We start from the raw sequence: 114968 nt of genomic DNA on the forward strand, positions 1-114968 counted from the left end.
GGCTGGCCGCTGGAGATCTCTCCGGCACGCCGCCAAACGTGATGCGCTTTAACCGGGAGACGGGGCAGCTTAGCGACAGCATTGCCACCATGCAGCGCGGCCTGCAGCAGCTGGTGACGCAGGTCAGCCACGCTACAGCCACGATGGTGGAGAACATTGGCTCCCTCGCGGAGGGAAACCAGAAGCTGTACCAGCAGTCGGCGCGTCAGGCAAAGGAGCTGGAGGAGGTCACAGCGCATATCGCGGCGCTGGAAACCCACGTAGAAGGGAATACCGGCTATGCCCGCCTCGCCAGCTCGCGCGCGGATGAAGCGCGTCAGGCTGCCGTAGGAGGCGACCAGATGATGTCGACCGTGAATGCCTCCATGCAGGCGATCGTCGAGCGATCGTCCGAGATGCGCGGGATCGTGGCGATGATCGACAGCGTGGCGTTTCAGACTAACATTCTGGCGCTCAACGCCGCCATTGAGGCCGCCCATGCCGGAAACCAGGGGCGCGGCTTTGCCGTCGTCGCCCGGGAAGTCGGGCTCCTGGCGCGAAAGAGCAGCCACTCGACGCAGACCATTCAGGAGTTGATCAACCGCTCCGTGCAGGGCATTGAAGACGGCTCCCGCGCCGTGAATCTGATGGAAGAGAACCTGCAGCAGGTCACCGGTCTGGTGGGCAATTTAAGCAGTTTGCTGAATGAAATCTCGACCGCCACGCTCAGTCAGGGAGAAAGTATTCACCAGATGACGCGCCAGCTACAGGCGCTGAATCAGGTCTCGCGCCAGACGGATCTGCTGGTTTCTGACGCCTCGGAGGCCTCTGAACGCCTGCAAAAGCAGTCCGATCTTTTATTGCAGGCCGTTTCGCGTTTTCGTCTTAGCGCCTGACGCAATACATTAGCCTCTGTTATACTCGCAGCCCGTTTTAGCCTGAGGGCAAGGAGCAAAGAGTGGCTGCGGTCATCCATAATGAGATGCTGGACGAGATTCTGGCGCAGGTTCGTCCGTTATTGGGAAAGGGGAAGGTGGCCGACTACATTCCGGCCCTTGCCTCGGTGAGCGGGAATAAGCTGGGCATCGCTATCTGTACCATAGACGGACAGCGATACCAGGCAGGCGATGCCACTGAACGCTTTTCTATTCAGTCTATTTCTAAAGTGCTGAGTCTGGTCGCGGCGATGCGCCAGTATGAGGAAGAAGAGATCTGGCAGCGCGTGGGAAAAGATCCGTCCGGCCAGCCCTTTAACTCACTGCTTCAGCTCGAAATCGAGCAGGGTAAACCGCGTAACCCCTTTATCAACGCCGGGGCGCTGGTGGTCTGCGATATGCTGCAAAGCCGCCTTAGCGCACCGCGTCAGCGAATGCTTGAGATTGTTCGTCAGCTTTCTGGCGTGGACGATATTGCCTATGATTCGGTGGTGGCGCGCTCGGAGTTTGAACACTCCGCCCGCAACGCGGCTATCGCCTGGCTGATGAAATCCTTCGGTAACTTCCACAACGACGTGGCGACCGTGCTGCAAAACTACTTCCATTACTGCGCCCTGAAGATGAACTGCGTTGAGCTGGCTCAGACGTTTCTGTTTCTTGCACACCAGGGGCACGCGCCGCATCTCGATCAGGAGGTGGTTTCCCCGCTTCAGGCGCGTCAGGTTAACGCCCTGATGGCTACCAGCGGCATGTATCAGAACGCCGGGGAGTTTGCCTGGCGGGTTGGCCTTCCGGCCAAATCGGGCGTTGGCGGCGGGGTGGTGGCGATTGTGCCGCATGAAATGGCGATTGCCGTCTGGAGCCCGGAGCTGGATGAAACGGGAAATTCACTTGCCGGCGTGGCGGTTCTGGAGAAGCTGACCCAACGCCTGGGACGTTCTGTATACTGATGTCTGACCTGGATCCCCTCTTTTCCCGCCTGGCGCGATCGACGTTTCGCTCGCGCTTCCGCTTGGGCAATAAGGAACGACAGTACTGCTGGGACAAAGGCCCCGAAACCATTGACCAGCATGCCGCCGATTTTGTCGCTAAACGCCTTGCACCCGCGCAACCCGCAAACGACGGCAAGCAGACGCCCATGCGTGGCCACCCGGTGTTTATCGCCCAGCATGCCACCGCGACCTGCTGCCGGGGCTGTCTGGCAAAATGGCATAACATTCCCCAGGGCGTGCAGCTGAGCGCGCAGCAGCAACATTATATCGTCAGCGTGATCCACCGCTGGCTGGTGATACAGATGAACGCCCAAAAATGATATTTAATGCGTTCTGCGCTTACCGCCTGCAGCCTCGTACCCGGCTGGCGGACGAGCAAATCGTCATAACGCATTGACGTGAAATGGATAGCGGCTTAACAGGACGTCGAACGCTGACAATGTCTCGGTTTAAGCTACGCTTTGAGTAACGCTTTACGTCAGGAGACATTATGAAAGCACCTGCAACACCTGAAAATGAAATTGACAGACTTAACGCGCTGCGCGAATCGGGTCTGCTTGAGATTGACAGTTCCCCGGCGTTTGACCGCTTAACGCGTCTGGCAAAACGTTTTTTCCAGGTACCGCTGGCCATGGTCAACCTTATTGATGAGCATACGCTGATCGTTAAGTCGGCGGATGGGCAGGCACCCGACTCCGTTCCGCGTAACATCTCTTTTTGTGGCCATACCATCCTCACCGAAGCACCGCTGATCGTCGGGGATATGCTTCAGGACGATCGTTTTGCGGATAACCCGCTGGTGGCCGGTGAACCTCGCGTGCGGTTTTACGCAGGCTTTCCGCTGCGCTTACGCAACGGCGCGAGCGTTGGCTCGCTTTGCCTGATTGACTACGCACCGCGGGAGTTCTCAGCGACCGATCTCGCCGTGCTGGGGGATTTGGGCGCGCTGGCTGAAGATGAGTTTGCGGCAATCAGCGCGGCGACCACGGATGAATTGACCGGATTATTCAACCGACGGGGCTTTAACCAGCTCGTGCGGTTCACGCTCTCCATCGCCCGACGCCGGGCTGAGCCGTTAACGCTCGGCTGGCTGGATCTGGATCGTTTCAAGGAGATTAACGATCGCTACGGGCACGAAGAGGGAGATAAGGCGTTAAAGACCATGGCGCAACTGATGCGCGCCTCTTTCCGCGAAGCGGATATGCTGGTTCGTTTTGGTGGCGATGAGTTTGCCGTGCTGTTTGCTGATACGGATGAGAAGGGCGCGTGGATTGCCATGCAGTATCTCGCCGAGCAGGTCGAAAACTACAATGCACGCAAGCTACATCCGTGGTCGCTTCTGTTCTCCTGGGGGCTGAGCGAATTCGATCATAACGGCAACGACCTGCAGCAGTGGCTCAAAGATGCCGATGAAAAAATGTATGCCATGAAGCAGCAGCGGCAGCGGGCCAGATGACATAACAAAAGCGTATGACCGTTCCGTTTGCGTTAATAAAATGTTAAATGCAAAGTGAGGGTATTCAACGTAAGGACAAATAATGAATACCTCATTGCAAATCAAAAACCTCACCCGCGACGACATTCTCACCTATCTTGATGCGCTGGCCGGGATCCTCGAAAACTGCGTAAACGGCGGCGCATCCGTCAGCTTTATGCTGCCCTTTAACCTGGAGAAGGCCCGTTCATTCTGGCTCGGCATAGCTGACAGCGTAGGGCGCAACGAGCGCGTGGTGCTGGCCAGTATTGATCCGCAGGAGGGTGTCATCGGCACGGTGCAACTGATTACCGACCAGCCGGAAAACCAGCCGCACCGTGCGGACGTGGCAAAGCTGCTGGTTCATGAAAAAGCGCGTCGAAAAGGGGCCGCAATGGCGCTGATGGAAGCGTTGGAAGCTGAGGCCCGGGCCAGAAACATTTCGGTTCTGGTGCTCGATACCTCCACCGGCAGCGGCGCCGAAACCTTCTACCAGCGTGCCGGCTGGCAAAAGGTCGGTGAGATCCCGCGCTACGCCCTGATGCCGGACGGCGCTATGACGGCCACGTCGGTGTTCTATAAATTCTTATAATTTTTTCACAACCACGCCGGGGATTGATCGAAACAGGGTTTCTGGTCGTAAAGTTTTGATAAGTTATCGTACCAATCTTATCAGGCTGTATGACTAATCATAAAAGGAACCCTCTTGTGAACACGCTCAACCGTCGTGATTTTCCCGGTGCGCAGTATCCCGAACGCATTATTCAGTTTGGCGAAGGCAATTTCCTGCGTGCGTTTGTCGACTGGCAAATTGACCTTTTGAATGAACATACCGATCTCAACGCCGGTGTGGTTATCGTTCGTCCTATTCAGAGCGACTTCCCGCCGTCGCTGAACACGCAGGATGGGTTGTACACCACCATCATTCGTGGCCTGAATGAGCAGGGCGAAGAGGTGAGCGAAGCCCGACTTATCCGCTCTGTTAACCGTGAAATCAGCGTCTACGACGATTACGACGCCTTTCTGAAACTGGCACACAGTCCGGATATGCGCTTTGTTTTCTCGAACACCACCGAAGCCGGAATCAGCTATCACGCGGGGGATAAGTTCGACGATGCGCCTGCCGTCAGCTACCCGGCGAAGCTAACGCGCCTGCTGTTTGAGCGCTTTAGCCACTTTAACGGCGCGCCTGACAAGGGCTGGGTTATCATTCCGTGTGAACTGATTGATTACAACGGTGACGCATTGCGTGAACTTGTGTTGCGCTATGCCCAGGAGTGGGCGCTGCCTGCCGCCTTTATCCAGTGGCTGAACGAGGCAAACCACTTCTGCTCGACGCTGGTTGACCGTATCGTGACCGGTTACCCGCGCGATGAAGTGGACACGCTTGAGGCCGAGCTGGGTTATCACGATGGGTTCCTTGACACGGCTGAACACTTTTATCTGTTTGTAATTCAGGGGCCAGCCTCGCTGGCTGGTGAACTGCGCCTGGATAAGTACCCGTTAAACGTGCTGATTGTCGACGACATCAAGCCCTATAAAGAGCGTAAAGTCGCCATTCTAAACGGTGCGCACACGGCGCTGGTACCGGTGGCCTATCAGGCCGGGCTGGATACGGTTGGCGAGGCGATGAATGATCAAGACGTATGCGCTTTCGTCGAAAAAGCAATTTATGAGGAAATTATTCCGGTTCTCGATTTGCCCCGCGACGAACTGGAGTCGTTCGCCAGCGCGGTAACAGTGCGTTTTCGAAATCCCTACATCAGACACCAGCTGCTTTCCATCGCGCTCAACGGCATGACCAAGTATCGCACGCGTATTCTTCCGCAGCTGCTGGCAGGGCAGAAGGCTTCTGGTCAACTGCCAGCGCGTCTGACGTTTGCGTTAGCGGCACTGATCGCATTTTATCGCGCGGAGCGTAACGAAGAGAACTATCCGGTGCAGGATGATGCGTTCTGGCTGGAACGTTATCAACAGCTATGGGCGCAGCATCGTGATAATCAAATCGCTACCCGCGAACTGGTGCACGCCGTGCTGAGCGTAGAAGCGCACTGGGAGCAGGGCCTGACGAAGGTGGACGGTCTGGTTGACCAGGTGACGCGGGATCTGGATGCCATTCTGCTGAAGGGCATGCGCGCAGCGGTGAAGCCGCTTTGCTAATTACGTGACCCGGCTTCGGCCGGGTTTAAACAGGCATTATTTTAGTTACAACATACTATTTACCCTGTTTTTAAAATCAAATGCAGCACCGTGCGGTTTTCATTCTTCAGGTGAGAGAATGCAATGTTCCGTTAACATGCTTGCAACCGTGATGGGGATCACGTTTAATAGCCACGCTCTTTTCTTGCCTGAAACTCACTATGATTGTTCGTCCTAAACAGCACTGGCTACAACTGATTTTTGTCTGGCACGGTTCGGTACTTCCCAAAATCTATACCCGACTGCTGCTCAACTTCCTGCTTTCTATCGCCGTTATCCTGATGCTGCCGTGGTATACCTCGCTGGGCATCAAATTTACCGTGGCGCCATTTAGCATTCTCGGCGTGGCGATCGCAATCTTTCTTGGTTTCAGAAACAACGCCTGCTATTCACGCTACGTTGAAGCTCGCCAGCTGTGGGGGCAACTGATGATAGCGGCACGCTCGCTGTTTCGCGAGGTAAAAAACACCTTGCCGGACGATAAGCACCTGGGGGAATTTGTCCGCCTGCAGATCGCCTTTGCCAACTGTCTGCGCATGACCCTGCGCCGGGAAATGAACGCTGACCAGCTCTCTCGCTATCTTGCCCCGGACGTTTTAGCTCAGGTAATGGGCGCCAACTCGCCGGCGAACCGTATTTTGCTGGTCATGGGGGAGTGGCTGGCCGTGCGGCGGCGTAACGGGCAGCTTTCGGACATCCTGTTCCACAGCCTGAACAACCGCCTGAACGATATGTCCATCGTCCTTTCCGGCTGTGAACGGATTGCGACAACGCCAGTGCCGTTTGCCTATACGCTGATTTTGCACCGCACGGTGTATCTGTTCTGCATCATGCTGCCGTTCGCGCTGGTTGTGGATCTGCACTACATGACGCCGTTTGTCTCGGCGCTGATCTCATACACCTTTATCTCGCTGGACACCCTGGCGGAAGAGCTGGAAGACCCGTTTGGCACAGAAGATAACGACCTTCCGCTGGACGCCATCTGCAACATGATGGAACGCGATCTGCTACAGATGAACGATGAAGAGAACATTCCGGAAAGGCTGATGCCGGATAAGTACTATCAGCTGACCTGATGGGCGTTCCACTCGTCGCGGGTGATCTCCCACAGTTCGGAGTCCAATATCCCGCTGACGTAGGCTTTCTTTTCCGTTCTGATGAGCCGCATGCCGCTGCTGTCTGAAATACGACGGGAGCGGCTGTTCGCGGCGGCCTTCGGCGCCCGCAAAACGGGTTTGTTGAGCGTATTAAACCAGTAATCCGTCGCGGCAATGCTGGCCTCACGCATATATCCCTGTCCCTGAAACTCCGGCGCCAGCCAGAATCCGCGGTTATTATCGTCAACATCGTACAGACAGATAATCCCCATCAACGCATCCGGCACCTCACGACGGCGGATGCTCCAGATCCAGGCTATCCCTTTTGCCATATCCGGCAGCGCGACGTTATTCACATAGTTTTCCGCGCCATTATCCGGGTAGGGCCAGGGCACGGAAGAGACCAAATAGCGGACGATCTCCCAGCGCGGATACAGCTTTTGAATCTGAACCGCATCTTCGGCGACCAGCGGTTTCAGCAGAAGACGTTCTGTCGTGAGGGTCGGTATTGTCATCTGCGGATCTCCTTATTTAAGCGTTATGTTTTTGTTTGCGTTCTGGTATTTTCATCTCTATCACATTCTGGTGAGGCGTGCTGTGGTTATTCACTACCAAAACTGGGCAACGTCTCTTTCATGGCGAAATATCGAAGAGGTGATATGACGTTACGAACTGCTCATCCACAGGAAGCCGAAATACTCTGGAATATACGCAATCAGGCGATTCGTCACGGCTGCAAAACCAGCTACGACGCTGACGTGATTGCACGCTGGACGCCGGATCTTATGCCCGAGCATTACCGTCAAATGGTCATTGATTACCCTTTTTACGTGGTGGAAGACGAGAAGGGCGTCATTGCGGCTACCGGCTATCTGGATCTTGATACCCATTGTCTGGAGGCCATATTCACCTTGCCTTCAGCCACCGGAAAAGGCATGGCGACCAGAATTATCGAGGCGCTTACACACGAGGCGCGCAGCCGGGGGATAACCCGCCTGAGGCTGGATGCAACGCCTAACGCCCACTCCTTTTATCAGAAGCTGGGGTTTGTGACGCTGCGCGAAAACTATCATCACTCGCGTATGGCGGGGGCTGATTTACGCTGTTTTGAAATGGCAATCGACTTGTAATGTGAGGAACGCATGGCTGTCACGGTAAGACCTCTACGCGAAGACGACTATCCCCAGTGGCGACCGCTGTGGGATGGCTATACCCATTTTTATGATTGCTACCTCGAGGAGTCCGTTACCGCATCGACATGGGAAAGGGCGCTCTCAACGCATTCACCGATGTTCTGCCGCGTGGTAGAGAAAGACGCAAAGGTCATCGGTTTCGCAATGTGTGTTCTGCACGAAGGAACCTGGTCAACCGCGCCCATCTGCTACCTGGAAGATCTGTTTGTTGATGCAGCCGAGCGCGGCGCGGGAGCGGGTAAGGCGCTTATTGATGCCTTGATAGCGGAAGGCAAGCGCGAAGGGTGGTCAAAGCTCTACTGGGTTACCCGGGAGAACAATCCGGCACGTAAACTCTACGATCGATACGGTGACGCTGACGATTACGTCCGCTATCGTCTCTCCCTTTAAGGCAACAGCGCCTGTGTTTGTATCACACTGTATCCGTGTTCCAGATACATACACAGGCTTGCAATAAACGCGTTTCCGCACATATCCGCTATACATTGAACTGTTGTTATATCTCCGTGAATTGTACTCAACCGGAGATACCAACATGTTCAGCAAACTCGCTTATTCAACGCTTGCTCTCACCGTTTCCCTTGGCACCGTCATGTCATGTCAGGCCGAAGTCACCGGCACTAACTTAGCGGCGGCTTTCGATCGTCCACAGCAAATTAACGCCGGCGATCTTAACGTCGGGTATGTCGACATTGGTCCTAAAGACGGCCAACCGGTCATTCTGTTACACGGCTGGCCCTACGATATTCACAGCTACGCTGAAGTCGCGCCTGCGCTGGCGGCAAAAGGCTATCGCGTGATTGTGCCTTCTCTGCGCGGCTACGGTACTACGCGCTTCCTGTCGGCAAAAACGCCGCGCAACGGCCAGCCTTCCGCGATGGCGAAAGATATCGTGAACCTGATGGACGCCCTGAATATCAAGCAGGCGGTGTTTGCAGGCTATGACTGGGGTGCCCGTACGGCCGATATCGTTGCGGCGCTGTGGCCAGAGCGCGTTAAGTCGCTCGTTTCGGTAAGCGGTTATCTCATCAGCAGCCAGCAGATTGGTAAACAGCCGTTGCCGCCAAAAGCGGAGCAGCAGTGGTGGTATCAGTTCTATTTCGCCACCGAGCGCGGCGCTGAAGGCTATGCCAAAAACACGCATGACTTCGCTCGTTTGATCTGGTCTCAGGCCTCACCTGACTGGAAATTTAGCGACGCTGTCTTTAACGCCAGCGCCAAATCCCTTGATAACCCGGATCACGTTGCGGTAACGCTCAGCAACTATCGCTGGCGCTTAGGGCTGGAAAAAGGCGAGCGCAAATACGACGCCTACGAGCAAAAACTGGCCACGCTGCCGAATATCACCGTTCCGACGATCACCATCGAAGGCGGAAACAATGGGGCGCCGCATCCGGCACCGCAGGCCTACGCGGGTAAATTCACCGGTAAGTATGAACACCGTACCTTCGGCGCAACCGTGGGGCACAATCCGCCTCAGGAAGATCCGCAGGATTTCGTCAAGGCAGTTGTTGACGCTGACAAACTCTGAAATGTGCTATTTTCAGTACGTTACCCTTCGGTCTGGAGATTTCGGTGGAGCATATTGATCATATCCTTGTCGTCGATGACGACAGGGATATTCGTGAACTGATTATCGACTATCTCGTTAAGTCCGGTTATCGCGCCTCCGGCGCGGCAAACGGCAAAGAGATGCGCGTCGTGCTGGACAAGCAGCATATCGACCTGGTGGTGCTGGACGTTATGATGCCCGGCGACGACGGGCTTACGCTGTGTCGGCAATTACGCGTCGGGAAATATAAAGATCTGCCCATCCTGATGCTGACGGCGCGCAACGAGGAGACGGACAGGATCCTGGGTCTGGAAATGGGAGCCGACGATTACGTCGTAAAGCCTTTCGTCGCGCGAGAATTGCTGGCGCGTATCAAAGCGATTTTACGCCGTTTTCGCACGATGCCGCCCAATTTACAGGTGACGGAAGCAGGGCGGCTGGTGACGTTCGGCGAATGGCAGCTCGATACCGTTGCCCGCCACCTGATCGACCCGGAAGGGGTGATTGTGGCGCTCAGCGGGGCGGAGTATCGCCTGCTGCGCGTTTTCCTTGACCACCCGCAGCGGGTGCTGACCCGCGATCAGCTGCTCAACCTGACGCAGGGGCGTGACGCCGAGCTGTTTGAACGATCAATCGACCTGCTGGTTAGCCGGGTCCGCCAGCGTCTGAATGAAGATGCCCGCACGCCCGCGTATATCAAAACCGTGCGCAGCGAGGGCTATGTGTTTACCATGCCGGTCACCATCAAAGAGGCTAACGAATGACGCTCTGGCCTCGCTCGCTGCTGGCCCGCTTGCTGATCGTCGTGCTGCCCGGCCTGTTGCTCGCCAATGCCCTGAGCCTGACGCTGGTCATGATAGAGCGAATGCACAGCGCCCGAACGGTGATGCTCGGTAATCTGGAATACGATGTCGCGACCAGCGTGGCTATTTTAGACCGCTTACCCGCCAGCGAGCGCGCGGCCTGGTTGCCGCGCCTTGAACGGGGTAACTATCGCTATATTCTGGGGCCGGGAGAGCCCGGGAACGCGCCGACAGACAAGCGTTCCCGGGACGCCATCCGAACCTTAAAAGCGACGCTTGCGGAACAGTACCCGCTAAGCTTCACCGCCGTTCCCGGCGCCATTTCTCATATCCAGGCGCATCTCACGTTACATGATGGCGCGCCGCTGACCATTGACCTGATCCCACGGATGCCGCCGGTCGCCAGCTGGCTGCCCGTTGTTCTTATTCTGCAGCTGCTCGTGCTGGCTGCCTGCTCCTGGATCGCCGTACGCCAGGTGATACGGCCTTTTTCACAGTTTACCCGCGCGGTAGACTCCCTGGACCCGGCCGCCAACACGCCAATGACGGAAAAGGGGCCGGTCGAGGTGCAGCGGGCAGCACATGCCTTCAACGCGATGCAGGCGCGCATTCAGTCCTATCTCAGGGAGCGGGCGCAGATCCTGGCATCCATATCGCACGATCTCCAGACGCCCATTACCCGCATGAAGCTTCGTGTTGAAATGGCGGATCAGCCTGACCTGCGCGACAAGCTCTTAAACGACCTTGATAACATGTCGCGTCTGGTGCGGGAGGGTATTGCGTATGCCCGGTCATCAGAATCACTGGAAGAGACCTCGCTGAAGCTGGAGCTGAACGCCTGGATAAACAGCATCGCCTGCGATTATCAGGACATCGGTAAAAACGTGCAGTTTCAGGCAGGCGAAAACCGTTTGCCCATCGTCACGCGTCCACAGGCGCTGCGCCGGGTGATGACCAACCTGCTGGATAACGCCCTGAAATTTGGCGACTACGCCACCATTAGCATTGATGACTCGGCCGCCGGAGAGGTGGTGATTCACATCATGGACGGCGGGCCTGGGATACCGGATGCCGAGCTGGAGGCGGTATTACAGCCGTTTTATCGGGTAGAAACATCACGCAACCGCGACACCGGCGGGACAGGACTCGGCCTGGCGATCGCAGCGCAGCTCACCGCTCAGCTGGACGGAAAGCTAAAGCTGGAGAACCTCGCAGAAGGCGGGCTGGACGTTTCGATTACTCTCCCGCGCCTTTAATTGTACGGTTCTGTATCTCCCTGCGTGGCCGATACAGAGCCAGACAAAAACCCACGCTTTTACACATATCCTGAACACATCCGCACGATGAAATAGCCTCACTGCAGCGTCGCAGGACTTGTATTGTGAGGTGTCTATGTTTCTGATAATTGCTTTCCTGGGCGGGATGATAAGCCTGCTCAGTCCATGTACGCTCCCGGTAATTCCTCTCCTGTTCGCCGGTTTTCAGGGGCAGCGGCGACATATTCTGGCGCTGCTCGCGGGGATGATCGTCATGTTCACCCTGGTGGCGATGGTCGTCACCGTCGCCAGCGAGTGGATAGCAGAGGCAACTATCGTCGGGCGCTGGATCGCGCTTATCGTCCTGGCCACGGCCGCGCTGGCCTTAATTTTTCCGGCCTTTGCCCAGCGTATCGCCGGGCCGGCAGTCAGCGCGGGAAATGTCCTCAACACCCGAAGCGGGCAAACGCGTGGTATGGCATCGGCTTTTCTGGCCGGGCTTGCCGTCGGACTGCTCTGGTCTCCCTGCGCGGGACCGATTCTGGGCGCCATTTTCAGCATCAATATTGCCGGACACTCGGCCATTGCCACAGGAGCCTTGCTGGCCGCCTATGGTAGCGGCTGCGCGCTGATGCTGGGCCTGCTCGTTTTCGGAGGCCGCACGCTGATGGCGCCGCTGAGAGCAAGATCGGCGCTGATGGAAAAGTTACGTCAGGGGGCAGGCGTGGTGATGTTAGCGGCCGTCGTCTTTAACGCAACGGGGATTACGTCTGTTCTGCAAGGCGCAAACGGCGTCGCGGATCGTCTTGAAACCGCGCTGCTGAATCTGGCAAAGCCCGCCGCGCAACCAGCGAAGCTTCAACCGGTCGTCATGACCGAGCCCAGCAGCCAGCTGCCTTCATTAAGCGGTGGAACAGGGTGGGTAAATGGTGACCCTGTCACGTCTGAATCACTGCGCGGGAAGGTGGTACTGATCGATTTCTGGACCTGGGACTGCATTAACTGCCAGCATACGCTTCCGCACGTGCGCGACTGGGCAACAAAATATCAGTCTCAGGGCCTGGTCGTCATAGGGGTACACACGCCTGAATACCCCTGGGAGAAACCGATCGCCTCGGTGAAAAACGCGGTAAAAAAATGGCAACTGCCGTACCGGGTTGTGACGGACAACAACTATCAGATCTGGAACGCTTTCGGCAACCAGTACTAGCCCGCGCACTACTATTTCGATGCTAAAGGTCAGCTACGCTATACCTCGTTTGGCGAAGGGAATTATGAGCAGCAGGAAAACGTTATCCAGCAGTTGCTCAAAGAGGCCCGTTCATAGCGCCGTTCAGGGCTGACGCTGGGCAACCATAAACAGTCGAGGAAAAGCCAGCAGTATCTGCCCGTTTTCCTGGAGCGGATACTGCTCTTCCAGCAGTTCATGGTAGCGTTTCAGGAAACGTTGCTGCTCGCTCTCGTTCAGTTCCTGGAGCCACGGGCGTAAACCGGTCGCGCTGACCCAGTCAATAATGGCCTGGTGCGAACTCATTTTATGGAAATAGGTTGTCCGCCAGATATCCACATCGCAGCCGGCCTCCGACAGGATATCGTAATAGGCATGCACGCCAGGCAGCGGCTCGCGGCCACGGTCCGGGTAGCCTTGCTCCAGCGCCACTTCACGCATCGCCACATGCGTGGGCTCAAGCCAGTTGTCCGGCATCTGGATCGCCAGCACGCCATTGAGCGTGAGCAGTGACGCCAGATGCGGCAGGAGATCGTAATGGTCAGGTATCCACTGTAGGGATGCGTTCGCATAGATGAGGTTCAACGGCTGGCCTGGCCTGAACTGGCGGATATCGGCCTCAACGAACTGACAGTCGGGCAGTGCGCTGCGCGCCTCTTCCAGCATAGCCGGTGAGTTATCGACGCCGACAATCTGCGCTTTTGGCCAGCGATGCTGCAACAGCGCGGTGCTGTTTCCCGGCCCGCAGCCCAAATCGGCAATGGTGGCAACGTCACTCAGGGGAATTCTGGCAAGCAGCTCGGCGGCAGGGCGCGTTCGTTCAGCGCCGTATTGCAGATAAAGCGAAGGATTCCAGTCGGCCATCTTTAGATCTCCGTTTTGCGTGTTTCAGCAAGGATAGCACAGGCCGACACCTGCACCGGGACAGGCGTCGGACGAGCGGCAGGTTACAGAATGCCTTTCAGTGCAATATGGTAGAGCAGCATGATGGTTTTTCCGTCGACGATTTTGCCCGTATCAATTCCCCGCAATGCCTCTTCAAAGGGTATTTCCAGCACGTCGATATCTTCTCCCTCCGCTTTGATACCGCCGCCTGCGCTGGTTTTGTCCTTCGGCTGATACTCGGCAAGATAGAAATAGAGTTTCTCCGTGACGGAGCCTGGGCTCATGTAGGCTTCAAAGATTTTCTGCACGCTCGACACGTTAAACCCGGTCTCTTCTTCCGCCTCTGCTCTAATGCGGCTTTCCGGATCCATGTTATCAAGCAGGCCGGCCGCCGCCTCAATCAGATTGTCCTCATGGCCATTAATAAAGACCGGGAAGCGGAACTGGCGGGTCAGAATCACCGTTTTTTGGTCACAGTTGTAGAGCAGGATCGTGGCGCCGTTCCCCCGGTCATAAACTTCACGCGTTTGCCGCTGCCATTCGCCATCGCGTCTTTGCAGGTCAAAGGTATATTTTTTAAGTAAGTACCAGTTATCGGACAGGGTTTCACTGTCAATGATGCGCACATCTGCACGTTTTGATTGCACGTTTCGTCCTCCTTACGTAGAGTAACTATCAATACCAGCACTATCGTGCATTTTCAAGATTAAACATGCAACATCAGGAATACATCATGCTCACCAGTCAGCGAAAACAGTTGATCCTTGAAAAGCTCGGTGCCGAAGGTCAAGTCCAGTCAAAAGCACTTAGCGTTCTCTTCGACGTCTCTGAAGACACCATCCGACGCGATTTGCGCGAGCTGGCGGCAGAAGGGCGTTTACAGCGGGTTCACGGCGGCGCGCTGCCGTCGTCCTCCGCTACTGTGCCTTTCGCGGAACGACAGTCCGTTAAAATGGATGCCAAAAGAAAGGTGGCGCAGAAGGGGGCGCAGCTGATTTCTTCGGGCCAGGTGGTGATCGTTGACGGTGGAACGACCACTTCAGAATTGCTCGCCTTTTTACCGCAAGACCTGCGTATTACCGTGGTGACGCACAGTCCGAGCATTGCCCTGGGGCTTGTTAATCATCCTTCCATCGAGGTGATTCTGATCGGCGGCCGTTTGTATAAACACTCGATTGTCGCCGTCGGCGCGGCGGCCATCGAAGGAATCGAAAACATTCATGCGGATCTGTTCTTTATGGGCGTGACCGGTATCCATCCGGAAGCAGGGCTGACGACCGGAGATTTCGAAGAGGCGTGCATCAAACGTGCATTTTCCGGCAGAGCCGCCGAGACGGTTGTCCTGGCGTCGCCGGAAAAAATAAATACGGCGTCATCATTTGTTATTGGCGATGTGGCGCTGGCGAATACGATTGTCGTCGAAGGCGATACCGACCGCGGCTGGGTCAATGCGGTATCGGAAAAAGGGGTATCGGTCGTATTGGCCTGAGCGTGAGCCAGCCAGAAAACTGGCTGGCGCGGGTACTCGCAAGCGGGTGAAATTAAGTTATCTTTCTTCGGGGGCATGGCATACCGCTTCGATATTATGACCATCAGGCGCAATGACAAATGCGGCATAGTAATTTTTACCGTAGGAGCGCAATCCCGGTGCGCCATTGTCGCGTCCGCCTGCGCGCAGCGCGGCATGGTAAAAGTCATCAACCTGCTGGCGTGTCGTGGCCACAAAGGCCAGATGAAGCGGAGCGGGTTTATCATTCGACTGAAAAAGGCAAAGAGAAACATCGCCGGAACTCATTTCGACGCCATAGTCAGGAGAGCCTTCATCGACGAGTTCGACACCGAGCGGTTGAAGCGACATGAGGAAGAAGGTTTTACTTTTCTCATAATCGCTGACGCCGAATTTTACATGATCAAACATAATGGACTCCTCAAAAGTGATGGTGAAATGAGAAGTATAGAAAGAGAGTGGAGTCCAATACGATCAAGGGGTTGTGAATGTGACCGATATCAATACTCGCTACACAGCAGACCGTTTACTCCCTACGAATGTCCAACGCAGATAATCATAGAGCCAGTTAAAAAGCATCGTGTATGGCAGGAAAAACAGTACAAGGCCAATCTCAACAAAAAATGCCTCCGCGATCGTTAAATTCAGCATGAACATGGCCACAGGGATTAAGGAGATGATAAGGCCAGTTTCAAACCCAACTGCATGGATGGCGCGAACGAGAAACGTTCGTTGAAACTGATGTTTTTTCTGCAGGGCGTCAAAGAGCTTATTGAAGAAAAAATTCCAGACCGTTGCGGTAAGTGCAGATATCACCGACAACGAACCCGACTGGAGTACCGAAACGTTCATCAGCCACGCAAGAGACAGAGCGATGATAACGTTGGCCGTCACTTCAAAAATGACAGCGTGGAAAATCCTTTCTTTGAAGCTTTTATTGAGTTCGATTTCCATAAGTCTACAGCAGCGGTGGTCAAAGCCAGGAGTATATCAAACGTCTTTTAACATTGGATAAACGTAGAGGTTGGGATTTCACAAGCTATCAATGAACCGGGGCAATCACGACCGTAGAAAGGCAGATTTTGACTGGCATTACGTTGGTGCGCATAATGTATATTATGTTAAATAAGAATATTGCCGTGCCTCAGGAGGTATCCCTCCTCAGTCTTGAGGATTCACCGTTGGCCACGCAGTTTGAATGTAAAACCCACTGACGATTACGCCCATCTGTGAAAAAAACTCACAACACCATTCGATGGCGCATGCTGGTTCCCTTCATGTCAGTGCAATACCCTTTCACATACAGAATTGCTGGCAATAAAAGAAGGAACACAGAATGAAGTATGTGAATCTGGGTCGTAGCGGTTTGCAAGTCTCCCGTCTTTGTCTCGGTTGTATGAGCTATGGTGAACCTGAACGCTTGCCTCAACCCTGGTCCCTGGATGAAAAGGCGTCACGTCCGCTCATTCGTCAGGCGCTTGAAGCGGGCATTAATTTTTTTGATACCGCGAATATCTACTCGGGCGGAAGTTCTGAAGAGATCACTGGAAAAGCGCTGAGAGAAATGGCCAGACGCGATGAGATCGTTGTGGCGACAAAGACCTTCTTTCCGTGGCGCAACTCACCCAATACCGGGTTTCTTTCCCGCAAGGCCATTTTTCAGTCTATTGACGATAGCCTGATGCGCTTAGGCATGGATTACGTGGATCTCTTTCAGATTCACCGCTTTGACCACTCCACGCCTGTTGAAGAGACCATGGAGGCTCTGCATGACCTCGTTAAATCAGGAAAAGTACGTTACATCGGCGCATCATCTATGGAAGCCTGGCGCTTTGCAAAAATGCAGCATACGGCAGAGCGTAACGGCTGGAGCCGATTTATTACGATGCAACCGCAATACAACCTGCTTTACCGGGAAGAAGAGCGCGAGATGCTGCCCCTGTGTGAAGACCAGGGCGTTGGTGTGATCCCCTGGAGTCCGATGGCACGCGGCAGGCTCACGCGCGACTGGAGTGTCACGTCCCGACGAACGCAAAACGATGCCTTTGCGTTAAAAATGTATGAGAACGCAGCCCTTCTGGATAAGCCCGTTATAGATGTTGTTGCCAGCATTGCTGAAAAGCACGATGTGCCAAGAGCCCATGTTGCAATTGCCTGGTTGCTATCAAAAACGGTCATCACAGCACCGATCATCGGCGCGACGAAACCAGAACATCTTTCCACGGCTATCAGCGCGCTGGACTTTTCACTTAGCGATGCCGAAATCATGGAACTCGAGGCACGCTATCTGCCGCACCCCGTCGACGGGATCATTCCCCCGCTTCCGGATATGCCACCTTCACTCACGCCGCCTTCAGCAATACAGGACTGTTAATGCCCTACCCTGGCCCGGCGTTGGTTCGGGCCCGCTGTTGGTGACAATGAACAACTCGTGATGTCAGGGTCGGATCACCAGACTGGGAGACTTTACCTACAGTCTCCCTGTGACAGTAAGTATAAAGGTGGCCATCACCGTTTAACTTTTATCAAACTGACTTTCGGTAAACGGATCTGCGCGACCGCCCTGCAATGGGATCCTGGCAAGCGCTGCATCGATTTCGCGTAACTCGCTGTCCGTCAACCGGACTTGCGGTGCACCGCTATTTTCTATCAGGTGCGGATATTGCGTCGTACCCGGGATGGGGACTATCCATGGCCGCTGAGCCATCACCCAGGCCAGCGCGAACTGAACCGGAGTGGTGTTTTTGCGGCGGGCCCACGACTGCGCGAATTCAAGCAGTACCATGTTTTTGGCCAGGGCATCGGGCTGGAAGCGTGGCAGGTTATGCCGCCGATCTGTGCTGTCGAACCGCTGGCTTGGATTGACTGCCCCGGCAAGGAAACTCCGGGCGGTCGGGCAGTAAGGTACAAAGCCGATACCCAGCTCTTCGAGCGTTGGAAATATCCGCGTCTCCGGTTCACGCCACCACATGGCATACTCACTCTGTACTGCAGTCACAGGGAGTACCGCATGTGCGCGGCGGATTGTCCTGGCACTCGCTTCCGACAATCCCCAGTGTTTCACTTTACCCTCCTGGATCAACGCCTTCACGGTTTCCGCCACATCCTCAATCGGCACATTCGGATCGGGGCGATGCTGATAAAGAAGATCGATATGGTCCGTTTTCAGACGCTTCAGCGAGCCCTCTACGGCACGGCGAATATGGTCAGGATGGCTGTTAAGGGAGGTTGGCTTCCCCTCCTCCACGCCGAAACCGAACTTAGTGGCAATCACCACACGATCTCGAACGGGGGCCAGTGCTTCCCCGACAAATTCTTCACTGAGATGGGGGCCATACACCTCGGCAGTATCAAAGAACGTGATGCCTTGTTCGAAGGCGGCCCGGATGAGCGAAACCATGGCTTTACGATCGCGCGGACCACCGCCGTAATACCCCACCATAGGCAGACACCCGAGTCCCATACTTGAAACCTCCAGCGAGCCGAGTTTACGCGTGGTTAAGGTCTCCTTCTGGACGGGAACAGCACCCGAAAGGGCGCTCGACGTGTCCTGACCAGCCGGTTTAGCCATCACGGCTCCGCTCCTGCCAAGGGTGGTAGCGGCCAACGCCAGACCGGCGCCGGCGATCAGAAAATTGCGACGATCCCGGGAAGCGGGTACGGAAGCAGAATGCTGGTCATGCATCATCTTGCTCATAAACTGGAACTCCCTATAGCGAAGAAAGGATTCATTAATTTGGTCATTACCAGGCATAAGCCTGGGGCGCTTCTCCCCCGGGGCCGGGCCAGATTTCGTCGAGACAGCTCATGGTGTCGTCTGATAGCGTGATTGTCGTTGCGTGAAGCGCCTGCTGGAGTTGTTCGACCGTACGAGGCCCGATAAGTGGAGCAGTAACCACAGGATTCTGCAGGAGCCAGGCAAGCGCCACATCGGAAGGGGTTTCGCCGAGGTCCTCACATAATCCTTCGTAGGCTTCCAGCTGCGGACGATACTGTTCGATTAGACGGGAAAACGCGGGCCTTGCACGGCGCCCGCTTGCCATCTTTTTCAGTACGCCGCCAAGCAACCCTCCGGCAAGTGGACTCCAGGGAATCAGTCCCAGGCCAAAATGACGGCATGCGGGAATGACCTCCAGCTCAACGGTTCGGGCAGTCAGATTGTAGAGACTTTGCTCAGCAACCAGGCCCAGGGAATGACGAGCCGTGGCAACTGACTGCGCAGTCGCAATGTCCCAGCCTGCGAAATTGCTGCTACCGATATAAAGCACTTTTCCCTGCTGAACAAGGAGCTCCATGGCCTGCCAGACCTCTTCCCATGGTGTATAACGATCGATGTGATGCATCTGATAGACGTCAATATGGTCGGTCTTAAGCCGTCGCAAACTGTCCTCGCAGGCCTTGCGAATATGGTAAGCAGAAAGACGGCGATCGTTCGGACCCGGTCCCATAGGCTGATAGGCTTTCGTCGCCAGAACGATACGGTCACGGCGGCCACCCTGCTGGAGCCAGCGACCAATAATCTCTTCAGACAGCCCCGAACCTTGCTGGATATCGGGTGATTGCTCGGTGCCATACACGTCTGCTGTATCAATGAAATTGATACCCGCCTCAAGCGCTTCATCCAGGATGCGGGCGCTGGTTTTCTCGTCGGTGACGTCACCAAAATTCATGGTTCCGAGACAAAGGCGGCTGACTTTCAGGCCGGTGCGGCCAAGATGCGTATAGTTCATACACGGCTCCGTTAGGTGAATGTTCCGCCCTGACCGACGGCCAGAACGCATAATTTTCAAGAATAACGAAGCACAATGTGTTCAGTGAGAGGCGATGAGTGGATGGACTTGTGAAAAAAATTCAGCAACGGATTAGCCCTGGTCGGTCTATGGTGTATATCATTTCCGTATCAACGCATTCGGGCCTTAACGCACAAGGAAAACGATTCTGTATGCAAATAAACAGAGCTGATGTCGCCGATCTCATTTATTTCATGGCTATTGCACGTCATCGCAGTTTCAGCCGTGCGGCGATTGAATTAGGTGTCAGTGCATCAGCGCTTAGTCATGCCCTGAAGGGACTGGAAACCCGGCTCGGGGTTCGCCTGCTTAATCGCACGACCAAGAGCGTTACCCCTACGGCTGCAGGTGAAGAACTGGTTCAGTCTGTCCTTCAGCCTTTCGACAAGATAGAAGGCGCGCTTGAATCGCTTAACCGGTATCGTAATACGCCTACCGGGCGTATCCGCATCAATGCAGCCGTTGAAGCGGCCAATCTTTTGCTTGCACCGGTTATGCCCGCGTTTATGGATCGCTATCCCGATATTGAAATCGATATTGTGGCCAGCAACCGTATGGTTGACGTCACTGATGCGGGCTTCGATGCCGGTATCCGCTATGGTGGCACCGTCCCGGAAGACATGGTTGCCCGGCGTTTATCTGCCGATATTCGCTGGGTTATCGCCGCATCCCCCGACTACCTTGAACGTTACGGAACGCCTGAACATCCGGATGATTTGTTACACCATCGCTGTATAAGCAATCGTCTCGGCGACGATCGGATCTATCGCTGGGAACTTGAGCGAGATGGCGAAACGTACCAAATCACTGTGCCTGGCTCAGTGACGGTCAACCAGGCTGAAACGGGTCTTGTGGCCGTATTAGGCGGGGCCGGCCTGATGTATTTTCCGGAGCCTCTTGTTGCACCCTATGTGAAGGATGGACGGCTCCGCCTGGTGCTTACGGAATGGTCCCCGCTGGAGGAAGGTTTTTATATCTATTATTCGAGCCGCCGGCAACTGCCGACCGGGCTTCGCCTTCTGATTGAGTTCATACAGGAGGCCAGGCCGCTGGGGTTGTGAAATAGCGCTTCCATACGGGACGATGCGTTATCGTCTTTATCGCCCCGTAGCGGATATCAGAAAATCAATCAGGGCCTTCACTCTTTTCGTTTTGCCCGCGTTTTTGGGATAATAGAGATACACTGGCGGGTAGGTTTTCCAGTAGCTCTCCATCACGGGTATAAAGCCCTCCCTGTCCGGCTGTAACTGCCAGATGGGTTCAAACAAACGTCCAATTCCCAGGCCGTTACGGATCCCGTCTGCCATAACGTCAATATCGTTGCTGATTAACTGTCCGGGCATCGCAACCGTCAACTGTTCTCCGCGATCGTTCAGAATCAACGGAAGGATGCGGTTGTTAGTAATAAAACGGTAGCCAATCAGCTTGTGTTGACTGAGATCTGACGGCACCTCAGGCGTTCCATGCTCGCGGAGATAGGCTGAGGATGCATATAACCCTTCACGAAAGGGTTTCATTAACGGCCGTGCTACCACCCCACCCTCGAGGATATCGCCAAAACGGATCCCAAGATCAAAACGCTCTTCGATAACATTCACGGTACCGTCGTAAACCGAAATTTCCAGCTGTATACCCGGATATTGCTGACAGAATTTCGCCATTGCAGGCTTAAGAATTAACAGATAGGCAAAACGCGAGAGCGTGATTCGCACGATACCAGAGGGCTCCTGATTCTGGTCGCGAATGCTTTCAAGCGAATTTTCCAGCGACTCCACCGCCGCAGCGGTCTGTTCCAGCAACAGTTGCCCGGTTTCCGTCAGCTCAATACGGCGGGTCGTACGCACAAAAAGCGGATGGCCAATATGATCTTCCAGCAGCTTAAGCGCATTGCTGACGGAGGGAGGCGTAATTTCCAGTTTTCTTGCGGCTGCCGAAATATTGCCCTCACGTGCAATGCTCTGAAAGATCCGTATCTGGTTATACAGGGCGTTATTCATAATGTGTTCCTTAAGCAATCACTGCTTAATTGTTAACTACAGCCTAAAGATGCTTAAGTCAATAATATCCCTTTAGTTCGTTTTTACTGATGCTGCGATCCACTGTTAACCACGTATTTTGAAATACACCTGTACTCATTCAGATGACATTCACGGCACAGAATGGATGCCAATAGGCGTAAGACATTAAGGTATTGATATTTTTTAACTATTGTTTAGTGCGGGATAGTCAGTGTAGCCCACCGCATCGTTCTGTCCCGGCGCATAGAAGGTTGCAGGGTCCGGAACGTTGAGATCGCTGCCGCACGCAAATCTTGCGGGTAAATCGGGATTGGCAATAAATGGAACACCATAGGCGATGAGATCGGCCTCACCCTTGTTAATTGCATCCTCACCGGTCTGAGCATCATATCCACCATTCAGAATAAAAGTTCGCGAGAAACACTGACGAAGATAAGGTGCAATCCGCTGTGAACCTGCGACCGGAGCATCGGGCCCGGCAATACCTTCTGTTACGTGAAGGTAGGCGATGCCAATAGCGTCGAGTTGAGTCGCTAAATAACTGAACGTTTCAACCGGCGAAGAATCAGACATACCATGTAGCGACATGTTTGGACCAACCCTGAAACCAACGCGATCGGCGCCGAGCACTTCGCTCACTGCACTGACGACCTCCAGAGGAAAACGTGCACGGTTTATAATAGTCCCACCATAATGATCTTCTCGTTTGTTAGAACCGTCACGAAGGAACTGGTCAAGGAGATATCCTGAACTACCATGTATTTCTACTCCATCGAAACCGGCTTCAGAGGCTTTTTCAGCACCCTGACGAAACTGTGAGACGACATCGGCGATTTCACTTGTTAAAAGCGCGCGAGGGACAGGAGTTTGTGCTAGTCCATTAGACGTAAAAACGTCTGCCTCTGCATTAATTGCAGATGGGGCAACCGGAAGGACACCATCATGGAACTCAGGATGCGAAACGCGTCCGACATGCCACAGTTGCGCAAAAATAATTCCCCCCGCTTCATGAACTGCATCTGTTACGCGACGCCATCCCTCAACCTGAGCGAGGGAATATATTCCCGGTGTTCTTATATATCCGGTACCTTGACGGCTAACCTGCGTAGCTTCAGATATTATCAACCCTGCCTGCGCCCGCTGCGCATAGTAAACAGGAGCCAGAGGGTTAGGTACATTACCGGTAACGGCCCGACTGCGGGTCATTGGGGCCATTACCATTCTATTTTTTAGTGTCAATTCCCCGATGTTATATGGGGATAAAAGCGTAAGGGGTGCATTTTTCAAGGAGCAGTACCTTTATTCTCAGTAAGAAACGAGTCGTTTTGTTTTGTAACCAGGGCTATATTACATACCGTTATTTTACCCGCAAGAAGGCACATTCATGATACCGTCAGATAAACGGACAGCACCCACCTGCAATATTTTCACCCGCGAATTGCTCAGTCGGATTGGTGATAAGTGGAGTATCTTAATCATTGCTCATCTTGCCGAGGGACCTTTGCGGTTTAATATACTCAGACGTACCATCGGTCAGGTCTCTCAGAGAATGCTGACGTTAACACTGAGAAGTCTTGAACGAGACGGGTTAGTATCGCGGACGGTATTCCCTTCGATCCCGCCACGTGTTGAATATGAGCTAACTCCACTTGGACGGACATTAATGGGGCCAGTTATGACACTTATAGACTGGTCCTTGATTCATCAGGGCGAGGTTGAAAAGGCACGTTCTGAATATGAAAGCCAGCCCGAGTTTTCGACTGATTAAGCCAGACTATTCATATACAGATGCAGGAACAGACATGTCTGGCATAGATTTACCCTGTCGCACTCCTCACCTGATTATTAAGTACAGACTAAATATGCTTAAGCCAATGGCCACCTAATCTTCTCAAAATGGCGCTCATATACTCTTCTCTCTTTCCCTTTAAACCTGAGAACAAGAGACACTTATGCGAATTTTATGTCTGGATATCCCCGCACCTGGAGCATCGCTGGAAAAGTATGCTCCACACCTTAACGCTGAAGCACTGCACGCCTGGGGATTGTATAAATCCGGCTTCATCCGCGACATCTACTTCCGTCAGGACAGACCTGGCGTCGCTATTTTTCTTGAATGTGACTCTGTCGATGAAGCGATGAACGTAATGGCCGAATTCCCGCTGGCAAAAGCAGGCTTATTAAGCTTTGAGTGCATTCCGCTTGGCTCCTTTATTAACTGGGAAAATCTCTTTGCCGCTGAATTTAAAAATAAAGAGTGAGGCCCGATATGAAACCTGCAGATAAACCCGTGCTGTGTGTCGTTTCCAGCCATCCGATTAAAGGCGCATCCGGTGTACCAACCGGTTTTTTCCTGGCTGAGCTGACGCATCCGCTGAAAGTACTGGAAGATGCCGGACTAAAAGCTTCATCATGAAGCCCCGAACTGGTCTGAAAATGTGGTTACTGACGGTCGCCTTATCACGGGGCAGAATCCCGCTTCAGCGCACGGTGTCGGTGTGGCGCTGTTAAATGCCCTCCGCCAGCCAACTTAATTCATTCATCTGTCTTTCATCATTACTCACCCTCTTTGGCCGGTTTACGTCAGCAACGTTCCGGCCTTTTTTCAGGAGCTGAATATGAAAACTCTTCCTCCAGTCGCGCTCGGCACATGGTCCTGGAGCAAGGCGCGCTCAGTGGTCGTTATGATTCAAATCATCCCATGCCTGCCGGGAGTGGCCGGGCCGAAAGTTATAACGCAGTACTGCCGCAGATAGAAAAGAATGCGCTGATAAACGCGAAAGGCGCTGATTTGGGAAGCCGCCGCCTCAGGGATATGGATGAAGCTGGAATTACCCTTCAGATCCTCTCTGTGGGCGGATTTCCCCAGCTGGCACCCGGGGATGAAGTAGTAACATTAAATACGGCGGCAAACGACCGCCTTGCCGGGGCGGTAAGAAATCACCCGGATCGCTTCGCGGCATTTGCCACACTTCCCTGGGCACAGCCAGAAGAGGCTGAAAAAGAGCTTGTCCGCGCAGTTGAAAAACTGGGGTTTAAGGGGGCACTTCTGAATGGCCGACCCTCTTCATGCTTTCTCGATCATCCTGACTATGACTCCCTGCTTTCCCGCTTTAATAAACTGAATGTGCCACTCTATCTTCATCCCGGATTACCGGTTAAAAGCGTGCAACAGGCCTACTTCACGGGCTTCAGCGCAGAGGTCAACGCCCGGCTCTCTATGTTTGGCTGGGGCTGGCATCACGAAGCCGGGATCCATTTGTTACGGCTGATGTTATCGGGCGCATTTGATAAATATCCCCACCTGCAGGTAATCAGTGGCCACTGGGGGGAGATGCTGCCCTTCTGGCTGCAGCGTCTTGATGACAGCCTTCCGCTGGCTGCAACGGGTCTGTCACGCACGCTAACGAGAACCTTCCAGGAACACGTTTACGTTACCCCGTCAGGTATGCTGACACTGCCGCACTTCCAGTTTATCTACGCGTTAATGGGGGCAGACAGGATCCTGTTCTCCGTTGATTACCCCTATCAGACCCTGGACGGTGTAAAAACATTTATCGACAGTCTGCCCGTCAACAAGGCTGAAAAAGAGGCCATCGCGTTTCGCAATGCGGAACGTTTACTGGGCATCATGGCGTAGTTCACGGGTTCATGATGACCGGGCACAATGAGAACAGTCGACCATTATTAGTTTTTGTCTAAAAGTGAATGAGCCTTTACTGCTCTAAAAAAAATAATGGTGTCACTCTATACTGGACTAAAAATTCACCAGCCTCTTTAACGTATTGAAATGAAAAATATCCTTGTTATTTCAGGTCATCCTGAGCTGAACCATTCCGTCGCCAACGCCACTATCCTTGATGAAGTGGCGACCGCCCTTCCCGATGCTGAAATTCGTCGTCTGGACTGGCTCTATCCGGACGGCAAATTCAATATCGCGGCGGAGCAGGAAAGTCTGCTCAGGGCCGATGTGATTGTCTGGCAGTTTCCTTTTTCCTGGTATGGGCTGCCCGGGTTAATGAAACAATGGCTGGACGAGGTCTTTGTCCACGGCTTCGCGCATGGCTCAACGGCGAAACTGGGCGTTAAAAAGCTGCTCCTCTCCTTCACTACAGGGGCGCCACAGGCGCTCTATACCGCTGACGGTTTCTTTGGCCATGCCATTGAAGAGTATCTTATTCCGTTCGAGACCACGGCAAGACTGTGCAATCTTGAGCTGCTGGCGCCGGTTTATACCTGCGGTATCAGCTATGCCGACCGGGATGTCGACAAAATCGCGCAGCAAAAAACGCTTGCCCGGGAACACGCTTCAAGGCTTGTCGATCTGCTCAATTCCGTCGTGAATAATCCAGAGGGAGAATAACAATGCAGTATACCCGGCTCGGTAAAAGTGACTTACTGGTCTCCCGCATCTGTATGGGATGTATGGGGTTTGGCGACCCGTTAACGGGCCAGCATCGCTGGACGCTGGACGAAACAGCAAGCCGGGACATCATCCGCTACGGTCTCGAAAAGGGTATCAATTTTTACGATACCGCCATCGCCTATCAGAACGGCTCCAGCGAGCGATACGTTGGCCGGGCGCTGCGGGAGATGGCAAAACGCGAGGACGTGGTGCTGGCCACCAAGTTTCTGCCACGAACCGCCGCGCAAATTGCCGCGGGGATCGGCGGAAAAGAGGCAATAGCCCGATCGCTCGACCAGAGCCTGCAGAATCTTGGGATGGACTACATCGACCTCTACATCTACCACATCTGGGATTACAACACGCCCGTTATCGAGGTGCTTGAAGCGCTGCATGCCGCCGTTACTGCGGGCAAAGTGCGCGCTATTGGTATTTCCAATTGCTATGCCTGGCAGCTGGCGAAAGCGAACGCGCTTGCCGAACGCGAAGGGCTGACGCCCTTTGTTTCCGTGCAAAGCCACTACAACCTGATTATGCGTGAAGATGAACGAGAGCTCTTCGGTCTGTGCGCTGAAGATGATATCGCCATGACCCCCTATAGCGCGCTGGCCAGCGGTCGTCTCGCCCGGAAAGAAGGCCACACGCGGCGAGCCGCGGAGGATGATTATGCGCGCGGGAAGTATGACAGCACGGCTGAACAGGATCGGATCATTATCGAGCGCGTCGCCGAACTTGCTGAACGACATCAGGTGTCCATGACGGAAATCTCACTCGCCTGGCTGCTGACAAAGGTCACGTCACCTGTCGTAGGGGCCACAAAAAAAGATCACGTTGATGGCGCGGTAAACGCCGTAAATCTTCAACTGATCCTTGAGGAAATCCGGTTTCTGGAAGAAACCTACCAGCCGCACGTTCTGACGGGGATTATGGCGCAAAACACGCCGCAAACGAAAGACGTTAAGCAGGTCTGGACGCGGTAGCAAACAGTCATTTCAGTAAAAGGATCAACGTGAAAAAGCCCCTTATGCTTTTAATTTGCATGCTAATAAGCACCTCTGTCTTTGCAACAAAACCGGACGCACCGGATAAGGTAGTGATGAATATCTTTGAGCTCGGCGTCAGACCCGATCGGGACAAAGAGTTTGAAGACGTGGCCAGGCAGACGATTTCCGCTTCGGTTGATCATGAAGCAGGTACGCTGGCGATGTACGCCCTGCAACGAAGCGACAATCCACGTAAGGCATTCATGGTCGAACTCTATGAAAACGAGAGTGCTTACCGCAAACATCTGAATGCCGAACCATACAAGGCATTCGCTGCCCGGGCACCTGACATTATCGATCGGAAAAATAAAATCACTCTGGAGCCACAGTTTCTGGGCGACAAACACATCATACCGAATGAGCGAACCATTAATAATCTGGTGATCGTCGAGGTAAAGCCTGAATTTCAGACCGAATTTAAAAACATCGTCCTTCCTGAAATGGCCGAGTCGCTCAAAGTAGAGAAAGGCGTGTTAGCCATGTATGCCGCTACAGACTCACAGAGTCCGAACCGCTGGTATTTCTATGAGATTTACGCCAGTGAGGAGGATTATCAACTGCACCGACAAACGCCGCACTTCCTGGACTATCTCAGGCAAACGGCGCATATGAGCGCCAGGAAGGACGCTATCCCGGTAAAACCGGTATTTCTTCGTAACAAAGGCGGAATCAAACAGGATCCGCACCGTTGACCAGTGAGGATTAACATGAAAAGCGTAATTGCAGCGGCGGCCATGTCGCTTGTTATTTCTGATTTTGCTAATGCTGAGGAAACAAGAGGTAAAGCTATGATGAAAATTGAACCTTCAGCGATTCCTGAAGCTGATATTCGTTCTGTCTCACCGGCTCTTGCGCGCTTTGGTCGAGAAGCGATTACTGAAGATCTGTGGACACGCGATGCCCTCTCGCCCAGGGATCGTAGTATGGTGACCGTCGCCATGCTGATTGCCCGTAACCAGCCTGCCGAGCTCAAGCACTATATTGACGTCGCTCTCGATAGCGGCGTTACGCCAGCGGAATTGTCAGAAATCATTACCCATCTGGCGTTCTACTCAGGTTGGCCAAATGCAATGTCAGCCATCAGCGTGACCAAAGCAGTATTTGAAACTCGTGGCGTCACGGCAGATGCACTTCCTGAAGCTTCTCCGGACCTGCTTCCTCTCAATCAGGAAGCAGAAAAGCAGCGTTCAGAGACAGTGGAAAAAAATGTAGGCCCAATATCTCCAGGCCTGGTTAAATTTACTGCTGACCCACTGTTCCTGGATCTCTGGCAAAGACCCGCGCTGAAACCCCGCGACAGAAGCCTGATTACGGTCAGCGCGTTAATCGCATCCGGACAGAGTGCGCAGATTGGCTATCACCTCAACAGAGCGATGGATAATGGACTTTCTGCTGAGGAAGCTGGGGAGATCGTTACCCAAGCCGCGTTTTACGCTGGCTGGCCAAACGCATTTACCGCTGCTCCTGTTGTCGGAGAGGTATTAAGCAATCGCTCATCGAGTAAAAGGTAATATTACTGAACACTAAAACCTGACGCACATCACAAAATTAGAACGAACGTTCGCGTGGAATCGGATGCGGTATCGACGCGCTTCATGCTCTCCGTGCCGAAAAAAGTGGCCTGAGCCGTCAGCGTACAGCGCGGCACACCTCCAGCACCTTTTCCCTGAGCCAGCGATGCGCAGGGTCCTTTTCCATGCGCGGATGCCACATCTGTGACACCGTAATGCTCCGGGTTTTAAACGGCAGTTCAAAGACGTGCACGCGCTCGGTCATCGGCTGATTGAGCAGATAGAGCGCCGGCACCATGGCAACGAGATCGGAGACCATCGCCACCGATAACGCCGTCGGGAACCCTGGCACCACGCTGGCCATTTTGCGCTTCATCCCGCGCTCCGCCAGCGCCTCATCGACAAATCCGTGTAACGAGCCGTCGGGCGAGGCCACCACGTGCCCCCAGGCGACATAATCCTCCAGGCTGACTGACGACAGCGAGGCCAGCGGATGCCCCTGGCGCACCGCGCCAACAAACCGGTCCTGAAAGAGCCGTTGCAGACGAATTTCAGGACCCATATTGCTCTGCACGCCGATCTCCAGGTCAACCAGCCCCTCTCGCAGATAGCGCGACGTTTTCTCAGGTTTCGGCGAAAAGCGAATGCAGACGTCGGGCGCCACCGCCGCCACTGCGGCAATGAGCAGTGGCCCAAACGCCACCACAAAGCCGTCGTTGGCTCGGATGGTGAACAGGCGCTCCATACGCTCAACATTCAGCGTTTCCGTGGAGGGTTGCAGTACTGCCCTTGCCTCATGCACGGCGCTTCTGGCCCGATCCCGGGTGGCTTCGGCCCAGGGCGTCAGCACCATCTGCCGACCGGCCCGCACCAGGATAGGATCGCCTGTCACCTCCCGCAGCCTGCTCAGGGTACGGCTCATGGCGGAGGTGCTCAGGTTTAAGCGCCGCGCCGTGCCAGCCACGCTGGCTTCGGCCAGCAGAACGTCGAGCGCAACCAGAAGGTTAAAGTCAGGATCGGACACGATGGCTCCTCAGATAAGGCATTATATGCAACGATAAAGTGCAAGCGCTGCGTCTTCCGCCCTGTATACCCCATGATTATAGTTTCGTCATCACTATTCTTATGCGGAGTAACGACGATGACGCTCTTTTCAAACCAGCCCGGCGATGAAGGCTTACCCGGTCATGAACGCGCCCGGGTGATGGCCGCCGTCATGACCACCACGCTGATGGGCGTCTTTGACGGCACCATGATCAACATCGCGCTGCCCTCCATGGCAAGGGCGATGCAGGTCCCCGCGAACGTTGCGGTGTGGTTTGCCAACGGTTATCTACTATCGGCGGCAATGACGCTGGCCATCTTCGCGGCGCTGGCGGCGCGCGTGGGCTTTCGACCGGTTTTTCTTGCCGGGCTTGCCACCTTTACGCTCACCTCGCTCGGCTGCGCGCTGGCGAAAACGCCCGACATGCTGATCGGGATGCGTATTCTGCAGGGCATCGGCGGCGCGGCTACCCTGAGTATCGCCCCGGCGATCCTGCGTTCCGTTTTTCCGGGGCGACTGCTTGGGCGCATTCTGGGGCTGCACGCCCTGCTTATCGCCGCCAGCACGGCAATTGCCCCCGTGCTGGGCGGGACGATACTGGACGCGCTGAGCTGGCAGTGGCTGTTCGCCATTAACCTTGTTCCGGGCAGTATTGCCCTGTTGCTGGCATGGCGGGCGTTGCCGCGCCAGTCGGACGTTGACGGCTCCCCCTTTGATGCGCCGGGCGCCGCGCTCTCCGCCGTGCTGTTAGGTTCTGCAATCATGCTGGCCGACAGCCTTCAGCACATCACGCAAGGCATTAACCCGGCAGCCGCAGGCTGGGGGCTTCTCACGCTGGTCAGCGCTATCGCCTTCGTCTGGCGTATTCGGCGCGCGCGCAGTCCCATACTGCCGCCCGTTATGTTCAGAAACGGACGCTTCACCCTCGCCGCCCTGACCTCGCTGGCCTCGTTTGTCAGCCAGGGCATCACCTTTGTCGCGCTGCCGTTCCTGTTTCAGAGCGTGTATGGCTTCAGCCCGGTGGTTTCGGCGCTGCTGTTCACCCCGTGGCCAATTGGCATTGTGCTGATCGCACCGCACGCGGGGCGCTGGGCAGATACCCTTTCCGCGCCGCTGATCTCGACTATCGGCCTGATGATTTTTGTCGGTGGGCTGGTCCTGCTGGCGACGTTGCCGGAAAACCCGTCCGCATGGAATATCTGCCTGCGCAGTCTGGTTTGCGGGATTGGGTTTGGCTGCTTCCAGAGCCCCAATAACCGGGAGATGCTCGCTAACGTGGCGCGGGAATATGCCAGCTATGCCTCAGGGGTGTTGTCTATCGTCAGGACGTTCGGGCAATGTCTGGGGGCCGCCGCGGTGGGGGTGCTGCTTGCGACGACCGGATCAGACCACGATCGGGCCGTGCGTCTGGCATTGTGGATCGCCGTCATCGCCTCAACAGGATCGGTTTTGTTTAGCCTGAGCAGGCTGCGCCCTGGGGGGCGGGCATCAGCGTAACGCTGTGCAGCGCCTCTCGGCGCTGCTTGTTTATAACAACTACGCTGTAGGACGTTCGTTCCACGCATCAGTGTACTGTATATTTCCGTCCAGAATTTTCCATGTGATTTTTGCATATCGTAAAGATACATTTTCCATGTGACCAGTACCGGGACAATCTCTTGTATCATGCATTATTGGAGTTATTGAAATGACTTTCACGCCTTCCATCAGGATGTTGAAGTATTCCACTTCCTGACCAGCATCATTGATGTGATAGAACTTTAATTCGGCACTTTGAAGCGTCTGACCTGTAGCCACTGCTTTGTATAGATAGGGTGAAGATGAGTCAATTGCCTTTGTTAAACTGAAGGCTGAATGTTGCCTTGTACCTGTAAGTTTACCTGTTGCCTCATCTGTTGGAATGCTCAGGTTATGGATCAGATCTCTAAGCTCTATGCTTCCTTCACGGTTTGCAACATCAGAACCACCACGGATCATTGCTCCGCCATCGTCTTTCAAAAAGAGGTGTACTGGTACAGCCATTTTTAAAACTCCTTATGTTAATTAATTTCTTATTCCATTGGCTATGAGATTAATTACAGGCATGATCGCTACACCATCGGCATAGAACAGATCAGAATTAGTGAATGAATAAACCTTGCCCGTGATTTTTACATTTACCGTGTTCCCATAAGCTGAAGCTGTGACATTGCTTGTATCGGCTTCCAGGAAGGGTGATCGTTCTTCAAGGGCTTTCATAATGTTCCCGCTGTTGTCTTTATCTAAATAGAAGCGGTAAACATCCGACACCGTAGCGTCTCCATCATCATACTTAGTTATGTACAGTGTGACGGTATCAGAGAGTTTCTGTTTGCTGACAAAGCTATCGTGAGGAGATGCATTAAAATAGTATTGATATGTCAGAAACCCACAAACAACGAGCAACAGAATCGTTGTGAGTAAGCAATGGAGCCGTTTAATAACCGTATTTCTTTGCATATTCTATACCTTGCCTTATCCAAAACTGATCGTGTGGATCATCCCCATAAGGCGGTTTTTGATACCAGTGCCCCCATTTCTTTTTGGAGGTTTTAGCTCTTTCCTGCGCCCATCCAGCACCCATCAATAGCGTTTCTGATGGTATCCCGGCAGCATAGCCAGCCGAACCATAATTGAAGTTCCCAAAATTTGCTAACTCCGGGTGTCCTTGCTTGTAATCCCACGGTCCCTTATTTCTTACTTTTTGATAAAACCAAAGATAGGTTGTAGGGATAGCCATGTTTCTGCTCATACCATGCGCTCTTGCAATCCTCATGTTTGCCAACACAAGAGCGATTCCTTCTTTGGGTAACAAAGGTATAACAGCCATATTAACCACCTGTTTAATGTGGGTATATGGCCGCATATCGTACACCTTTGCGATGGTAAAAAAGATATCTGTTTACAGAGAAATGACGGAAAAATATCCGACTAAGGTATTAACCGTATTAAAAATCAAAAAAATTTAGGCGGCGCTACGCTTGCGCGGGCCTACAGGAATTGTGCATTTCACAATGTAGGGCAAATAAGCGCAGCGCCACCCGGCAGGAAAGACGGCGTATTTGTTTACTCCAGCGCCAGTAGCGCAAAGCTCGCCAGCCAGTGCCCGCCGCTGTAGTGGCTGCCCACCACGTGCCCGACGCTTGCCGCCAGGTGTTTTGCCACGGCATCACGCAAGGCCTGCTGGGCCGGGTGGTTTACCGGAAGCGCCCTGGCAATATGCTTCATACACCAGGCGCGGCTGAGGTTTAACCCATCCAGATGGGCAATTTTCGGGTCGGTACGGTCGCTCACTTCCGCCGGGTTCATCAGCGCCGCAATGGAGCCGATATCCGGCAGAAACGTGTCAAACCAGGCCGGGAAATTCTCTGCGACCTTGCTCATCAGCAGCGCTTCCGTCAGCGCACCAGAGATGTACTCATCACCACCCGGCTCGTAGTGGGCCGGGTAGCGCGTATCGGCGAGATAAAACCGCTCCGCCGCCGTCACAATCGCCTGCTCAAGCGCGCTATCTTCCACGGCTCGGGCGTAGTCCAGCCCCAGCGCGAGGGCAAACGCCGTGTTGTAGTGCGTTCCGACGCGGATCGGATAAGTGAGCTTGCTGAGGTAATCCACCAGCCGGTTGCGAATATCCTGGGTTAGCGGCTCCAGCGTCTGGTACCAGCCTGCGGCCTGCGGCAGCGACGATTGTTTCAGCTCCTGGGCCAGCGCCAGCAGCCATCCGTAGCCATACGGCCGCTCAAACGAGGCGCGGAACGGCGCGGTGAAATAGGCCAGCTCCTTCGCCACGTTCTCGTCGGTCAGGTGCTCGTCGAAAAGCGCGACGATGTCATTCCGACACGGTAGCTCAGGATAGAGGCGCACGCAGCGCAGCAGCAGCCAGTAGCCGTGCACCGCCGAGTGCCAGTCGAAACAGCCGTAGAAAATCGGGTGCAGCTCGCGAGGCGGCAGAACGTCACCGTCATCATTCAGCAGATGCATGATGTGGTTCGGGTATTCCTGGCGCAAATAGGTTAAAGGCATGCGGGCAAACGCGTCAGCCTGATGTTGCGTCAATTCCATAACAGCTCCTTAGCGAAACACGAGGAAATACATGAGGAACACGTTCACCACCAGCAGGGTTAACGCGGTCGGGATCTGGATCTTGATCACCTGATATTTGTCTTTCAGCTCCAGCAGCGCGGCGGGAACGATATTGAAGTTCGCGGCCATTGGCGTCATCAGCGTGCCGCAGTAGCCCGCGTACATGCCGATCGCCAGCAGCGGCGCCGGGTTGCCGTGATGCACGTTGATCAGGAACGGCAAGGCGATCCCCGCGCTCAGCACCGGGAAGGCCGCAAAGGCGTTACCCATGATCATGGTAAACAGCGCCATCCCCACGCAGTAAATGACCACCAGCATGAAGCGGCTGTCCGGGTTCACGAACAGGCTCACCACCTTCTGCACCGAATCACCGGTATTGGCCGCCACGAACACGCCGCCGAGCATGGCCAGCATCTGCGGCAGGATCACCGCCCAGCCGATGGTATCGACAAGACGACGGGACTGGCGAATGGCGTGCAGCGGCGTGCCTTTGGTCAGCCACCAGCCGGTAAGGATCGCCGCGACGCAGGCCACGCACAGCGCCGCCAGAGTGAGCTGTTTCTGGTCGAGAAGGTAAACACCGCCAATCGACACCCCCTTCAGGAACAGCGTCCCGATTACCGTCACCACCGGGATCATCAGCGCGGGCAGGAACAGCCAGTTTTTAAGGCGGTTTGACGAGGCAATGCGCTCCTCGTCGGAGGCCATTTTATAGTGGCCTTTCCCGACCAGGCCAAAACCCGCCAGCAGCGCGATTGCGATAACGCAACCGCCAACGATCCGGTACGCCAGCGATTTGCCCAGCTCTTGAACCATCAGGTCACCGAACAGGAAGATCCCGCCGAATAAAAACCAGAACAGCGCGGTGGTAAAACGCTTCGGATTAGCGCGGTCGCGCAGGGTCATGACAACCAGCAGCATCACAACAAAGCCGATCAGGTAATACACGCGGTTAATGGTGATAAGCGTCATCATTGCGCGGCCCCCTGCGTACCCTGCTCTGCACGCCAGGCCATGACATCGCGGCGGATGCTGGCATCCAGGCGCAGCAGGCGCGTCATATGAATAATCAATGCCGCAATGGCGGTGGGAATGGCCCACAGGCCGATATGCAGCGGTTCGATCCCTTCGATCCCGTTTTCCTTCAGAAACGCGTCAATCAGAAGCACCGCACCGAAGGCGATAAAGATATCTTCCCCAAAGAAGACCGCGATGTTGTCGCACGCCGCGGCATGGGCTTTGATTTTGTCGCGAATGTGCTGCGGCAGTTCGCCGTATTCGTTCAGCGCTGCCCCTTCGGCCATCGGGGCCAGCAGCGGGCGTACCGTCTGGGCATGGCCGCCCAGCGACATCAGCCCCAGCGCGGCGGTGCCTTCACGCGCCACGAAGTAGAGCATCAGAATACGCGCCGAGGTGGCGCTGGCGATCTTCGCCACCCAGGCCTGGGCGCGCTCTTTAAGCCCGTAATATTCCAGCAGACCAATTACCGGCAGGATCAGGATGAAGGTCGCCAGCGATCGGCTATTGACGAACTTCTCGCCAAAGGTCTCCAGCAGCATCCCGAAATCCATCCCGACCAGCAGGCCCGTCGCCAGACCCGCCACCACGACGACCAGCAGCGGGTTGAAGCGCAGTGCAAAACCAATGACCACGATCGGTATCCCGATCAGCGGCAACAGCGTAGTACCGTCCATAACGTTTACCCTATCGAAAGTGAGCGTTGCGCGCCGACGGCTATTTTTTTAATTTGCGGCGAGCGATGTTGTGTTTTTCGCCAGGCTTCACAAAACCTGCGCTAAAAAGCTATATCTGAACCTCAAAAACATGTAAACAAATTATCAATAAAATGTTCTTATTTTATCGACGAGTTTACATTTCTGGCTAAGGAACGTTATGACCTCGAAAAAGAGTGCTTCACCCGATTGCAACGATATCAACGATGGCCGGATCGTCTCCTCCCGCCATCTGGTATCGGAGCGCTGCGCGGAACTGTCAGAGCTGGAGTACGCGCTGATCATGACCGGCAACGCATTTAACAAGTGGATGGTGCGCTGCATGGCCGCAGCCGGAGAGCCGGATATGGGCGCTTTTGACGTCTCGCTGCTGCATCACGTGAACCACCGCGACCGCAAGAAAAAGCTGGCCGATATCTGCTTTGTTCTCAACGTGGAAGATACGCATGTAGTGACCTATGCCCTGAAAAAGCTGGTCAAAGCGGGCTACGTGACGAGCGAGAAAGCGGGTAAAGAGCTCTTTTTCTCCACCACGGAGGAAGGGAAAGCGTTGTGCATGAAGTACCGGGACGTGCGCGAAGCGTGTCTGATCGCCATTCATGCGGAGAGCGGCATTTCCGGGAAATCCATCGGCGAAACCGCGCAGCTGCTACGCGCGATCTCCTCCCTGTATGACACCGCCGCCCGCGCGGCGGCATCACTCTGAATTACGGACGTCTGAACAGGGTAATGCTGCGTCCGGCCAGTTCGTACTCTACGGTTTCGGTGAACGCTGTTCCGGCGGCAGCGTCATCCGCCGTAGACAGCTCCAGCACCCATCCCCCTTCGCCAAATTGCGGGATCTGGAACGGCACGGTGCCTTCAAACGGATTGAACAGCATCAGCACGTCGTGCCAGATGCCGTCCTCCTGCTGAAGATCCGGCCTGCTGATGGAGACCCCGAGCGTTGAGCCTTCATCCCACTGCTCGGCCTGCTGCGGACCGCCTCCGGCATTGAACCAGCGGATCTCCAGCCCGTCGCGCCAGCTCTCACGACGCAGCAGCGGCTGCTGCGCGCGCAGGGCAATGAGCCGGCGGGTGAACTCGCGCAGCGCCGCGTCTTTTTCGGACAGCCCCTTCCAGTCGATCCATGAGATCTCGCTGTCCTGGCAGTAGCCGTTGTTGTTGCCCTTCTGCGTACGGCCAAACTCGTCCCCCGCCAGCAGCATCGGCGTACCGTGGGAGAAAAGCAGCGTGGTCAGGAAATTACGCTTCTGCCGTTCGCGGGTGGGGATAATGTCCGGGTTCTCCGTCGGCCCTTCTTCGCCATAGTTGTACGACCGGTTATCGTTATGCCCGTCGTTATTGTCCTCGCCGTTGTCGGCGTTGTGCTTCTCGTTGTACGACACCAGGTCATTCAGCGTAAAGCCGTCGTGGGCGGTGATAAAGTTGACGCTGGCCCACGGGCGACGCCCGCGCAGGTCGTACAGATCCCCGGAGCCCAGCAGACGCGCGGCAAAGTCCGTCGAGACGTTGTCCCCCTTCCAGTACTCACGCACGGTATCGCGGTATTTGTCGTTCCACTCTCCCCAGCCTGGCGGGAAGCCACCGACCTGATAGCCGCCGGGGCCAATATCCCAGGGCTCGCCAATTAGCTTGAGCTTAGAGAGCACCGGATCCTGGGTAACGGCGTCGAAAAAGCCCCCGCGCGGATCGAACCCCTCAGGCTCGCGGCCCAGAATCGTCCCCAGGTCGAAACGAAAACCGTCAATGTGCATGGATTCGGCCCAGTAGCGCAAGGAATCCATCACCATCTGCAGCACGCGCGGGTGCGAGGTATTCACCGTGTTCCCCGTCCCGGTGTCGTTGATGTAATACCGGTGCTGGTCCGGCAGCGTGCGGTAGTAGCTGTAGTTATCAATGCCCTTGAATGAAAGCGTTGGCCCCAGCTCGTTACCTTCCGCCGTGTGGTTGTAGACCACGTCCAGAATCACCTCGATGCCCGCGTCATGATAGGCGCGCACCATGTCGCGAAAGCCCTGGATCCCCGCCGGGCCATAGTAGCGCGACGCCGGAGCAAAAAAGCCGAGCGTGTTATAGCCCCAGAAGTTCTTCAGGCCACGGTCGAGCAGATGCTGGTCGTCCGGGAACCAGTGAACGGGCAGCAGCTCCACCGAGGTAATGCCGAGGCTTTTGATGTAGTCGACCGAGGCTTTGTGTCCCATCCCCTCGAACGTCCCGCGCAGCTCGGGCGGGATGGCCGGGTTCATCTGGGTAAAGCCCTTCACGTGGCTCTCATAGACGACGGTATGTGGCCAGGGCACGTTTGGCCGGTTGTTGTCCTGCCAGTCGAAAGCGTTCGGGTCGATAACCTTGCATTTCGGCGTAAACGGCGCGCTGTCCCGCGTATCGAAGCTAAGATCCAGTTCGTCATGCCCAAGCTCATAGCCGAAATGGGCGTCGTTCCAGTCGATATCGCCCACCAGTTCACGGGCATACGGGTCAATAAGCAGCTTATGCGGGTTAAAGCGGTGACCGTTTTCCGGATCGTAGGGGCCGTAGACGCGATAGCCGTACAGCGCACCGGGTTTCAGGTCAGGCACATAGCCGTGCCAGACCTCATGGGTATACTCCGGCAGCTCCAGCCGGGCGATTTCTGTTTTCCCGGACGGGTCAAACAGACAGAGCTCCACCCGCTCCGCGTGCGCGGAGAACAGCGCGAAGTTAACGCCCTTCCCGTCATAATTCGCACCCAACTGCTGGCCATGACCGGCCCGAATTTCAAACGTAATTTCCTTTGCCATTTTCATTCTCCACGATTATTCGCAGGTAAGCAGAACCAGTACACATCCCTTTTCTGACGTTAAATCCAGCGTCTCTTGCAGAATGCGGCTTTCACCGCTGAACAGATCCCGATAGCGCTTCCCGGCCAGTTCGTCGGGTATCGCTACCGTGGTATTGACCCACAGCTGATGATTATCGGTGATGCCAAAAACCAGACGCGGCACGGCAACGATCAGCGCCTCCTCGTCTTTAACGCGCGCATAGACAATCAGGTTCTCCTCGCGCTCGCCGGAAACCTTGAGCGGCAGCCAGTCGCCGTAGCGGAAAAGCGCGTCGTAATGCGGTCGAAGCCGCAGCAGCGTGGCGGTGACAAACTGCTTTACCCTGCCGTCCCGCCAGCACGCCGGGTGTTCAAACACTGAAGCATCCGCCGCGCTGAGGTTTTGCACCAGCGCGTTGAAGTCCGGCTCCCGCCGGTTATCCGGGTCGACGAGGCTAAAGTTGAGCGCCTCGCTGCCCTGATAGATATCCGGCACGCCGGGCGCCGTCAGCTTGATGACCGTCTGGCTGAGGCTGTTCATCAGCCCGGCGCGGATAAAGGGCTGCATCGCCTCGCTGAAATCGTGCAGGAACGGGGCGTTATCCGGGGAAAGCAGATGCCGCGCATAGCTCAGCACCACGCTCTCATAGCTCTCGTTGCTGTCGATCCAGTCGGTGCGCTGCTTCGCCTCGCGAAGCGCTTTCTCAAGGAAGCCGAGGAAACGCGTCTCCAGCGATGCAAGCCCTTCGGCATCGTCAGGCGACAGCGTGGCGGGCCAGACGCCCGCCAGCGCCTGATAGATCATCCAGGTATCGGCGGCGTTCGGCGCGGTGCCGTCGTTGAGAAAACGCACCTGGGTCTGGTTCATCTGCCGCCAGCGGGCGAGATTTTCTCCCCAGCGTTCCGGCGCCTCCGTCAGGGTGTAGAGCCGCGCCCGGGCGTCTTCTCCGCGCTTGGTATCGTGCGTAGAGGTGCCCAGCAGCGCGTCGGGCTGACGGGCGAGACGAATGCGCATCTCCTGGTGAAAGCGGGATAACGAGAACGCGCGCGGCGTCGGGTCAGCGCCCACTTCATTGAGCGCAAGCTCAAGGTTCAGACGGAAAAACAGCGTATCTTCCACCGACTTCGCCATCAGCGGCCCGGTCAGCTGCTGGAAGCGGGTTCTGAAAAGCGCGGCGCAGTCGCGGCAATCTTCCGGCAGATCGCCGGTAAGAATGCGCACAATCAGGCTCAGGGCCGCTTCGGACGTATTTACGCCGGCGACCACGCGGCTAAGCAGCGCCACGTCAGGCGGGGTTAATCCCTCGCGAGTGCCGTAGGTGCGGTACACCGGAAAGGCGATAAGCAGCTCGCGCAGCGCGTGGCGGATCTCCTCGCGCAGCAGCGCAACGTCATTGCGGCGGGCCAGATCGTCCGCAAGGTTTAGCAGCGTGGTGAACTCGCCCTCAAAATTACGATCGGTCATCAGACCCTTGGCATCGCGCAGTTCGGCGTGGCGATCGACCGAGACGCCCAGCGTCTCGTCGTGGATTGTCTCCAGGTGCGAGAGGTTATCGTCGTCGACCAGCACCTCCGCCAGCGAGGCGATAAACTCGTAGCCGGTGGTGCCGGAAACCGGCCAGTCGGTGGGGAGCAGCTCTCCCTTCGCGAGAATTTTTTCGACCGTGATGTAACAGTCAGGTCCGGCTGCCTGCCGCAGCTTCTGCAAATAACCCAGCGGATCGGCCAGGCCGTCAATATGGTCAATGCGCAGGCCGTCAACCACGCCCGCGTGAACCAGCTCAAGAATGAGACGGTGCGTATCGTCGAAGACCGCCTCGTCTTCAACCCGTACGCCTACAAGACCGGTGATCTCGAAGAAGCGCCGCCACGAGAGCTGCTTCGGCGCTTCCCGCCAGGACATCAGCCGCCAGCTCTGCGCCTCATGAAGTTCGGCGATACTTTTGTCCTCGCTGTACGTGCCCGGATTAAGCGGGTACGCCGTGTCGTAATAGACCAGAGAGGCTTTATTCGTGACAGGATCACGTTTTAACGTAATGGCACCCTTCTCCAGCTCCGCCTCAAAGGTGTCGCCGAGAAACGGCAGCGTAAGCGGGCGCGACGCGTCGATATCGAAATAGCGGAAATAGCGGCTCTGCTGGCCATATTCAATCACGTCCCGCCACCAGGCGTTTTCCAGCGAGGTGGACATATGGTTCGGGACAATATCCAGAATCAGCCCCATGCCGGCCTGCCTGAGCGCCGCGGCCATGCGGTCAAACCCTTCCCGACCGCCAATCGCGGGGTCAATTTCATTCGGGTTGGTCACGTCATAGCCGTGGGTGGAACCCGTTGTAGCGGTAAACACGGGCGAGGCGTAGAGGTGGCTGATGCCGAGGTCTTTCAGATACGGCACCAGCTCGACAGCGCGGTCAAACGTCATGCCGTTGCGGAACTGAATACGGTACGTGGCGGAAGGGATCATAACGATGCGTCTCCATCAGCAAAGCGAACGACAATACTGTTCGGCGGCAAAACGTCGTTTACCTCCGGCCAGGCGAAGCGCGTCTCCCCTGCGAGCGCGGGCACGTCGACAGGCTTAGGGCCGATATTGAGCGCCAGAGAAAGCGTCCCGGACGGGAAGCGCCAGCTCACCGCCACCATGCCGGGCGCGGTCTCGATCGCCTTGCCCTCAACGATGCCGCCCTGATGCAGAAGCGGCACGATATAGCGATGGCGCAACGTCAGCAGGTGGCGGGTGAAGCGCAGCCACGTTTTCCCTTCGTCGGTAGCAATCTTATGCCAGTCGAGCTTTGAGCGAACGAAGGTGTTAACGTCGTTCGGGTCCGGGACGGCTTCATCGTGCCCGGCGTGGCCGGTAAACTCTTTCGCGCGCCCTTCCCGCACCGCTTTTGCCAGGTCGCCGTGAAAATCGGTGAAGAACAGGAACGGGTGAGTTTCACCATACTCCTCGCCCATAAACAGCAGCGGGATATGGGGAGAAAGCAGCAGCGCGGCAAGCAGCACCCGCGTTCTGTCGGCCCCCGCGAGGGTGATGAGCCGCTCCCCCTGGGCGCGATTGCCGGTCTGATCGTGGTTTTGAATGAAATCGACGAAAAACTGCGGCGGCTGGGTACGGCACTCCACCCCGCGAGATTCTCCGGTTTGCAGCGAAATCTCGCCCTGGTAGACAAACCCTTCCGCCAGCGCACGGGCGAACTTTTTCTCCGGCTCACACGCAAAATCCTGGTAGTAGGCGTGCGTTTCGCCGGTGGCAAACACGTGGGCAGCATTGTGGAAGTCATCATTCCATTCGGCGGTGAACAGCGGCGTGTTGCCCTGTTCGTCGCGCGGATGCAGGAAAATCACGTTGCGGCTGTCTTCCGTGGTCAGGTGAACGTGACGGTGCGGGATCGTCTCGCGGATCTTCGCGGCAATCTCCTCCAGAATGTGCGTCCCGGAGCTGTCTTTAATCTGGTCGATGGCATCAAAGCGCAGGCCGTCCAGACGGTACTCCGTCAGCCAGTAGAGCGGTGCGTCGGTGATGTACTGCCTCACCGGCTCGCGCTCGTAAGCGATGCCGTTGCCCCACGGCGTCATCCGCTCCGCATCAAAAAACGCGGGCGACAGCAGAGGGAGATAATTCCCCTCCGGGCCGAAGTGGTTGAGCACGATATCCAGCACCACGGAAAGCCCCAGCCCGTGCGCGGCGTCGATAAACGCGTGAAAATCCTCCGGCGTGCCGTAGGCAGCGTGCGGGGCATACAGCAGCACGCCGTCGTAACCCCAGCCGCGGGTTCCGCCAAACTGGGAAACGGGCATCACTTCAAGCTGGGTGATACCGAGCTCCGCCAGATAGGGCAGCTTGTCGATGGCCGCCCGGAAGGTGCCCTCCGGGGTAAAGGTGCCGACGTGCAGCTCGTAAATGACCGTCTCTTCCCACGGCCGCCCTGCCCAGTCCCGGTTAACCGGCTGATAGCGTCGGGGATTGATAACAACCGATGGCCCGTTAACGTCGCCCTTTTGCGCGCGCGATGCCGGGTCGGGTACCGCCATGCCGTCCTGCAGGACAAACTGATACTCTGCACCGTGCGTGACGCCAGAAACGTCTGCCTGGAACCAGCCGTGCCCCACCGCCGTCATCGGCACGTCGGTGGCGGCCAGACGTAGCGTAAGTTCTTTCTGTCCTTCTGCCCAGACGCGAAAACGTACCACGTCATCGGAAATAAACTCAGCACCCCACTGCTTTTGAAATGTCCTGAATTCCATTCATTGTCCTCGAATGACCCACATTTTACGCGGAACGAAGTACAAGCTTAGTTCAGGATCACAAGTGCGTGAGATCAGCGGATTTAACCGCGTCGTCTATTCTTTATGAAATAACTCACTATCGGGAATACTATGCAGATTCGAAAAGGATTAAATACGGACCTCGTCCGTCTTGAATGTTGTGACTTTTCTTTCACCATTAGCCACATTGCGCGAGAGCCCTTTATCCATTGTGATTTGCATATTGAAGCCGTCGCCGAGCCCTGGATAAAAACCTACGAACTCGACATCCAAACCCTTGAAAACCATTGCGTTAATCCGGACGCCATATTTCTTGTTGCGGAAACCGATGACGGTGAATTAGCCGGATTTATTACCGCGTCAATCGGCTGGAATAAATTTATTTCAGTGGATTATATTGCCGTTGATCGCACCAGACGCAGAACCGGCGCCGCGCAAAAATTAATGGCTGCCGCGCACGTGTGGGCCCGCAGCGTAAACGCGCCGGGATTACGGCTTGAAACACAAAATGTGAACGTCTCTGCCTGTCTGTTTTACCGTAACTACGGGTTCACCCTGGGCGGGTACGATCGGTATCTCTACAACGCCTTACCGGAAAAAGACGAGGTCGCCCTGTTCTGGTATTACATGCTGGTGTAGCGCCGCTGCCTTCATATTTCTGTCATTGAACTTCATTACGCTTTCGGGATTTTAACCACGGTGTTGAGGAAAGAAGTGTGAATTCAATGGCTAAGGCATTACTGCTGGCATTACCCGTTTTGAGTGCAGCGGCGACGGCCGCTGAGCGCGAGCTGTGTGAACCCAAAGCGTACGAAATGGCGCTGCGCTATCAGCAGAAATCGGCAGAGATTCTGGCCCTTCAGCTGCAGACGTATCGGTTTGCCACCGAGCGTTTCAACGAAAAATTAAAAGATCTGAAAACACCTGAAAATTACGCCGTGGTGATGGACCTGGATGAAACGGTGCTGGATAACACCCCTCTGCTGGTGCGCGACATGGCGCAGTGTCACGACTATACGAAATGGGATACCTGGAGCGACTGGGAAAAACAGGGAAAACCCGGCTTAATCCCGGGAGCGAAGGCGTTTCTTGACCATGTGAACCAAAGCAAGGTCCGCATCTATTATGTTTCGGACCGTATGCAGGCAAACAAAGCCGACACGCTGAAGACGTTAAACGCTCTCGGCCTGCCGCAGGTATCTGACGAAAGCGTGCTGCTGGATACGGTCAGCAAGGAAGAGCGCCGTCAGAGCATCCTCAAAAAGCAGCAGATCGTGATGCTGTTCGGCGACAGCCTGCCGGATTTCGCCGTGCAGTTTAAAAACAAAAAGCCGAGCGAGCAGCAGCGTGAGCTGGTTGAAGCCAGCGCGGAACACTTCGGCAACGACTGGATTGTACTCCCAAATGCCGCTTATGGTGCCTGGTCCAGGGCCACGCTGGATAGCTGGAACGCACCACTGAAAAAATAACGCTTTACGGGCCGGGAAAGGCTTCACCACCACCCGGCTGTTGCGCTGTGCTATTTATCTCGTTTATAGGTCCTATCATTTCTGAGCAGGTTCTTATAATTTTACGGAGCAGTAAGATGAGCACTTTCAAAGGAGACTCGTATGCTTACCGTGAAAAAACTTGCTCTTTCCACGCTGATTTCCAGTTCATTGCTGTTCTATCCTGCGCTGCAGGCCTCGGCAGAAACGCCGCAGCACGTCGTTAAACAACCGGCGGGCGGTTACAGCGTGCAGGTCGGTGACGTTCTGGTAACGTCGTTTACGGACGGGACCGTTGCGCAGGATCTGCACAAACTGCTGCGCCGGACAACGCCGCAAAACATTGATGCACTGCTCGCGAAAAACTTTCAGACCAACCCGGCGGAAGTGTCCATCAACGCCTTCCTGATTGCGATGCCCGGACACAAAATCCTGGTGGATACCGGTTCCGGCCAGCTCTTTGGCCCCGGCAACGGCGGACGTCTGATTGAGAGCCTCGCCACCCAGGGAATCAAACCCGAGGACATTACTGAAGTCTTGCTGACCCACGCCCACTCCGACCACGCGGGTGGCCTGGTGAAAGACGGCAAGGTGGTGTTCAGCAACGCGCGCGTTTTCGTTGGCAAACCGGACATCGACTTTTTCTTTAACGACGACAATCAGAAGAAAACCGGCTACGGCAAGAACTACTTCGATGTCGCACAGAAGACCTTAAAACCCTATCTTGACGCGGGTAAAGTGGTGCCGTTTAGCGGCACATCGGAGATTCTTCCGGGGCTGACCGGCACGGTTCATCCCGGACATACGCCGGGATCGGCCTTCTACACGCTGACAAGTAAAGGCGAGAAGATCACCTTTGTCGGCGACATCATTCACGCAGCGGCGGTCCAGTTCCCGCAGCCTGCGGTGACCATCACCTACGATGAAGATGAGAACAAAGCGGCAAACGTACGCGAGCATGCGTTCGCTGACTTTGTGAAAAATAAAGACCTTATTGCCGCGCCCCATCTGCCTTTCCCGGGCATCGGCTATGTGACGAAAGGTGAGAAAGGCGGCTATGCCTGGGTCCCTGTCACCTATACCAACCGGGACGCCAGCGGCGCGAAGTAGAGTGATGTCGCGTATATCTGACATGGACATCGACCTGCTCCTGGCGCTGGACGCCCTGCTTCAGGACAGGAACATCACTCATGCGGCCACGCGGCTGGGCATCAGCCAGCCCGCGCTGTCCGCCCGCCTGGCGCGTCTGCGCAAGCTCTTTGGCGAGCCGCTGTTTATTCCCTCCCCACACGGACGTGGGGTGTTACCCACACCGAGAGCGGAGGCGTTGAGGCCACAAGTTGAAAGCGTGCTACGCGGCATCCGCGCGATGTTCGCCCCCACCACGTTTGAGGCGCACACCAGCAGCCGGACATTTGTTATCGCGCTACATGAAAACCCGGCGCTGATGCTCGGCACCGCGCTGCTTAACCAGGTGAGTACCGATGCCCCCGGCATCCGCCTGCGCTTCGCCCTGCCGGAGATGGTAGACCTGCCGCAGCAGCTGGAAAACGGTGATGTGGATATCTACATCGGCGTTAGCGCGGGCGCCCATGACGGATGGGTGAGGCGCAAACTTCTCGAAGACGCGTTTGCCACCGCCCAGCGCAAAGCTCATCCGCGTGGAACAGGTCCGTTAGATTTGGAAAGTTACTGCGCGCTTTCCCATCTGGTGGTGTCGTCGGCGGGAGATCCCTTTACCGGATTTGTCGACCAAACCCTCGCCGGGCTGGGCTATCAGCGACACGTTGCCATGTCCACCCAGAGCTACGCTATGGCGCCTGCGCTGGTTGCCGGTACCGACCTGGTATGTACCCTGCCGGAACGGATGCTGAAGCAGTTTGCCAGCACGCTGGATATTTTCCCACCTCCGCTGCCGCTCCAGCCCATTACCATCAACATGTACTGGCACCCGAAAAACAGCCAGGATCCGGCGAACGCCTGGCTGCGCGGGCAGTTGCTGCGGGCCGCCGGACGTCAGGTGTGATCGAGCGTGACCAGAAACTTTTTAAGCACTTCTGAACGAATAATCCGGTGGCAAACCAGGGTGAGTTCGCTCTCCCGCAGCCGGTCGAGGATGTCCACGTAGACGACATTCTCAACGCTCACTGCCTTTGCCGACGCGGGCAGCAGCGCCAGCCCAAATCCGGCCGCAACAAGGCTTATCACCGTGGGCACGTCGGTCGCGTTTTGCACCACGTCCGGCTGAAAGCCCGCCCCGCTGCAGGCGTCATAGAAGTACTGCTCCAGCCCCATTCCCTCCGGATCGCGCAGCGAGATCCATTTTTCGTCTCTCACCGACGAAAGCGTCAGCGCGGACGATCCGGCGAGCGGATGCTGACGAGAGAGCGCCAGCACCGTTTTCTCCGAGGTGAACGGCCGGCTTTGCAGATCGTCAGGCAGCGACGGCAGCGGCGCGCGGATGATGGCCACGTCCAGCTGGTTGCTCTGCACGGCGGCGTAGAGCGTCTGCACATTTCCCGTCATCAGGGACATGGTAATGGCCGGCCAGCGGCTGTGCATCTGGCGCAGCGCGGCGGGTAGCCTGCCGTCAAACATCGCACTCGACACGCACCCCAGGTTTAACTCCCCCTGCTCGCCCCGTGCCGTTTGTCTGGCATCCAGCACCGCCTGCTCGGTCAACGAGATGGCAAGCCGGGCTTTGACCAGAAACGCTTCGCCCGCGGGCGTCAGGGTTAAGCGGCGGTTCGCCCGGCTGAAAAGCGTGACGCCTAAACGTTCTTCCAGCGCCTTTATCTGCTGGCTCAGCGCCGGTTGGGCGATGTTCAGTCGCTCGGCGGCCCGGTGCATGTGGAGCTCTTCGGCTACGACAATGAAGTGGCGCATCTGACGAAACTGCACGAGACGTCTCCCTTTATTGATATAAATTTACTTATCAATTTAACAGAAATGATGAAATTGATGCTATTGGTCTTTGCCATAAAAATGGAGGTATTCAACCGAGGGAGGAAAATATGGAAAACCAAGTCAACGATCTCCGCAGCGCCATCGCCTTACTGCAGCGCCACAAAGGCCAGTATATTGAAACCGATCATCCGGTCGATCCCAACGCGGAACTGGCGGGCGTCTATCGCCATATCGGCGCAGGCGGCACGGTAAAACGTCCGACCCGCACGGGTCCGGCCATGATGTTCAACAGCGTTAAGGGCTATCCGGGCTCCCGCATTCTGGTAGGCATGCACGCCAGCCGCGAGCGCGCGGCGCTGCTGTTAGGCTGCGAACCGTCTGAACTGGCAAAACACGTTGGCCATGCGGTGAAAAAGCCGGTCGCACCTGTTGTCGTTCCGGCCTCGCAGGCCCCCTGCCAGGAACAGGTCTTCTACGCTGACGATCCTGACTTCGATCTTCGCAAATTGCTTCCGGCACCGACCAATACGCCAATTGATGCCGGTCCGTTTTTCTGCCTGGGGCTGGTGCTGGCAAGCGATCCGGAAGACAGTTCGCTGACGGATGTCACCATTCACCGCCTCTGCGTGCAGGAGCGCGACGAGCTTTCCATGTTCCTTGCCGCCGGGCGACATATCGAAGTCTTCCGTAAAAAAGCGGAGGATGCCGGAAAACCGCTGCCGGTGACGATCAACATGGGTCTCGACCCCGCCATCTATATCGGCGCATGCTTTGAGGCCCCTACCACGCCGTTTGGCTACAACGAGCTGGGCGTCGCCGGGGCGCTGCGCCAGCAGCCGGTCGAGCTGGTGCAGGGCGTGGCGGTCAAAGAGAAAGCCATCGCACGGGCGGAAATCATCATAGAAGGAGAACTGCTTCCGGGCGTGCGCGTAAGAGAGGATCAGCATACCAACACTGGCCACGCGATGCCGGAGTTCCCGGGCTACTGCGGTGAGGCGAATCCCTCCCTGCCGGTGATCAAAGTGAAAGCCGTGACCATGCGCAACCACGCGATCCTGCAGACGCTGGTGGGACCGGGGGAAGAACATACCACGCTGGCCGGACTGCCGACCGAGGCCAGCATCCGTAATGCCGTTGAAGAGGCAATTCCGGGCTTCCTGCAAAACGTCTATGCCCATACCGCGGGCGGCGGTAAGTTCCTCGGCATATTGCAGGTGAAAAAACGCCAGCCGTCAGACGAAGGACGCCAGGGCCAGGCGGCGCTAATCGCCTTAGCCACCTATTCGGAGCTGAAAAACATTATTCTTGTCGACGAAGATGTGGATATTTTCGACAGCGACGACATCCTGTGGGCGATGACGACGCGCATGCAGGGCGATGTGAGCATCACCAATATTCCGGGGATCCGCGGCCACCAGCTGGATCCGTCCCAGTCGCCGGATTACAGCACCTCGATTCGCGGCAACGGCATTTCCTGCAAGACGATCTTCGACTGCACGGTGCCGTGGGCGCTGAAGGACCGCTTCGAGCGCGCGCCGTTTATGGAGGTGGATCCGCGTCCGTGGGCGCCGGAGCTGTTTGCCGATAAGAAATAAAATCACGCGCGTATGGCCCGTATGTCATACGCGTATTTTCTTTTCAAGCGTGGCGATATTTTTACCCGCCACGCGTTCAACAGTGAAACGATCGACGCTCAGCAATATGAGCATCAGCCCCCTGCCGCTCTCCCGTGCAGCGAATGCCGCCTGACCTGGCGTATCACGCAGCGCGACAAGGTGCTGGCTAAAGGCACGACGACGATGACGATCGCAGCAGACTCGGGAACGATGGTCAAAACGCTGACGGCTACGCCCGTGGGCCAGGACGACGTGTCGATTCGGTTTACGATTGAAAACAGCGCGGGAAAAATTGTCGGTGAAAATCAGCGCACGGAGTCCGTCATAAAGTGAGCGAGGGGAAAAGGAAAATTGCCGCTTCCCCTGCTTTCTTGTAACCTTTCAGCGTTTAACCCAATCCCCAAAAAATCGAGACATCCGGACGCCTATGACTGCACACATTTCCAAAGATCCTTTACATGGCGTAACGCTGGAGATGATGGTCAACGCCCTGGTGGCGAAGTATGGCTGGAGCGAATTGGGCGACCGCATCAAAATTAACTGTTTCAGAAAAGATCCCAGCGTTAAATCGAGCCTGAAATTCCTGCGCCGCACCCCGTGGGCGCGCGCGGAAGTTGAAGCCCTGTATCTGGATTCCCTCAACGATGAGGAAAGCGCAGAACAGGCGGCGCCCGCCTTTAATCCCTGGGCTAACAGTCGGATTATCAAGAGCTAATACGCAAATGACGCGACACGTAAAACGGATCGGTGCGCTGGCTGCCTGCGCGCTTTTACTTGTAAGCTGCTCCTCAAAACCACCTAAATCACTGGTTACCCCTCTTCCCACCGCCAGCAAACCAACGCAGCAGGCAAACGAGCCGATGCGCGGGGTCTGGCTGGCGACCGTCTCTCGTCTCGACTGGCCGCCGGTGGCCTCGGTGAATGGCCGCAGCGCCGACCAGCGCATCACCATGCAAAAGCAGGCGCTGATCGGCAAGCTCGACAACCTTAAGCGCCTCGGGATTAACACCGTATTTTTCCAGGTGAAGCCGGACAGCACCGCGCTCTGGTCATCAAAAATTCTACCGTGGTCAGATATGCTGACGGGCAACATCGGCGAATATCCGGGTTACGACCCGCTGCAATTTATGCTGGATGAAGCGCACAAGCGCGGCATGAAGGTCCATGCCTGGTTTAACCCATACCGCGTGTCGACCAACACGAAGCCATCAACCATCGCCGCCCTGAACCGGACTTCATATCTGACCCCGTCCAGCGTCTATGTTCAGCACCCGGAATGGGTACGCGTCTCCGGCGATCGTTTTGTTCTCGACCCGGGCATTCCCGAAGTGCGTGACTGGATAACCAAAGTGGTGACCGAAGTGGTGGCGAACTACCCGGTAGACGGCGTGCAGTTTGATGATTACTTTTACGCTGAATCGCCGGGATCCGCGCTCAACGACGCGCAAACCTGGCGGCAGTACGGCCAGGGATTTGCCTCAAAAGCCGACTGGCGCAGACACAATACGCAGCAGCTGATCGTGCAGGTGTCCCGTGCGATCAAGCAGACCAGGCCCAACGTGGAGTTTGGCGTCAGCCCGGCGGGCGTGTGGCGGAACCGCTCCTTTGACCCGGCGGGTTCGGACACGCGCGGCGCCGCGGCCTACGATGAATCCTACGCCGATACGCGTCAGTGGGTGCAGCAGGGCCTGCTGGACTACATTGCCCCGCAGATATACTGGCCCTTCTCCCGGGACGCCGCGCGCTACGACGTGCTGACCAAATGGTGGGCCGACGTCGTCAAGCCGACCCACACCCGCCTGTATATCGGCATTGCGTTCTACAAGGTGGGCGAACCGTCGAAGAATGAGCCGGACTGGACGGTACAGGGCGGCGTGCCGGAGCTAAAAAAACAGCTCGACCTTAACGATTCGCTACCCAACGTGAACGGCACCATCCTGTTCCGGGAAGATTACCTGAACCAGCCGCAGACCCAGCAGGCGGTGAACTACCTCAAAGGACGCTGGGGTAGCTAAGTGACTATCAGGCAGAAACACCCCGTTTCTGCCTGATTTCTTACGGCTTCGGCCCGAACATTGCCTCAAGCTGCTGCGCGTCCGGCATACCGACCACCTGCTGCAGTTCGTTTTCCGCATTCAGATAGTAAATGGCCGGCGTGGCGTTTGCGCCCAGGCTGTCCATCAGCGCCTGGTGTTTCTGCAGGATCGCTACCGTTTCGCGGGAAGCCTCGCCTTCAGGCTTGGGTAATTTTTTACCGCCGGAGAGCTCATACTCGCGCCAGGCCGAAACCGGATCTTTCGCATTCAGGATCGCAGAGGCGTTACGCCCGCTGTTGGGGTTAAGAAACGCCACCAGCAGCGTGTTGAGCTGAACCTTGCCCGCCTTCACCCACGGCTGCGCTTCAGACCAGAACTGCTTGCAGTACGGGCAGAACGGATCGGCGAAGACGAACACCTTACGCGGGGCGTTATCTGCCCCTTCCTTCAGGGGATGCGCCGCGTTGAGGTTCTTCCACATCTCGCGCCCCATCGGAGCGTAGATCTCTTTCTGGAAATAGCCTTCGCTGAGGTTTTTTCCTTTTTCATCGTACAGATAGCCCGAAATGACGTGCTTGCCGTCCGGCGTTAAAAACAGCGTCACGCCCATGTCCTGATATTGCCCCAGCCAGGCCGGTGCGCCGCCTGGGGCATCCAGTTTCTTAATGATTTTGATCTGCTGCTGCTCGCTGAACTGCTTCACCACATCCGGTATGGCATCAGCGGCCTGGGCCAGTCCTGAGGTCGCCAGCGCCGAAAGTAACAGTAATTTTTTCATTTCCCTCTCCGGTTTGTCGGGGGCATTCCGCCCCCTTCAGGTTAGCGGTTTTTCAGTGCGTCACTGACCATTTCGTCGAACTGTTCAAAAGGAACCCAGCCGGGCAGCAGCCCTTCGCCGATAAGCGTGGCGGGCGTGCCCTGAATTCCCATTTTTTCCGCGACGATCATGCTGCGTTTGATCGACACCATGCTCTCATCATCCGGCGCGCTGACGCTCACCCCCGCGCGCTTTTGCGCCTCCTGAATGCTGGCGTCATCGTGGTATCCCTTTTTGGCCATCAGGGTATGGTTAAATTTCATAAACTGCTCGGGATGCGCGCGCCAGACGGTTAACGCGTCGCGCGCGGCGGTCAGCGAACTTTCCGAGCGGAAAGGTAAATACTTAAAGACCACCGCCACATCAGGGTGTTTTTCGACGATCTTCTCCAGGTAAGGATCGAATTTCTTACAGTACGGGCAGTTATAGTCGGTAAACACCACCAGGGTAAGCTTTGGATTTTTCGCGCCGATGCGCGGGGAGTTCGGATCGTTAAACAGGAAATCAGCGATCATCTTCTGCGCACGCTGTTCCTGGTCCGGCGTCAGCGGCTGGGCTGCCATGACCTGAGCCGAGGCCAGCAGGAGCATAAGCGTAATAAGGAATTTTTTCATAATACATTAGCCTTTTGCGTTGTTCAGGGTGGTGACCAGGGTGCGCTTGTCCAGCAGCGGCGAGAGGATGTCCCCCTCATGCGTGCCGGGGCCATAGACCTCATTAAAGGGAATGGCGTAGCGGTTTCGCTTCGCGAGAAACTCCGCGATAAGCGCGGAGGGCTGGCTCCAGTCTCCGCGCAGGGCCACCACGTCCGGCTGACTCAGCGCGGCAATAACGTCCGGCTGACGCAGTACCCGGTGCTCGTTAACTTTGCAGGTCACGCACCAGTCCGCCGAGATATCCACAAACACCCGTTTCCCCTGCGCCAGAGCCTGCTCAATGGCCTCCTCGCTGAGCGGCTGCCACGGGATGGTCTGTGCAACGCTTTGCGTGGTGGCGTCAGACGGTGAGTTGAGCAACCCGCGCAGCTGATACCCGCCGAACACCGACAGCGCGATGACCACGACCCAGAACAACGGCGAGGAGGTTTGCCCCTTCTTCGCGAACAGCGCCAGCGCGATAACGATCAGCACCAGCATCACGACCTGGCTGACCGCCTCGCCCAGATGCAGGCTCAGCAGCGTGACCAGCCAGAGGCAGGAGGCCAGCATCATCAGGCCCAGGATCGTTTTGAGCGTGTTCATCCAGCGGCCGGGTTTTGGCAGCAGCATGGCCGTTTTCGGCACCAGGGCCACAAACAGCCACGGCAGGCTCATGCCCACGCCCAGCATCAGGAAGATAAGCCACAGGGCGTGCAGCGGCGCGCCAAGGGCAAAGGCAACCGCCGTGCCGAGGAACGGCGCGGAGCACGGCGTGGCAAGCAGCGTGACGAACATCCCTTCGCAGAAACTGCCGCCAAGCCCTGTGCCCCCTGCCGTTGCCAGCCGCCCGGCGGCGGCAGAAGGGAGCAGCATCTCAAACGCCCCAAACAGGTTCAGCGCAAACAGGAAGGTCACGGCAACCATCAGGCCGATAAACCACGGGTTCTGGAACTGAATGCCCCACCCCAGCGACGCCCCGGTCAGCTTAAGCGCGGTCACCATCGCGGCGAGCAGCGCAAAGGAGGTAAGGATCCCGGCGCTGGTGGCCAGGAAGCGCAGCCTGATGGCGCGCCTGTCCGATCCCGCCTGCAGGATGCTGTTAAGCTTCATGCCCATTACCGGCAGCACGCAGGGCATCAGGTTCAGGATCAATCCGCCAAGCAGGGCAAAAAGTATCATTTTACCCGTTCCTTCAGGCGCGGAAGGCTCTGCGGGCGTTGCCCCAACGGTCATGGTGGTTTGCTGCGCGTTACCGCCATTGGTCAGCACAAATGACAGCCTCTTGCCTTCCAGCGAGGCGGGTTTATCGCCCCATTCGTCGGTCACGGGTACCGTCACCCGAAGCGTATTGCCGTCGTGCTTAATGGCCGGCTCGCCTGGCAGAATGTCACCCTCCAGCGGGTCAAAGTAGATCCCCGGATTGTCCCACTTCCCGTCCGTCGTACCGGTAATCACCAGCTTGTCGCCAGAGAGCCAGGCGGAGAGATCCGTGGATACGCCAGACGTGCCTGGAACGGCGCGCATCGCTTGCTCGAAGGTGGCCTGGAAGCCCTCATCCACCGGCTGGGTAAAATCGAGATGCAGCGGGTAGTCCGTCAGCAGGCAGACGTTGCTGCAGGTGGAGAGCGTGAGCGTTCCATTGAGCGCGTCGCTCTTCACCCCGTCGAGAACGATCGGAATCGTGACCTTATCGTGATACCCCTGCGTGGTCATGCCGGAGATATCGAAGCGCGAAGGAACCGGCCAGGACCAGTTGTCCGTTACGCCTTCCGGCCAGCTTATTTTTGGCGCGACGCCACCCTCGCCCGGCGATCGCCAGTAGGTTTTCCAGCCGGGCTTTAGCTCAACGGTGAGCAGGCCTTTAATGTGCGTTTGTTCCCTCTCCGCCTGAAAGCGGATGCGGGCGTGATCGTTTTGTGGGGAGACCTGCCAGCCGGTGTCTGCCGCATGGGCAACGCCGATGCAGGACAGCCACAGGAAGACGAATCCCCTGAAGAGATTAACCATGTATTACTCCGTGAACAGTGAAAAATTATCGTGTGGTGACGATGATTTTCATTCACGGAAAACGCAGTTTTTAAGGTGTATCCGGGGAGGCGGTGCCTGAACCGGCTGTTCCGCGGGAGCAAAGGCCCGCCCTTGCGTCAGCAGCTGTAACAGCGCGAAGAAGATAATGATAGCCGGCAGCGCGCCGTCGAAGAACAGAGGCTGGGCACAAAGAAGCGACTGGGCGCCCAGCTGGCAGGGCGATGGCCCGGACTGCTCGGTGCTGCTTTGGGTTGGGGCATCTGCACTCAGTGAAATCTGCGGATCCAGTCCCTGTAAAAAATGGTTGAGCATCACCGCACGCTGCACGAGGCAAATCGCCATCGCGAGACAGGTAATGATCAAAAACCATTTTCCGAGGAGCTGACGGTTGCGCATAATATTCCAGAGTAACAAGACGCCCCGATCATAAACGATAGTGATGAATCTACAAATGCCGGAAGTGTAAGGTTTTGTCTGTCGCCGCTATTCACCCGTCAGCGCGTCGTAGATATCCCGCAGCCGCGTGCGCAGAAACAGCACCGCCTTGTGCTTGCGGGATAGAAGCGCATGCTCGCTGGCCCCCGTCTCCTCTGCCAGCATTTTAATGCTGTAGCCGTGCAGCTCGGTCTTTTCAAACACCTCCCGCTGCGGCGGCGACAGTTCAGACAGCGCCTGCCCCAGCTCTTCCCACAGCAGCGTTTTGAGATACTCCTCCTCCGGCGTTTGCGGTACGCCGAACAGGGTTTCGGCCAGCTCGTCCTCGGGAAAACCCTCTTCGTCTTCGCCCGTAAAATAGCCGGAGAGCGGCACCTCGCGCTTTTTACGCGCCCGGTCTGTCATCTCGTTACGCGCCGCGCGGAACAGCCAGGCGGCGACGTTTTCGACCGGCTGCTCCACTTTCATCAACTGATACGTGACTTCCTGCAAAATGTCGTCGGCATCATCGCGAACGGACGTCCGTCCGCGAATGAAGGCTTTCAGCCGGGCGCGGCAGGCGTTGAGCGCCGACATCAGCATGGATCCGCCCGCCTCCCCGGCTTTCATTTCGCTCACTCTGCTTCCGGGGTTTTGGGCGCGGCGTCATCGCGCTTATCATCACGATGGCCGTGCCAGCCGCAGTGACCGCGGCCGTGGCGACCAAAGCCTTCGCGACGCTGCTGAATAAACGCCTCGCGCTGCTCGGGCGTCATGTTCATCCAGCGCTCGTGCATCCGCCGGTGCGCGCCAAACATCCCCGGGCGGAAACCTAATCCGCCAAACAGAATGCGGCTCAGCACCAGAATCCCCAGCGCCTGCCAGAAACCAATGGCCTTCACGCCGAGGATCGCCGGAAGCAAGGCATTCCACAGGGACATCACCAGCAGGCCGAGCACGATGAAAATCACCGCGCCGATGACTAAGCCCTTGCCCATACGGTGGCGACCGAATCCGCGCCCGTGACCTCTGCCGTGCATTTCAAAATCTCTCATGGTGTTTACCTCGTTTACAGTAACTGATTATGGCTTGTGATGAGGTAGACGGATGAGGGAGGGAAATATTGCTGGGGTGAATGTATATTTCGTACTCATGACCCAAAATGATCGTAAACAATTTTCGCGCTCCAAGAAGATCAGCGCCGCTGTCCTTTATAGTAAGCATATTAGCCAAGCCCCTGCGCACCTTTTCGTCACACCATGGCAATGTTTTTTAGCGTAGCATCCTGCCATACTAACCACAGAGAGTAGACTTGAGTTTATCCTGCAAGTACTTGAATCAAAAAACATCATGTAAGTTTTAACCTGATACTGATAGGGTTACGGACCACGCGTGAGTTTTCGTTAAGTGTGTGTCCAAGATGAAAGATTGAAAAGATGCTCATTTATATGCAGTATGATAGGATATGCTTGGTTTCATGAAATAGTTCAAACGTTCTATACCTGAATAGTATTTCGTACCGCAGAATGGCGAGGGAAAGGTGAATCTTAAATCATTATTGCCTAGTTTTTCATCAGTAGCATTTGGGGCTGCCGGCTTCCTTTCTGCAATAGTTACTATGTTTTTAAACACATCAAGTTCACTTTCAATTAAATGGTTCATTTTTCTAACTTGGGTGTTTGCAACTATTACAGTAGTGTTAATAAAAATAATTATTAATTCAGAAAGAGAATTCAATAAGAAGAGACCACTTCCTTTTGAACATCCCATTGGTCTTCCTGACGAAGAAGGGATACTATTAATAAGAAGAAATGAAGCCTTCGCCAATAATATAATAATAGGGATTTATTTTGTAAATGAAGAGATGGAAAGGCCAGCCTTTGCGGCCCATGTATTTCATGTACAAGAAAAAATAATACAAATAAAAATCATCAAATCCTTTTTATCCGAGGAAAAAACGCGACTCCTACAACAAAAAGGATTTTCTAGTCTTATTGTTAGACCAAATATCCCATATGACTTATTAACAAATGCAGGAGTTGATTTATGAGCACCGAATATATTGGCGTCATCGCTTTAGTTTATGATGACCATACACAATTCGTTCTTAATAAAGGCTCAGCACATGGGGTTCAAGAGCATCATAGATTTATAATTTTTGAATTAGGAAATGAAGTAATTGATCCTGAAACTGGGGAAAGCTTAGGCACGCTGGAAATAATAAAAGGACGGGTTAGACCCCTACATATACAAGAAAAAATAACAACCTTAATTTCAGAGGAAGTTACAAAATCTCCTGTTACTGAAGAGTACATATATAGAAACAACTCAGGCAATCGATGGGCTTTTGGGCTAAACAATAACTTACCCACAAGTAAAATTGTTTCGGAAGAAGCAAAAAAAATAAAACCCTTACGAAATGTTAAAGTTGGTGATAAAGTTAAAATCAACAAGTTATAATTATATAGGGGCATAAAATGCCCCTTTCTGTATATAATCGTTAATGATTTTTTATGAATTAACCTCGATGTGTTCCGGATATCCTTACCAATTTATTTTTCAGAACAGGTAAGGATATGACTAATAAGTAGCTTTTTGTTAGTAGCTAACCTGAAGCCTTGCATAGCTTATTTTACTTACTATGCAAGCCAAAAAAAGGCCCCCTGCGGAGCCTCCCTCATAAAATCAAGCCTGCACCGGCAAACTAAAACTCGCAATACTCCGCGAAAGCTGCTGCGCCTGCTCTTCCAGCGAGGCCGCTGCCGCCGCGGACTGCTGCACCAGCGCGGCGTTCTGCTGGGTCACGCCATCCATCTCGGTTACCGCCTGCCCGACCTGGCCGATCCCGCGGCTCTGCTCCTCAGAGGCGATGGAGATCTGCTCCATCAGCGTATTCACCTTATTCACCGACGAAATAATCGAATCAATCACCTCGCCCGAGCGGCTCACCAGCTCCGCACCGTTTTTGACGCTGGAGACCGACTGCGCAATCAGGCTCTCGATGTCTTTAGCCGCCACCGCGCTTTTCTGCGCGAGAGTGCGCACTTCGCTGGCCACCACTGCAAAACCGCGGCCCTGCGTACCGGCGCGCGCCGCTTCAACCGCCGCGTTAAGTGCCAGAATGTTGGTCTGGAAGGCGATGCTGTTGATCACGCTGGTAATGTCTTCGATGCGCTTCGAGTTCGCCGCGATGGTGTTCATCGTGTCGATGACTTCGCGGGTCACCGCTTCACCGGTGTGGGCATTTTTCACCGCGTCCTGCACCAGTTTTCCGGCCTGACAGACATTATCTGTATTGTTCGCCACCGTCGCGCTCAGCTCCTCCATGCTCGCCGCCGTCTGGGTCAACGCGGAAGCCTGCTGCTCGGTACGCGAAGCCAGATCGATATTCCCGGCGGCAATCTCCTGCGCCGCGTGCGTCACGGAATGGCTCGCATCGCGCACCTGGGCGATGGTCGCCAGCAGTGCCTGACGCATCTGCTCCATCGAACCCATCAGGTGGTCGATTTCGTTGCCTGAACTACCCTTCACCGGCACCGGAACATCCAGCTTGCCAGCTGCAATCTGGCTGCAGTGCTCGCGCGCCAGGTTGACCGGGGCAAAGACAAAGCGCTTCATGAAGATGCTGACTGCAACGATCACCACCACAAACAGGCAGGCAATAACGGCAATCATCACCAGGCCGGAGACGAAATTGCTGCTCGCATCCTCGTTCAGGCTTTTGGCGTATTTCTGGTGGACCGAAAGCACCTGGTCGAGCACGATTTCGTACTGGCGGTCGAGACGGGAAACTTCCGGGATCAGCGCGTTAAATTTGGCGACATCGTGCGCCGCAGCGGCATCGATCAGCGGCGCCAGCCCCTGGTTGCGGTAGTTTTGCCAGGCGTCCTGATAGGCACTCACCAGCGGCGCTTCATCCGTCAGACGCGCCGAAGCCATAAACGCCGCAAAGGCATTGTCCGCTTTGGTCAGCGCCTCTTTCACTGCGGCAAGCTTTGCAGACTCGTCCGCCGCGTTGCCCGCTTCCACCATCTTCACGTATTCCATCACCCGCACGCGCAGCGTACGGCTGTGGTTGATGGGGTCAATAATCGACAGCACCACCTGGATCTCTTTGTTTACGTTATCCAGCGAGTTATTACTTTTAATGATGAGGCCAACGCTCGTCACAATGCTGACGATAAAGAACAAAAGCAGCGAGAACAGGACAATCAGGGACGACTTTTTCAACGACATAAACCAATACCTCAAGGAGAATTATTCCTTATGGTTATCGGCGCTTCCAAAACTTAAATTAATTAAAGTTATTGATGTATCGAACGACGCTATACCCCTGACTTATAGCGCCGCTGCAGGGTGGCATCCAGCTTGCGCTGCAATGGCTGCGGCGTCTCCCCTTCGATCAATTTGCCAATCAGATCAAAGCAGTGCCACGCCAGCTGACGGTTATCCTGGCGAATGGTATCCACCGGGATCGTCAGTGAATCGTAGAGATAGTGATCGTCAAAGCTGGCTAATCTGATATCGCTTTGCAACAGGTTATGCTGGCCCATATAGCGCAGCACCCCTTCCAGCAGCCCGCAGGCGGCGGTGAAAAGCGCTTTTGGCGGACGCCCCAGGCGGGCGCAGAGTTCGGCAAACATCTCGTATCCGGAGCTCGGGTGATAGTTGCCGTGAATGATCCACTCGGGGCGAAGCTCAACGCCGGCCTCTCGCAGACCTTGCTTAAAACCGTCCAGACGGTCGCGCGTCGGAGACAGGCGCGGCTGGCCGCCGAGGAAGTAGAATTCATCCGGATGCTGGCGCGCAATGTCCGCTACCAGCGCCGCTGTCGGGGAAATGGAGTCGGTGATCACCAGCGGCAGTGCGCTGTCGTTCATGTGCCGGTCAAAAAGCACCACGGGCAGCTGCTCGCTGAGCTTCAGGTAGTCCGCATCGTTCAGCATGCTGGAGGCCACAATCAGCCCGTCCACCTGACGCGCTACCATATTGTTCACCACCACCGTCTCCTGCCCCGGATTTTCATCGCTGCAGGAGATAAGCAGCTGAACGCCGGCCTCGCGGCACAGCGTCTCCAGCTCGTGAGAAAAGACGGCGAAACCGTAGTTGGTGATCTCAGGAACGACAAGACCAATGGTGTGGCTGCGGTTATCGCGCAGCGAGCGAGCGTGAATGCTGGGCTGATAGTGGTGCTCTTTTGCAATCGCCAGCACGCGCTCGCGCGTCTCTTCCGCCACGCGAAGCTCTTTGCTGCGCCCGTTCAGGACGAGGCTGGCGGTGGCTTTTGACACACCCGCCAGCTCCGCGATGTCTTTTATGGTGACGCGTTTTGTTTTTCTCACAACGACTTAGATCCGGCTGCCAAAACCCTCATTCTATCATGCAGGCGCGCAGCGACCAGTAGCGTAATGTGATGTCGGACGCACCTTCGAATCGCACCCGGGCCGGATGGTCAGGAAAATAGCGGCTGCTCATCACCCCTTCACCGTGATTAATGAAAATTTCAACGCTTGAGCAGTCGCACAGAACGCGTAAATGACGAACCTCACCCTGCCAGTAGCGGGTCAATGTTTCACCGGTTTTCAGGCTCGCGCGTTCAAGGCGTAAACCCTGCTCATCGACCGTGAGGCGCAGCGCGCCTGCGAAATCGCCATTCACCTGCGATGCGCCCAGCTCAAACTCCAGGCGCATCGCGTCCAGTTCCGGCGCCTCGCTGGCGCGCCCCTGCCAGCGCTGCTCATCTTCACGCAGCGCCGCCAGCTCGCGCGCCGGGGTCTGCCAGAGCCTGCCGTCACGATAGCGGAGTTCGCGCGGGCAGGTCATCTGGTGCATCCAGCCGTGCGCCCGCGTCGGCTGAAGCATCTCTTCCCCGTCCGGTACGCCCATCCAGCCGATCAGAATGCGGCGTCCATCCTCCGCCAGCGTGGTTTGCGGCGCGTAAAACTCAAAGCCCGCGTCCAGCTCGTGCAGCTCGCCGTGATCGAATGCGGCGCTGGCATAATCAAACGCCCCGCTCATCCAGGTGGCCGGATAGGTATTGAGGTAGCGATGCGGTTCGCGCGCCAGCCCCTGCGGGCAGCAGATCAGGACGTGCGTTCCGTCGAGGGCGAACAGGTCCGGGCACTCCCACATATACCCCGCTTCCGTCAGGCCGTTGACGCCGTGACCAGCGATCTCCCCGCAGGACGTCCAGGCATGCAAATCGGCTGATTTAAACAGCAGCACTTTGCCGCGCTTTTGCACATCCTGCGCACCCAGCACCATGTACCACTCCCCGTCGTGCTGCCATACCTTCGGGTCACGCACGTGGCCGGTGTAGCCTTCCGGCAGCGCCAGCACCGGCCCCAGCTTCGTAAAGGTTCCGTCCGGCTGCTCCACGGCGAGGCACTGCCAGGCGGTGCGGCTGCCGTCATCAAACTTAACGTTGCCGGTGTAGCACAGCGTGAGAACGCCGTGGTTGTCCACGGCGCTACCGGAGTAGCAGCCGTTGCGGTCATACTCTTCGTCGGGCATCAGCGCCAGCGGCTCATGCTGCCAGTGCACCAGGTCCACAGAGCTCCAGTGCCCCCAGCATTTGAAGCGATGCTCGCAGGCCAGCGGGTTCCACTGATAAAACAGATGGTAGCGTCCTGCAAACCAGATAAACCCGTTCGGGTCGTTCATCAGCCCCGTCACCGGCGCGGGGTGCCACTGCGGATAATGGCTGTCTGCCAGCGCCCGCGGCTGCCCTTTCATAACGGCCTGCAGGATCGCAGGCCAGCGGGAAAGTTGCGTCATTATTCAGAGTCCGTTTTATATTTCAGCAGCAGCGAGACGGTAAACGCCACGCCGAAGGCAATCACCATGCCGATAATATAGTTAAGGAGCGAGCTGGCCTGAACGATAGCCATGCCCGGAATAGCGGTCAGCCCGACGGCGGTCATGTAGACATGCACTGACACCACCCAGGCTCCGCCCGCCGCGCCGCCGATCAGCGCCGCGATAAACGGCTTCACGAAGCGCAGGTTGATACCAAAAATGGCCGCTTCGGTAATGCCCAGCATCGCAGAAAACGCCGACGGTAAGGTAATGGCTTTGATTTTCGCGTCTTTGGTTTTAAACCACACCGCCAGACAGGCGCCGCCCTGCGCCACGTTCGCCATGGCCCAGATCGGCAGCAGGAAGTTCACGCCAATGGACGGGTTACCCAGCAGTCCGGCTTCAATCGCGTGGAAGCTGTGGTGAATACCGGTGATCACAATCACCGAGTACAGCCCGCCGAACAGCAGCCCGGCCAGCCAGCCCGCGTGTTCAATCAGCGTGCTCAGAATAAAGGAGATGCCGTCGCCCAGCGCGCGCCCTGCCGGGCCGATAATCAGCAAGGCGATGAAGCCAGAGATAACGACGGTGAGGAACGGCGTCAAAATCAAATCCAGCGCGTCCGGGATCGCGCGGCGCAGGTTTTTCTCGACGATGCTCATAAACCAGACGGCCAGCAGCACCGGGAATACCGTGCCCTGGTAGCCAATCATCGCGATCTCAAGGCCGAAGAAGTTCATGGTGTGGAAGCCGGAGGCCACGCCCCAGGCGTTGGTCAGTGCCGGGTGGGTCAGAATACCGCCCAGCGTCGCGCCCAGATACGGGTTCCCGCCAAATTCCCGCGCCGCGGTAAAGCCGATCAGGATTGGCAGAATGATAAACGCCGCCGAGCTGCACATGTCCAGCATGATGTAGAGGGCGTTATCCGCATTGACCCAGCCATAGGTTTTCACCATGCCGAGAAGGCCCATCAGCAGGCCGGACGCCACAATGGCGGGAATGATCGGGACAAAGATATTGGAGAGCAGACGCGCAATGCGCTGGAACGGGTTCAGCTTGCGCGCCGCGATATCCGCCGCTTCAGACTTGCTGGACTCGCTAATCCCCGCCGCCTGAATAAACGCGGCGTAGACCTTATTCACCACGCCCGTGCCGAAAATGACCTGCATCTGCCCGGCGTTATGAAAACAGCCCTTCACGCCCTCGACCTTGCCAATCGCCTGCCGATCGGCAAGCGCGTCGTCGACCAGCACCAGACGAAGACGCGTAGCGCAGTGCGCAGCGCTGGCAATATTTTCCTTGCCGCCCAGCAGCGGAATAAGCTCGCGGGCGATTTGATTAACATCCATAGATACCTCTGCCTGACTTCTTTTTATGATGTGCGAAACGCCCCCGCCGGGCGGGAGCGTGATTGGTTAAAACCAGGTTTCCATCTGGACCCCAAAGTTCCATTCCCCGCCAGCGTTGAAGCCGCTGCTGCCAAAGGCATCATCGCTGGCGTAATTATCCAGTTTGCTGCTCCAGTCCATCCAGGTGGCAAACAGGCGCAGCTCCGGGCGGCTGAAGAAATCGCCGATTTTGCTCGCTTTTAACGTTGGCGCAAAGGTCAGCTTGTAGAAACTGCCGTTAACGGCGTTCCGGTCCTTATAGCCTTCCGGATGTAAGTCCATGTACTGATAGCTTCCCTCAAACGCCAGCGCGAAGTTCTGGGTCACCTCTTTAATCAGGCGGGTGTTGAGCGTCACCCACTCATAGCTGTCGCCCTTGACGTAGCGATCTTTGCTGCTCTGTGCCAGCACGGCAGGCGCGATACTCCAGCCACCGCCGACAGGCGTGACACCGTAACTTGCGAAGCGCCAGGTATCGGCATCGGACAGCAGCGCCCCGTCGGAACCGATGCTCTTAACTTCTGCGCCCAGGCCGTGACCGTACAGCAGCGCCGTTTTGGCACTCCCTTCCCGCAGGCCGTAGAAGCTCTCGTTGTGCAGCCCCACCAGGGCATGAACGCCGTTATTGGCCGCGTCGGTTTTGATGAGATCGCCGTTAGCGTCTTTACGGTCGTCGTTATCCTTCGCCCGCAGGCCGCTCACCATTATCTGCAGCGGCCCGGCGAAGTGGTTCATGCTGAGGATGTAGTTCTGAACGTTATTGTCGGTCTGCTCCACGCTGCCGAAGTTGCGGCCGTAGATCGAGAAGTTGCTGCGCAGCGAGTCGTTCCACTTCACGTCGTAGACGCCGCCGCCGGTACCGGCCAGGAACACCACGTCGGAATCCAGCCAGTGAATATCAAAGTTGTCGCGGTCGAAGCGTTTACCCGCCCAGAATGTGCTGCCCTTGAGCGCGCCGGTAAAATCAGGCAGGTTACCCAGCTCCGCAAAGGCCTGGCGAATATTGAGATCGCTGGTATCGGCTGACCAGTCGTTATAGGTTCGCTGACCGTCGGCCAGCATCGCCTTGAAGCGCGTGGTCGCCCCGTTATCCAGGGTTTGCTTGTGCTCCAGGTTCAGCTCGACGTAGGTGTCGGCTTCGTTACCCAGACGCCCTACCGCACCGCCGGTTTCCCCGGCTGGCGTAAGGTACGGGCCGCTTTTGCTGCTGGAGGCCGCGTCGTTCATCAGCAGGCCGGAACGGGCATAGCCGTGGAACTCAAATCCGCTGCTCTGATCCGCTTTTTTCTCCAGCGCGGCGGTACGCTGCGCCACCGCCTGGGTTGTGGTTTGCGTCTGCTGCTGGGCGGCGACCAGCTGCTGCGTTTTTTGTTCGGCTTCGGTGGCGCGTTTTTCGGCGACCTGCGCACGCGCTTCAGCAGCCTGAAGGCGCTGCTCCATCGCGGCAAGGCGCGCTTCGATACTTGTCATATCCGTCTGGGCAAAAACAGAGGTACTGCCGGCCAGCATGCCTATCATCACGGCAAGTCTGCGTTTTTTATACATTTTGTCGCATCCCTAAAAGTATTAATCGAACGTGCTAAATTGCTAAACCGGTTTAGGTTGCTGATACTAAACCCGGGAATTTTGGATCGGCAATCTTTTTTGCTAAACCGTTTTAGTAAGTGTGATCGAGGCGACAATTCAGGCCGCCGGACGGCGGCCAGTGAAGGAAGGATTACAGGTCGTGCTGCCAGGGCAACGCGGTCATCGCCCCCTTTGCCGTGGTGGCTAACGCGCCACAGCGCTGGGCTAAGGCGATTGCCGGAACCAGCTCCTGACCGGCGGCCAGCCCGTAGAGCAGCCCGGCGACGAAGGCATCGCCCGCGCCAGTGGTATCGACACATTGCACAGGGGTAGCCGGATAGTGTTTCACCGCGCCCTGATGCCAGGCGATAACGCCCTCTTTTCCCTGGGTGACCAGCACCAGGCGCGCCGGGCAGCGCTGCATCAGCGTGTTCAGACCTTCTCGTACATCCGCATCGCCGGTTAAAAATGCCAGTTCCTCAACGGAGAGCTTGACCACGTCGGCGCTTTGCAGGGCCTGTTCCAGGCAGCGACGCAGCGCGTTCTCATCCGGCCAGAGATCCGGGCGAATATTGGGGTCGAAGCTCACGTAGCCTCCCGCTTCCCGAATGTCGGCCATCGCCTGAAAGGTCGCCGAGCGGCTCGGCTCTGCGCTTAGCGCGATGGAACAGACGTGCAGCCACTCGCCCGCGCTGAACGTCGGCAGGTCAGCGGGTTCAAGAAACAGATCGGCGCTCGGGCGCACCATGAAGGTAAACGAGCGTTCGCCGTGGTCGTCCAGATCCACCACCACCGTAGAGGTGCGGTGCGCCGGGTCAAGGCGCATATGCTTCACGTCGACCCGCTCGTCAGCGAGCGTTTTCGCCATAAAGCGCCCGAAAGGATCGTCGCCAACCCTGCCGATAAACGCGCTTTTGCCCCCCAGCCGGGCAATGCCCACCGCGACGTTTGCCGGTGCACCGCCGGGGCACTGCAGTAATTTCCCTTCGCCATCGGGCAATAAATCCACCACCGCATCGCCAAGTACCCAGATTATTTCCATGTGTTCCTCTTAGCTAAACTATATTAAACCGTTTTAGCTATTTAAGCACAGGCAGGGAAAAGGGGAAATAACGCGGGAGGAAAATTGCCTAACGCTTCAGATGCGGCCAGCGAATATCGCCAACGCCGTTAAGCTGCGGACGGGCAAACAGGAAGCCCTGGAAGCGGCGGATCCCGGCAGATTCTAGCCAGCACCACTCCTCGATTTTCTCGATCCCTTCGGCCACCAGGGTAATTTCAAGATCGGAGCAGCAGCTGATGATGGAGCGCACAATCGCCTGCTTCGGGCCGCTGAGATGGATATCGCTGATGATTTCGCGGTCGATTTTGATTTTATCCGGCTGGAAGCGGGTCAACAACGAAAGCCCGGCATAGCCCGAGCCAAAATCATCGATCGCCAGGCCTACCCCCTCACCGCGAAGCCGCTTGATGGCGCTGTTAAACTGGTTGAACCCGGAGATCATCTCGTTTTCAGTAACTTCAATGACCACCTGCTCCGGCTGAAGGCCATGTTTTTTAATCTCATCGACCAGAAATTCCACCGCGCCAGGGACATTCACCAGCGACATGGGCAGCAGGTTTACCGCGATTTTATGGCTCCCAATGCCCAGCTTTTCCGCCAGCGCGAAGGCATACGCTTTCGTCTGGAGATCGACTTCATAGATTTTCGCCGGGTCCAGGGAGCTGAAGAAATGTTCCGGGCTGCCGCCGTCATTGCTACGGATAAGCGCCTCAAGGGAGCTGATTTTCCCTTCCGAGGGCTCGACAATTGGCTGCAGCGCAAACTGGCAGGTTTGCCCGGCAATCAGGCCCAGATGTTCGCCAAAGGGTAGCGCTTCGGTCGAGAGCGTCCATTTGTCCGAGGTGTAACGCGTCCCCGACGGGGCCGGACGTTTACCGGTTATAAAGGTCTGAATAAATTTGAACACCCGGTCATCAGATGTCAGATAGCTGTCCAGCTTGCTGTAGCGCAGCACCGACTGCAGCACCTCTTTCGGCGACTGCGTTTGCAGGTCGAACAGCAGCATACCGACGTTTTCGAAGCGTCTGCGCGGACCATAGTCCCGCAGCAGTTCAACCACCCCACTGTGACGCTTGTCCTCACGGATGGTGTGGAACAGTTTGACCACACTCTCTTCCGACCCTTCGAGGATCTGCAGAACGTCATTCCCTTTTGCCAGGAGGACGCCGGTAATATCCAGTTTTGTGTTGCGGCCTCTGGCGCGCTCCACCAGCTCCCGCAGTTCGGTGGACGGGCGGGATAAATTCAACTGGCTTCGGTAGATCAGCGTCGTCAGCACAAAAAGGGGTTCCAATGATAAAGAGAGGTGCCTTGAAGCTACTATGTAACATACTTAATCAATGCGACCTAACATATTCACGCCACAAGGGAACGTTACTTTTCCCCATCGCCAATCCTGCTGTCGATCCTCTCCTGCATATAGTCGTAAAACGGGTTCGAGGTGACCCGCATCAGCGCCTCTTTTCCGACGCTCAACACGGACGTTTCTCCCCACAGCGCAATTGTCCCCAGGCTTATCCCGTAGCGGTTTTTCACCCCAGGCTCACGGCCATAGAGATCGTCATCCGGCGGGAACGGCACGGCGATATGCGACAAGGAATAGACATCCTGCGGCCAGGTCTGCACAAGCGGCACAACCGTCTCCCGCGTGCTGCCTGCTGGCGTTGTTTTCGCCACCGTCGAGAAACTGTGTGCGTCCGCATTGGTAATAATCGTGACACCGTAACGTCTCTGCGCAACCGGCAGCAGCGCCGAGGTTGCCGTCCACGACGACGGCTTGAACAGCGGACGGAAGCTGGCCGCCTGATTGATATCAAACACCACCAGCTCGCTGCCGTTTGCCGGAAGCTGGTCAAACAGGCCGGTCACCACCGCGCGGGTGCTGACCGTAGAATCCATGACCGACTGGAATGCAAGTACCGGGGGCAAATTCACCAGCCTGTTCTCCCGCGCCTCGCGGCCAATCTGCTCCTGCAGGGCCTTCGTCAGCAGCCACGACTGGCGGGCGGCGTTCACCGGGAACGAGTTGTATTTATACGGATTATATTCCGGAGAGATATTCAGCCACGCCGCTTTGGCAAACGGCGGCAGCAGCGCCGGTAGCCCCGCAAAACCGGCAAAGCGCGCAAAGGCCGTCACGCCGATCATTGGTGAGAGCAGGATTACCTGCTGCGGTCGACGAAGCGCAGAGGAATCCAGCGCATCGAGAGCATATTTCATCGCCAGCGCCCCGCCGTTGGAGTACCCCACCAGATGCAGCGGCACGTTATCCCCCGTCAGGCGCGTGGCTTCCCGCACGGCAAGACGCGTCGCCGCGAGCCACATCTCCCAGTCAACGTCGGTCAGCGCGCCGGGCGCGGTGCCGTGTCCGGGCAGGCGCGGAACCACGGCCACAAAGCCGTGCTGCTGATAATTTTCGGCAAGGTGCCTGACGCTGTAAGGCGAGTCCGTCAGTCCGTGCAGCAATACCACCGCGCCACGAGGTTTTCCTGCTGGCATCAGCACAAACGAACGGTTGGCATCGGGCGTGAACTGTCCCGGCCAAACCAGGCTCTGGCGATAATAGCGGTTTAGCGGCGTTTGTTCCTCGCCCGCTGTTTTCGCCGTCACCGCCCTATCAAGCTCGGCGAAAATGGCGTTTTCCCGGGCAACATACCCGGCAAAGTTGGTGTTATCGAGTTCACGCACGGACATCTCGTCCGCCCGCCAGGTGTGCCAGAGGTGCAGGTCCGGCCCCTGCTGCGAGAGATAGACCCGCACCGCCAACAGGACGACCAGGACGATCCCCACGACCATCCCTGTTTTCTTTGCCAGCGCCGCCAGGCGCACGCTGATTCGCCAGGGCAAATTCGCCATGCCGGGATCCCTTTTATGTTCACTGTCCTTTTATCTTATCAAAAATGTGAACGGACTGACGTATTCATCAAATTCATCCCTGCCGCGTCAGCCGCTGCACCAAAAGTGAACTACGCTGCACAAATGTTGATCATTGGTTAACTAAATATTGCGTGAAATTAACAGCACGGCGGGTTTTTACCTCACCGTGAACATGGCACGCGTCGTGCATTGTTAACCCGGTAACACAAATCCAGCTTTTGACAGCCAGTTAACAGCGAGGCGGTATGACGACGAAACCCGAGATGTTGAGCCGTATCGAAGCGACGTTCAGCCAGCTCACTCCCAGCGAAAAGCGGGTCGGGAGCTGGCTGCTGGCGCACGCCGCGCAAATCCCGTTCGAAACAGCGGAAAGCGTCGGTCTGGCGAGCGGGACCAGCGGGATCACCGTCGGACGCTTCCTGCGCAAGCTGGGGTATCGCAACCTGGAAGATGTCAAAAAGAGCCTGCGCGATCCGTATCAGCCCTGGGGGATGAATGAGCGGCTGGACTCCTGGCAGCAGCAGCGCCCCCTGCCCAACCGCCTTCAGCATGCCCTGTCGCTGGAGGTGGACGCCATTACGCAGGTGTATCAGCTGGCGCAAACGGATTCCTTCCGTCAGGTGGTGCACAACCTGGCTCACGCCGACGCGGTGTTTGTGCTGGGGATCCAGTCCACGCGCGGGATCGCCAACGCCTTCTTCAGCCATCTCGAGTACCTTCGCCCGCGCGTGAGCTATTCCGAAGGCGCGTCCGGCAGCTGGGTGGAATCACTCAACTCCGGGTTTTCGCACCCTTACGTTGTGCTGACCGATACGCGCACCTACTCCACGATGGCCCGCCAGTACTGCCGCGTGGCGAGCGAAAAAGGGATCCCGCTGGCCTTAATCACCGACATCTGGTGCCCGTGGGCGCGGGATTACCCGATGGATTTACTGCAGGTGAAAACCGATACCGGTCATTTCTGGGATTCACTTGCCCCCGTGAGCTGTCTGTTCAACCTGCTGCTGTCGGGCGTGGTGGAAGCGCTGGGTGATGCGCTCCCGGCGCGTCTGGCGGTAAACCGACAATTACAACAAGAGTTTGGTCAATTCGAACGCTAAAGGAGCGAGCTATGCCCGATGAGAGTGAACTGATTGACGTGGCGAAGACGTTTCCCACGCTGCATATCGATCTGAAGTACGCCACCGCCGACAACATCACCGGCAGGCCGATCTATCAGGAAGCGCTGTGCCTGCTGCATACCGACGCCGCCACCGCGCTGGCAAAAGCCATCAGCATTGCCGCCCTGGCCGGGCTGAAGCTGGTGGTGTACGACGCCTACCGGCCGCAGCAGGCGCAGGCCCAGCTGTGGGACGCCTGCCCGAACCCGGAGTATGTGGTCGATGTGGCAATTGGCTCCAATCACAGCCGCGGTACGGCCATCGACGTCACCCTGATGGACGAGCATAACAGCGTGCTGGATATGGGCGCCGGTTTTGACGAAATGCATGACCGTTCGCATCCCTATCACCCTTCCGTACCCCCGCACGCGCAGCGCAACCGTCTGCTGCTGAATGCCATCATGTTCGGCGGCGGTTTTGTGGGGATTAGCAGCGAGTGGTGGCACTTCGAACTGCCGAACGCCGCCAGCTACCCGCTGCTTGATGACCGTTTTGCCTGTTTTCCCCTGACGCACACCTCTCTTTAACCTGGAGCACTGCCATGAAAACATCGCTTCTCACGACTCTGATTGCCGCCACGCTGGCGTTGAGCGCCCCGCTGGCGCTGGCCGCCGTCCCGAAAGACATGCTGGCGATCGGTAAAGCCGCCGACCCGCAAACGCTCGACCCTGCCATCACCATCGATAACAACGACTGGACCGTCACCTATCCGTCCTACCAGCGTCTGGTCAAGTACAAGCCCGGCTCAACCGAGGTGGAGGGCGATCTGTCGACGAGCTGGAAGGCGTCCGACGACCAGAAAGAGTGGACCTTTACCCTGGCGGATAACGCCAAATTCTCCGACGGCACGCCGGTCACCGCCGAAGCGGTCAAACTCTCCTTTGAGCGCCTGCTCAAGCTCGGCCAGGGGCCGTCTGAAGCCTTCCCGAAAGATCTGAAAATTGATGCCGTCAATGACCACACGGTGAAATTCACCCTCAGCCAGCCGTTCGCGCCTTTCCTCTACACGCTGGCAAACGACGGGGCGTCCATCATTAACCCGGCGGTGCTGAAGGCCAATGCCGCGGACGACGCGCGCGGTTTTCTGGCGCAAAACACCGCCGGTTCCGGGCCGTTTATGCTAAAGAGCTGGCAGAAAGGTCAGCAGCTGATCCTGGTGCCGAACCCTCACTGGCCGGGCGACAAGCCGCACTTTAAGCGCGTCTCGGTGAAAATTATCGGCGAGAGCGCTTCGCGCCGACTGCAGCTTTCCCGCGGCGATCTGGACATTGCCGACTCCCTGCCGGTCGATCAGCTGGCGGCCCTGAAGCAGGAAGGCAAAGTCGCCGTCGCGGAATACCCCTCCCTGCGCGTGACCTATCTCTATCTCAACAACAGCAAAGCGCCGCTCAATCAGGTGGATTTACGCCGGGCCATCTCCTGGGCGACGGACTATCAGGGAATGGTAAAAGGCATTCTGAGCGGCAACGGCAAGCAGATGCGCGGCCCGATCCCGGAAGGCATGTGGGGCTTTGACGCCGCGGCAATGCAGTACAGCTTCGACGAGGCCAAAGCCAAAGCGGCGCTGGAGAAGGTCAAAGACAAACCCGCCAGCCTGACCTTCCTTTACTCGGACAACGATCCGAACTGGGAGCCTATCGCCCTCTCCACTCAGGCGAGCCTCGGCAAGATCGGCATTAACGTCAAGCTGGAAAAACTGGCCAATGCCACCATGCGCGACCGCGTCGGAAAAGGCGATTACGACATTGCCATCGGCAACTGGAGCCCGGACTTTGCCGACCCGTACATGTTCATGAACTACTGGTTCGAATCGGACAAGAAAGGTCTGCCGGGCAACCGTTCGTTCTATGAGAACAAAGAGGTGGATTCGCTGCTGCAGGCCGCGCTGAAAACCACCGACCAGGCGGAACGCACCAAAGATTACCAGCAGGCGCAAAAAGTGGTGATTGACGAAGCGGCCTACGTCTATCTGTTCCAGAAGAACTACCAGCTGGCGATGAACAAAGAGGTCAAAGGCTTCACCTTTAATCCGATGCTCGAGCAGGTGTTCAACATCGCCACCATGAGTAAATAACGGTTCTCGCCGGGGGAAAGCGTATGACGTTCTGGAGCATCGTGCGCCAGCGCTGCTGGGGGTTACTCCTGGTAGTGGCCGGTGTCTGTATTATTACCTTTATTATTTCACACATGATCCCCGGCGACCCGGCGCGTCTGCTGGCGGGCGATCGCGCCAGCGACGAAATCGTGCAGAACATTCGCCAGCAGCTGGGGCTGGATCGGCCGCTCTATGTGCAGTTTGGCCGCTACGTGGACGCCCTGGCCCACGGTGATTTAGGCACCTCCATCCGTACCGGACGCCCGGTTGCGGAAGACCTGAAGGCCTTTTTCCCCGCCACGCTGGAGCTGGCCTTTTGTTCTTTGCTGCTGGCGCTGGTTATCGGCGTGCCGCTGGGGATTTTGTCGGCGGTGTACCGCAACCGCTGGCTGGATCACCTGGTGCGTTTAATGGCGATGACCGGGATTTCCACCCCTGCATTCTGGCTTGGGCTGGGCGTGATTGTCCTGTTTTACGGGCATCTTCAGATTCTGCCGGGCGGCGGCAGGCTGGACGACTGGCTCGATCCGCCGACGCACGTCACCGGGTTTTATCTGCTGGACGCCCTGCTGGAAGGCAACGGTGAAGTCTTTTTCAACGCGCTGCAGCACCTGATTTTACCCTCACTGACGCTGGCGTTTGTTCACCTGGGCATCGTGGCGCGCCAGGTGCGCTCGGCGATGCTGGAGCAGCTTAGCGAGGACTACATCCGCACCGCACGCGCCAGCGGGCTGCCCGGCTGGTACATCGTCCTGCGCTACGCCCTGCCGAATGCGATGATCCCGTCCATTACCGTGCTCGGGCTGGCGCTTGGCGACCTGCTTTACGGCGCCGTCCTGACCGAAACCGTTTTTGCCTGGCCGGGTATGGGCGCCTGGGTGGTGACGTCCATTCAGGCGCTGGACTTCCCGGCGGTGATGGGCTTTGCCGTCGTCGTTTCGCTGGCCTACGTGCTGGTTAATCTGGTGGTCGATCTGCTTTACCTGTGGATTGACCCGCGAATCGGGCGCGGAGGTGCCGAATGATGTTAACGCAGGAAACACCCGTCCCGGTGAAAACCGCCAGACAACGCAACAACTGGGCAAAGCTGTTCTGGATGCTGCGCCAAAGCCCGCTCACGATCGTCGGCGGCGTCATTATGATCGCGATGCTTTTGCTGATGGTGACCTCGCCGTGGATAGTGCCGCATGACCCGAACGCGCTGGATCTCACCGCCCGCCTGCAGGCACCCTCTGCGCAACACTGGTTTGGTACCGATGAGGTGGGACGCGACCTGTTCAGCCGCGTGCTGACGGGCAGCCAGCAGTCGATTACCGCCGGGCTGGCGGTGGTGGTGATTGCGGGCGGCATTGGCTCGCTACTGGGCTGTTTGTCCGGCGTACTGGGCGGGCGCGGCGACGCCGTCATCATGCGGGTGATGGACATTATGCTCTCCATTCCTTCTCTGGTGCTGACCATGGCGCTGGCCGCCGCGCTCGGTCCGAGCCTGTTTAATGCCATGCTAGCGATTGCGATTGTCCGCATACCGTTCTACGTGCGGCTGGCGCGCGGGCAAACCCTGGTGGTGCGTCAGTTCACCTACGTTCAGGCCGCCCGCACGTTTGGCGCGTCCCGCTGGCATTTGATCCGCTGGCATATCCTGCGCAACGCCCTGCCGCCGCTGATCGTGCAGGCGTCGCTGGATATCGGCAGCGCCATTCTGATGGCCGCCACGCTGGGGTTTATTGGCCTGGGCGCGCAGCAGCCCACCGCCGAATGGGGCGCGATGGTGGCCGTGGGCCGTAACTACGTCCTGGACCAGTGGTGGTACTGCGCCTTTCCCGGTGCGGCGATTTTGATTACCGCCGTGGGCTTTAATCTGTTTGGCGACGGTATCCGCGATCTGCTGGATCCGAAGTCAGGAGGCAAACAGTAATGACAGAACCGGTACTCAATATTGAAGACCTGCACCTGAGCTTCCCGGTTTTTCGCGGGGAGGTCCACGCCCTGAACCACGTCTCGCTGGAGATCGGCAGGGGCGAAATTGTCGGCGTGGTGGGCGAATCAGGGTCGGGCAAATCCGTTACCGCCATGCTCGCCATGCGCCTGCTGCCAGAGGGCAGCTACCGTATTCATCACGGTCAGGTGAGATTACTCGGTGAAAACGTCCTGACGGCGTCCGAGAAACAGCTTCGCCAGTGGCGCGGCGCTAAAGTGGCGATGATTTTTCAGGAGCCCATGACCGCCCTCAACCCGACGCGGCGGATTGGCAAACAGATGGTGGAGGTGATCCGCCAGCATCAGCCGCTTTCCCGGCGCGAGGCGCAGCAGAAGGCGATCGCCCTGCTGGAAGAGATGCAAATTCCGGACGCGAAGGAGGTCATGGCGCGTTATCCGTTTGAACTCTCCGGCGGCATGCGCCAGCGGGTGATGATCGCCCTTGCCTTCTCCTGCGAACCGGAGCTGATCATCGCCGACGAGCCGACCACCGCGCTGGACGTGACCGTTCAGCTCCAGGTGCTGCGGTTGCTGAAGCATAAGGCGAAGGCCAGCGGCACCTCGGTGCTGTTTATCAGCCATGATATGGCCGTAGTGTCCCAGCTCTGCGACAGAATGTACGTAATGTATGCGGGCAGCGTGATAGAGAGCGGTGCCACGCAAACGCTGATCCACCACCCTGTGCATCCCTATTCTATCGGCCTGCTGCGGTGCGCGCCGGAAAACGGCCAGCCGCGCGACCTGCTTCCCGCCATCCCCGGCACTGTGCCCAACCTCAGCCAGCTTCCGCAGGGGTGCGCTTTCCGCGATCGCTGCTTTGCCGCGGGGGCAAAATGCAGCGAAACGCCGCGCCTGCAGCCGCATGGCGCAGAGGGCCAACAGGCTGCCTGCTGGTATCCACAACGGGAGAAACACCATGTCTGATGTACTGCTGGAACTGGATAGCGTGCACGTGAACTTTGCGGCGCGCAAAAACTGGCTGGGCCGCGTGACGGAACGGGTCCATGCGCTCAACGGGCTGGATCTCCAGATCCGTCGGGGCGAAACGCTGGGCGTTGTCGGAGAGTCCGGCTGTGGGAAAAGCACGCTGGCGCAGCTGCTGATGGGGATGCTTAAACCCAGCACCGGCGCATGCCAGCGTGCCCACCACGCCGGTGGCATGCAGATGGTGTTTCAGGATCCGCTCTCCTCGCTCGACCCGCGATTGCCGGTCTGGCGCATCATTACCGAGCCGGTGTGGGTGCAAAAACGCAGCAGCGAGCGCGAGCGCCGCCAGCTGGCGGCGGATCTGGCGCTGCAGGTGGGCATTCGCCCGGAATATCTTGACCGCCTTCCACACGCCTTCTCCGGCGGGCAGCGCCAGCGCATTGCCATCGCCCGGGCACTTTCGTCCGATCCGGATATCATCGTGCTCGATGAACCCACCAGCGCGCTGGATATCTCCGTGCAGGCGCAAATCCTCAACCTGCTGGTGGCGCTACAGCAGCAGCGTAATCTGACCTACGTACTGATCTCGCATAACGTCTCGGTGGTCAGACACATGAGCGACCGCGTGGCGGTGATGTATCTCGGACAGATTGTGGAGCTGGGCAGCGCCGCGCAGGTACTTGGCGAACCGCGCCATCCCTATACCCGCCTGCTGCTTGATTCGGTTCCTCGCACCGGAGAGCCGCTGGATGAAACGCTGGCGTTACGCAAAGCGGAGCTTCCCGGCAACCGTCATCTGCCCGAAGGCTGTTTTTTCCGCGACCGCTGCCCGATGGCCGCGCAGGGGTGCGAACGTCCTCAGCCGCTACAGCCCTCTCGCGAGGGCCGTCACGTTCGCTGCTGGCGCAGCATGGGTTAAATTTGCGCCATCCCGCCGTCCACAAACAGCTCGGTGGCGTTGATAAAGCTGGCCGCGTCGGAGGCCAGAAACGCCACCGCTTTACCCACCTCGCCCGGCGCACCTAAACGTCCGAGCGGCACCTGCGCGGCCAGCGCGTCGTACAGCCCCTGGCGGTGTTCTTCCGGCACCAGATCCCCTAAACCAGGCGTTTTGATCGGGCCCGGGCTTACGACATTGACGCGGATCCCACGGCCCTGCAAATCCAGAGCCCAGGAGCGGGCAAAGTTACGCACCGCGGCCTTACTGGCGCTGTAGACGCTGAAGTTAGCCGTCCCCTTAATCGACACCGTCGAGCCGGTCAGAATGATCGACGAGCCGGTTGATAACAGCGGCAGCGCCTTCTGCACCGTGAACAGCACCCCGCGAACGTTGGTGCCAAAAATCCGGTCAAACTGTTCTTCGGTGATCGCGCCCAGCGGCAGCATATCGCCGCCACCCGCATTGGCGAACAGAATATCGAGACGGCCTTCTTCTTTTGCTATCCGGGCATAAACCGCATCCAGATCGGCAAGCTTAGAGACGTCCGCGCGAATGCCCACTGCGTCAGAAGCAATCTCTGCTACCGCGGCGTCAAGTTCGGCCTGACGACGCCCGGTGATGTACACCTTCGCGCCCTGTGCCGCCAGCTCCTGCGCCGTGGCAAGACCAATACCGGTGCTGCCGCCGGTGACCAGTGCAATTTTTCCTGAGAGAGTCGTGTTCATGTCATTTACCTTTTTGTGTTTGCGTTGGACAGACTTTATCCCTTGCGACATTTGTGAAAAATGGGCAAAAATGAAAATGACTATTCATCTACGGAAATAATCAGAGGTCATCATGGATCAGCTAATGGCGATGCGCGCCTTCACGCGGGTGGTGGAATCCGGCAGTTTTACCCGCGCGGCGGACTCGCTGAATATGCCGATCGCCACGCTGAGCAAACTGGTTAAATCCCTTGAGGCGCACCTGGCGATACGTCTCCTTCACCGCACGACTCGTCGGGTGGTCACGACGCCTGAAGGGCTGGAATACTATGAAAAAGCGCGCCGGGTGCTGATTGATATCGAAGATATCGACACCTCGTTTCGCGTTTCCCGCGCGACGCCCAAGGGACATTTGCGGGTTGACGTGGGCGGTTCCACCGCACGGGACGTGCTCATCCCCCTGCTGCCGGATTTTATGCAGCGCTACCCGGATATCCGTATCGATCTTGGCGTGGCCGATCGTCCGATCGATCTTATCAGCGGTAACGTAGACTGCGTGATCCGCGGCGGCCCGCTGAACGATTCAACGCTTATCGCACGTCATCTCGGTGACGCTCAGATGGTCACCTGCGCGACGCCGGGTTACCTTAAAAACCACGGCGTTCCGGCCTATCCGCAGGAGCTGCGCAACGGCCACAAGCTTGTTAGTTATCTCTCTCCCGTCACCGGGCGGCCGTTTCCGTTTCGCTTCCGGCAGAACGGCGAGGCGCTGGAAATCACTCTCCCGCACTATCTCGGTGTCAATGAAAGTAACGCTCATCTGGCGGCTGCCGCGGCGGGTCTGGGGATCGTTCAAACTTTTGAGTATTCAGCAAAGACCTATTTGCAGGCGGGAGCGCTGGTGGCGATTCTGGGTGACTGGCAGCCTGCCGCGTACCCGTTTCACGTGGTCTACCCGCAGAACCGGCATTTAACGCACAGACTGAAGGTGTTTATCGCCTGGCTGGCGGAGGTGTTCCCCGCCGCGCTGAAGGGATAGCCGGGCACAAACCCGGCTGTGATTTAGTTAAGCTTATAGTCCAGGGTAATTTCGGCCTTGAGCAACTGCGACACCGGACAGCCCGCTTTGGCTTTCTGAATAATGCCGTCAAACTGCTGTGGCGCAATGCCCGGTACGGTGACCTTACTTTGCAGCGCAACCTTAGTGATGGCAAAGCCGCCGTCGGTTTTATCCAGAGAGACGTCCGCGGTCGTATCAATCGAATCAGCGGTATAGCCCGCTTCACCCAGCATCAGCGACAGCGCCATGGAAAAACAAGCCGCATGTGCCGCGCCGATCAGCTCTTCCGGGTTGGTCCCCTTTTCACCCTCAAAGCGGGTGTTAAAGCCGTAAGGCTGTTGGTTGAGAACGCCGCTCTCGGTGGAAACCGTTCCTTTCCCGCGCTTAATGTCGCCAGACCAGTGTGCCGAACCGTGCTTATGAATCGTCATTCTTGCTCTCCTTTTGGCTTACAAAGGGTTAAGTATAGACTACGCATCTGACACGCCCTGGAACACAGACGATTCCGTGTCTTTCACCTGCTGTACCGACAACAAGGATAATGATATGACGCTAAAAATCAGGATGGCCGTCGCGGTAGCCACGCTGGCTCTCTCTCTTTCTTCACTGGCCAAAACGCCGGAAAACTTTATCTATACCAGCTCAGGCGATCTCGACGCGGCGCTCCCGCTGGTTGCGCGTGGCGACATCGGCGGCGTGCAGATCGTGTACAACTGGCGCCAGCTTGAACCCGAGAAGGACAGCTATGACTTCTCGCGGATTGAGCAGGATCTGGCGCGTCTTAAGGCCGCCCGGAAAAAACTCTTTATTCAGATCCAGGATCGTTTCTTTGAGCCGGACGCCCGCTACGTCCCGGACTATCTGATGCACGATAAGCAATACAGCGGCGGGATTGCGCCGCAGTTTGATAACCCCGGCGAGGGCAAGCCTGTCGGCGCGGGATGGGTAGCGCGTCAGTGGGACCCCACGGTGCGCCAGCGCTACCAGGCACTGCTGGCAGCGCTCGCAAAACGCTTTGATGGCGAGGTGTATGGCGTAAACCTGCCTGAAACCGCGATTGATATTGACGAGAAAAATCCGCCAGCGGGCTTCACCTGCGACAGCTATTTCGCGGGTGAGATGGAAAATCTGGCCTTTGCGCGCAAGGTTTTTCAGAAATCACATGTGGTGCAGTACGTTAACTTCTGGCCGTGCGAGTGGGATAACGACCACAACTATATGGGACGTCTTTTTGCGTATGCCAGCGCCAACAATATCGGCCTGGGCGGGCCGGACATTGTGCCCAACCGCAAGGCGCACATGAAGAATGCCTATCCCTTCTTCCATAAAAATAAACAGGCGCTGCCGCTCATCGCCATGGCGGTTCAGGAGCCGACTCTGACCTATAAGGATCCTCAGACCGGAAAACCGTTCACCAAAGCCGAGTTTGTCCGCTTCGGCGAAAATTATCTCGGGGCCGATATTATTTTCTGGAGCACGGCCTCTCCCTGGCTAAAGGCAAAATAATCGCCCCTCAGGCAAGGTGGCGGGACAGTTCGTCAAGAAACACGCGCAGCGCGGCAGGCTGGTATTCCCGTGACTGATAAATGCCGTGGATGGCAAGCGGTTTTGGCTCCAGCGACGCCAGTACCGGCACCAGTAATCCCTGCTCCAGCGCGGCGCGCGCTTCGCGCTCCGGCAGCATGGCGATGCCGCAGTGCTCGATCGCCGCGTTCATGAGCAGTGAAGAGATACTGGCGCTCAGGTTGCCGCTGACGGCCACGCTCAGGCTTTCGCCTTCCGGGGTCAGGAAGTGCCAGGACTGCCCCGCGAAAAAGCTGTAGTGCAGGCAGTTATGCTGCGCCAGTTCTTCGGGGCTGACGGGCGTGCCGTGCTGGGCCAGATACGCCGGCGAGGCGCAGAGCACCGATCGACACTCCCCCAGCCGGCGGGCGATCATGCCGGGCTCCGGGTTATCGGTAATGCGTACGGCGACGTCAATGCGCTCTCCCACCAGGCTGACCGGATGGTTGTTCACGTCCAGCTCAATGCGCAGCTGCGGGTAGCGCGAGAGCAGGCCGGGCAGGACCGGCGCAATCAGGTGCATGGCGGTAAAGTGCGCGCAGGCTACCCGCAGCGTGCCGGACGGCAGATCTTTTTCCGACTGACCTTCGATTTCCTGCGAGATCTGCGAGAGCGTCCGCGTTTTTTGCAGCACCTTTTCCCCTGCCGCCGTCAGCGTCAACTTGCGCGTGGAGCGGTTTACCAGCCGCGTCCCCGCCCACTTCTCCATTTGTTCAAGGTAACGGCTCACCATCGGCCGGGAAATGCCCAGCGCGCGGGCCGCCGCGCTCAGGCTTCCCAGCTCGCATATCCGGTTATAGACCTGAGCGGCAATAACGCGATCCATATAAGCTCCATCTGCTCGATTTATGAAACTAAGCATGTCTTGTTTCAGGAATTCTGGCAAATGAGAATATCCGTACAATAGAGACATTACTGAACAACAGAGACAACAGCATGAAACTCACTCATATTGCCCTGCTTTCCACCCTTTTCGCTCCGGCCGTTTTTGCCGCGCCGTTGACGATTGATACCTATAACCCGCAGGAAAAAGGCATTTTCGCGGTCTCCTCCACGCTCGTTTCCGGCCCGAAAGAGGCGGTGCTGTTTGACGCCCAGTTCAGCGTGAAGGATGGCGAAGCGCTGGTAGAGAAAATTCGCCGCAGCGGTAAAACGCTGAATAAGATTGTGATCACCTCCGGCGATCCGGATTTCTATTTTGGCCTGCAGCCGCTGGTGAAAGCCTTCCCGAATGCCAAAGTGGTGGCCACGCAGCAGGTGGTTGACCATATTAAGGCCACCAAAGACGCCAAGCTCGCCTTCTGGGGCCCGCAGATGAAAGACGGCGCGCCAACGGAACTGGTGGTGCCGCAGGTGCTCGCCTCCACCACCTTTATGATTGACGGGGAAAAGGTCGATATCGAGCAGCCGGACAGCTATGCGGCCTACGTGTGGATCCCGTCCGTGAAAACCATCCTCGGCGGCACCGGGGTCTCCTGGGGGATTCACGTCTGGACGGCTGATACTCAGACGCCGGCTTGCCGGCAGCAGTGGCAGCAGACCCTGGACAACATGGCCTCGCACAAGCCGGAACGCGTGATCCCAGGCCACTATCTGGGCACACCACCGTCCGGAACCGGGGCTATTGATTTTACCCGTGGCTATCTGCAGCATTTTGAACAGGCGTTGTCGGCACATAAAAACTCTGCGGGCGTCATCGGTGCACTGAAAAAACAGTATCCGGATCTGGCAGAAGAGAGCTCTCTGGAATTAAGCGCCAAAGTGAATACTGGCGAAATGAAGTGGTAATTTAAAAACGGCTCCTGCTATATTCCCGCGATAGCAGGAGCACCGCCATAATATCCGCACTGCCTCACGCCAATATATCCCTCCGTTTTAAAAGCGCATAAAAGCATGCACTTATGTCATTTTTATTTCTAAGATGAATCTGAGACACATCCGGGAAAATATTTGCCATTCTGTTTATGAATTAAATTTTTTGCGAGCCGTACCATTAAACAGACAACGACACGGAGGCAGCATGTTTACTTATTACCCGGCTAATACCACAGCAGCACAACCTGAACTCGTTAACGCGATTGCGCAGGGTCTTCACGCCGAGCACGGTGCTGTGACTGAAGATGACATTTTAATGGAACTGACCAAGTGGGTGGAATCCACGGATAATGACATCCTCAGTGACATCTACCAGCAGACCATTAACTACGTCGTCAGCGGGCAAAACGCACCTTTGTAAAAACCTGCTAAGCTGGATCTGCAACCTAAGGGGTTACATTTCGTTTGCGAAAGCAAACTGGTCCTTAAAACTATCAACAGGATTGAGGAGTTAACATGAAATCGAACCGTCAGGCACGCCACATTCTGGGACTGAACTACAAGCTTTCTAATCAGCGTAAAGTGGTGATTGAAGGCGACCATGAAACGCAAGTCACTCACGCCACCGGCAGAAAACGCCACGCGGGCAAGTAAGTTCCAGACTGAGATCCAGAACACCATCGGCAAAACCGATGGTGTTTTTGTTTATGTGTTGCGGTAATTAATATTTAGCTCCTTTATAATACCGCCCGACCGCACCCCGTAGCACAGGCCAGAAAGATGACAAACAGCAGTGTCAGGGACGGATCTTCAAAAAAAGAGTGAGTGACATGGACAACAAACTGAAAAAACATCGTTCCTTATATATCCCTTATGCCGGCCCGGTTTTACTCGAATTCCCCCTGCTCAACAAAGGCAGCGCCTTCAGCATGGAAGAGCGCAGCAACTTCAACCTGCTTGGCCTGCTGCCGGAAGTGGTTGAAACCATTGAAGAGCAGGCAGAGCGCGCGTGGATCCAGTATCAGGGCTTCAAAACCGAGATCGACAAACACATCTACCTGCGCAACATCCAGGACACCAACGAAACCCTCTTCTATCGCCTGGTGCAAAACCATCTCGAAGAGATGATGCCGGTGATCTACACCCCAACGGTGGGTGCGGCGTGCGAACGCTTCTCTGAGATCTACCGTCGCTCACGCGGCGTCTTTATCTCTTATCAGAATCGTCACAACATGGACGACATTCTGCAGAACGTGCCGAACCACAATATTAAAGTGATTGTGGTGACGGACGGGGAACGTATTCTCGGCCTCGGCGACCAGGGCATTGGCGGGATGGGGATCCCAATCGGTAAACTCTCTCTCTACACCGCCTGCGGCGGCATCAGCCCGGCGTACACCCTGCCGGTGGTGCTGGATGTCGGCACCAACAACCAGCAACTGTTGAACGATCCGCTGTACATGGGCTGGCGTCATCCGCGCATTACCGACGACGAGTACTATCAGTTTGTCGACGATTTCATTCAGGCCGTGAAGCACCGCTGGCCGGACGTTCTGCTGCAGTTTGAAGACTTTGCGCAGAAAAACGCGATGCCGCTGCTGAACCGCTATCGCGATGAGATCTGCTCCTTTAACGACGACATCCAGGGCACCGCAGCGGTGACCGTGGGCACGCTTATCGCCGCCAGCCGCGCGGCCGGCAGCCAGCTGAGCTACCAGAAAATCGTCTTCCTGGGCGCAGGCTCTGCGGGCTGCGGCATCGCCGAGCAGATTATTGCCCAGACGCAGCGCGAAGGCTTAAGCGAAGAGCTGGCCCGCTCCCGCGTCTTCATGGTTGACCGTTTCGGCCTGCTGACCGACGGTATGCCGAACCTGCTGCCGTTCCAGACCAAGCTGGTGCAGAAGCGCGAGAACCTGAAGAACTGGGACACCGACAACGAAGTGCTCTCCCTGCTGGACGTGGTACGCAACGTGAAGCCGGATATTCTGATCGGTGTTTCCGGGCAAACCGGTCTCTTCACCGAAGAGATTATTCGCGAGATGCACAAGCATTGCGAGCGCCCTATCGTGATGCCGCTGTCTAACCCGACTTCCCGCGTGGAAGCGACGCCGCAGGACATCATCGCCTGGACCGAAGGTAACGCGCTGGTTGCCACCGGCAGCCCGTTCGATCCGGTGGTATGGAAGGATAAAACCTATCCGATCGCCCAGTGCAACAACTCCTATATCTTCCCGGGCATTGGTCTGGGCGTGATCGCCTCCGGCGCGTCCCGCATTACCGATGAGATGCTGATGTCAGCGAGCGAAACCCTTGCGGGCTATTCGCCGCTGGTCAACAACGGCGAAGGGCTGGTGCTGCCGGAACTGAAGGACATTCACAAGGTGTCGCGCGCTATCGCGTTTGCGGTGGGTAAAATGGCGCAGCAGCAGGGCGTGGCGGTGAAAACCTCTGCCGACGCACTGCAGCAGGCTATTGATGATAACTTCTGGATGCCTGAATACCGCAGCTATCGCCGTACCTCGATTTAATTCTGCGCCCGAACCGTTCCCTCTCCTCATTGGGGAGAGGGTTACGATGAGGGGCAACAGACCGCACCATCGAATACCCACTAGCCAAACCCCCTTTCCCCCGCTACACTCCTTTCATCCATTAACCCACTGAATATATAAGGAGGCCAATTATGCTGTATCGTGAAATTTTCAATGTTTCACATACATTTGGTGATCGCACCAGCTCAAGCGTTATCGGTATCGTGCTGCGATAACTTCTGCTTGAGCGAAGACACCAACCCCTGAAATCCCTTCTCTCGGGCTTACTGAGTTATCGTCAGCGATGTTTGACGAGGCATAAACATGCCTGTAACTCTTGGGTAAGCAACAATGAGCACTTTACTCACTGCACAATCTTTACGCGTTGATACGGCGTTTGGCACGCTCTTCGACTCACTCTCCTTTACGCTGAAAAAAGGCGACCGCATCGGCCTGCTGGGCGACAACGGCTGCGGCAAAAGTACGCTTTTAAAGGTGCTGGACGGAACAGATATCCCAGCCGCCGGAACGGTAGCGCTGGCCGGGCACTGCCTGATGGCGCGCGTGGAGCAACATCTCCCGGACGCCATTTTCCCGCTGACCATGCTGGATGCCGTACTCGCGCAACTGCCTTTAGCTGAGCACGACAGCCTGCGCTGGAAAGCTGAAACGCTGCTGGCGAGCATGGGCTTCACGCCGCAGGATATGACGCTGCAATCCGCCACCCTGAGTGGCGGACAGCACACCCGCCTGCTGCTGGCGCGGGCGTTGATTCACGAGCCGGATCTGCTCCTGCTGGATGAACCCAGCAACCACCTGGATCTGCCGACCATGCTCTGGCTGGAACACTTTTTACAGAACTGGTCAGGCAGCTTCGTGCTGGTTTCGCACGACAGACAGCTGCTGGATGCCGTCACAAACGGCAGCTGGATCCTGCGTGATAAGACGCTGCACTACTTTGCCCTTCCCTGTACGGCCGCCCGTAAAGCGCTTGCAGCAAAAGACGAAAGCGATGCGCAGCGCCACAAGGCGGAGCAAAAGGAGATCGACCGCGTGACCGCCAGCGCCAAGCGGCTGGCGACCTGGGGTAAGGTTTATGACAACGAAGACCTGGCCCGCAAAGCCAAGCAGATGGAAAAACAGGTCGAACGACTCAAAGAGAGCCAGACCGCGCTCACGGCGGGCAGTCCATGGACGCTAACCCTGCGCGGCGACGCGCTGCGGGCGGACCGTCTGCTGGAGATGGAAAACCTCAGCGTCCCGCCTGCGCCCGGGCTACCGCCGCTGTTTAACATCGAAACGGCGCGGCTGAAAAGCGGCGATCGCGTGGCAATTGTCGGTCGTAACGGCTGCGGTAAATCGTCGCTGATGAAGCTTATCTGGCGACATTTTGTGGATGAACCGACGGACAGCGGGCTGAAAATCCATCCGCGCGTCTCGCCGGGCTACTACGACCAGACGCTGCATCAGCTGCCGGATGACGCCACGCTGCTCGACGCGCTGGAACCTTTCGCTCCCGACCCGCAAAACAGGAAGATGGCGCTCATCAGCGCCGGGTTCCCGTGGGCGCGCCACGGGCAAAAAGTCAGCACGCTCAGCGGCGGCGAGCGCTCTCGCCTGCTGTTCGTCGGGCTGACGCTTGCCCGCTACAGCCTGCTGATGCTGGATGAGCCCACCAACCATCTCGACATGGAAGGCAAAGAGGCACTGGCGGAAACGCTGCAACAGTTCGAAGGCGGCGTGCTGCTGGTCAGCCACGATCGCCAGTTAATTAGCCAAAGCTGTAACCGTTTCTGGCTGATTGAGGACGGCTGGCTGAGCGAGTGGCACGATGCTGAAGCCGTGTTTGAGCGGCTGCGTGAAAGCGCGGGGCTGGGAACATCAGCCGCGCCCGTCGTCACCGCTGGGGAAGTTCAACCCTCGCCGTACGACGATCTGCTGGAGCGGCTGATCGCGCTGGAAACGCTGCTGGAAGACGATCTGGCGCGTAAGCCGAAACATCAGAAGCCGCAGCTGCAGGCGCAATGGCGTAGAGAAATTGAGGAGATTGAAGCCCAGCTGTAAATCTGCGCCCGGCGAGCACCTCGCCGGGCCAGCATTTTCCCCCTTAATTATTAGAGGATCGCCGTATTCTTAATCTGAAATCGAATCAAATGATGACATTATGTTGCCGCAGCCTTGCATTACCAGGCTAATGTATTAATCCTTAAGGGGTACTACACCTGCTATGCAGATTCTTATCATGAACAAGGAGATACACATGAAGGCTGCTGTTGTTACTCAGGATCACCAGGTCAATGTCACTGAAAAAACCTTACGCCCGCTTAAGCATGGGGAAGCCCTGCTGAAAATGGAGTGCTGTGGTGTATGCCATACCGACCTCCACGTGAAGAACGGTGATTTTGGCGATAAAACCGGGGTAATCCTGGGCCATGAAGGAATTGGTATCGTGAAAGAAGTCGGCCCTGGCGTGACGTCGCTGAAAGTCGGCGACCGCGCAAGCGTGGCCTGGTTCTTTGAAGGATGCGGTCACTGCGAATACTGTAATACCGGTAACGAAACCCTGTGCCGTGACGTGAAAAACGCCGGTTACTCCGTTGACGGCGGCATGGCGGAAGAATGCATCGTCACCGCGGATTACGCGGTAAAAGTGCCGGATGGTCTGGATTCGGCGGCGGCCAGCAGCATCACCTGCGCCGGTGTCACCACCTACAAAGCGGTGAAAATCTCCGGTATAAAACCGGGCCAGTGGATCGCGATTTACGGTCTGGGCGGGCTGGGCAACCTCGCGCTGCAGTACGCCAAAAACGTGTTTAATGCCAAAGTCATCGCTCTGGACGTTAACGATGAACAGCTGAAGCTGGCCGCGAGCATGGGTGCGGATTTAACCATCAACTCACGCAGCGAAGATGCCGCTAAGATTGTGCAGGAAAAAACCGGCGGCGCGCATGCCGCAGTCGTCACCGCCGTCGCAAAAGCGGCCTTCAACTCGGCGGTAGATGCCGTGCGTGCCGGTGGCCGCGTGGTCGCCGTTGGCCTGCCGCCGGAAGCGATGAGCCTGGACATTCCGCGCCTGGTGCTGGACGGTATTCAGGTGGTGGGTTCGCTGGTTGGCACCCGTCAGGATCTGCAGGAGGCCTTCCAGTTTGCGGCCGAGGGCAAAGTAGTACCGAAAGTGACGATGCGTCCTATCGAGGACATCAACGCCATCTTTAAAGAGATGGAACAGGGCCAGATCCGTGGCCGTATGGTGATCGACTTACGCTCGTAAACACCTTTTGCCGGGTAGTGGCTACGCCTTACCCGGCTCATAGCTACGACGAACGACGAACTGAAATCCACTCCTGAACCTCAATCTGGAAGGTGTCCGGCGCTTTTCGGTACATTTTACGCGCCAGGTCGAGAATAGTATGACGCGCGAGCTCCTCTTCCATCCGCTGCTGCGCGCTGTCCATGACTGAACGTACTCCGCACGGGCCGTCGCAGACCCAGGCAGGCGGTGCTTCATCAAACACGGCCAGCCGCTGGCGCACTTCACGACATTCGAACATGTTTTTCTCGCCGTCAATGGCATGCGCCACATCCAGCACGCTGATCAGCTCCGCCGGACGCGCCAGCTTAAAGCCCCCGCCCTTGCCTTCCGTACTGATGACCAGCCCGGCACGTGACAGGCGTGTGAAGATTTTGCCGAGGTAGTCATACGGCACGCCCTGCAAGGCAGCCATCTCCCGGACGCTCATCTCACGCTCGTTGCCCTTCGCATCCACCATACACATCAGGCTGTGAATGCCGTATTCCACACCGGAACTGTAAAACGCCATGGTTAACTCCGAATTAGTGTTCGGAGCATTATAACGATTTTTAACTCAGAAAGAAGTTGTCGGAGTTAACTCCGACAAGTATAGTGGCAGTTATGTCAGGCATGAAGCCTGGCGGGAGAAAGGATCGAATATGAAAAAGCAGATTTTAATCGTAGGCAGTGGTTTTGCGGGTATGTGGGCAGCCGTGAGCGCGGCACGTCTCTCTGAGCAGCAGGGTAATAACAGTCTGGAAATTGCGGTTCTGGCCCCCTTACCTGAACTCCGCGTTCGGCCACGCTTCTATGAGGAGAAGGTGTCAACGCTGGTCGCCCCGTTGACTGACCTGTTTGCCGAGCTTGATATCACATTCATCGCCGGACACGCGGAACAAATTGATACCACGGCGAAAACCGTTTTATACCGGATGTCCAATGGCGCGCATGCTACGGCTTCCTACGATAGGCTGATCCTCGCTACGGGCAGCCAGACCAAACGCCCACCGATTGCCGGCCTGGCTGACTACGCCTTTGACATCGACCAGCTGGAATCCGCACAGGTATTTGAGCGTCACCTTGATTCACTGGCGTTACGTCCCTCCACGCCCGAGCGCAACACCGTGGTAGTCTGCGGAGGCGGCTTTACCGGCATCGAGCTGGCAACGGAGCTACCTGCCCGACTGCGTACCCGTTTTGGCGACAATACGGAGATTAAAATAGTCGTAGTTGAGAGAGGACCAGTCATTGGCGGCCGTTATAGCGACGCATTGCGTAAAACAATTGCAGAGGCGAGTGAGGCGCTGGGCGTTGAATGGCGGCTGAAGAGTGAAGTTGAAGCCATTGATGCTCACGGCGTAACGCTGAAAAACGGTGAACGTATTGCTGCTGCGACCGTCGTCTGGACCGCAGGCGTCGAGGCAAATCCTCTCAGCCTGCAGATAGGCGGTGAACGCGATAGCCAGGGCCGCCTGGTTGTGACAGAAACGTTGCAGGTCCCCGCACATCCTGACGTCTATGCCACCGGCGATATGGCTCACGCCAAAACAGACGATGCGGGCAACACGGCGCTGATGACCTGCCAGCACGCGATCCAGCTAGGGAAATTTGCCGGTCACAACGCTGCCGCCAGCCTGCTGAACGTTGCTCCTTACCCTTATCGTCAGGTGAACTATGTTACCTGCCTGGATTTAGGCGCGTGGGGCGCGGTCTATACCGAGGGCTGGGAACAGGCCGTCAAATCCGTCCGCGACGAGGCGAAGAAGATCAAAATCGCCATCACGAATGAGCTGATCTATCCGCCATTAGCAGACAAAACGGTCGCCTTTGCCGCCGCCGACCCGCTGGCGAAATTCGTTTAGGCCCCCGCCATCGCCCCGCTAACGGGGCGTTTTTATTTTCAGTTTCCGGCAATCCTTATCTTAATTCCTTTGTTCCCTTGTTTTCCCCCGCGCCCGATGATGAATCCGACGCTAACAAGAAGATAACAAAGGAATTCACCATGCAAACCCCATTTCGTCTGCCGCTGCTGACGGCGCTGATTCTGACGACAACCGCAGCCTGGTCCGCCGATGCGCCGGTCAAAGGCGGCACGCTGATTTATCTGGAGCAACAGGCGCACACCAACCTCTATCCGCCTGCCGGCGGCTTCTATCCGAACGGCGGCATTCTGAACCAGATCACCGACAAACTGACGTGGCAAAACCCAAAGACGCTGCAGGTTGAACCGTGGGTGGCCGAAAGCTGGGCCACCAACGCCGATAAAACCGAATACACCTTCAAAATTCGCCCGGGGATCACTTTCTCCGACGGCACGCCGCTGGATGCCAACGCCGTAGCAAAAAACTTTGATACCTACGGTTTGGGCAACAAGGCGCAGCGCCTGCCGGTGTCAGAAGTGATCAATAACTACGATCGCAGCGAAGTGGTCGACCCGCTGACCGTGAAGTTTTACTTCAAAAAACCGTCGCCGGGATTCCTGCAGGGCACCGCCACGATTGGGTCGGGTCTGGTCTCGCTCAGCACGCTGAAGCGCAACTTTGAAGAGCTAGGGGATGCCCGGCATATCATTGGCTCCGGCCCGTTTGTGGTGAAGGACGAGAAGCTCGGCCGCGAAGTGACGCTCGAAGCCCGTAAGGACTACCAGTGGGGGCCCAAAAGCCTGACGCAACAGGGTCCAGCCAATCTGGATGGCATCAAGTTTATCGTCACCCAGGAAGACAGCGTGCGCGTCGGCGCCCTGCTGGCCGGCCAGGCCGACTTTATTCGCCAGGTGCAGGCGTATGACGAAAAGCAGGCGACAGACCAGGGCTATAAAATCTACGCCGCCCCAACGCGCGGGGTGAACGACAGCATTAGCTTCCGCCCGGATAACCCGCTGGTCTCCGATATTCGCGTGCGCCAGGCGCTGCTGCATGCCACGAATGCAAAGCAGGTGGTCGAGACCCTCTTCTCGGCCAACTATCCGCAGGCGAAGTCGGTGATTGCCGATTCCGCCGCAGGCTTTGTCGATCTCAGCGACAAACTGACCTTTGACCCGGCAAAAGCGAATCAATTGCTGGACGAGGCGGGCTGGAAAGCGGGCAGCGACGGGATCCGCGCCAAAGACGGCCAGCGGCTGGCGCTGACGGTATATGAATCCCTGCCGCAGCCGCAAAATAAAGAGGTGCTGCAGCTGGTTGCCCAGCAGTGGCGTCAGGTGGGCGTAGTGCTGAACGTAAAAGCCGGTGACGCTGGCAGCCGCACGCTGGATAACCTTGATCCACAGAAAACCCCGTTAACCGTCTCCGAAGTGGGCCGCGCCGATCCGGACGTGGTGAAAAGCATGTTCTACCCGGCTAACCGCGACGCGCTGCTGCAAAAAGGCGGCTCCAGCGACAAGGTCAAAAGCTTCCGTGACGACAAGCTGAATGCGCTGCTGGTAAATATCTCCTCACAGGTCGATCCGCAAAAACGCCTGCAGCTGACCGGCGATGCCCAGCGCTACCTGCTGGATAACGCCTACGTCATACCGATTTTCGAGGAGCCGCAGGTCTTTGCCGGTGCGCCGTGGCTAAAAGGCGTCAATTTTGAAGCGGTCGGCCGCCCGTCGTTCTACGGCGCGTGGATTGAGAAACACTGAGGAGCTGACGATGCGCCACGCACTTCTTCAACGTCTTGGGCACGGGCTGCTGGTGCTGTGGGCCGCCTTTACCCTCTCGTTCGTGTTGCTCCAGGTACTGCCTGGCGACGCGGTGCTGATTAAATTTCAGAACCCGGACCTGGGCCTAAGCCCGGCGCAAATCGAGGAGATGCGCGTGGCCTACGGCGCGGACAGCCCACTGTGGCAGCAATACGGCCACACGCTGCTGGCGATGCTGCGCGGAGATTTCGGCTACTCGTTACAGGCAGGGGTGCCGGTCAGCGAGCTGATTGCCAGCAATCTGCCGGATACCCTGAGTCTTGCCCTGCCCGCGTTTGTACTCGCGGTCCTGCTGGCGTTTGCGCTGGCCTTTGCGTCGCGTCTGCCGGGTCTTCGCTGGCTGAGTAATACCCTCCAGTCTCTGCCGGTCCTGTTTATCTCCTTACCCACGTTCTGGCTGGGGATTGCCCTTATCCAGCTCTTTTCTTTCCAGCTGCGGCTGATCCCGGTGATTAACCCGACGCCGCTGCAGGGGCTGATCCTGCCGATCGTGACCGTCGCGATCCCGATCTCCGCCCCGCTGGCGCAAATTCTGATGCGCAGCCTGGACCAGGTGGCGACGCAGCCGTTTGTCGCCGTTGCCCGCGCCAAAGGACTGAGTGAAACCGCCGTCCTGTGGCGCCACGTCACCGGCAACGCGCTGCTGCCGGTACTCAATATTGCCGGGCTGCTGCTGGGCGAACTGATTGCCGGAGCGCTGATCACCGAAACCGTATTTGGCCGCAGCGGGCTCGGGCAGCTGACCCAGCAGGCGGTGAACAACCAGGACATCGCCGTGCTTCAGGCGGTGGTCATGATTTCCGCTCTCGGCTTTGTCCTGATCAATCTGCTGGTGGACCTGCTGATGCCGCTGCTGGATCCCCGTCTGCAAACCGTTACCGGAGGTGCATCATGAGCCTGGTCGATTACGCTGCCGCCGCGCGAAAACGCGTTCCCGGCTGGCAGGGCGTCGCGTGGCAGCCGGGACTGTGTCTGGCGTGGGCGGTGATTATTCTCGCGATTTTTGCTGCCGTAGCCCCCGGCCTGTTAACCCCCTACAGCCCGATTGAGGGCATCGCCGGAGCGCAACGTCTGGCACCGCAGGCGGGCCACTGGCTCGGCACCGATCAGCTTGGCCGCGATGTTTACACCCGCATTGTGTATGGTGCCTCCCACTCCCTGAGCGCAGCGCTCGCTGCCGTCACGATGGGACTGGTGGTGGGCACCGGTCTGGGGGTGATCGCCGGCGCGTTCGCCGGACGCGTCGAGTCTTTCCTGATGCGTTTTGTCGACGTGCTGTTGTCCATTCCCTCTCTGCTGCTCTCGCTGACGGTCATTATTCTGCTCGGGTTTGGCACCGTTAACGCCGCCATTGCCGTCGGCGTGGCCTCCATCGCCAGCTTCGCCCGCCTCGCGCGCGGTGAAGTGGTGCGCATCCGCCATACGGATTATGTCGAGGCGGCGTTTGGCAGCGGCGGGACGTTCCTGGCGGTCCTGTGGCGACACATCCTGCCCAACGCCTTAACCGCCGTCCTCGCCTTTGCCACGCTGCAGTTTGGTCAGGCCATTCTGGCGCTTTCCACGCTGAGCTTTCTCGGCTACGGCACCCCGCCGCCTGTTCCGGAATGGGGCTTATTGATTGCCGAAGGTCGTAACTATCTCTCTACCGCCTGGTGGTTAACTACCTTCCCCGGCGTGGTCGTCATCGCCGTCGTGCTTGCCACCAACCGTATCAGCCAGCAGTTCAGCGGAGGCCTGAAATGACCGTACTCTCGGTAGAAAACCTGACCATCAGCTACCGTACCGCGCGCCAGTGGCGCGAGGTGGTGCATAACGTCAGCTTCACCCTCCGGCGGGGGGAAATGCTGGCCTTTGTCGGCGAATCCGGCTCAGGCAAAACCACCACTGCACAGGCGATCATCGGTCTGCTGGCGGATAACGCCCGACGCGATGCCGGGAAAATCGTGCTCAACGGCGAGGAGATTAGCCAGTGGTCAGCGAAGCGTCTCGATACCCTTCGCGGCGCGCGAATCAGCCTGGTTCCGCAGGATCCGGGTAATTCACTCAACCCGGTGAAGACGATCGGCGTACAGGTCGGGGAAATTATTCAGCAGCACCAAAAGGTAACGGCACTCCAGCGCGACGAGCAGGTGCTCGCCCTGCTGACAAAGGTCGGCCTGAGCCATCCCGAACAGCGCATGAAGCAGTATCCGCATCAGCTCTCCGGCGGGATGAAACAGCGCGTGCTGATTGCCATCGCCATTGCCCTACGCCCGGATGTGATCGTCGCCGATGAGCCCACCAGCGCGCTGGACGTGACGGTGCAAAAACGCATTCTCGATCTGCTGGATATCCTGCGTCGGGAATCGGGTACTGCGGTTCTGTTTGTCACCCACGATCTGGCGCTGGCTGCCCAGCGCGCGGACAGGCTGCTGGTGTTTCGCAACGGTGAGGTTCAGGAGCACGGCGACACCGCCGACATTGTCCGCACCCCGCAGCACGCCTACACCCGCCAGCTGTTGAGCGATCTCCTGGGCCAGCGCCTGACCATCGCCCCGGTAGCTGGCCTTCCGCTGGCGTCACCGGCCATTCGCGCCCGCGCCATCAGCAAACGGTTCTCGCTGGGCAAAGGTCATCACCTTCAGGCGCTGGATCGGGTGACGTTTGACGTCAGGCGCGGCAGCACGCATGCGCTGGTCGGGGAATCCGGCTCCGGGAAAACCACCCTCGCCCGTATTTTGCTGGGTTTTGAACAGGCGGACAGCGGACAGGTCATTATTGATGATATTGATGCCACCGACCTCAGCCGCGAGGCCCGCCGCCAGCTGCGCCAGAAGATCCAGTTTGTCTACCAGAACCCGTTCGCCTCTCTCGACCCGCGTCAAACCCTGTTTGACATCATCGAAGAGCCGCTGAAGAACTTTGCTCGCCTCAGCAAGGCGGAGCGAAAGGTCCGTGTAGAGACCGTGGCGCAGCGGGTTGCCCTGCCCGTTGAACTCCTGACCCGCACCGCAAGGGAGCTTTCAGGCGGGCAGCGCCAGCGCGTAGCCATCGCCCGGGCGCTGATCCTGGAGCCGACTATTCTGGTGCTGGACGAGGCCACCTCCGCGCTGGACGTCACCGTACAGGCGCAGATTCTGGCACTGCTTCAGCAGCTGCAGCAGCAACTGGGATTGACCTACCTCTTCATCACGCACGATCTCTCTACCGTCCGCCGGATCGCCCACAGCGTAACGGTGCTGCGCAGCGGTCAGGTGGTCGAACACGGTGACGTCGAGACCTTATTCACGTCGCCGCAGAACGACTATACCCGCGAGCTGATTGCCGCCATTCCCCATTTTTCACCCGCTACGGAGGAGTTCGCATGACGCGAAAACGCCTGGGATTTTTCACCCGCCTGCTTGACGACGCCACGCCGAAGGAGCGCTATCGTCTGGCAACCGAACAGATCCGCCACGCCGAACGCCACGGTTTTGACAGCGCCTGGATTGCCCAGCACCACTTCCACGAAAGTGAAGGCGGCCTGCCGTCGCCGCTGCTGTTTCTGGCCCACGTTGCGGCGCATACCGAAACCATCCGCCTGGGCACGGCCATCATTACCCTGCCGATGGAAAACCCGCTGCGCGTGGCGGAAGATGCCGCCGTGCTGGATCAACTCGCCGATGGGCGTCTCGAAGTCGGTTTTGGTTCGGGCGGCACGCCGACCTCATTCCTGCCGTTCGGACTGACGTTTGAACAGCGCGGCGCGGCCTTTGCTGACTATTTGCATGTGATCCAGAGCGCCTGGCGCGGGGATTCGCTCACCCATCCGGATAATCACCTTTACCCGCCAGCGCCACAGCTGGCTGAACGGATCTGGATTGCCACCTTTTCCGTCGACGGTGCCGTTCGCGCCGCGCGGGCCGGACACGGTTTGATGCTCTCCCGCACGCAGCCGCGCCCGGCAGACCAGTTGGATTTGACGCTCGACGCGATCCAGAACCCGATTGTGGATGCCTACCTTGAGGCACTGCCTGCGGGCATTGCGCCGCGCATTCTGGCCTCCCGCACGGCGTTCGTCGCCGACAGCGATGACTACGCGCTGAAGGTCGCCACGCCGGGTCTCACCAGGCAGGCCCAGCAGCATCGCGCCGCTGGACATACGGTTAAAGGTGACGCTGTCACAGATTTTCGTCGCCAGTTCGACGCCCATATCGGTTCGCCAGATACGGTGCTGCGTTCACTGCATGCGGACTCCGTTCTCAGGCGCGCCACGGATATCTCGTTCCAGGTTCATTCGGTCGAGCCCACCCATCGCGACACGCTGCGATCCATCGAACTGATCGCCGAACATATTGCCCCCCACATCCTTTGAGGAGACACCTATGTCATTAAGTCACGACATTCTCGCCGAGCTGGCGGAAATTAAACCCGGTTCCCCTCTGGCAGAGGCGCGCGCCACGCGGGACGCCGCCACGCGCCACGCCCAGGGCAGCTACGAAATCTTATTTACCCAGCAGGATAGCGATTTTGCGCTGGACGAGCGCTTCGCCGTCGCGGCAAAAGTCGCCAGGTGGCACAACGCGGAGGCGCTGGCCGCGCACTATGCGGGGTTTGGCCTGGCAGACCCAACATCCGAACGCCTGACCCCGGCGCTGCACTTCGCGCGCCTGCTGACGTTCTCTCCCGTCGAAGCCACGCCGTCCGCGTTGACGGCGCTGACCCGGGCGGGCTGGAGCAAGGAAGGCATTGTTACCCTGGCGCAGCTTGTTGCGTTTGTCAGCTTTCAGAGCCGACTCGTCGCCGGGCTGCGGCTGCTAAATGACAAGCCGGTGGTGGCAAGCGATGCGCCGGTGGCGGCAGGCATCTGGCATACAACCGCAACCACGGTCTCCGGGAAGACGGCTCCCGTCGCGTTCACCCAGCAGGAGCTGGGCTGGGAGCCGTGGATCGACGCCAAACCGCTGGCGGACTTCCATGATGACGAGGTTGCCGTTCTGGCGAAATTTGGCCATACCGATTCCGACTACTTCCGCCTGCTGGGGCGCAACCTGCCGGTGCTTGAACAGCGCACGCTAACTGATAAAGGAATTTTTTATACACCGGGGGGATTACCGCGCACCGAGCGCGAGCTGGCCGCAACGGTAGCCAGTAAAATCAACGGCTGCATCTACTGCGCCTCTGTCCATGCGCGCAAAGCCAGCCAGCTGTCAAAGGATGATGCTGCGGTAGAGGCTCTGCTGGCCGTGCGTCCGGGACAGTCCCTGAGCGAGGGGCAATCTGCGCGCTGGCAGGCGGAAATTAATTTTGCGGCAGCGCTGTCGGTTACCCCGCCTGCCGCCACGCCGCTGCACCTCGCCGCTCTGGAAAAAGAGGGGCTGGACACCTTAGCCCAGCTGGACCTGGTGCAGTCCGCTGCGTTCTTCGCCTGGGCCAACCGCCTGATGCTGACGCTGGGTGAGCCCTGGCTTGCCTGAATGCAATCAGGCTAGCGCGCGAGCGTTAGCCTGAGCCTGTCTGGCCCGCAGGTAACCGTAGATCAACAGCGCGCTCATGGCCGAGAACGAGAGGAGCGCCGCAGGCAGCGTGACGTAGCGCCAGCTAAAGCCGAGGGTAATCATCATCCCACCAAAGTACGCCCCGATCGCGCTGCCGAGATTAAACGCCATCTGCCCTCCGGCCGCCCCCAGCATCTCACCGCCCTTCGCATTTTGCAGAAGCAAAATTTGCAGCGGTGCAGAGAGCGCAAACAGCCCGGCACAGCAGATAAAGCCCATCACCAGCGAGGCCGTTTTCAGTTCGCCCAGGGCGAAAAGCAGCAGCAGCGAGGCTACAATCACCATATCGGTGATGGCTGCAATGCGCAGCGGGCTAAAGCGCCCCGAGAGTTTGCCACTCAGCAGATTGCCCAACACCATGCCAAGGCCCATCAGCATCATGATGGCCGTCATCATCTCTTCGGAAAAGCCAGAAACGTTGACCATAAACGGCTTAACGAAGCTGAACCACGCGAACACGCCAGCATTACCAAACATGGTGGCGGCAAAAATCAGCCAGGGTTCCGGTTTCTTCAGGAAGTGGAACTGCTCGGACAATTTGATTTCTGATTTGTCATGGATATCCGGTACCCAGAGCAGAACCGAGAGGATAACCAGCGCGTCGAACGCAGCAATCAGGAAAAAGGTATAGCGCCAGCTGAACTGGTGCCCCAGCCAGGTGCCGAGCGGGACGCCCACCAGGTTGGCCACGGTCATCCCGGCGATCATCCCGGCCACCGCGACCGTAACTTTCCCCGGAGGTGCAATTTTGGAGAGGATTATCGCCCCGACGCCAAAAATGGCCCCGTGCGGAAAACCGGAGATCAAACGCCCCAGCGCCAGCCAGAAATACGACGTAGAAAACGTAAACAGGGCATTTCCGACTGCGCACATGGCAACCAGAAACAGCAGCGTCGTTTTTAACGAGAACTTGCCGGAGAGCAGCGCTACAATCGGCGCGCCAATCACCACACCGAAGGCATAAAACGAGATCATATTCCCGGCGGAGGGAATCGAAATACCGGTGTCATGCGCCAGCTCGGTTAACACCCCCATAATGCCAAATTCAGCCATACCCAGGCCAAATGTGCCAAGCGCCAACGAAAATATTGTCTTTTTCATGCCTCAACCACCGGTTAATCAATCGCGAGGGCATTATTAAATAATCTTGTATGGTGAGCCAGTTCAAATCAGCTGGCTGACACGTTAATCCATTAATTCAGGTGGATTACACTTCATAGTGCGGCCTCGCTTTTTCCACGCCGGACAACCTGAGGATGACAATCATGGGAAGCAAAAAGAAAACCCCTGTCGCTGTTGATGTCGTATCGAATGCCCCCCTTAAGACCAAAGAGTATGAAAAAGAGCTCCGCCGCCTGCACGTCGAACTGGTTAAGCTCCAGCAGTGGGTCGTCGCCAAAGGATTGAAGGTGTGCATTGTTTTTGAGGGACGCGACGGCGCCGGCAAAGGCGGCACCATTAAAGCGATCACCGAGCGCGTCAGCCCCCGCGTGTTTCGCGTTGTTGCGCTTCCTGCCCCAACGGATAAAGAGAAAAGCCAGCTCTACTTCCAGCGCTATGTGCCTCACCTGCCCTCGGCGGGTGAAATCGTGATATTCGATCGCAGCTGGTATAACCGCGCAGGCGTGGAGCGGGTGATGGGGTTCTGCACGGAGGAACAGGCGGAGAAATTTTTAGACGGCGCGCCGGTTATGGAAAAAGCGATGGTTGATGCCGGGATTATCTTGCTGAAGTACTGGCTGGAGGTGACGCCGAAAGAGCAGGAGCGGCGCCTGCGCGACCGCATTAACGATGGGCGTAAGATCTGGAAGCTGTCGCCGATGGATATTAAATCCTTTAACCTCTGGGACGAGTACACCCGCGCGCGCGACGCCATGTTTGAAGCCACTGACACCGCCTGGGCACCGTGGTTTGTCGCGCGTTCTGAAGATAAAAAACGCGTGCGTCTGAATATTATTTCGCATCTGCTTTCGCAGATCCCGTATAAAGAAATTCACGTCGACAAGGTGGATTTACCGAAGCGCAAAATCGGCAAACTTAAACCCACAAAATACCCGTTCCGGTATGTAGAGGAGCGATTCTGATATAATTGGAAGGCGGCTCGCAGAATATAGATTACCAGGGGATACAGTATTGTTTTTTGTTGGCGGCGGTTGATAATGACCGCACCAACAAAGGAGATAACGATGAAACATACCACAGAAGCAGAGCTGGGCCAGAACATCACATCGCGTAAGCCCTTGTGTCATGCAGAACAAAACTCAACCAGGCGGCGGCAGCCATCAGAAGAGGATCGTGCATTTATACGGGCAATGAATGATTTTGTGGAGAAACACGGAACCATCACTGATGATGAGTTTTTCAGGGTGCTTTAATGCTGAGACAATTTAATGTTTACCGTAATACATCTGCGGCTACACGGGACAAACTTCCCTATTATATGCTCATTCAGGATGATTGTTATGATGATCTTGCCACACGCGTAATTGTACCGCTCGCGAGAAATAATAAGTTGCCGTTATGGCAAAGCCATCTGGCTCCGGGGATAAATATCGACTTTGAAACGTTTCTGATTTATTCACCGATGATAACAAACATTAACAACAATAAAATCAACCCTAAAGACTTTGTTTGTAATTTACGCAACGCACGTCATGACGTTATAGCGGCAATTGATCGTTTATTGACTAACACATGAAGACCCGCGCAAGCGCAGCGCCGCCGGGCAGAGCCGACGGCGCAGGTCTTACTTCATCCCTTCCGTACTTTCCTGTTTCGCCTCCAGCCGTTCCACATCACGATACCAGCGCGGGTGATGTTTCTGCGCCCAGCGGCGGCTCACCTTCCCTTCAATCATCCCTTTGATCGACCCTTTTACCCAGAACGCCATATACATATGGATCAGGATGGCATGAATCAGGATGATGGCAGACGTCGCGTGAATTAGCAGCGCGTAACGCACCACCTGGATCGGGAAGTACTGTGCAAAATACGGACGCCAGATCATCACGCCGGTCACCAGCAGCACAAAAATCATGCTCATGATGGTCCAGAACATCATCTTCTGTCCGGCATTGTATTTTCCCACCTTCGCGACTTTATGCTCGTTGCCCTTCAGGACTTCGACAATCCCTTTCACCCACGGAATGTCCTGCTTGTCCGGAATATTGTGATGGACAAAGCGCACGAACATAAACATCAGCACCACGAAAATCAGCACGCCGAAGAACGGATGCAGAATGCGCCCCATCTGCGGCGTCCCGAAGGTTTCCGTAAGCCACTGTAGCGTCGGGAAAAAGAACGAAATGCCGGATACCGCCACCAGGAAGAAGCAAATGACCACCGTCCAGTGACAGGCGCGATCGACAAATTTGGTGCGCACTATCATTTTCGACTTACTCATGATGCTCCTCCTCGTCGTCATCCACCTCTTTATTCGGGCCGATACCGATGTAGTGATAAATCAACCCCGCAAAGGTGGCGATAAAGCCCGCCGCAGAGAGCGGTTTAAGCGCCCCTTTCCACAGGTTAATGGAGGTATCGATCGCCGGATCTTTCGGCAGGTTGTGATACAGCTCCGGCTGGTCGTTGTGATGCAGCACATACATCACGTGCGTGCCACCCACGCCCTGCGGGTTGTAAATGCCCGCCTTGTCGTAGCCGCGCGCTTTCAGCTTATCCACGCGCTCTTGCGCCACGTCGAGCATCTCTTTTTTGGTGCCGAAGTGGATCGCCCCGGTCGGACAGGTCTTCACGCACGCAGGCTCCTGCCCGACGCTGACGCGGTCCACGCACAGCGTGCATTTGTATACCCGGTTATCCTCTTTATTGAGGCGCGGGATATTAAATGGACAGCCCGCGATGCAGTAGCCGCAGCCGATGCAGTTATCCTGCTGGAAATCGACGATCCCGTTGGCGTACTGAATTATCGCACCGGCAGACGGACACGCCTTCAGGCAACCCGGATCTTCACAGTGCATACAGCCGTCCTTGCGGATCAGCCACTCCAGCCTGCCGTTCTGGTCGGTTTCGCTAAAGCGCATCACCGTCCAGGATTTGGCGCTCAGATCCGCCGGGTTATCGTAAACCCCGACGCAGTGCCCCACCTCGTCGCGGATGTCGTTCCACTCTGAGCAGGCCACCTGGCAGGCCTTACAGCCCACGCAGGAGGAGACGTCGATAAGCTTGGCGACTTCTGCCTTGTAGTCCCGCGCGCGAGGCGCGGGGGTAATCGGGTTAGTCGCGGAGCGTTTAATAATGTCTTGTGTTTCCATCGCCATTCAATCGCTCCTTACGCTTTCTCGATGTTGACCAGAAACGCTTTGTACTCCGGCGTTTGCGAGTTGGAATCGCCGACGTTTGGCGTCAGGGTGTTGGCGATATAGCCTTTCTGCGCCACCCCTTCAAAGCCCCAGTGCAGCGGAATACCGACGGTTTCCACCTGCTGGCCGTGCACGTTCAGACTTTGCAAACGACGGGTCACCACCGCCACGGCGCGAATAAAGCCGCGCTTGCTGCTTACCTTCACGCGATCGCCGTTGGCAATGCCTTTCGCCTTCGCCAGCGTTTCGCTTATCTCCACAAACTGTTCCGGCTGCGCGATGGCATTAAGCCGCGCGTGCTTGGTCCAGGTATGGAAATGCTCGGTCAGGCGGTAGGTCGTCCCCACGTACGGGAATTTGTCCTTTTTGCCTAAGCGCAGCACGTCCTCTTCGTAGATGCGCACCACCGGGCTTGAGACCACGTTCGGGTGCAGCGGGTTGGTCCCCAGCGGCGTTTCCATCGGCTCGTAGTGTTCCGGGAACGGCCCTTCTGCCAGCTTGTTGAGGGCGAACAGGCGCCCCAGCCCTTCCGGCTGCATGATGAATGGCCCGGTGTTGCTGCCCGGCGCGGCGGTGTTGTAATCCGGAATGTCGTTCCCCGTCCACTTCGCCCCGTTCCACTGGATCAGCATCCGTTTCGGATCCCACGGCTTGCCGTTCACGTCGGCGGACGCGCGGTTGTACAGCACGCGACGGTTCAGCGGCCACGCCCATGCCCAGCCCAGCGTGTTGCCCAGGCCTGACGGGTCAGCGTTATCGCGGTTGGCCATCTGGTTACCCTGCTCCGTCCAGCTGCCGGTGTAGATCCAGCAGGACGATGCCGTGGTACCGTCGTCACGCAGCAGCGCAAAGCTGTTCAGCAGCTGGCCTTTCTTCGCCACCAGGCTACCGTTGGCGTCGTAGAGATCCGCCAGCGCCACGCCGTTGTTCTCTTTCGCGACTTCCTCAGACTCAGGACGATCCGGCTGCTTGTAGTGCCAGCTCATCTTCAGCAGCGGCTCAGCGCCTTTGCCGCCTTCGGTGCGGTACATTTCGCGCAGCCGATGATAAATGCCGGCCAGGATTTCGCCGTCGTTACGCGCTTCGCCCGGTGCGTCCTGCCCTTTCCAGTGCCATTGCAGCCAGCGGCCGGAGTTGGCAATAGAGCCGTCCTCTTCCGCAAAGCAGGTGGATGGCAGGCGGAACACTTCGGTCTGAATCGACGCCGGATCGACATCGTTAGATTCCCCGTGGTTCTGCCAGAAGGTGGAGGTCTCGGTCACCAGCGGATCGATAACCACCATGTACTTCAGCTTGCTCAGGCTGCGCACGACTTTGTTTTTATCCGGGAATGACGCCACCGGGTTAAAGCCCTGGCAGATATAACCGGTGACGTCGCCCTTATCCATCATGTTGAAATACTTAATGACGTCATAAGCCTGATCCCACTTCGGCAGCCACTCAAAGCCCCAGTCATTCTCCTTCTGCGCCGCGTCGCCGTAGAAGGATTTCATCAGGCTGACGTAGAACTTCGGATAGTTGCTCCAGTAGTTCACCTGGTCCGGCAGCGTTGCTTTTGGCGTATTAGCTTCAAGATACGCTTGCAGACTGGCCTGCTTTTCCGACGGCAGCGTCAGGTAGCCCGGCAGGCTGGTGGAGAGCAGACCGAGATCGGTTAAGCCCTGAATGTTAGAGTGGCCGCGAAGGGCGTTCACGCCGCCACCGGCCATCCCCATGTTGCCGAGCAGCAGCTGGATCATCGCCATGGTACGGATGTTCTGCGCGCCCACGGTGTGCTGCGTCCAGCCCAGCGCATACAGGAACGTGGTGGTTCTGTCAGCGGCGCTGGTGGACGCCAGCACCTCGCACACCTTCAGGAAGTCCGCTTTCGGCGTGCCGCAGATGTTCTCCACCACGTCCGGCGTATAGCGGGAAACGTGCTGCTTCAGCAGGTTCCACACGCAGCGCGGATGCGTCAGCGTTTCATCCCGCATCGCATAGCCGTTTTCATCGAACTGATAGTTCCAGGACGTCTTGTCGTACTGACGTTTTTCAGCGTCATAGCCGCTGAACAGCCCGTCATCGAAGGCAAAATCATCCCGCACCAGCAGGTTCGCGTTGGTGTAATGCTTAACGTAGTCCGCGTTAATTTTGTTGTTTTCGATCAGGTACAGCAGAACCCCGGAGAGGAACGTAATGTCCGTACCGGAGCGGATCGGCGCATAGATATCGGCCACCGATGCCGTACGCGTAAAGCGCGGATCGACGACGATAAGCGTCGCATCGTTGTTGTTTTTCGCTTCCATCGCCCAGCGGAATCCCACCGGATGGGCTTCAGCGGCGTTACCGCCCATCACCACCACGACGTTTGCGTTTTTAATATCAACCCAGTGGTTGGTCATCGCACCGCGACCAAATGTTGGAGCAAGACTTGCTACCGTTGGTCCGTGTCAGACGCGCGCCTGGTTGTCTACCGCCAGCATGCCGAGAGAGCGCACAAATTTTTGCGTCAGCATGCCGGTTTCATTGCTTGCCGCAGATGCGCACAGCATCCCGGTAGAGAGCCAGCGGTTGACCGTCACGCCCTGCTCGTTCTTTTCAATAAAGTTGGCGTCACGGTCAGCTTTCATCAGTTTTGCAATACGGGAGAACGCCTCATCCCAGGAGATGCGCTGCCATTTGTCGGAGCCCGGCGCGCGGTATTCCGGGTAGCGGAGGCGGTTTTCGCTGTGGACATAGTCCAGCAGTCCCGCCCCTTTCGGGCACAGCGCCCCACGGCTCACCGGATGATCCGGATCCCCTTCAATATGGTAAATCGCTTCTCTGGCGTTCTTCGCGCCATCACCCAGGCTATACATCAATAGCCCACAACCCACGGAGCAGTATGTGCAGGTGTTACGGATCTCTTTCGCACGCAGCAGCTTATAGTTGCGTGCCTGAGCCAGCGCCATTTTGGGAGCAAATCCCAGCATTGCGGCTGTGGTTCCGGCCATACCGCCCGCGCAGATTTTGAAAAATTGTCTGCGGCTGACGTCCATTGTTGTCCTCGTTATCTGATAAGACTTCGCGCCGCAAACTAGCATTAAAGCCCCTGTTTTTTTTGCGTCAAATCAAGGTCGCCTGACGTCGCCCCCTTAATAGTCACCGCTGCCGCGTTTGAATACCCCTTAAGGGTTAAACACGTAAGAGAATAATTCGCGACAGGGTCAGAATTAATGCTATACATTTTCCCTTTGATTTTATTAGCGATGAAAACGTAATGGACAGAAAGAGAGCAACGCTCACGGGGCTGGCGGCGATACTGCTATGGAGCACAATGGTGGGCCTGATTCGCAGCGTAAGCGAGGGGCTGGGGCCCGTCGGCGGCGCGGCGATGATTTACACCCTCAGTGGGTTATTGTGCCTGGTAACGGTAGGATTTCCTGATATTAAACGTTTTTCACCCGGGTATCTTATTGCAGGCAGCGTACTGTTTGTCAGTTACGAAATTTGTCTGGCGCTGTCGTTAGGCTATGCCGCCACGCGAGCGCAGGCCATAGAAGTCGGTATGGTTAATTATCTCTGGCCGAGCCTGACGATCGTCTTTGCTATTTTATTCAACGGACAGAAATCAACGCTGTGGGTCGTCCCCGGTTTAGCTATCGCTCTGCTCGGCGTGTGTTGGGTATTAGGAGGTGAGCAAGGATTACACATTGATGAAATAATCCGCAATGTCGTCTCTAATCCCCTTAGCTATACGCTTGCTTTTGCCGGAGCATTTATCTGGGCCGCCTACTGCACCGTAACCGCCAAATTTGCCAAAGGGCAAAACGGTATTACCCTCTTTGTTTTGCTCACTGCGCTGAGCCTGTGGGTGAAATATACTATTAGCGATCAGCCAGAAATGGTGTTCAGCTTTCCGGTTATCGTGAAGCTCGTTATGTGCGGCATTGCGCTTGGGTTTGGCTATGCGGCATGGAATATTGGCATTCTGCACGGTAACGTCACGGTGCTGGCTGCCGTATCCTATTTTACTCCCGTGCTCTCCGCCGCGCTTGCAGCCGTGCTGCTAAGCTCGCCCCTCTCTTTTTCGTTCTGGCAGGGCGCGCTGATGGTCTGCGCCGGGTCATTGCTCTGCTGGTACGCTACACGAAAATAGGGTTCAGATTTATGCCGGGTTCGATTAAATCCGGCAGAAAAATTAACATAAATTTAATATGTGATCACATCGTAATATATTAATCAGAACATTAGTGCATTTGTTGATGTTCTGTTTATATTAGCTTCCTTCGTCAATTCCCCCGACATCAAATTGACATAACCTGACACCGCTGCGTAACTACTTCCCTGCGAATATTACCGCTGTTAATAACACGAAATGCAATAATATTCGCCATCATGGTTGCCAAAAAAATAAACTCACCCTGATTAAATAATCGCCACAACATTTTATTCAGCCGTCATTAACCCGATCTCGATCACACTAAATGAAATTATTACTCATATTTTGAAACTTATTATTGAAAGACAACTACAAGATTTTTAAAAATAGCACGCCGTTGACGAACAGCCTCGTTTAGAAATCGTTCGCGATGGTTCAGGAAATACTGAAAAAAATTATAAGGAATATTTAAGATGAAACTTAAATTAGTTGCAGTGGCAGTCACTTCCATGTTGGCAGCAGGCGTTGTAAACGCAGCTGAGATTTATAACAAAGACGGTAACAAGCTGGATCTGTACGGTAAAGTGACAGGTCTGCACTATTTCTCTGATGACGCAGGCGCAGACGGTGATAAAACCTACATGCGTATCGGCTTCAAGGGTGAAACCCAGGTTAACGACCAGCTGTCCGGTTACGGCCAATGGGAATACCAGATTCAGGGTAACAAGGACGAAGGCGACAACCAGTCCTGGACCCGTGTGGCCTTCGCAGGTCTGAAGTTCGCTGAAGCCGGTTCATTCGATTACGGTCGTAACTACGGCGTGATTTACGACGTGACCTCCTGGACCGACGTTCTGCCAGAATTCGGCGGTGACACCTACGGTGCCGACAACTTCCTGCAGTCTCGTGCAAACGGCGTGGCAACTTACCGTAACCAGGACTTCTTCGGTCTGGTTGACGGCCTGAACTTTGCCCTGCAGTACCAGGGTAAAAACGGCAGCGTAAGCGGTGAAAACACCAACGGCCGCAGCCTGCTGAACCAGAACGGCGACGGCTACGGTGCGTCTCTGACTTACGATCTGGGTGAAGGCTTCAGCGTCGGTGGTGCAATGTCTTCTTCTCGCCGTACCGCTGACCAGAATGCGGCTGGCGTATACGGTGAAGGCGACCGCGCTGAAGTGTACAGCGGCGGCGTGAAGTACGACGCGAACAACGTTTACCTTGCCGCGCAGTACTCTCAGACCTATAACGCAACCCGTTTCGGCACATCTAACGGTAACCGCAGCGACATCTACGGCTTTGCAAACAAAGCGCAAAACTTCGAAGTTGTGGCTCAGTATCAGTTCGACTTTGGCCTGCGTCCATCCATCGCTTACCTGCAGTCTAAAGGCAAAGACATCGAGAACTTCGGCGACCAGGATCTGGTTAAATACATTGATGTCGGCACCACCTACTATTTTAACAAAAACATGTCCACCTACGTGGATTACAAAATCAACCTGCTCGACGACAACCAGTTTACTCGCCAGGCAGGCATCGGTACCGACAACATCGTTGCGCTGGGTCTGACCTACCAGTTCTAAGATTTGTCAGTACAAAAGTCAGCGTAACACGCTGGCTTTTTTTATCTTCCGCTTTTACCCGACAGACAACTCCCCGCCTGCCGCCCGACGCAGCCAGGTTTGCAGCAGCTTGCCGTCTTCGGTCATCTCTGAATCTGAGCGCACGCAGAGGTAATAATCGCGCCCGTCATCAATCGGTAAGTCAAATATCTTGACCAGCTCGCCGCTCTCCAGATATGGCGCAATCAGCGGCTCACGCATGAGCGCACATCCCAGCCCGGCCTGAACGCCCGCCAGCGTCAACAGCCCGTCTTCAAACAGCGGGCCGCTGCGCCGGAGTGGACGTTTTACCCCCTGCAACAAAAACCACTGCGTCCAGCTCGTACGCTCTTCATCGTGCAGCAGCGGCATTTGCAGCAGCTGTTCAGGCGTGTCGATATGGCCATGTACGCGCAAAAACGCGCGGCTGCACACCGGCACCATCTGGCCGGAAATCAGCTTTTCACTCTGATACCCCGCCCACTGCCCGTTACCAAAACGAATCGACATATCCGACGCGTCGCTCAGATAGTTACGGTGATTGGCATACACCACGTTGATCTCGGTTTGCGGATTGGCGCGCATGAACGCAGGCAAGCGCGGGATAAACCACCCCATACCAAAAAGCGGAATCAGGCTGATGGTGACCTGACGCGTTTGCGCCTGCTCCGCCAGGTGCTCCGTCGCCTGGCGCAACACGTTAAAGGCCGCACGGATCGAGCGGTAATATTCCCGCCCGTGCTGGCTCAGCACCAGCCTTCGTCCCTGACGTTCCGTGAGCGGCATTTGCAGGTATCCTTCGAGCACCTTGAGCTGATGGCTGACGGCCGACGGAGAGATATCCAGCTCCTGAGCGGCCAGCGTGACGCTCCCCAGCCTGGCGATGGCCTCGAATGCACGTACGGCCCGAAGCGGCGGATCGTTTGCCAGGCGGCTCTCTGCAAACGCCGTCAGGCTCGCCAATTGTTCTGTTTTATTCATATGTTGATTTCTTTAGGCTTTCCCCCCAAAAGCAGGCATTAACTATTTTCATTTAAATCATAAACATAAAACAATATTTATTTATCATAAGAAATAATAGATGCGTATTTTACAATTTAATTCATTTATTGGATGGTAGCCGCAGAACGAGCACTTTGCGGGAACAGACGTTGGATACACTCATACAACAACTGATCAACGGTGTGATGCTGGGAAGCATCTACGCGCTGATCGCGCTGGGCTATACCATGGTGTATGGCATTTTGCGCATTATTAACTTTGCCCACGGCGATATTCTGATGGTCGGCGCGCTCACCACGCTCTCCGCCATTAACGCCCTGAATAGCACCTTCCCGCATATGCCGCTGCTCTTGCAGCTCGGCGTTGCCCTGATGATTGCCATGGCCGTGTGCGCCCTGCTGGCCATGGCCGTGGAGCGCTTTGCCTACCGTCGACTGCGCAACGCTCCGCGCCTGGCGCCGCTGATCTCGGGTATCGGCGTCTCCGTCCTGCTGCAAACCGTGGCGATGATTATCTGGACGCGCAACCCGCTGATGTTTCCGCAGATCCTGCCCATGGATCCGATTACCGTGACGTCAGGAAGTGAAATGCACCCGCCCGCCATCGTGACCGTTACCGGTATTGTCACCGTGGCGCTGGCGCTGACGGTGATGACCGGGCTGTGGCTGCTGGTGGAATACACCCGCCTGGGGCGCGGCATGCGCGCCGTGGCGGAAAACCCGCGCGTGGCCACGCTGATGGGGGTTAACCCAAACGCCATTATCACCCTGACGTTTGCGATTGGCGGGGCGTTTGCCGCGCTGGCAGGCGTAATGATGGCCAGCAACTACGGTAACGCCAGCTTCTCGATGGGCTTTTTACCCGGGATCAAGGCCTTTACCGCCGCCGTGCTGGGGGGCATTGGCAACATTCGGGGTGCCATGATTGGCGGCATCCTGCTCGGCATTATCGAAGCGCTGGGCGCAGGCTACCTGGGTGAACTGACCCACGGTGTATTTGACAGCAACTATCAGGATGTCTTTGCCTTTATGGTGCTGATCCTGGTGCTGGTCTTCCGTCCGGCTGGCCTGCTGGGCGAGCGCGTGGCGCACAGGGCGTAAGGAATACCATGACAACACTTCAAATTCAGGCCCCGGCGACGACGCGCAAATTCTGGTCAGGCATGAGCCTGTTCTGCCTCGCGCTGCTGATTGCACCCGTGGTGGCCACGCAGCTCGGCGGCAACTACTGGGTGCGCGTTATCGACTTCGCCCTGCTCTACATCATGCTGGCGCTCGGGCTTAACATTGTGGTCGGCTATACCGGCCTGCTGGACATGGGCTTTATCGCCTTTTACGCCGTCGGCGCCTACCTCGCGGCACTGATGGCTTCTCCACACCTGCTGGAGGTGTTTCCGATCCTCGGCGTCTGGTTCCCGGACGGGCTGCACACCTCGTATCTGCTCGTTATTCCGTTGGCGGCCCTCGTGGCGGCAGTGTGCGGGATTTTACTCGGTGCGCCCACGCTGAAGCTGCGCGGGGACTACCTGGCGATAGTGACCCTCGGCTTTGGCGAAATTATCCGCATCCTGATGCGCAACCTCGACCGTCCGGTAAACATCACCAACGGCGCAAAGGGCATTACCGGGGTGGATACGCTGAACCTGTTCGGCCTGAAGTTTAGCGGCGTCTACCACTGGTTTGGTTTCAAAGTGCCCGCCCTGTGGCTGTGGTACTACCTGCTGATGCTGGTGATTGTAGCGATTATTTTTGTCTGCCTGCGCCTGCAGCATTCCCGTATTGGCCGCGCCTGGCACGCCATCCGCGAGGATGAAGACGTGGCCCGCGCGATGGGCATCAACGTGCGTAACTATAAGCTGCTCGCCTTTGCGATGGGCGCCTCCTTTGGCGGCATAGCAGGTGCGCTTTTCGGCGCGTTTCAGGGCTTTGTCTCCCCGGAATCCTTCACCTTACAGGAATCGATTGCCGTACTGGCGATGGTGGTGCTGGGTGGTATGGGGCACATACCGGGCGTGATCCTGGGCGCGGTACTGCTTACCGCCCTGCCGGAACTGCTGCGCAGCCAGGCAGCGCCGGTTCAGCAGGCGCTGTTCGGTACGGTACTGATTGACCCGGAAGTGTTGCGCCAGCTGTTTTACGGTCTGGCACTGGTGCTGGTCATGCTGGTGCGCCCGTCAGGCCTCTGGCCGGTACGCCACAAGGGGGTGAAGGCATGAGCCTGTTAACCGTACGCAACATGTCAAAACGCTTCGGCGGGCTGACTGCCGTAGATGACGTTTCGATTACCGTGAACAGAGGGGAAATCTACGGGCTGATTGGCCCCAACGGCGCGGGAAAAACCACCTGCTTTAACCTGATCACCGGGCTTTATCCGGCGGACAGCGGTGAGTTTTCGATTGCCGATAAGCCCTACTTCCCAAAGCACATAGAGAAAGTCACCGCCGCCGGGATTGCCCGCACCTTCCAGAACGTGCGCCTCTTCAACGAGATGTCGGTGCTGGAAAACGTGATGGTGGGCCGACACGTGCGCACCCGTAACGGCCTGTGGGCCGCGCTGAGCCGCCATAAACGCGCCCGCGACGAAGAGAAGCAGACCCGCGAGCTGGCCTGGCACTGGCTGGACTATACCTGCATTGCGCAGTTCGCCCACTATCGCGCCTGCGATCTGGCCTATGGTCATCAGCGTCGCCTTGAAATCGCCCGCGCGCTGGCGACGGATCCGCTGCTGCTGGCGCTGGACGAGCCCGCCGCCGGAATGAACGCGGCGGAAAAAGTGGCGCTCGGCGAGCTGCTCATCCGCATCCGCGATGACGGCAAAACCCTGCTGATGATTGAACATGACGTCAAGCTGGTGATGGGCATCTGCGATCGCCTGACGGTGCTTGATTACGGTAAAACGCTCGCCAGCGGTACGCCGGAAAGCGTGCGGCGCGATCCGGCAGTGATCGCCGCCTGGCTTGGAGGTAACGCCCATGACTGAATTACTGAAGGTAGAACGTCTGGACGTGCATTACGGCGGGATTCAGGCCATACGCGATGTCTCCTTTACCCTGCACGAGGGCGAACAGGCTACGCTGATCGGCGCTAACGGCGCGGGGAAAAGCTCCACCGTGCGCGCCATTACCGGGCTGGAAAGCTTTAGCGGCAGTATTGAATTCAACGGTAAGCCGGTCCGCAAACAGAGCCCGGAGACCCTGCTTCGCGACGGGCTGGTGATGGTCCCGGAGGGCCGCGGGATCTTCTCCCGCATGACGGTACTGGAAAACCTGCAGATGGGCGCCTGGCTAAGACGTGACACTGTCACCATTAAGCGCGAGATGAACGAGATTTTCGAACGCTTCCCGCGTCTGGGCGAGCGCCAGCATCAGCTTGCCGGGCTGCTGTCCGGCGGCGAGCAACAGCTGCTGGCCCTTAACCGCGCCCTCCTCAGCCGCCCGCGCCTGCTGATCCTCGACGAGCCGTCGATGGGCCTTGCCCCGAAGATGGTCGAGAACATATTTGCCGTTATTGCCGGGCTGCGCGAGCGCGGTGTCGCCCTGCTGCTGATCGAACAAAACGCCCGGCTCGCGCTGGAAGTGACCGACAGCGCATGGGTGATGGACAGCGGCAGCATTGTTCATCATGGCGAATCGACAGCACTGCTTCACGACGACCAGATTGCACACATTTATTTGGGCGAAATGCCCGTTTAACCACATCAGCCAACATCAGGGAAATACAATGAAAACAGTAAAAATCAGCGCGCTCAGCGCCGCTATTCTGCTCGGCGGTTTTGCCTCAACGTCCTCGTGGGCCGCCGACGGTGAAACCGTGGTTATCGGTCTGGCAGGCCCGCTCACCGGCCCGTCCGCCCGTATCGGGAAAGATCTGGAGAACGGCGCGCAGCTGGCCATTGACGACGTTAACAAGCAGCATCCGACCATCGGCGGCAAAGCGGTCACCTTCAAACTGCAGTCCGAAGACGATCAGTCTGACCCGCGCACTGCCGTAGCCGTCGCGCAGCGTCTGGTGGACAGCGATGTGGCGGGCGTGGTCGGCCACTGGAACACCGGCACCAGCATTCCAGCGGCCCGCGTTTATCACGATGCGGGCATCGCCCAGGTGGCACCGGTCGCGACCGGTCACGCCTATACGCAACAAGGTTTTGATACCAGCTTCCGCGTGATGGGACACGACGATGACGGCGGCCAGCTCGCCGGTCAGTACGCGGTTAACACCCTCAAAGCCAAACGCATTGCGGTAATCGACGACCGTACCGCCTTCGGTCAGGGGCTTGCAGACCAGTTTATTAAATCGCTGGAAGCCCAGGGCGTGAAAATTGTCGACCGTCAGTACGTGGATGACAAAACGGTCGATTTCAGCGCCGTACTGACCGCCATCCGCAGTAAAAACGCCGATCTGATCTTCTTCGGCGGCGTCGACAGCCATGCCGCCCCGCTGGCTCGCCGCATCAAACAGCTGGGCATGAATGCGACGCTGATGGGCGCAGGCGGATTCGTCAGCCAGACGTTCCTGAAGCTGGCGCAGAAAGAAGGCGAAGGCGTTGTGGCGCTGGAGCCGGGCCTGCCCGTTGACCAGATGCCGGGTGGAAAGGCATTCGAACAGGCCTACCAGGCCCGCTACCACACCCATATCGAACTGCACGCCCCGTTCGCCTATGACGCCACCCGCGTGCTGGTTGCGGCGATGGAAAAAGCAGACTCCGTTGAGCCATCAGACTATCTGCCCGCCCTGCGCGCCATCAGCTATTCCGGCGTTACCGGACAGATCGCGTTTGATAAAGAGGGCAACCTGAAATCGCCGTCGTTCACGGTCTATAAGGTTGTCGACGGCAAATGGCAGCCGCAGACCGTGCTGGGCGGCGCAAAAGCGAAGTAACGCAGCGAGGCAATGTGATGAGTGATAATAATGAGCTGGGCATTCTCGCCCGCCGCAAAATTGAAGCTGAAATTATTAAGCCAATTTATGAAATCCTGGTGCGCGAGATAGGGAAAGCCCGCGCCCAGGCGGTGATTGGCGAGGCCATTGAACAGGCCGCGATTGACGCTGGTAAAGGGTTTGCCAGCAAAGAACCCAACGGCGCGAACATCAAGAGCTTTATCGCCCTGCAGTATCTGTGGGAGAAAGATAACGCCCTAGACGTGAAGGTGATCGACGCTGACGACCAGCAGTACAACTACAACGTGACCCGCTGTCGCTACGCGGAGATGTACCACGAGATGGGGCTGGGCGAGATTGGTCATCTGCTCTCCTGCGCGCGCGATGAAAAATTCATCGTTGGCTATGCGCCGGACGTAGAGCTAACCCGCACCACGACCATTATGCAGGGCGGTGCGTGCTGTGATTTCCGCTACCGCAGCGGTAAGGACAAGCCATGATCCGCGTCAATGCCGAACGGCTGTGGTCAACGCTTGAGATGATGGCGCAGATCGGCGGCACGCCCGCCGGTGGCGTCACCCGTCTGGCACTGAGCGAGGAAGATCGTATTGCGCGTAACCTGCTGCGCGACTGGGCGCTGGACGCCGGTTTTACCTGTGACGTCGACAGCATGGGCAATATGTTTATCCGCCGCGCGGGGAAAAACCCGCAACTCGCGCCGGTCATGACCGGTTCGCACGTGGATACCCAGCCGCTGGGAGGGAACTACGACGGCGTTTACGGCGTGCTGGCCGGGCTGGAGCTGCTGCGCACCCTCAATGACCATCACCTTGAGACGGAGCGTGACATCGTGCTGGTCAACTGGACCAACGAAGAAGGCGCGCGCTTTGCGCCAGCCATGCTCGCTTCAGGGGTCTGGACGGGGCAATTTAGCGAAGCGTACGCCCATGCCCTCGCGGATAGCGACGGTATCAGCGTGGGTGAAGCGCTGGAAAGCATCGGCTACCGGGGTGAAGCCCCTGCCCGCGCGTTTCCGGTTCACGCCTGCTACGAGCTGCACATCGAACAGGGCCCGATTCTGGAAGATGAAGCCCTGGATATCGGGTTAGTCCGCGCGGCAATGGGCCAGCGCTGGTTTACCCTGACGCTGGACGGGTTTGCCGCCCACGCGGGCACCACGCCAATGCACAGCCGCCGAGACGCGCTGACCGCATTCTCGGAGCTGGCGCTGAAGGTGGAGGAGATTGGTTATCGGCACGCGCCGGACGGACGTGCGACCATCGGTATGGCGCAGGTTACGCCAAACTCGCGCAACGTCGTGCCGTCTCGGGTGGTCTGCAGCGTGGAGTTTCGCCATCCGGCACTGACGGCACTGGAAGCCATGGAGGCGGCGCTGCATAAGGTGGCTGAAAGCCTGAGCCTGCGCGGGGTGGCGGCTGTCGTTGAGCGCATTTTTGACTACGCCCCCATCGCGTTTGATGCCGAATGTCTGGCCCGCACGGAGAAGGCCGTGGCGGAACTGGGCTACTCGGCGAAACCGATGGTCTCGGGGGCGGGACATGACGCCTGCTATGTCAGCAAGATTGCCCCTGCCAGCATGATTTTTATCCCCTGCGTGAAGGGTATCAGCCATAACGAAGCGGAAAGGATCCTGCCGGAGTGGTCGGAGAAAGGGGCGAACGTGCTGTTGCACAGCGTCCTGTCCGCGGCCCAGGAAAAATAAACCGGGTGGCGCGGCTCGGACAACCGCGCCCGTAGGCCCGGTAAGCGCAGCGCCACCGGGCGTGTTTTACGGCTTCGGCACCTTCGCCAGGCTAAACCAGATCCCCACTGCCAGCAACAGCAGCATTCCGCCCGCACTCCCCAGCGCCACGCTGTGGGAGGTAATAAACGCACTTTTCGCCGCCTCAATCACTGGCTCCGCGAGGGACGGCGTCAGCTCCTGCGCCACCTTCATCGCTTCACCAATGGATGACGAGGCTTTATCGACGAGCGAGGCATTCAGCCCCTGCGGCAGGTCAATGGACGCCGAGAAGCTGCGGGTCAACAGCAGACCAAAAATAGCGATCCCCAGCCCGGCGCCCAGTTCATAGGACATGGTTTCAATCGCCCCTGCGGCAGCGGCTTTCTCCTTCGGCGCGGCAGCCATAATGGCGGAGGTCGAGGCCAGCAGCGCGCTGGCGGCACTGAAGCCGAGCAGCACCATCAGCCCCCACGCCTGCCACTGCTGCGTGCTGAAGTCGAGCATCGACAGGCCAATAAAGCTGACCGCGCTGAGCCCCATCCCCCCGGCAGCGACAATGCGCAGCCCCAGACGGCCCACCAGCACACCGGCAATCGGCCCGCTGAATCCGCTTGCCACCATCACCGGGAGCATAAACATGCCCGCCTCGAACGGCGTAAAGCCGTGGACAAACTGGAGCTCCTGCGCCATCAGCAGCTCAAAGCCCACCAGGGCGATCATCGCCGTCATCGCCATGACCACGCCGCTCAGAATGATGCGATGGCAGAACAGGCGCATGTCGATCATCGGCACGCGGGCGCGCAGCTGGATGCGCACAAAAATAAACAGCATTACGGCACCCGTGAGCAAGGTACACGCCACCAGCCACGGCGACATAACGCCTTTTAGCGCGGTTTTGGCGCTGTAGACCAGCAGCAAAATCGCCACAATCAGCATGATGGCATGACTGATATTCAGCGGCTGCTCCGGTCGGCCCTGCTGACGGGGCACAAAACGCGCGGCCAGCGACACCACTACCAGCACAATCGGCACGTTGATTAAAAACACCGATCCCCAGTAAAAATGCTCGAGCAACATACCGCCAATCAGCGGACCAAACGCCGCCCCGCCGGAACCCACTGCCGCCCAGACGCCGAGCGCGATGTTGCGATCTTTCGCGTCGGTAAACAGCGTGCGGATCCCCGCAAGCGTAGCCGGAATGATCATTGCCGCACCGATCGCCAGCGAGGCGCGCGCCGCTATCAGCCACCCTGCCGACGGTGCAAACGCGGCCGCCAGGGACGACAGGCCAAACAGCGTGCTGCCGATCATCAGCAAGCGTTTAAAGCCAATGCGGTCACCCAGGGCACCCATCGGCAGCACCATCCCCGCCATCACCAGCGAGTAAATATCAATGATCCACAACAATTCGTTTCCGCTGGCACCCAGCGTCATGCTCAATGTCGGCGCCGCCACGTGCAGCACCGTCGCGTCAATCGCCACCGGGATGTACACCAGCACGATAATTACTAACGCTAACCACTGACGAAACATAAATTTCCTTTTCATTTTAAACATGGACACATGTCCAGAATCCGATCCTACGTAAAG

112 protein-coding genes and 2 pseudogenes (1 of these 114 cut by a window edge) are annotated in these 114968 nt (G+C 57.0%); 70 read left to right on the forward strand and 44 right to left on the reverse strand.

The features are described from left to right. The 7 genes from IM294_RS02160 to IM294_RS02190 form a co-directional block, all read left to right on the forward strand. A protein-coding gene (locus IM294_RS02160) for a methyl-accepting chemotaxis protein (RefSeq protein WP_126818066.1) crosses the window boundary here: on the forward strand, positions 1–875 show its 3' portion. It extends 715 nt beyond the left edge of the window; only the last 875 of its 1590 coding nucleotides appear in the window; its start codon lies beyond the left edge, outside the window; its stop codon occupies positions 873–875. A 62-nt stretch (positions 876–937) separates the two neighbouring features. After that, positions 938–1864 carry a glutaminase B gene (gene glsB, locus IM294_RS02165; RefSeq protein ID WP_028013148.1) on the forward strand — a complete coding sequence of 309 codons (927 nt, stop codon included), beginning with the start codon at positions 938–940 and terminating at the stop codon, positions 1862–1864. After that, positions 1864–2226, forward strand: coding sequence for a DUF4186 domain-containing protein (locus IM294_RS02170; RefSeq protein WP_045260515.1), 363 nt, complete (start codon positions 1864–1866; stop codon positions 2224–2226). Before glsB ends, IM294_RS02170 begins: the two co-directional genes overlap by 1 nt. A 170-nt stretch (positions 2227–2396) precedes the next feature. Next, positions 2397–3362, forward strand: coding sequence for a sensor domain-containing diguanylate cyclase (locus IM294_RS02175; RefSeq protein WP_028013150.1), 966 nt, complete (start codon positions 2397–2399; stop codon positions 3360–3362). Positions 3363–3444: 82 nt separating this feature from the next. Then, positions 3445–3972, forward strand: coding sequence for a GNAT family N-acetyltransferase (locus IM294_RS02180; protein WP_059355145.1), 528 nt, complete (start codon positions 3445–3447; stop codon positions 3970–3972). A 116-nt stretch (positions 3973–4088) separates the two neighbouring features. Further along, a complete protein-coding gene (locus IM294_RS02185) occupies positions 4089–5540 on the forward strand; it encodes a tagaturonate reductase (RefSeq protein ID WP_126818067.1) in 1452 nt (483 codons plus the stop codon). A 200-nt stretch (positions 5541–5740) separates the two neighbouring features. After that, positions 5741–6655, forward strand: coding sequence for a bestrophin family protein (locus IM294_RS02190; RefSeq protein WP_045260518.1), 915 nt, complete (start codon positions 5741–5743; stop codon positions 6653–6655). On the opposite strand, the gene IM294_RS02195 is transcribed toward IM294_RS02190, so the two are convergent. Further along, entirely contained in the window at positions 6643–7191 is a 549-nt protein-coding gene (locus IM294_RS02195; RefSeq protein WP_028013154.1) for a GNAT family N-acetyltransferase, read from the reverse strand. The two genes, IM294_RS02190 and IM294_RS02195, sit on opposite strands and share 13 nt — an antisense overlap. A 144-nt stretch (positions 7192–7335) precedes the next feature. On the opposite strand from IM294_RS02195, the gene IM294_RS02200 reads away from it, so the two are divergent. The 6 genes and pseudogenes from IM294_RS02200 (at position 7336) to IM294_RS02225 (ending at position 12807) form a co-directional block, all read left to right on the forward strand. Then, the gene (locus IM294_RS02200) at positions 7336–7806 is read left to right on the forward strand and encodes a GNAT family N-acetyltransferase (protein WP_048958818.1); all 471 of its coding nucleotides are present in this window, start codon (positions 7336–7338) and stop codon (positions 7804–7806) included. A 12-nt stretch (positions 7807–7818) separates the two neighbouring features. Continuing rightward, on the forward strand, positions 7819–8259 hold the full coding sequence (locus tag IM294_RS02205; protein ID WP_041909975.1) for a GNAT family N-acetyltransferase: 441 nt from the start codon (positions 7819–7821) through the stop codon (positions 8257–8259). Positions 8260–8404: 145 nt separating this feature from the next. Continuing rightward, a complete protein-coding gene (locus IM294_RS02210; protein WP_048958215.1) occupies positions 8405–9400 on the forward strand; it encodes an alpha/beta fold hydrolase in 996 nt (331 codons plus the stop codon). Positions 9401–9444: 44 nt separating this feature from the next. Next, entirely contained in the window at positions 9445–10185 is a 741-nt protein-coding gene (locus tag IM294_RS02215; RefSeq protein WP_028013158.1) for a response regulator, read from the forward strand. After that, the gene (locus IM294_RS02220) at positions 10182–11480 is read left to right on the forward strand and encodes an ATP-binding protein (protein WP_126818068.1); all 1299 of its coding nucleotides are present in this window, start codon (positions 10182–10184) and stop codon (positions 11478–11480) included. The genes IM294_RS02215 and IM294_RS02220 overlap by 4 nt, the downstream gene beginning before the upstream one ends. A 136-nt stretch (positions 11481–11616) precedes the next feature. Next, positions 11617–12807: pseudogene (locus tag IM294_RS02225) on the forward strand (cytochrome c biogenesis protein/redoxin). Positions 12808–12813: 6 nt separating this feature from the next. On the opposite strand, the gene tam reads toward IM294_RS02225, so the two are convergent. Further along, complete coding sequence (gene tam / locus IM294_RS02230; protein ID WP_041909967.1) at positions 12814–13572, reverse strand: trans-aconitate 2-methyltransferase; 759 nt, start codon at positions 13570–13572, stop codon at positions 12814–12816. Positions 13573–13655: 83 nt separating this feature from the next. After that, positions 13656–14240, reverse strand: a complete 585-nt coding sequence (locus IM294_RS02235) for an NUDIX domain-containing protein (protein WP_126818070.1) — start codon at positions 14238–14240, stop codon at positions 13656–13658. A gap of 86 nt (positions 14241–14326) precedes the next feature. On the opposite strand from IM294_RS02235, the gene IM294_RS02240 reads away from it, so the two are divergent. After that, positions 14327–15082 carry a DeoR/GlpR family DNA-binding transcription regulator gene (locus IM294_RS02240; RefSeq protein WP_126818071.1) on the forward strand — a complete coding sequence of 252 codons (756 nt, stop codon included), beginning with the start codon at positions 14327–14329 and terminating at the stop codon, positions 15080–15082. 57 nt (positions 15083–15139) lie between these two features. On the opposite strand, the gene IM294_RS02245 is transcribed toward IM294_RS02240, so the two are convergent. Further along, a complete protein-coding gene (locus IM294_RS02245) occupies positions 15140–15511 on the reverse strand; it encodes a VOC family protein (RefSeq protein WP_028013164.1) in 372 nt (123 codons plus the stop codon). A gap of 99 nt (positions 15512–15610) precedes the next feature. Continuing rightward, the gene (locus tag IM294_RS02250; protein ID WP_048958800.1) at positions 15611–16054 is read right to left on the reverse strand and encodes a PACE efflux transporter; all 444 of its coding nucleotides are present in this window, start codon (positions 16052–16054) and stop codon (positions 15611–15613) included. Positions 16055–16436: 382 nt separating this feature from the next. Here IM294_RS02250 and IM294_RS02255 point away from each other — a divergent pair, with 382 nt between their 5' ends. Next, positions 16437–17474 carry an aldo/keto reductase gene (locus IM294_RS02255; protein WP_126818072.1) on the forward strand — a complete coding sequence of 346 codons (1038 nt, stop codon included), beginning with the start codon at positions 16437–16439 and terminating at the stop codon, positions 17472–17474. A gap of 141 nt (positions 17475–17615) precedes the next feature. Here IM294_RS02255 and IM294_RS02260 read toward each other — a convergent pair whose 3' ends face one another. After that, entirely contained in the window at positions 17616–18797 is a 1182-nt protein-coding gene (locus IM294_RS02260) for an aldo/keto reductase (RefSeq protein WP_172616445.1), read from the reverse strand. Positions 18798–18843: 46 nt separating this feature from the next. Next, complete coding sequence (locus IM294_RS02265; RefSeq protein WP_047368559.1) at positions 18844–19830, reverse strand: aldo/keto reductase; 987 nt, start codon at positions 19828–19830, stop codon at positions 18844–18846. 212 nt (positions 19831–20042) lie between these two features. Between IM294_RS02265 and IM294_RS02270 the strand changes: the two genes are divergently transcribed. Further along, positions 20043–20951 carry a LysR family transcriptional regulator gene (locus IM294_RS02270; protein ID WP_126818166.1) on the forward strand — a complete coding sequence of 303 codons (909 nt, stop codon included), beginning with the start codon at positions 20043–20045 and terminating at the stop codon, positions 20949–20951. Positions 20952–20987: 36 nt separating this feature from the next. Here the strand turns inward: IM294_RS02270 and IM294_RS02275 are convergent, their stop codons facing one another. Together IM294_RS02275 and IM294_RS02280 are read right to left on the reverse strand one after the other, a co-directional pair. Then, the gene (locus tag IM294_RS02275; protein ID WP_126818074.1) at positions 20988–21887 is read right to left on the reverse strand and encodes a LysR family transcriptional regulator; all 900 of its coding nucleotides are present in this window, start codon (positions 21885–21887) and stop codon (positions 20988–20990) included. Between the two features lie 204 nt (positions 21888–22091). Next, on the reverse strand, positions 22092–23195 hold the full coding sequence (locus tag IM294_RS02280; RefSeq protein ID WP_126818075.1) for an alkene reductase: 1104 nt from the start codon (positions 23193–23195) through the stop codon (positions 22092–22094). A 97-nt stretch (positions 23196–23292) separates the two neighbouring features. On the opposite strand from IM294_RS02280, the gene IM294_RS02285 reads away from it, so the two are divergent. The 8 genes and pseudogenes from IM294_RS02285 to IM294_RS02320 all read left to right on the forward strand — a co-directional run bounded on the left by IM294_RS02285 (position 23293) and on the right by IM294_RS02320 (position 28867). Beyond that, on the forward strand, positions 23293–23676 hold the full coding sequence (locus tag IM294_RS02285; RefSeq protein ID WP_072032014.1) for a helix-turn-helix domain-containing protein: 384 nt from the start codon (positions 23293–23295) through the stop codon (positions 23674–23676). A 184-nt stretch (positions 23677–23860) separates the two neighbouring features. Then, positions 23861–24169 carry a hypothetical protein gene (locus tag IM294_RS02290; protein ID WP_014831950.1) on the forward strand — a complete coding sequence of 103 codons (309 nt, stop codon included), beginning with the start codon at positions 23861–23863 and terminating at the stop codon, positions 24167–24169. An 8-nt stretch (positions 24170–24177) separates the two neighbouring features. Continuing rightward, positions 24178–24442: pseudogene (locus tag IM294_RS02295) on the forward strand (hypothetical protein). A gap of 257 nt (positions 24443–24699) precedes the next feature. Continuing rightward, on the forward strand, positions 24700–25548 hold the full coding sequence (locus IM294_RS02300) for an amidohydrolase family protein (RefSeq protein ID WP_227015491.1): 849 nt from the start codon (positions 24700–24702) through the stop codon (positions 25546–25548). A gap of 150 nt (positions 25549–25698) precedes the next feature. Next, the gene (locus IM294_RS02305; RefSeq protein ID WP_126818076.1) at positions 25699–26271 is read left to right on the forward strand and encodes an NAD(P)H-dependent oxidoreductase; all 573 of its coding nucleotides are present in this window, start codon (positions 25699–25701) and stop codon (positions 26269–26271) included. Positions 26272–26273: 2 nt separating this feature from the next. Beyond that, positions 26274–27293: an aldo/keto reductase gene (locus IM294_RS02310; RefSeq protein ID WP_126818077.1), complete on the forward strand. Its 1020-nt coding sequence runs from the start codon at positions 26274–26276 to the stop codon at positions 27291–27293. Positions 27294–27352: 59 nt separating this feature from the next. Next, the gene (locus IM294_RS02315; protein ID WP_185860349.1) at positions 27353–28048 is read left to right on the forward strand and encodes a putative quinol monooxygenase; all 696 of its coding nucleotides are present in this window, start codon (positions 27353–27355) and stop codon (positions 28046–28048) included. 15 nt (positions 28049–28063) lie between these two features. Next, entirely contained in the window at positions 28064–28867 is an 804-nt protein-coding gene (locus IM294_RS02320; RefSeq protein ID WP_063154097.1) for a carboxymuconolactone decarboxylase family protein, read from the forward strand. 118 nt (positions 28868–28985) lie between these two features. On the opposite strand, the gene IM294_RS02325 is transcribed toward IM294_RS02320, so the two are convergent. After that, positions 28986–29891 carry a LysR family transcriptional regulator gene (locus IM294_RS02325; RefSeq protein WP_126818078.1) on the reverse strand — a complete coding sequence of 302 codons (906 nt, stop codon included), beginning with the start codon at positions 29889–29891 and terminating at the stop codon, positions 28986–28988. A 117-nt stretch (positions 29892–30008) separates the two neighbouring features. Here IM294_RS02325 and IM294_RS02330 point away from each other — a divergent pair, with 117 nt between their 5' ends. Further along, positions 30009–31409, forward strand: coding sequence for an MFS transporter (locus IM294_RS02330; protein WP_126818079.1), 1401 nt, complete (start codon positions 30009–30011; stop codon positions 31407–31409). A 39-nt stretch (positions 31410–31448) separates the two neighbouring features. On the opposite strand, the gene IM294_RS02335 is transcribed toward IM294_RS02330, so the two are convergent. From IM294_RS02335 to IM294_RS02360, 6 genes are all read right to left on the reverse strand, one after another. After that, the gene (locus tag IM294_RS02335; RefSeq protein WP_048999579.1) at positions 31449–31934 is read right to left on the reverse strand and encodes a type VI secretion system tube protein TssD; all 486 of its coding nucleotides are present in this window, start codon (positions 31932–31934) and stop codon (positions 31449–31451) included. A 21-nt stretch (positions 31935–31955) separates the two neighbouring features. Next, positions 31956–32390, reverse strand: a complete 435-nt coding sequence (locus IM294_RS02340; RefSeq protein ID WP_048958788.1) for a hypothetical protein — start codon at positions 32388–32390, stop codon at positions 31956–31958. After that, entirely contained in the window at positions 32368–32760 is a 393-nt protein-coding gene (locus IM294_RS02345; protein ID WP_032623152.1) for a polymorphic toxin type 44 domain-containing protein, read from the reverse strand. Before IM294_RS02345 ends, IM294_RS02340 begins: the two co-directional genes overlap by 23 nt. A gap of 236 nt (positions 32761–32996) precedes the next feature. Then, complete coding sequence (locus IM294_RS02350) at positions 32997–33992, reverse strand: DUF2891 domain-containing protein (RefSeq protein WP_126818080.1); 996 nt, start codon at positions 33990–33992, stop codon at positions 32997–32999. A gap of 9 nt (positions 33993–34001) precedes the next feature. Beyond that, positions 34002–34988 (reverse strand): DUF979 domain-containing protein, encoded by a 987-nt coding sequence (locus IM294_RS02355; RefSeq protein ID WP_041909955.1) that lies wholly within the window; start codon positions 34986–34988, stop codon positions 34002–34004. Beyond that, the gene (locus tag IM294_RS02360) at positions 34985–35707 is read right to left on the reverse strand and encodes a DUF969 domain-containing protein (RefSeq protein WP_028013182.1); all 723 of its coding nucleotides are present in this window, start codon (positions 35705–35707) and stop codon (positions 34985–34987) included. Before IM294_RS02360 ends, IM294_RS02355 begins: the two co-directional genes overlap by 4 nt. Positions 35708–35906: 199 nt before the next feature. Between IM294_RS02360 and IM294_RS02365 the strand changes: the two genes are divergently transcribed. Then, positions 35907–36452: a winged helix DNA-binding protein gene (locus IM294_RS02365; protein ID WP_041909953.1), complete on the forward strand. Its 546-nt coding sequence runs from the start codon at positions 35907–35909 to the stop codon at positions 36450–36452. Position 36453: 1 nt separating this feature from the next. Here IM294_RS02365 and glgX read toward each other — a convergent pair whose 3' ends face one another. From glgX to treZ, 3 genes are read right to left on the reverse strand one after another with little or no spacing between them, the layout of a single operon-like run. Beyond that, positions 36454–38529: a glycogen debranching protein GlgX gene (gene glgX / locus IM294_RS02370; protein WP_193360295.1), complete on the reverse strand. Its 2076-nt coding sequence runs from the start codon at positions 38527–38529 to the stop codon at positions 36454–36456. 15 nt (positions 38530–38544) lie between these two features. Continuing rightward, on the reverse strand, positions 38545–41013 hold the full coding sequence (gene treY / locus IM294_RS02375; RefSeq protein ID WP_193360296.1) for a malto-oligosyltrehalose synthase: 2469 nt from the start codon (positions 41011–41013) through the stop codon (positions 38545–38547). Next, positions 41010–42797: a malto-oligosyltrehalose trehalohydrolase gene (gene treZ, locus IM294_RS02380; RefSeq protein WP_126818083.1), complete on the reverse strand. Its 1788-nt coding sequence runs from the start codon at positions 42795–42797 to the stop codon at positions 41010–41012. Before treZ ends, treY begins: the two co-directional genes overlap by 4 nt. Positions 42798–42929: 132 nt before the next feature. Between treZ and IM294_RS02385 the strand changes: the two genes are divergently transcribed. From IM294_RS02385 to IM294_RS02400, 4 genes are all read left to right on the forward strand, one after another. Then, complete coding sequence (locus IM294_RS02385) at positions 42930–43457, forward strand: N-acetyltransferase (protein WP_041909946.1); 528 nt, start codon at positions 42930–42932, stop codon at positions 43455–43457. An 86-nt stretch (positions 43458–43543) separates the two neighbouring features. Then, complete coding sequence (locus IM294_RS02390) at positions 43544–44287, forward strand: 5'-nucleotidase, lipoprotein e(P4) family (protein ID WP_227015492.1); 744 nt, start codon at positions 43544–43546, stop codon at positions 44285–44287. Between the two features lie 141 nt (positions 44288–44428). After that, positions 44429–45415: an MBL fold metallo-hydrolase gene (locus tag IM294_RS02395; RefSeq protein WP_126818085.1), complete on the forward strand. Its 987-nt coding sequence runs from the start codon at positions 44429–44431 to the stop codon at positions 45413–45415. A gap of 4 nt (positions 45416–45419) precedes the next feature. Continuing rightward, complete coding sequence (locus IM294_RS02400; RefSeq protein ID WP_126818086.1) at positions 45420–46331, forward strand: LysR family transcriptional regulator; 912 nt, start codon at positions 45420–45422, stop codon at positions 46329–46331. Here the strand turns inward: IM294_RS02400 and IM294_RS02405 are convergent. After that, a complete protein-coding gene (locus IM294_RS02405) occupies positions 46322–47206 on the reverse strand; it encodes a LysR substrate-binding domain-containing protein (RefSeq protein ID WP_028013191.1) in 885 nt (294 codons plus the stop codon). The two genes, IM294_RS02400 and IM294_RS02405, sit on opposite strands and share 10 nt — an antisense overlap. Before the next feature lie 113 nt (positions 47207–47319). Here IM294_RS02405 and IM294_RS02410 point away from each other — a divergent pair, with 113 nt between their 5' ends. The 4 genes from IM294_RS02410 to IM294_RS02425 all read left to right on the forward strand — a co-directional run bounded on the left by IM294_RS02410 (position 47320) and on the right by IM294_RS02425 (position 50843). After that, entirely contained in the window at positions 47320–48807 is a 1488-nt protein-coding gene (locus IM294_RS02410; protein ID WP_126818087.1) for a UbiD family decarboxylase, read from the forward strand. A gap of 21 nt (positions 48808–48828) precedes the next feature. Next, positions 48829–49161, forward strand: a complete 333-nt coding sequence (locus tag IM294_RS22205; protein ID WP_185860348.1) for a hypothetical protein — start codon at positions 48829–48831, stop codon at positions 49159–49161. Between the two features lie 94 nt (positions 49162–49255). Continuing rightward, complete coding sequence (locus tag IM294_RS02420; protein ID WP_041909918.1) at positions 49256–49543, forward strand: VF530 family DNA-binding protein; 288 nt, start codon at positions 49256–49258, stop codon at positions 49541–49543. A gap of 7 nt (positions 49544–49550) precedes the next feature. After that, on the forward strand, positions 49551–50843 hold the full coding sequence (locus tag IM294_RS02425) for a glycoside hydrolase family 10 protein (protein WP_028013206.1): 1293 nt from the start codon (positions 49551–49553) through the stop codon (positions 50841–50843). Between the two features lie 40 nt (positions 50844–50883). Here IM294_RS02425 and dsbG read toward each other — a convergent pair whose 3' ends face one another. The 6 genes from dsbG to IM294_RS02455 all read right to left on the reverse strand — a co-directional run bounded on the left by dsbG (position 50884) and on the right by IM294_RS02455 (position 55816). Next, positions 50884–51642 carry a thiol:disulfide interchange protein DsbG gene (gene dsbG, locus IM294_RS02430; RefSeq protein WP_047365124.1) on the reverse strand — a complete coding sequence of 253 codons (759 nt, stop codon included), beginning with the start codon at positions 51640–51642 and terminating at the stop codon, positions 50884–50886. Positions 51643–51683: 41 nt separating this feature from the next. After that, positions 51684–52295: a DsbA family protein gene (locus IM294_RS02435; RefSeq protein WP_126818088.1), complete on the reverse strand. Its 612-nt coding sequence runs from the start codon at positions 52293–52295 to the stop codon at positions 51684–51686. Between the two features lie 6 nt (positions 52296–52301). Then, positions 52302–54326, reverse strand: coding sequence for a protein-disulfide reductase DsbD (locus IM294_RS02440; RefSeq protein ID WP_126818089.1), 2025 nt, complete (start codon positions 54324–54326; stop codon positions 52302–52304). A 48-nt stretch (positions 54327–54374) separates the two neighbouring features. Then, positions 54375–54743 (reverse strand): hypothetical protein, encoded by a 369-nt coding sequence (locus IM294_RS02445; RefSeq protein WP_126818090.1) that lies wholly within the window; start codon positions 54741–54743, stop codon positions 54375–54377. Positions 54744–54830: 87 nt separating this feature from the next. Then, the gene (locus IM294_RS02450; protein ID WP_063154475.1) at positions 54831–55391 is read right to left on the reverse strand and encodes an RNA polymerase sigma factor; all 561 of its coding nucleotides are present in this window, start codon (positions 55389–55391) and stop codon (positions 54831–54833) included. 5 nt (positions 55392–55396) lie between these two features. Beyond that, positions 55397–55816, reverse strand: coding sequence for a hypothetical protein (locus tag IM294_RS02455; RefSeq protein WP_028013212.1), 420 nt, complete (start codon positions 55814–55816; stop codon positions 55397–55399). Between the two features lie 485 nt (positions 55817–56301). On the opposite strand from IM294_RS02455, the gene IM294_RS02460 reads away from it, so the two are divergent. Both IM294_RS02460 and IM294_RS02465 read left to right on the forward strand, forming a co-directional pair. Beyond that, entirely contained in the window at positions 56302–56811 is a 510-nt protein-coding gene (locus IM294_RS02460) for a hypothetical protein (protein WP_126818091.1), read from the forward strand. Then, a complete protein-coding gene (locus IM294_RS02465) occupies positions 56808–57221 on the forward strand; it encodes a hypothetical protein (RefSeq protein ID WP_126818092.1) in 414 nt (137 codons plus the stop codon). The genes IM294_RS02460 and IM294_RS02465 overlap by 4 nt, the downstream gene beginning before the upstream one ends. A 225-nt stretch (positions 57222–57446) precedes the next feature. Here IM294_RS02465 and IM294_RS02470 read toward each other — a convergent pair whose 3' ends face one another. From IM294_RS02470 to IM294_RS02505, 8 genes are all read right to left on the reverse strand, one after another. Next, positions 57447–58997, reverse strand: a complete 1551-nt coding sequence (locus IM294_RS02470; protein ID WP_126818093.1) for a methyl-accepting chemotaxis protein — start codon at positions 58995–58997, stop codon at positions 57447–57449. 89 nt (positions 58998–59086) lie between these two features. Next, complete coding sequence (locus IM294_RS02475) at positions 59087–60103, reverse strand: LacI family DNA-binding transcriptional regulator (protein ID WP_126818094.1); 1017 nt, start codon at positions 60101–60103, stop codon at positions 59087–59089. A gap of 28 nt (positions 60104–60131) precedes the next feature. Continuing rightward, positions 60132–61538 (reverse strand): sucrose-6-phosphate hydrolase, encoded by a 1407-nt coding sequence (locus tag IM294_RS02480; RefSeq protein WP_126818095.1) that lies wholly within the window; start codon positions 61536–61538, stop codon positions 60132–60134. Continuing rightward, complete coding sequence (locus IM294_RS02485; RefSeq protein ID WP_028013216.1) at positions 61538–62908, reverse strand: sucrose-specific PTS transporter subunit IIBC; 1371 nt, start codon at positions 62906–62908, stop codon at positions 61538–61540. The genes IM294_RS02480 and IM294_RS02485 overlap by 1 nt, the downstream gene beginning before the upstream one ends. Positions 62909–62974: 66 nt before the next feature. Then, on the reverse strand, positions 62975–64492 hold the full coding sequence (locus IM294_RS02490) for a carbohydrate porin (RefSeq protein WP_126818096.1): 1518 nt from the start codon (positions 64490–64492) through the stop codon (positions 62975–62977). A 172-nt stretch (positions 64493–64664) separates the two neighbouring features. Next, a complete protein-coding gene (locus IM294_RS02495) occupies positions 64665–65555 on the reverse strand; it encodes an aminoimidazole riboside kinase (RefSeq protein ID WP_126818097.1) in 891 nt (296 codons plus the stop codon). Between the two features lie 88 nt (positions 65556–65643). Further along, positions 65644–66855, reverse strand: coding sequence for a diguanylate phosphodiesterase (locus IM294_RS02500; RefSeq protein WP_028013219.1), 1212 nt, complete (start codon positions 66853–66855; stop codon positions 65644–65646). Between the two features lie 95 nt (positions 66856–66950). Continuing rightward, positions 66951–68432, reverse strand: a complete 1482-nt coding sequence (locus tag IM294_RS02505; protein ID WP_126818098.1) for a carboxylesterase — start codon at positions 68430–68432, stop codon at positions 66951–66953. Positions 68433–68698: 266 nt separating this feature from the next. On the opposite strand from IM294_RS02505, the gene IM294_RS02510 reads away from it, so the two are divergent. The 7 genes from IM294_RS02510 to IM294_RS02540 are packed head-to-tail and all read left to right on the forward strand — an operon-like array spanning position 68699 to position 75531. Continuing rightward, on the forward strand, positions 68699–69553 hold the full coding sequence (locus tag IM294_RS02510; RefSeq protein ID WP_126818099.1) for a MurR/RpiR family transcriptional regulator: 855 nt from the start codon (positions 68699–68701) through the stop codon (positions 69551–69553). A gap of 11 nt (positions 69554–69564) precedes the next feature. Next, positions 69565–70140, forward strand: coding sequence for a D-alanyl-D-alanine dipeptidase (gene ddpX, locus IM294_RS02515; RefSeq protein ID WP_028013222.1), 576 nt, complete (start codon positions 69565–69567; stop codon positions 70138–70140). Positions 70141–70154: 14 nt separating this feature from the next. Beyond that, a complete protein-coding gene (locus tag IM294_RS02520) occupies positions 70155–71687 on the forward strand; it encodes an ABC transporter substrate-binding protein (protein ID WP_126818100.1) in 1533 nt (510 codons plus the stop codon). 23 nt (positions 71688–71710) lie between these two features. Then, positions 71711–72733, forward strand: coding sequence for an ABC transporter permease (locus IM294_RS02525; RefSeq protein ID WP_041909885.1), 1023 nt, complete (start codon positions 71711–71713; stop codon positions 72731–72733). Next, on the forward strand, positions 72730–73623 hold the full coding sequence (gene ddpC, locus IM294_RS02530) for a D,D-dipeptide ABC transporter permease (RefSeq protein ID WP_126818101.1): 894 nt from the start codon (positions 72730–72732) through the stop codon (positions 73621–73623). Before IM294_RS02525 ends, ddpC begins: the two co-directional genes overlap by 4 nt. Then, positions 73623–74609: an ABC transporter ATP-binding protein gene (locus tag IM294_RS02535; RefSeq protein ID WP_126818102.1), complete on the forward strand. Its 987-nt coding sequence runs from the start codon at positions 73623–73625 to the stop codon at positions 74607–74609. The genes ddpC and IM294_RS02535 overlap by 1 nt, the downstream gene beginning before the upstream one ends. Beyond that, positions 74602–75531 carry an ABC transporter ATP-binding protein gene (locus IM294_RS02540; protein WP_126818103.1) on the forward strand — a complete coding sequence of 310 codons (930 nt, stop codon included), beginning with the start codon at positions 74602–74604 and terminating at the stop codon, positions 75529–75531. Before IM294_RS02535 ends, IM294_RS02540 begins: the two co-directional genes overlap by 8 nt. Here IM294_RS02540 and IM294_RS02545 read toward each other — a convergent pair. Further along, complete coding sequence (locus IM294_RS02545) at positions 75528–76277, reverse strand: SDR family NAD(P)-dependent oxidoreductase (protein WP_047368601.1); 750 nt, start codon at positions 76275–76277, stop codon at positions 75528–75530. The genes IM294_RS02540 and IM294_RS02545 overlap by 4 nt on opposite strands. Positions 76278–76389: 112 nt before the next feature. Here IM294_RS02545 and IM294_RS02550 point away from each other — a divergent pair, with 112 nt between their 5' ends. Then, positions 76390–77295, forward strand: a complete 906-nt coding sequence (locus IM294_RS02550; protein WP_126818104.1) for a LysR family transcriptional regulator — start codon at positions 76390–76392, stop codon at positions 77293–77295. Positions 77296–77318: 23 nt separating this feature from the next. On the opposite strand, the gene IM294_RS02555 is transcribed toward IM294_RS02550, so the two are convergent. Next, on the reverse strand, positions 77319–77747 hold the full coding sequence (locus IM294_RS02555; RefSeq protein WP_028013230.1) for an OsmC family protein: 429 nt from the start codon (positions 77745–77747) through the stop codon (positions 77319–77321). 115 nt (positions 77748–77862) lie between these two features. Between IM294_RS02555 and IM294_RS02560 the strand changes: the two genes are divergently transcribed. Next, the gene (locus IM294_RS02560; protein WP_048958278.1) at positions 77863–78822 is read left to right on the forward strand and encodes a hypothetical protein; all 960 of its coding nucleotides are present in this window, start codon (positions 77863–77865) and stop codon (positions 78820–78822) included. Positions 78823–78829: 7 nt separating this feature from the next. Here the strand turns inward: IM294_RS02560 and IM294_RS02565 are convergent, their stop codons facing one another. Continuing rightward, the gene (locus IM294_RS02565) at positions 78830–79705 is read right to left on the reverse strand and encodes a LysR family transcriptional regulator (protein ID WP_047365094.1); all 876 of its coding nucleotides are present in this window, start codon (positions 79703–79705) and stop codon (positions 78830–78832) included. Positions 79706–79815: 110 nt separating this feature from the next. Here IM294_RS02565 and IM294_RS02570 point away from each other — a divergent pair, with 110 nt between their 5' ends. The 6 genes from IM294_RS02570 (at position 79816) to adhP (ending at position 86493) form a co-directional block, all read left to right on the forward strand. Then, positions 79816–80667, forward strand: a complete 852-nt coding sequence (locus IM294_RS02570; RefSeq protein WP_193360297.1) for a Vmh family MBL fold metallo-hydrolase — start codon at positions 79816–79818, stop codon at positions 80665–80667. A 232-nt stretch (positions 80668–80899) separates the two neighbouring features. Beyond that, positions 80900–81115: a biofilm-dependent modulation protein gene (bdm, locus tag IM294_RS02575; protein WP_023335793.1), complete on the forward strand. Its 216-nt coding sequence runs from the start codon at positions 80900–80902 to the stop codon at positions 81113–81115. A 95-nt stretch (positions 81116–81210) separates the two neighbouring features. Beyond that, the gene (gene sra, locus IM294_RS02580; RefSeq protein WP_008501714.1) at positions 81211–81348 is read left to right on the forward strand and encodes a stationary-phase-induced ribosome-associated protein; all 138 of its coding nucleotides are present in this window, start codon (positions 81211–81213) and stop codon (positions 81346–81348) included. 176 nt (positions 81349–81524) lie between these two features. Next, positions 81525–83222: an NAD-dependent malic enzyme gene (locus tag IM294_RS02585; RefSeq protein ID WP_126818106.1), complete on the forward strand. Its 1698-nt coding sequence runs from the start codon at positions 81525–81527 to the stop codon at positions 83220–83222. Between the two features lie 351 nt (positions 83223–83573). Continuing rightward, the gene (locus tag IM294_RS02590; RefSeq protein WP_126818107.1) at positions 83574–85286 is read left to right on the forward strand and encodes an ABC-F family ATP-binding cassette domain-containing protein; all 1713 of its coding nucleotides are present in this window, start codon (positions 83574–83576) and stop codon (positions 85284–85286) included. Positions 85287–85482: 196 nt separating this feature from the next. Further along, entirely contained in the window at positions 85483–86493 is a 1011-nt protein-coding gene (gene adhP, locus IM294_RS02595) for an alcohol dehydrogenase AdhP (RefSeq protein WP_041909867.1), read from the forward strand. Positions 86494–86536: 43 nt separating this feature from the next. Here the strand turns inward: adhP and IM294_RS02600 are convergent, their stop codons facing one another. After that, a complete protein-coding gene (locus IM294_RS02600; protein ID WP_028013240.1) occupies positions 86537–87043 on the reverse strand; it encodes an Rrf2 family transcriptional regulator in 507 nt (168 codons plus the stop codon). A 130-nt stretch (positions 87044–87173) separates the two neighbouring features. Here IM294_RS02600 and IM294_RS02605 point away from each other — a divergent pair, with 130 nt between their 5' ends. The 7 genes from IM294_RS02605 (at position 87174) to IM294_RS02635 (ending at position 95631) form a co-directional block, all read left to right on the forward strand. Continuing rightward, the gene (locus IM294_RS02605; protein ID WP_126818108.1) at positions 87174–88376 is read left to right on the forward strand and encodes an NAD(P)/FAD-dependent oxidoreductase; all 1203 of its coding nucleotides are present in this window, start codon (positions 87174–87176) and stop codon (positions 88374–88376) included. Positions 88377–88516: 140 nt separating this feature from the next. Then, entirely contained in the window at positions 88517–90136 is a 1620-nt protein-coding gene (locus IM294_RS02610) for a TIGR04028 family ABC transporter substrate-binding protein (RefSeq protein ID WP_126818109.1), read from the forward strand. 10 nt (positions 90137–90146) lie between these two features. Further along, positions 90147–91091: an ABC transporter permease gene (locus IM294_RS02615; RefSeq protein ID WP_045260582.1), complete on the forward strand. Its 945-nt coding sequence runs from the start codon at positions 90147–90149 to the stop codon at positions 91089–91091. Next, positions 91088–91939, forward strand: coding sequence for an ABC transporter permease (locus tag IM294_RS02620; RefSeq protein ID WP_126818110.1), 852 nt, complete (start codon positions 91088–91090; stop codon positions 91937–91939). The genes IM294_RS02615 and IM294_RS02620 overlap by 4 nt, the downstream gene beginning before the upstream one ends. Continuing rightward, entirely contained in the window at positions 91936–93543 is a 1608-nt protein-coding gene (locus IM294_RS02625; protein WP_126818111.1) for an ABC transporter ATP-binding protein, read from the forward strand. Before IM294_RS02620 ends, IM294_RS02625 begins: the two co-directional genes overlap by 4 nt. Continuing rightward, a complete protein-coding gene (locus tag IM294_RS02630) occupies positions 93540–94529 on the forward strand; it encodes a putative FMN-dependent luciferase-like monooxygenase (protein WP_126818112.1) in 990 nt (329 codons plus the stop codon). Before IM294_RS02625 ends, IM294_RS02630 begins: the two co-directional genes overlap by 4 nt. Before the next feature lie 10 nt (positions 94530–94539). Then, positions 94540–95631: an alkylhydroperoxidase domain protein gene (locus IM294_RS02635; protein ID WP_126818113.1), complete on the forward strand. Its 1092-nt coding sequence runs from the start codon at positions 94540–94542 to the stop codon at positions 95629–95631. Positions 95632–95637: 6 nt separating this feature from the next. On the opposite strand, the gene araJ is transcribed toward IM294_RS02635, so the two are convergent. Continuing rightward, complete coding sequence (gene araJ, locus IM294_RS02640; RefSeq protein WP_126818114.1) at positions 95638–96813, reverse strand: MFS transporter AraJ; 1176 nt, start codon at positions 96811–96813, stop codon at positions 95638–95640. Positions 96814–96977: 164 nt separating this feature from the next. Between araJ and ppk2 the strand changes: the two genes are divergently transcribed. From ppk2 to IM294_RS02655, 3 genes are all read left to right on the forward strand, one after another. Then, positions 96978–97796 (forward strand): polyphosphate kinase 2, encoded by an 819-nt coding sequence (gene ppk2 / locus IM294_RS02645; RefSeq protein WP_126818115.1) that lies wholly within the window; start codon positions 96978–96980, stop codon positions 97794–97796. Positions 97797–97898: 102 nt separating this feature from the next. Then, the gene (locus IM294_RS02650) at positions 97899–98087 is read left to right on the forward strand and encodes a type II toxin-antitoxin system CcdA family antitoxin (protein ID WP_045260590.1); all 189 of its coding nucleotides are present in this window, start codon (positions 97899–97901) and stop codon (positions 98085–98087) included. After that, complete coding sequence (locus IM294_RS02655) at positions 98087–98410, forward strand: CcdB family protein (RefSeq protein ID WP_047368614.1); 324 nt, start codon at positions 98087–98089, stop codon at positions 98408–98410. Before IM294_RS02650 ends, IM294_RS02655 begins: the two co-directional genes overlap by 1 nt. A gap of 48 nt (positions 98411–98458) precedes the next feature. Here IM294_RS02655 and fdnI read toward each other — a convergent pair whose 3' ends face one another. From fdnI to fdnG, 3 genes are read right to left on the reverse strand one after another with little or no spacing between them, the layout of a single operon-like run. Further along, positions 98459–99115, reverse strand: coding sequence for a formate dehydrogenase-N subunit gamma (fdnI, locus tag IM294_RS02660; RefSeq protein ID WP_028013252.1), 657 nt, complete (start codon positions 99113–99115; stop codon positions 98459–98461). Then, positions 99108–99992, reverse strand: coding sequence for a formate dehydrogenase subunit beta (gene fdxH / locus IM294_RS02665; protein WP_045260592.1), 885 nt, complete (start codon positions 99990–99992; stop codon positions 99108–99110). Before fdxH ends, fdnI begins: the two co-directional genes overlap by 8 nt. 11 nt (positions 99993–100003) lie before the next feature. Continuing rightward, complete coding sequence (gene fdnG, locus IM294_RS02670) at positions 100004–103051, reverse strand: formate dehydrogenase-N subunit alpha (protein WP_126818116.1); 3048 nt, start codon at positions 103049–103051, stop codon at positions 100004–100006. Between the two features lie 221 nt (positions 103052–103272). On the opposite strand from fdnG, the gene yddG reads away from it, so the two are divergent. Both yddG and IM294_RS02680 read left to right on the forward strand, forming a co-directional pair. Continuing rightward, entirely contained in the window at positions 103273–104151 is an 879-nt protein-coding gene (gene yddG, locus IM294_RS02675) for an aromatic amino acid DMT transporter YddG (RefSeq protein WP_028013255.1), read from the forward strand. A 476-nt stretch (positions 104152–104627) separates the two neighbouring features. Beyond that, positions 104628–105737 carry a porin OmpC gene (locus tag IM294_RS02680; protein WP_028013256.1) on the forward strand — a complete coding sequence of 370 codons (1110 nt, stop codon included), beginning with the start codon at positions 104628–104630 and terminating at the stop codon, positions 105735–105737. A gap of 54 nt (positions 105738–105791) precedes the next feature. Here the strand turns inward: IM294_RS02680 and IM294_RS02685 are convergent, their stop codons facing one another. Beyond that, entirely contained in the window at positions 105792–106736 is a 945-nt protein-coding gene (locus IM294_RS02685; protein ID WP_028013257.1) for a LysR substrate-binding domain-containing protein, read from the reverse strand. Between the two features lie 170 nt (positions 106737–106906). Between IM294_RS02685 and IM294_RS02690 the strand changes: the two genes are divergently transcribed. From IM294_RS02690 to IM294_RS02720, 7 genes are read left to right on the forward strand one after another with little or no spacing between them, the layout of a single operon-like run. Continuing rightward, positions 106907–107857: a branched-chain amino acid ABC transporter permease gene (locus IM294_RS02690; protein WP_126818117.1), complete on the forward strand. Its 951-nt coding sequence runs from the start codon at positions 106907–106909 to the stop codon at positions 107855–107857. 8 nt (positions 107858–107865) lie between these two features. After that, entirely contained in the window at positions 107866–108972 is a 1107-nt protein-coding gene (locus IM294_RS02695) for a branched-chain amino acid ABC transporter permease (RefSeq protein ID WP_126818118.1), read from the forward strand. Beyond that, positions 108969–109736, forward strand: coding sequence for an ABC transporter ATP-binding protein (locus IM294_RS02700; RefSeq protein WP_126818119.1), 768 nt, complete (start codon positions 108969–108971; stop codon positions 109734–109736). Before IM294_RS02695 ends, IM294_RS02700 begins: the two co-directional genes overlap by 4 nt. After that, the gene (locus tag IM294_RS02705) at positions 109729–110448 is read left to right on the forward strand and encodes an ABC transporter ATP-binding protein (RefSeq protein ID WP_126818120.1); all 720 of its coding nucleotides are present in this window, start codon (positions 109729–109731) and stop codon (positions 110446–110448) included. Before IM294_RS02700 ends, IM294_RS02705 begins: the two co-directional genes overlap by 8 nt. A gap of 28 nt (positions 110449–110476) precedes the next feature. After that, entirely contained in the window at positions 110477–111634 is a 1158-nt protein-coding gene (locus IM294_RS02710) for a branched-chain amino acid ABC transporter substrate-binding protein (RefSeq protein WP_193360298.1), read from the forward strand. 17 nt (positions 111635–111651) lie between these two features. After that, on the forward strand, positions 111652–112134 hold the full coding sequence (locus IM294_RS02715) for an L-2-amino-thiazoline-4-carboxylic acid hydrolase (protein WP_028013263.1): 483 nt from the start codon (positions 111652–111654) through the stop codon (positions 112132–112134). Beyond that, on the forward strand, positions 112131–113357 hold the full coding sequence (locus IM294_RS02720; RefSeq protein WP_126818121.1) for a Zn-dependent hydrolase: 1227 nt from the start codon (positions 112131–112133) through the stop codon (positions 113355–113357). The genes IM294_RS02715 and IM294_RS02720 overlap by 4 nt, the downstream gene beginning before the upstream one ends. A gap of 66 nt (positions 113358–113423) precedes the next feature. Here IM294_RS02720 and IM294_RS02725 read toward each other — a convergent pair whose 3' ends face one another. Further along, positions 113424–114911: an MFS transporter gene (locus tag IM294_RS02725; RefSeq protein WP_049136447.1), complete on the reverse strand. Its 1488-nt coding sequence runs from the start codon at positions 114909–114911 to the stop codon at positions 113424–113426. Positions 114912–114968 lie beyond the last annotated feature (57 nt).

The organism is Enterobacter cloacae complex sp. P43RS, assembly GCF_014930585.1.
GTDB classification, from domain to species: Bacteria; Pseudomonadota; Gammaproteobacteria; order Enterobacterales; family Enterobacteriaceae; genus Enterobacter; species Enterobacter bugandensis.

Coding starts and splice junctions, on each gene's coding strand:
- IM294_RS02170 (WP_045260515.1), top strand. CDS start 1,864: ATGTCTGACCTGGATCCCCTCTTTTCCCGCCTGGCGCGATCGACGTTT.
- IM294_RS02175 (WP_028013150.1), top strand. CDS start 2,397: ATGAAAGCACCTGCAACACCTGAAAATGAAATTGACAGACTTAACGCG.
- IM294_RS02180 (WP_059355145.1), top strand. CDS start 3,445: ATGAATACCTCATTGCAAATCAAAAACCTCACCCGCGACGACATTCTC.
- IM294_RS02190 (WP_045260518.1), top strand. CDS start 5,741: ATGATTGTTCGTCCTAAACAGCACTGGCTACAACTGATTTTTGTCTGG.
- IM294_RS02195 (WP_028013154.1), bottom strand. CDS start 7,191: ATGACAATACCGACCCTCACGACAGAACGTCTTCTGCTGAAACCGCTG.
- IM294_RS02200 (WP_048958818.1), top strand. CDS start 7,336: ATGACGTTACGAACTGCTCATCCACAGGAAGCCGAAATACTCTGGAAT.
- IM294_RS02205 (WP_041909975.1), top strand. CDS start 7,819: ATGGCTGTCACGGTAAGACCTCTACGCGAAGACGACTATCCCCAGTGG.
- IM294_RS02210 (WP_048958215.1), top strand. CDS start 8,405: ATGTTCAGCAAACTCGCTTATTCAACGCTTGCTCTCACCGTTTCCCTT.
- IM294_RS02220 (WP_126818068.1), top strand. CDS start 10,182: ATGACGCTCTGGCCTCGCTCGCTGCTGGCCCGCTTGCTGATCGTCGTG.
- tam (WP_041909967.1), bottom strand. CDS start 13,572: ATGGCCGACTGGAATCCTTCGCTTTATCTGCAATACGGCGCTGAACGA.
- IM294_RS02240 (WP_126818071.1), top strand. CDS start 14,327: ATGCTCACCAGTCAGCGAAAACAGTTGATCCTTGAAAAGCTCGGTGCC.
- IM294_RS02245 (WP_028013164.1), bottom strand. CDS start 15,511: ATGTTTGATCATGTAAAATTCGGCGTCAGCGATTATGAGAAAAGTAAA.
- IM294_RS02250 (WP_048958800.1), bottom strand. CDS start 16,054: ATGGAAATCGAACTCAATAAAAGCTTCAAAGAAAGGATTTTCCACGCT.
- IM294_RS02255 (WP_126818072.1), top strand. CDS start 16,437: ATGAAGTATGTGAATCTGGGTCGTAGCGGTTTGCAAGTCTCCCGTCTT.
- IM294_RS02260 (WP_172616445.1), bottom strand. CDS start 18,797: ATGAGCAAGATGATGCATGACCAGCATTCTGCTTCCGTACCCGCTTCC.
- IM294_RS02265 (WP_047368559.1), bottom strand. CDS start 19,830: ATGAACTATACGCATCTTGGCCGCACCGGCCTGAAAGTCAGCCGCCTT.
- IM294_RS02270 (WP_126818166.1), top strand. CDS start 20,043: ATGCAAATAAACAGAGCTGATGTCGCCGATCTCATTTATTTCATGGCT.
- IM294_RS02275 (WP_126818074.1), bottom strand. CDS start 21,887: ATGAATAACGCCCTGTATAACCAGATACGGATCTTTCAGAGCATTGCA.
- IM294_RS02285 (WP_072032014.1), top strand. CDS start 23,293: ATGATACCGTCAGATAAACGGACAGCACCCACCTGCAATATTTTCACC.
- IM294_RS02290 (WP_014831950.1), top strand. CDS start 23,861: ATGCGAATTTTATGTCTGGATATCCCCGCACCTGGAGCATCGCTGGAA.
- IM294_RS02305 (WP_126818076.1), top strand. CDS start 25,699: ATGAAAAATATCCTTGTTATTTCAGGTCATCCTGAGCTGAACCATTCC.
- IM294_RS02310 (WP_126818077.1), top strand. CDS start 26,274: ATGCAGTATACCCGGCTCGGTAAAAGTGACTTACTGGTCTCCCGCATC.
- IM294_RS02315 (WP_185860349.1), top strand. CDS start 27,353: ATGCTAATAAGCACCTCTGTCTTTGCAACAAAACCGGACGCACCGGAT.
- IM294_RS02320 (WP_063154097.1), top strand. CDS start 28,064: ATGAAAAGCGTAATTGCAGCGGCGGCCATGTCGCTTGTTATTTCTGAT.
- IM294_RS02330 (WP_126818079.1), top strand. CDS start 30,009: ATGACGCTCTTTTCAAACCAGCCCGGCGATGAAGGCTTACCCGGTCAT.
- IM294_RS02335 (WP_048999579.1), bottom strand. CDS start 31,934: ATGGCTGTACCAGTACACCTCTTTTTGAAAGACGATGGCGGAGCAATG.
- IM294_RS02340 (WP_048958788.1), bottom strand. CDS start 32,390: ATGCAAAGAAATACGGTTATTAAACGGCTCCATTGCTTACTCACAACG.
- IM294_RS02345 (WP_032623152.1), bottom strand. CDS start 32,760: ATGGCTGTTATACCTTTGTTACCCAAAGAAGGAATCGCTCTTGTGTTG.
- IM294_RS02350 (WP_126818080.1), bottom strand. CDS start 33,992: ATGGAATTGACGCAACATCAGGCTGACGCGTTTGCCCGCATGCCTTTA.
- IM294_RS02355 (WP_041909955.1), bottom strand. CDS start 34,988: ATGATGACGCTTATCACCATTAACCGCGTGTATTACCTGATCGGCTTT.
- IM294_RS02360 (WP_028013182.1), bottom strand. CDS start 35,707: ATGGACGGTACTACGCTGTTGCCGCTGATCGGGATACCGATCGTGGTC.
- IM294_RS02365 (WP_041909953.1), top strand. CDS start 35,907: ATGACCTCGAAAAAGAGTGCTTCACCCGATTGCAACGATATCAACGAT.
- glgX (WP_193360295.1), bottom strand. CDS start 38,529: ATGGCAAAGGAAATTACGTTTGAAATTCGGGCCGGTCATGGCCAGCAG.
- treY (WP_193360296.1), bottom strand. CDS start 41,013: ATGATCCCTTCCGCCACGTACCGTATTCAGTTCCGCAACGGCATGACG.
- treZ (WP_126818083.1), bottom strand. CDS start 42,797: ATGGAATTCAGGACATTTCAAAAGCAGTGGGGTGCTGAGTTTATTTCC.
- IM294_RS02385 (WP_041909946.1), top strand. CDS start 42,930: ATGCAGATTCGAAAAGGATTAAATACGGACCTCGTCCGTCTTGAATGT.
- IM294_RS02390 (WP_227015492.1), top strand. CDS start 43,544: ATGGCTAAGGCATTACTGCTGGCATTACCCGTTTTGAGTGCAGCGGCG.
- IM294_RS02395 (WP_126818085.1), top strand. CDS start 44,429: ATGCTTACCGTGAAAAAACTTGCTCTTTCCACGCTGATTTCCAGTTCA.
- IM294_RS02400 (WP_126818086.1), top strand. CDS start 45,420: ATGTCGCGTATATCTGACATGGACATCGACCTGCTCCTGGCGCTGGAC.
- IM294_RS02410 (WP_126818087.1), top strand. CDS start 47,320: ATGGAAAACCAAGTCAACGATCTCCGCAGCGCCATCGCCTTACTGCAG.
- IM294_RS22205 (WP_185860348.1), top strand. CDS start 48,829: ATGTCATACGCGTATTTTCTTTTCAAGCGTGGCGATATTTTTACCCGC.
- IM294_RS02420 (WP_041909918.1), top strand. CDS start 49,256: ATGACTGCACACATTTCCAAAGATCCTTTACATGGCGTAACGCTGGAG.
- IM294_RS02425 (WP_028013206.1), top strand. CDS start 49,551: ATGACGCGACACGTAAAACGGATCGGTGCGCTGGCTGCCTGCGCGCTT.
- dsbG (WP_047365124.1), bottom strand. CDS start 51,642: ATGAAAAAATTACTGTTACTTTCGGCGCTGGCGACCTCAGGACTGGCC.
- IM294_RS02435 (WP_126818088.1), bottom strand. CDS start 52,295: ATGAAAAAATTCCTTATTACGCTTATGCTCCTGCTGGCCTCGGCTCAG.
- IM294_RS02440 (WP_126818089.1), bottom strand. CDS start 54,326: ATGGTTAATCTCTTCAGGGGATTCGTCTTCCTGTGGCTGTCCTGCATC.
- IM294_RS02445 (WP_126818090.1), bottom strand. CDS start 54,743: ATGCGCAACCGTCAGCTCCTCGGAAAATGGTTTTTGATCATTACCTGT.
- IM294_RS02450 (WP_063154475.1), bottom strand. CDS start 55,391: ATGAAAGCCGGGGAGGCGGGCGGATCCATGCTGATGTCGGCGCTCAAC.
- IM294_RS02455 (WP_028013212.1), bottom strand. CDS start 55,816: ATGAGAGATTTTGAAATGCACGGCAGAGGTCACGGGCGCGGATTCGGT.
- IM294_RS02465 (WP_126818092.1), top strand. CDS start 56,808: ATGAGCACCGAATATATTGGCGTCATCGCTTTAGTTTATGATGACCAT.
- IM294_RS02470 (WP_126818093.1), bottom strand. CDS start 58,997: ATGTCGTTGAAAAAGTCGTCCCTGATTGTCCTGTTCTCGCTGCTTTTG.
- IM294_RS02480 (WP_126818095.1), bottom strand. CDS start 61,538: ATGACGCAACTTTCCCGCTGGCCTGCGATCCTGCAGGCCGTTATGAAA.
- IM294_RS02485 (WP_028013216.1), bottom strand. CDS start 62,908: ATGGATGTTAATCAAATCGCCCGCGAGCTTATTCCGCTGCTGGGCGGC.
- IM294_RS02490 (WP_126818096.1), bottom strand. CDS start 64,492: ATGTATAAAAAACGCAGACTTGCCGTGATGATAGGCATGCTGGCCGGC.
- IM294_RS02495 (WP_126818097.1), bottom strand. CDS start 65,555: ATGGAAATAATCTGGGTACTTGGCGATGCGGTGGTGGATTTATTGCCC.
- IM294_RS02505 (WP_126818098.1), bottom strand. CDS start 68,432: ATGGCGAATTTGCCCTGGCGAATCAGCGTGCGCCTGGCGGCGCTGGCA.
- IM294_RS02510 (WP_126818099.1), top strand. CDS start 68,699: ATGACGACGAAACCCGAGATGTTGAGCCGTATCGAAGCGACGTTCAGC.
- ddpX (WP_028013222.1), top strand. CDS start 69,565: ATGCCCGATGAGAGTGAACTGATTGACGTGGCGAAGACGTTTCCCACG.
- IM294_RS02520 (WP_126818100.1), top strand. CDS start 70,155: ATGAAAACATCGCTTCTCACGACTCTGATTGCCGCCACGCTGGCGTTG.
- IM294_RS02525 (WP_041909885.1), top strand. CDS start 71,711: ATGACGTTCTGGAGCATCGTGCGCCAGCGCTGCTGGGGGTTACTCCTG.
- ddpC (WP_126818101.1), top strand. CDS start 72,730: ATGATGTTAACGCAGGAAACACCCGTCCCGGTGAAAACCGCCAGACAA.
- IM294_RS02535 (WP_126818102.1), top strand. CDS start 73,623: ATGACAGAACCGGTACTCAATATTGAAGACCTGCACCTGAGCTTCCCG.
- IM294_RS02540 (WP_126818103.1), top strand. CDS start 74,602: ATGTCTGATGTACTGCTGGAACTGGATAGCGTGCACGTGAACTTTGCG.
- IM294_RS02545 (WP_047368601.1), bottom strand. CDS start 76,277: ATGAACACGACTCTCTCAGGAAAAATTGCACTGGTCACCGGCGGCAGC.
- IM294_RS02550 (WP_126818104.1), top strand. CDS start 76,390: ATGGATCAGCTAATGGCGATGCGCGCCTTCACGCGGGTGGTGGAATCC.
- IM294_RS02555 (WP_028013230.1), bottom strand. CDS start 77,747: ATGACGATTCATAAGCACGGTTCGGCACACTGGTCTGGCGACATTAAG.
- IM294_RS02560 (WP_048958278.1), top strand. CDS start 77,863: ATGACGCTAAAAATCAGGATGGCCGTCGCGGTAGCCACGCTGGCTCTC.
- IM294_RS02565 (WP_047365094.1), bottom strand. CDS start 79,705: ATGGATCGCGTTATTGCCGCTCAGGTCTATAACCGGATATGCGAGCTG.
- IM294_RS02570 (WP_193360297.1), top strand. CDS start 79,816: ATGAAACTCACTCATATTGCCCTGCTTTCCACCCTTTTCGCTCCGGCC.
- bdm (WP_023335793.1), top strand. CDS start 80,900: ATGTTTACTTATTACCCGGCTAATACCACAGCAGCACAACCTGAACTC.
- sra (WP_008501714.1), top strand. CDS start 81,211: ATGAAATCGAACCGTCAGGCACGCCACATTCTGGGACTGAACTACAAG.
- IM294_RS02585 (WP_126818106.1), top strand. CDS start 81,525: ATGGACAACAAACTGAAAAAACATCGTTCCTTATATATCCCTTATGCC.
- IM294_RS02590 (WP_126818107.1), top strand. CDS start 83,574: ATGAGCACTTTACTCACTGCACAATCTTTACGCGTTGATACGGCGTTT.
- adhP (WP_041909867.1), top strand. CDS start 85,483: ATGAAGGCTGCTGTTGTTACTCAGGATCACCAGGTCAATGTCACTGAA.
- IM294_RS02600 (WP_028013240.1), bottom strand. CDS start 87,043: ATGGCGTTTTACAGTTCCGGTGTGGAATACGGCATTCACAGCCTGATG.
- IM294_RS02605 (WP_126818108.1), top strand. CDS start 87,174: ATGAAAAAGCAGATTTTAATCGTAGGCAGTGGTTTTGCGGGTATGTGG.
- IM294_RS02610 (WP_126818109.1), top strand. CDS start 88,517: ATGCAAACCCCATTTCGTCTGCCGCTGCTGACGGCGCTGATTCTGACG.
- IM294_RS02615 (WP_045260582.1), top strand. CDS start 90,147: ATGCGCCACGCACTTCTTCAACGTCTTGGGCACGGGCTGCTGGTGCTG.
- IM294_RS02620 (WP_126818110.1), top strand. CDS start 91,088: ATGAGCCTGGTCGATTACGCTGCCGCCGCGCGAAAACGCGTTCCCGGC.
- IM294_RS02625 (WP_126818111.1), top strand. CDS start 91,936: ATGACCGTACTCTCGGTAGAAAACCTGACCATCAGCTACCGTACCGCG.
- IM294_RS02630 (WP_126818112.1), top strand. CDS start 93,540: ATGACGCGAAAACGCCTGGGATTTTTCACCCGCCTGCTTGACGACGCC.
- IM294_RS02635 (WP_126818113.1), top strand. CDS start 94,540: ATGTCATTAAGTCACGACATTCTCGCCGAGCTGGCGGAAATTAAACCC.
- araJ (WP_126818114.1), bottom strand. CDS start 96,813: ATGAAAAAGACAATATTTTCGTTGGCGCTTGGCACATTTGGCCTGGGT.
- ppk2 (WP_126818115.1), top strand. CDS start 96,978: ATGGGAAGCAAAAAGAAAACCCCTGTCGCTGTTGATGTCGTATCGAAT.
- IM294_RS02650 (WP_045260590.1), top strand. CDS start 97,899: ATGAAACATACCACAGAAGCAGAGCTGGGCCAGAACATCACATCGCGT.
- IM294_RS02655 (WP_047368614.1), top strand. CDS start 98,087: ATGCTGAGACAATTTAATGTTTACCGTAATACATCTGCGGCTACACGG.
- fdnI (WP_028013252.1), bottom strand. CDS start 99,115: ATGAGTAAGTCGAAAATGATAGTGCGCACCAAATTTGTCGATCGCGCC.
- fdxH (WP_045260592.1), bottom strand. CDS start 99,992: ATGGCGATGGAAACACAAGACATTATTAAACGCTCCGCGACTAACCCG.
- yddG (WP_028013255.1), top strand. CDS start 103,273: ATGGACAGAAAGAGAGCAACGCTCACGGGGCTGGCGGCGATACTGCTA.
- IM294_RS02680 (WP_028013256.1), top strand. CDS start 104,628: ATGAAACTTAAATTAGTTGCAGTGGCAGTCACTTCCATGTTGGCAGCA.
- IM294_RS02685 (WP_028013257.1), bottom strand. CDS start 106,736: ATGAATAAAACAGAACAATTGGCGAGCCTGACGGCGTTTGCAGAGAGC.
- IM294_RS02695 (WP_126818118.1), top strand. CDS start 107,866: ATGACAACACTTCAAATTCAGGCCCCGGCGACGACGCGCAAATTCTGG.
- IM294_RS02700 (WP_126818119.1), top strand. CDS start 108,969: ATGAGCCTGTTAACCGTACGCAACATGTCAAAACGCTTCGGCGGGCTG.
- IM294_RS02705 (WP_126818120.1), top strand. CDS start 109,729: ATGACTGAATTACTGAAGGTAGAACGTCTGGACGTGCATTACGGCGGG.
- IM294_RS02710 (WP_193360298.1), top strand. CDS start 110,477: ATGAAAACAGTAAAAATCAGCGCGCTCAGCGCCGCTATTCTGCTCGGC.
- IM294_RS02715 (WP_028013263.1), top strand. CDS start 111,652: ATGAGTGATAATAATGAGCTGGGCATTCTCGCCCGCCGCAAAATTGAA.
- IM294_RS02720 (WP_126818121.1), top strand. CDS start 112,131: ATGATCCGCGTCAATGCCGAACGGCTGTGGTCAACGCTTGAGATGATG.
- IM294_RS02725 (WP_049136447.1), bottom strand. CDS start 114,911: ATGTTTCGTCAGTGGTTAGCGTTAGTAATTATCGTGCTGGTGTACATC.